Annotated in this window: 96 protein-coding genes (2 of these 96 only partly in view); 56 read left to right on the forward strand and 40 right to left on the reverse strand. The window is 35.1% G+C overall.

Annotated features, from left to right (window positions below; translation table 11 throughout):
• The 7 genes from F1003_RS01875 to F1003_RS01905 all read right to left on the reverse strand — a co-directional run.
• Nucleotides 1–55, reverse strand: partial view of a DNA cytosine methyltransferase gene (locus tag F1003_RS01875; protein WP_155087501.1) — the start only. The gene continues 1,298 nt to the left of window position 1, outside the view; 55 of the gene's 1,353 nt are visible here — the first part of the coding sequence; it begins with the start codon at nucleotides 53–55; its stop codon lies off the left edge, out of view.
• Nucleotides 52–858 carry a hypothetical protein gene (locus tag F1003_RS01880; protein ID WP_155087502.1) on the reverse strand — a complete coding sequence of 269 codons (807 nt, stop codon included), beginning with the start codon at nucleotides 856–858 and terminating at the stop codon, nucleotides 52–54. The genes F1003_RS01875 and F1003_RS01880 overlap by 4 nt, the downstream gene beginning before the upstream one ends.
• A 2-nt stretch (nucleotides 859–860) precedes the next feature.
• On the reverse strand, nucleotides 861–2,054 hold the full coding sequence (locus F1003_RS01885) for a hypothetical protein (protein WP_155087503.1): 1,194 nt from the start codon (nucleotides 2,052–2,054) through the stop codon (nucleotides 861–863).
• 60 nt (nucleotides 2,055–2,114) lie between these two features.
• Entirely contained in the window at nucleotides 2,115–2,867 is a 753-nt protein-coding gene (locus F1003_RS01890; RefSeq protein WP_155087504.1) for an HNH endonuclease, read from the reverse strand.
• Between the two features lie 274 nt (nucleotides 2,868–3,141).
• A complete protein-coding gene (locus F1003_RS01895; protein WP_155087505.1) occupies nucleotides 3,142–4,197 on the reverse strand; it encodes a serine hydrolase domain-containing protein in 1,056 nt (351 codons plus the stop codon).
• A gap of 127 nt (nucleotides 4,198–4,324) precedes the next feature.
• Nucleotides 4,325–5,509, reverse strand: a complete 1,185-nt coding sequence (locus F1003_RS01900) for an acyl-CoA dehydrogenase family protein (protein WP_155087506.1) — start codon at nucleotides 5,507–5,509, stop codon at nucleotides 4,325–4,327.
• Between the two features lie 207 nt (nucleotides 5,510–5,716).
• Nucleotides 5,717–6,217, reverse strand: coding sequence for a hypothetical protein (locus F1003_RS01905; RefSeq protein ID WP_155087507.1), 501 nt, complete (start codon nucleotides 6,215–6,217; stop codon nucleotides 5,717–5,719).
• A gap of 208 nt (nucleotides 6,218–6,425) precedes the next feature.
• Between F1003_RS01905 and F1003_RS01910 the strand changes: the two genes are divergently transcribed.
• Nucleotides 6,426–7,424 carry an NADP-dependent oxidoreductase gene (locus tag F1003_RS01910; protein ID WP_155087508.1) on the forward strand — a complete coding sequence of 333 codons (999 nt, stop codon included), beginning with the start codon at nucleotides 6,426–6,428 and terminating at the stop codon, nucleotides 7,422–7,424.
• 98 nt (nucleotides 7,425–7,522) lie between these two features.
• On the opposite strand, the gene F1003_RS01915 is transcribed toward F1003_RS01910, so the two are convergent.
• Both F1003_RS01915 and F1003_RS01920 read right to left on the reverse strand, forming a co-directional pair.
• Nucleotides 7,523–10,021 carry an ABC transporter permease gene (locus tag F1003_RS01915; protein ID WP_155087698.1) on the reverse strand — a complete coding sequence of 833 codons (2,499 nt, stop codon included), beginning with the start codon at nucleotides 10,019–10,021 and terminating at the stop codon, nucleotides 7,523–7,525.
• A gap of 47 nt (nucleotides 10,022–10,068) precedes the next feature.
• Nucleotides 10,069–10,758: an ABC transporter ATP-binding protein gene (locus tag F1003_RS01920; protein WP_155087509.1), complete on the reverse strand. Its 690-nt coding sequence runs from the start codon at nucleotides 10,756–10,758 to the stop codon at nucleotides 10,069–10,071.
• Nucleotides 10,759–10,784: 26 nt separating this feature from the next.
• On the opposite strand from F1003_RS01920, the gene F1003_RS01925 reads away from it, so the two are divergent.
• Entirely contained in the window at nucleotides 10,785–11,528 is a 744-nt protein-coding gene (locus tag F1003_RS01925) for an arylesterase (protein ID WP_155087510.1), read from the forward strand.
• 202 nt (nucleotides 11,529–11,730) lie between these two features.
• Here the strand turns inward: F1003_RS01925 and F1003_RS01930 are convergent, their stop codons facing one another.
• Nucleotides 11,731–12,159 carry an FKBP-type peptidyl-prolyl cis-trans isomerase gene (locus F1003_RS01930; protein ID WP_155087511.1) on the reverse strand — a complete coding sequence of 143 codons (429 nt, stop codon included), beginning with the start codon at nucleotides 12,157–12,159 and terminating at the stop codon, nucleotides 11,731–11,733.
• 334 nt (nucleotides 12,160–12,493) lie between these two features.
• Here F1003_RS01930 and F1003_RS01935 point away from each other — a divergent pair, with 334 nt between their 5' ends.
• Both F1003_RS01935 and F1003_RS01940 read left to right on the forward strand, forming a co-directional pair.
• Nucleotides 12,494–13,234: an SDR family oxidoreductase gene (locus F1003_RS01935; RefSeq protein WP_155087512.1), complete on the forward strand. Its 741-nt coding sequence runs from the start codon at nucleotides 12,494–12,496 to the stop codon at nucleotides 13,232–13,234.
• 17 nt (nucleotides 13,235–13,251) lie between these two features.
• Nucleotides 13,252–14,646, forward strand: a complete 1,395-nt coding sequence (locus F1003_RS01940) for an NAD-dependent succinate-semialdehyde dehydrogenase (RefSeq protein WP_155087513.1) — start codon at nucleotides 13,252–13,254, stop codon at nucleotides 14,644–14,646.
• A 231-nt stretch (nucleotides 14,647–14,877) separates the two neighbouring features.
• On the opposite strand, the gene F1003_RS01945 is transcribed toward F1003_RS01940, so the two are convergent.
• From F1003_RS01945 to F1003_RS01970, 6 genes are all read right to left on the reverse strand, one after another.
• Entirely contained in the window at nucleotides 14,878–15,798 is a 921-nt protein-coding gene (locus F1003_RS01945; RefSeq protein ID WP_155087514.1) for a mechanosensitive ion channel family protein, read from the reverse strand.
• A gap of 306 nt (nucleotides 15,799–16,104) precedes the next feature.
• Entirely contained in the window at nucleotides 16,105–16,512 is a 408-nt protein-coding gene (locus F1003_RS01950; RefSeq protein WP_155087515.1) for a VOC family protein, read from the reverse strand.
• 29 nt (nucleotides 16,513–16,541) lie between these two features.
• Nucleotides 16,542–17,051 (reverse strand): redoxin domain-containing protein, encoded by a 510-nt coding sequence (locus F1003_RS01955; RefSeq protein ID WP_155087516.1) that lies wholly within the window; start codon nucleotides 17,049–17,051, stop codon nucleotides 16,542–16,544.
• 142 nt (nucleotides 17,052–17,193) lie between these two features.
• Nucleotides 17,194–17,394, reverse strand: a complete 201-nt coding sequence (locus tag F1003_RS01960) for a CsbD family protein (RefSeq protein ID WP_155087517.1) — start codon at nucleotides 17,392–17,394, stop codon at nucleotides 17,194–17,196.
• Nucleotides 17,395–17,513: 119 nt separating this feature from the next.
• Nucleotides 17,514–19,247, reverse strand: coding sequence for a patatin-like phospholipase family protein (locus tag F1003_RS01965; RefSeq protein ID WP_155087518.1), 1,734 nt, complete (start codon nucleotides 19,245–19,247; stop codon nucleotides 17,514–17,516).
• Nucleotides 19,248–19,455: 208 nt separating this feature from the next.
• On the reverse strand, nucleotides 19,456–20,040 hold the full coding sequence (locus F1003_RS01970; protein ID WP_155087519.1) for a hypothetical protein: 585 nt from the start codon (nucleotides 20,038–20,040) through the stop codon (nucleotides 19,456–19,458).
• A 438-nt stretch (nucleotides 20,041–20,478) separates the two neighbouring features.
• Here F1003_RS01970 and F1003_RS01975 point away from each other — a divergent pair, with 438 nt between their 5' ends.
• The 8 genes from F1003_RS01975 (at nucleotide 20,479) to F1003_RS02010 (ending at nucleotide 37,374) form a co-directional block, all read left to right on the forward strand.
• Nucleotides 20,479–20,952, forward strand: a complete 474-nt coding sequence (locus F1003_RS01975; RefSeq protein ID WP_155087520.1) for a hypothetical protein — start codon at nucleotides 20,479–20,481, stop codon at nucleotides 20,950–20,952.
• Between the two features lie 263 nt (nucleotides 20,953–21,215).
• Nucleotides 21,216–22,538: a beta-helix domain-containing protein gene (locus tag F1003_RS01980; protein WP_155087521.1), complete on the forward strand. Its 1,323-nt coding sequence runs from the start codon at nucleotides 21,216–21,218 to the stop codon at nucleotides 22,536–22,538.
• 123 nt (nucleotides 22,539–22,661) lie between these two features.
• Entirely contained in the window at nucleotides 22,662–24,128 is a 1,467-nt protein-coding gene (locus F1003_RS01985) for a T9SS type B sorting domain-containing protein (RefSeq protein ID WP_155087522.1), read from the forward strand.
• Nucleotides 24,128–26,740 (forward strand): PorP/SprF family type IX secretion system membrane protein, encoded by a 2,613-nt coding sequence (locus F1003_RS01990; protein ID WP_155087523.1) that lies wholly within the window; start codon nucleotides 24,128–24,130, stop codon nucleotides 26,738–26,740. Before F1003_RS01985 ends, F1003_RS01990 begins: the two co-directional genes overlap by 1 nt.
• A gap of 66 nt (nucleotides 26,741–26,806) precedes the next feature.
• Complete coding sequence (locus tag F1003_RS01995; protein WP_155087524.1) at nucleotides 26,807–35,032, forward strand: T9SS type B sorting domain-containing protein; 8,226 nt, start codon at nucleotides 26,807–26,809, stop codon at nucleotides 35,030–35,032.
• Nucleotides 35,033–35,054: 22 nt separating this feature from the next.
• On the forward strand, nucleotides 35,055–36,044 hold the full coding sequence (locus F1003_RS02000; RefSeq protein ID WP_155087525.1) for a PorP/SprF family type IX secretion system membrane protein: 990 nt from the start codon (nucleotides 35,055–35,057) through the stop codon (nucleotides 36,042–36,044).
• Between the two features lie 178 nt (nucleotides 36,045–36,222).
• A complete protein-coding gene (locus tag F1003_RS02005) occupies nucleotides 36,223–36,537 on the forward strand; it encodes a hypothetical protein (RefSeq protein ID WP_155087526.1) in 315 nt (104 codons plus the stop codon).
• Nucleotides 36,538–36,543: 6 nt separating this feature from the next.
• Nucleotides 36,544–37,374, forward strand: coding sequence for an alpha/beta fold hydrolase (locus F1003_RS02010; RefSeq protein WP_155087527.1), 831 nt, complete (start codon nucleotides 36,544–36,546; stop codon nucleotides 37,372–37,374).
• Between the two features lie 82 nt (nucleotides 37,375–37,456).
• Here the strand turns inward: F1003_RS02010 and F1003_RS02015 are convergent, their stop codons facing one another.
• Entirely contained in the window at nucleotides 37,457–38,008 is a 552-nt protein-coding gene (locus F1003_RS02015; protein ID WP_155087528.1) for a DUF4251 domain-containing protein, read from the reverse strand.
• 246 nt (nucleotides 38,009–38,254) lie between these two features.
• Between F1003_RS02015 and F1003_RS02020 the strand changes: the two genes are divergently transcribed.
• On the forward strand, nucleotides 38,255–39,127 hold the full coding sequence (locus F1003_RS02020; protein ID WP_155087529.1) for a hypothetical protein: 873 nt from the start codon (nucleotides 38,255–38,257) through the stop codon (nucleotides 39,125–39,127).
• A complete protein-coding gene (locus F1003_RS02025) occupies nucleotides 39,117–43,505 on the forward strand; it encodes a DUF8693 domain-containing protein (protein ID WP_155087530.1) in 4,389 nt (1,462 codons plus the stop codon). Before F1003_RS02020 ends, F1003_RS02025 begins: the two co-directional genes overlap by 11 nt.
• A gap of 75 nt (nucleotides 43,506–43,580) precedes the next feature.
• Here F1003_RS02025 and F1003_RS02030 read toward each other — a convergent pair whose 3' ends face one another.
• Nucleotides 43,581–44,087, reverse strand: a complete 507-nt coding sequence (locus F1003_RS02030; protein WP_162306875.1) for a lipocalin-like domain-containing protein — start codon at nucleotides 44,085–44,087, stop codon at nucleotides 43,581–43,583.
• A gap of 10 nt (nucleotides 44,088–44,097) precedes the next feature.
• Nucleotides 44,098–44,700 carry a M23 family metallopeptidase gene (locus F1003_RS02035; RefSeq protein WP_155087532.1) on the reverse strand — a complete coding sequence of 201 codons (603 nt, stop codon included), beginning with the start codon at nucleotides 44,698–44,700 and terminating at the stop codon, nucleotides 44,098–44,100.
• A 228-nt stretch (nucleotides 44,701–44,928) separates the two neighbouring features.
• Here F1003_RS02035 and F1003_RS02040 point away from each other — a divergent pair, with 228 nt between their 5' ends.
• The 5 genes from F1003_RS02040 (at nucleotide 44,929) to F1003_RS02060 (ending at nucleotide 52,165) form a co-directional block, all read left to right on the forward strand.
• Nucleotides 44,929–49,863 carry a DUF8693 domain-containing protein gene (locus F1003_RS02040; RefSeq protein WP_155087533.1) on the forward strand — a complete coding sequence of 1,645 codons (4,935 nt, stop codon included), beginning with the start codon at nucleotides 44,929–44,931 and terminating at the stop codon, nucleotides 49,861–49,863.
• A 156-nt stretch (nucleotides 49,864–50,019) separates the two neighbouring features.
• The gene (gene hpf / locus F1003_RS02045) at nucleotides 50,020–50,322 is read left to right on the forward strand and encodes a ribosome hibernation-promoting factor, HPF/YfiA family (RefSeq protein ID WP_155087534.1); all 303 of its coding nucleotides are present in this window, start codon (nucleotides 50,020–50,022) and stop codon (nucleotides 50,320–50,322) included.
• 3 nt (nucleotides 50,323–50,325) lie between these two features.
• Nucleotides 50,326–50,772: a hypothetical protein gene (locus F1003_RS02050; RefSeq protein WP_155087535.1), complete on the forward strand. Its 447-nt coding sequence runs from the start codon at nucleotides 50,326–50,328 to the stop codon at nucleotides 50,770–50,772.
• A gap of 23 nt (nucleotides 50,773–50,795) precedes the next feature.
• Nucleotides 50,796–51,605, forward strand: a complete 810-nt coding sequence (locus F1003_RS02055) for a DUF1853 family protein (RefSeq protein ID WP_155087536.1) — start codon at nucleotides 50,796–50,798, stop codon at nucleotides 51,603–51,605.
• Complete coding sequence (locus F1003_RS02060; RefSeq protein WP_368732347.1) at nucleotides 51,605–52,165, forward strand: pseudouridine synthase; 561 nt, start codon at nucleotides 51,605–51,607, stop codon at nucleotides 52,163–52,165. Before F1003_RS02055 ends, F1003_RS02060 begins: the two co-directional genes overlap by 1 nt.
• Here the strand turns inward: F1003_RS02060 and F1003_RS02065 are convergent.
• Together F1003_RS02065 and F1003_RS02070 are read right to left on the reverse strand one after the other, a co-directional pair.
• Complete coding sequence (locus F1003_RS02065; RefSeq protein ID WP_155087538.1) at nucleotides 52,155–52,862, reverse strand: hypothetical protein; 708 nt, start codon at nucleotides 52,860–52,862, stop codon at nucleotides 52,155–52,157. The two genes, F1003_RS02060 and F1003_RS02065, sit on opposite strands and share 11 nt — an antisense overlap.
• Before the next feature lie 149 nt (nucleotides 52,863–53,011).
• A complete protein-coding gene (locus tag F1003_RS02070; RefSeq protein ID WP_155087699.1) occupies nucleotides 53,012–54,520 on the reverse strand; it encodes a DEAD/DEAH box helicase in 1,509 nt (502 codons plus the stop codon).
• 139 nt (nucleotides 54,521–54,659) lie between these two features.
• Between F1003_RS02070 and F1003_RS02075 the strand changes: the two genes are divergently transcribed.
• A complete protein-coding gene (locus F1003_RS02075) occupies nucleotides 54,660–55,226 on the forward strand; it encodes an ExbD/TolR family protein (protein WP_155087539.1) in 567 nt (188 codons plus the stop codon).
• Here F1003_RS02075 and F1003_RS02080 read toward each other — a convergent pair.
• Nucleotides 55,223–55,633: a 3D domain-containing protein gene (locus tag F1003_RS02080; protein ID WP_155087540.1), complete on the reverse strand. Its 411-nt coding sequence runs from the start codon at nucleotides 55,631–55,633 to the stop codon at nucleotides 55,223–55,225. The genes F1003_RS02075 and F1003_RS02080 overlap by 4 nt on opposite strands.
• Before the next feature lie 434 nt (nucleotides 55,634–56,067).
• Between F1003_RS02080 and F1003_RS02085 the strand changes: the two genes are divergently transcribed.
• Nucleotides 56,068–57,360 carry a dipeptidase gene (locus F1003_RS02085; RefSeq protein ID WP_155087541.1) on the forward strand — a complete coding sequence of 431 codons (1,293 nt, stop codon included), beginning with the start codon at nucleotides 56,068–56,070 and terminating at the stop codon, nucleotides 57,358–57,360.
• A 75-nt stretch (nucleotides 57,361–57,435) separates the two neighbouring features.
• Here the strand turns inward: F1003_RS02085 and F1003_RS02090 are convergent, their stop codons facing one another.
• Together F1003_RS02090 and F1003_RS02095 are read right to left on the reverse strand one after the other, a co-directional pair.
• Nucleotides 57,436–57,915, reverse strand: a complete 480-nt coding sequence (locus F1003_RS02090) for an Hsp20/alpha crystallin family protein (protein ID WP_155087542.1) — start codon at nucleotides 57,913–57,915, stop codon at nucleotides 57,436–57,438.
• A gap of 142 nt (nucleotides 57,916–58,057) precedes the next feature.
• Nucleotides 58,058–60,058 carry an alpha-ketoacid dehydrogenase subunit alpha/beta gene (locus F1003_RS02095; RefSeq protein WP_155087543.1) on the reverse strand — a complete coding sequence of 667 codons (2,001 nt, stop codon included), beginning with the start codon at nucleotides 60,056–60,058 and terminating at the stop codon, nucleotides 58,058–58,060.
• Between the two features lie 147 nt (nucleotides 60,059–60,205).
• On the opposite strand from F1003_RS02095, the gene F1003_RS02100 reads away from it, so the two are divergent.
• The 5 genes from F1003_RS02100 to F1003_RS02120 all read left to right on the forward strand — a co-directional run bounded on the left by F1003_RS02100 (nucleotide 60,206) and on the right by F1003_RS02120 (nucleotide 64,264).
• On the forward strand, nucleotides 60,206–61,156 hold the full coding sequence (locus tag F1003_RS02100; protein ID WP_155087544.1) for an isopenicillin N synthase family dioxygenase: 951 nt from the start codon (nucleotides 60,206–60,208) through the stop codon (nucleotides 61,154–61,156).
• Nucleotides 61,157–61,236: 80 nt separating this feature from the next.
• Nucleotides 61,237–61,563, forward strand: a complete 327-nt coding sequence (locus tag F1003_RS02105; protein ID WP_155087545.1) for a translation initiation factor — start codon at nucleotides 61,237–61,239, stop codon at nucleotides 61,561–61,563.
• Nucleotides 61,564–61,566: 3 nt separating this feature from the next.
• Entirely contained in the window at nucleotides 61,567–62,508 is a 942-nt protein-coding gene (locus tag F1003_RS02110) for a DUF1835 domain-containing protein (RefSeq protein ID WP_155087546.1), read from the forward strand.
• Complete coding sequence (locus F1003_RS02115; protein WP_155087547.1) at nucleotides 62,498–63,370, forward strand: nucleoside phosphorylase; 873 nt, start codon at nucleotides 62,498–62,500, stop codon at nucleotides 63,368–63,370. The genes F1003_RS02110 and F1003_RS02115 overlap by 11 nt, the downstream gene beginning before the upstream one ends.
• Nucleotides 63,371–63,409: 39 nt before the next feature.
• Nucleotides 63,410–64,264 (forward strand): substrate-binding domain-containing protein, encoded by an 855-nt coding sequence (locus F1003_RS02120; protein WP_155087548.1) that lies wholly within the window; start codon nucleotides 63,410–63,412, stop codon nucleotides 64,262–64,264.
• 373 nt (nucleotides 64,265–64,637) lie between these two features.
• Here F1003_RS02120 and F1003_RS02125 read toward each other — a convergent pair whose 3' ends face one another.
• Nucleotides 64,638–65,312 (reverse strand): uracil-DNA glycosylase, encoded by a 675-nt coding sequence (locus F1003_RS02125; RefSeq protein WP_155087549.1) that lies wholly within the window; start codon nucleotides 65,310–65,312, stop codon nucleotides 64,638–64,640.
• A 109-nt stretch (nucleotides 65,313–65,421) separates the two neighbouring features.
• Here F1003_RS02125 and F1003_RS02130 point away from each other — a divergent pair, with 109 nt between their 5' ends.
• From F1003_RS02130 to F1003_RS02145, 4 genes are all read left to right on the forward strand, one after another.
• Nucleotides 65,422–67,587 (forward strand): endonuclease MutS2, encoded by a 2,166-nt coding sequence (locus F1003_RS02130; RefSeq protein WP_155087550.1) that lies wholly within the window; start codon nucleotides 65,422–65,424, stop codon nucleotides 67,585–67,587.
• Nucleotides 67,588–67,743: 156 nt separating this feature from the next.
• Nucleotides 67,744–69,636, forward strand: a complete 1,893-nt coding sequence (locus tag F1003_RS02135) for a tetratricopeptide repeat protein (RefSeq protein ID WP_155087551.1) — start codon at nucleotides 67,744–67,746, stop codon at nucleotides 69,634–69,636.
• 21 nt (nucleotides 69,637–69,657) lie between these two features.
• Entirely contained in the window at nucleotides 69,658–70,080 is a 423-nt protein-coding gene (locus F1003_RS02140) for a thiol-disulfide oxidoreductase DCC family protein (RefSeq protein ID WP_162306876.1), read from the forward strand.
• 374 nt (nucleotides 70,081–70,454) lie between these two features.
• The gene (locus tag F1003_RS02145; protein ID WP_155087552.1) at nucleotides 70,455–72,569 is read left to right on the forward strand and encodes a DUF4139 domain-containing protein; all 2,115 of its coding nucleotides are present in this window, start codon (nucleotides 70,455–70,457) and stop codon (nucleotides 72,567–72,569) included.
• Between the two features lie 268 nt (nucleotides 72,570–72,837).
• Here F1003_RS02145 and F1003_RS02150 read toward each other — a convergent pair whose 3' ends face one another.
• The 7 genes from F1003_RS02150 to aroC form a co-directional block, all read right to left on the reverse strand.
• On the reverse strand, nucleotides 72,838–73,878 hold the full coding sequence (locus tag F1003_RS02150; RefSeq protein WP_155087553.1) for a glutathione synthetase: 1,041 nt from the start codon (nucleotides 73,876–73,878) through the stop codon (nucleotides 72,838–72,840).
• Nucleotides 73,879–73,891: 13 nt separating this feature from the next.
• Nucleotides 73,892–75,736, reverse strand: coding sequence for a peptidase MATCAP family protein (locus tag F1003_RS02155; RefSeq protein ID WP_155087554.1), 1,845 nt, complete (start codon nucleotides 75,734–75,736; stop codon nucleotides 73,892–73,894).
• A 3-nt stretch (nucleotides 75,737–75,739) separates the two neighbouring features.
• Nucleotides 75,740–76,567 (reverse strand): N-formylglutamate amidohydrolase, encoded by an 828-nt coding sequence (locus F1003_RS02160; protein ID WP_155087555.1) that lies wholly within the window; start codon nucleotides 76,565–76,567, stop codon nucleotides 75,740–75,742.
• A complete protein-coding gene (locus F1003_RS02165) occupies nucleotides 76,567–76,902 on the reverse strand; it encodes a hypothetical protein (protein WP_155087556.1) in 336 nt (111 codons plus the stop codon). The genes F1003_RS02160 and F1003_RS02165 overlap by 1 nt, the downstream gene beginning before the upstream one ends.
• Before the next feature lie 54 nt (nucleotides 76,903–76,956).
• A complete protein-coding gene (gshB, locus tag F1003_RS02170) occupies nucleotides 76,957–77,994 on the reverse strand; it encodes a glutathione synthase (protein WP_155087557.1) in 1,038 nt (345 codons plus the stop codon).
• Between the two features lie 66 nt (nucleotides 77,995–78,060).
• Nucleotides 78,061–79,503: a dicarboxylate/amino acid:cation symporter gene (locus F1003_RS02175; protein WP_155087558.1), complete on the reverse strand. Its 1,443-nt coding sequence runs from the start codon at nucleotides 79,501–79,503 to the stop codon at nucleotides 78,061–78,063.
• Nucleotides 79,504–79,585: 82 nt separating this feature from the next.
• Nucleotides 79,586–80,656, reverse strand: coding sequence for a chorismate synthase (gene aroC / locus F1003_RS02180; RefSeq protein ID WP_155087559.1), 1,071 nt, complete (start codon nucleotides 80,654–80,656; stop codon nucleotides 79,586–79,588).
• Between the two features lie 205 nt (nucleotides 80,657–80,861).
• Between aroC and F1003_RS02185 the strand changes: the two genes are divergently transcribed.
• Nucleotides 80,862–81,716, forward strand: coding sequence for a UDP-2,3-diacylglucosamine diphosphatase (locus tag F1003_RS02185; protein ID WP_155087560.1), 855 nt, complete (start codon nucleotides 80,862–80,864; stop codon nucleotides 81,714–81,716).
• On the opposite strand, the gene F1003_RS02190 is transcribed toward F1003_RS02185, so the two are convergent.
• Entirely contained in the window at nucleotides 81,708–84,629 is a 2,922-nt protein-coding gene (locus tag F1003_RS02190; RefSeq protein WP_155087701.1) for an FAD-binding and (Fe-S)-binding domain-containing protein, read from the reverse strand. The genes F1003_RS02185 and F1003_RS02190 overlap by 9 nt on opposite strands.
• 144 nt (nucleotides 84,630–84,773) lie before the next feature.
• On the opposite strand from F1003_RS02190, the gene F1003_RS02195 reads away from it, so the two are divergent.
• Both F1003_RS02195 and F1003_RS02200 read left to right on the forward strand, forming a co-directional pair.
• Nucleotides 84,774–85,256, forward strand: a complete 483-nt coding sequence (locus F1003_RS02195) for a hypothetical protein (protein WP_155087561.1) — start codon at nucleotides 84,774–84,776, stop codon at nucleotides 85,254–85,256.
• A gap of 71 nt (nucleotides 85,257–85,327) precedes the next feature.
• Nucleotides 85,328–87,040: an FAD/NAD(P)-binding protein gene (locus tag F1003_RS02200; RefSeq protein ID WP_155087562.1), complete on the forward strand. Its 1,713-nt coding sequence runs from the start codon at nucleotides 85,328–85,330 to the stop codon at nucleotides 87,038–87,040.
• A gap of 1 nt (nucleotide 87,041) precedes the next feature.
• Here F1003_RS02200 and F1003_RS02205 read toward each other — a convergent pair whose 3' ends face one another.
• Nucleotides 87,042–87,815, reverse strand: coding sequence for a TIGR03915 family putative DNA repair protein (locus F1003_RS02205; protein ID WP_155087563.1), 774 nt, complete (start codon nucleotides 87,813–87,815; stop codon nucleotides 87,042–87,044).
• A complete protein-coding gene (locus F1003_RS02210; RefSeq protein WP_155087564.1) occupies nucleotides 87,816–89,078 on the reverse strand; it encodes a putative DNA modification/repair radical SAM protein in 1,263 nt (420 codons plus the stop codon).
• A 189-nt stretch (nucleotides 89,079–89,267) separates the two neighbouring features.
• Here F1003_RS02210 and F1003_RS02215 point away from each other — a divergent pair, with 189 nt between their 5' ends.
• Nucleotides 89,268–89,831 (forward strand): hypothetical protein, encoded by a 564-nt coding sequence (locus tag F1003_RS02215; RefSeq protein ID WP_155087565.1) that lies wholly within the window; start codon nucleotides 89,268–89,270, stop codon nucleotides 89,829–89,831.
• On the opposite strand, the gene F1003_RS02220 is transcribed toward F1003_RS02215, so the two are convergent.
• Nucleotides 89,828–91,354, reverse strand: coding sequence for a GH3 family acyl-acid amido synthetase (locus F1003_RS02220; RefSeq protein ID WP_155087566.1), 1,527 nt, complete (start codon nucleotides 91,352–91,354; stop codon nucleotides 89,828–89,830). The genes F1003_RS02215 and F1003_RS02220 overlap by 4 nt on opposite strands.
• 15 nt (nucleotides 91,355–91,369) lie before the next feature.
• Complete coding sequence (locus F1003_RS18445) at nucleotides 91,370–91,687, reverse strand: four-helix bundle copper-binding protein (protein WP_497986917.1); 318 nt, start codon at nucleotides 91,685–91,687, stop codon at nucleotides 91,370–91,372.
• 242 nt (nucleotides 91,688–91,929) lie between these two features.
• Between F1003_RS18445 and F1003_RS02225 the strand changes: the two genes are divergently transcribed.
• From F1003_RS02225 to F1003_RS02255, 7 genes are all read left to right on the forward strand, one after another.
• Nucleotides 91,930–92,991 carry an endonuclease/exonuclease/phosphatase family protein gene (locus tag F1003_RS02225; RefSeq protein WP_155087567.1) on the forward strand — a complete coding sequence of 354 codons (1,062 nt, stop codon included), beginning with the start codon at nucleotides 91,930–91,932 and terminating at the stop codon, nucleotides 92,989–92,991.
• On the forward strand, nucleotides 92,988–93,497 hold the full coding sequence (locus tag F1003_RS02230) for a DUF421 domain-containing protein (protein WP_155087568.1): 510 nt from the start codon (nucleotides 92,988–92,990) through the stop codon (nucleotides 93,495–93,497). Before F1003_RS02225 ends, F1003_RS02230 begins: the two co-directional genes overlap by 4 nt.
• 110 nt (nucleotides 93,498–93,607) lie before the next feature.
• Nucleotides 93,608–94,693 (forward strand): glycine cleavage system aminomethyltransferase GcvT, encoded by a 1,086-nt coding sequence (gcvT, locus tag F1003_RS02235; RefSeq protein WP_155087569.1) that lies wholly within the window; start codon nucleotides 93,608–93,610, stop codon nucleotides 94,691–94,693.
• 27 nt (nucleotides 94,694–94,720) lie between these two features.
• On the forward strand, nucleotides 94,721–95,554 hold the full coding sequence (locus tag F1003_RS02240; protein ID WP_155087570.1) for a sugar nucleotide-binding protein: 834 nt from the start codon (nucleotides 94,721–94,723) through the stop codon (nucleotides 95,552–95,554).
• Nucleotides 95,555–95,743: 189 nt separating this feature from the next.
• Nucleotides 95,744–96,031, forward strand: coding sequence for a 4a-hydroxytetrahydrobiopterin dehydratase (locus F1003_RS02245; RefSeq protein ID WP_155087571.1), 288 nt, complete (start codon nucleotides 95,744–95,746; stop codon nucleotides 96,029–96,031).
• A gap of 192 nt (nucleotides 96,032–96,223) precedes the next feature.
• Nucleotides 96,224–96,967, forward strand: coding sequence for a YebC/PmpR family DNA-binding transcriptional regulator (locus tag F1003_RS02250; protein WP_155087572.1), 744 nt, complete (start codon nucleotides 96,224–96,226; stop codon nucleotides 96,965–96,967).
• Between the two features lie 20 nt (nucleotides 96,968–96,987).
• Complete coding sequence (locus F1003_RS02255; protein ID WP_155087573.1) at nucleotides 96,988–97,377, forward strand: VOC family protein; 390 nt, start codon at nucleotides 96,988–96,990, stop codon at nucleotides 97,375–97,377.
• Between the two features lie 15 nt (nucleotides 97,378–97,392).
• Here F1003_RS02255 and F1003_RS02260 read toward each other — a convergent pair whose 3' ends face one another.
• Entirely contained in the window at nucleotides 97,393–98,460 is a 1,068-nt protein-coding gene (locus F1003_RS02260; protein ID WP_155087574.1) for a tyrosine-type recombinase/integrase, read from the reverse strand.
• A gap of 219 nt (nucleotides 98,461–98,679) precedes the next feature.
• Between F1003_RS02260 and F1003_RS02265 the strand changes: the two genes are divergently transcribed.
• The 10 genes from F1003_RS02265 (at nucleotide 98,680) to F1003_RS02305 (ending at nucleotide 109,064) form a co-directional block, all read left to right on the forward strand.
• Entirely contained in the window at nucleotides 98,680–100,149 is a 1,470-nt protein-coding gene (locus F1003_RS02265) for a serine hydrolase domain-containing protein (RefSeq protein WP_155087575.1), read from the forward strand.
• A gap of 270 nt (nucleotides 100,150–100,419) precedes the next feature.
• The gene (locus F1003_RS02270) at nucleotides 100,420–101,217 is read left to right on the forward strand and encodes a DUF1963 domain-containing protein (RefSeq protein ID WP_162306877.1); all 798 of its coding nucleotides are present in this window, start codon (nucleotides 100,420–100,422) and stop codon (nucleotides 101,215–101,217) included.
• 349 nt (nucleotides 101,218–101,566) lie between these two features.
• The gene (locus F1003_RS17240) at nucleotides 101,567–101,887 is read left to right on the forward strand and encodes a DUF6660 family protein (protein WP_368732348.1); all 321 of its coding nucleotides are present in this window, start codon (nucleotides 101,567–101,569) and stop codon (nucleotides 101,885–101,887) included.
• Between the two features lie 49 nt (nucleotides 101,888–101,936).
• Nucleotides 101,937–104,123: a TonB-dependent receptor gene (locus F1003_RS02275; protein ID WP_155087577.1), complete on the forward strand. Its 2,187-nt coding sequence runs from the start codon at nucleotides 101,937–101,939 to the stop codon at nucleotides 104,121–104,123.
• Between the two features lie 2 nt (nucleotides 104,124–104,125).
• Nucleotides 104,126–104,539, forward strand: a complete 414-nt coding sequence (locus tag F1003_RS02280; protein ID WP_155087578.1) for a Fur family transcriptional regulator — start codon at nucleotides 104,126–104,128, stop codon at nucleotides 104,537–104,539.
• Nucleotides 104,540–104,595: 56 nt separating this feature from the next.
• Entirely contained in the window at nucleotides 104,596–104,955 is a 360-nt protein-coding gene (locus tag F1003_RS02285) for a DUF3703 domain-containing protein (RefSeq protein ID WP_155087579.1), read from the forward strand.
• Complete coding sequence (gene merTP, locus F1003_RS02290; RefSeq protein ID WP_155087580.1) at nucleotides 104,955–105,548, forward strand: mercuric transport protein MerTP; 594 nt, start codon at nucleotides 104,955–104,957, stop codon at nucleotides 105,546–105,548. Before F1003_RS02285 ends, merTP begins: the two co-directional genes overlap by 1 nt.
• Nucleotides 105,548–105,754: a GDCCVxC domain-containing (seleno)protein gene (locus F1003_RS16895; protein WP_155087581.1), complete on the forward strand. Its 207-nt coding sequence runs from the start codon at nucleotides 105,548–105,550 to the stop codon at nucleotides 105,752–105,754. Before merTP ends, F1003_RS16895 begins: the two co-directional genes overlap by 1 nt.
• A 10-nt stretch (nucleotides 105,755–105,764) precedes the next feature.
• On the forward strand, nucleotides 105,765–107,717 hold the full coding sequence (locus F1003_RS02300) for a heavy metal translocating P-type ATPase (RefSeq protein WP_155087582.1): 1,953 nt from the start codon (nucleotides 105,765–105,767) through the stop codon (nucleotides 107,715–107,717).
• Nucleotides 107,718–108,116: 399 nt separating this feature from the next.
• On the forward strand, nucleotides 108,117–109,064 hold the full coding sequence (locus F1003_RS02305; RefSeq protein WP_155087583.1) for a hypothetical protein: 948 nt from the start codon (nucleotides 108,117–108,119) through the stop codon (nucleotides 109,062–109,064).
• A gap of 40 nt (nucleotides 109,065–109,104) precedes the next feature.
• Here the strand turns inward: F1003_RS02305 and F1003_RS02310 are convergent, their stop codons facing one another.
• A complete protein-coding gene (locus F1003_RS02310; protein ID WP_155087584.1) occupies nucleotides 109,105–110,076 on the reverse strand; it encodes an IS110 family RNA-guided transposase in 972 nt (323 codons plus the stop codon).
• A 386-nt stretch (nucleotides 110,077–110,462) separates the two neighbouring features.
• On the opposite strand from F1003_RS02310, the gene F1003_RS02315 reads away from it, so the two are divergent.
• From F1003_RS02315 to F1003_RS02335, 5 genes are all read left to right on the forward strand, one after another.
• Nucleotides 110,463–111,155, forward strand: coding sequence for a hypothetical protein (locus F1003_RS02315; protein WP_155087585.1), 693 nt, complete (start codon nucleotides 110,463–110,465; stop codon nucleotides 111,153–111,155).
• A gap of 159 nt (nucleotides 111,156–111,314) precedes the next feature.
• Entirely contained in the window at nucleotides 111,315–112,190 is an 876-nt protein-coding gene (locus F1003_RS02320) for an SMI1/KNR4 family protein (protein ID WP_155087586.1), read from the forward strand.
• Nucleotides 112,191–112,492: 302 nt separating this feature from the next.
• Nucleotides 112,493–113,275, forward strand: coding sequence for a DUF6090 family protein (locus F1003_RS02325; RefSeq protein WP_155087587.1), 783 nt, complete (start codon nucleotides 112,493–112,495; stop codon nucleotides 113,273–113,275).
• A gap of 369 nt (nucleotides 113,276–113,644) precedes the next feature.
• Nucleotides 113,645–114,424, forward strand: coding sequence for an alpha/beta hydrolase (locus F1003_RS02330; protein WP_155087588.1), 780 nt, complete (start codon nucleotides 113,645–113,647; stop codon nucleotides 114,422–114,424).
• Between the two features lies 1 nt (nucleotide 114,425).
• Entirely contained in the window at nucleotides 114,426–114,776 is a 351-nt protein-coding gene (locus tag F1003_RS02335) for a GIY-YIG nuclease family protein (RefSeq protein WP_155087589.1), read from the forward strand.
• Here F1003_RS02335 and bshA read toward each other — a convergent pair.
• A protein-coding gene (gene bshA / locus F1003_RS02340) for an N-acetyl-alpha-D-glucosaminyl L-malate synthase BshA (protein ID WP_155087590.1) crosses the window boundary here: on the reverse strand, nucleotides 114,769–115,343 show its 3' portion. It continues 565 nt past the right edge of the window; 575 of the gene's 1,140 nt are visible here — the last part of the coding sequence; its start codon lies off the right edge, out of view; the stop codon is at nucleotides 114,769–114,771. The two genes, F1003_RS02335 and bshA, sit on opposite strands and share 8 nt — an antisense overlap.

Genomic DNA, 115,343 nt, shown 5'->3' on the forward strand with positions numbered 1-115,343 from the left:
TTTCAAGAGCTACGTGAAATCCACCTAAACCAGCAAATAAATCTATAAACCTCATATTCCTTGAGTAATTTTATCATTACACCATTTAGACACTTCACTTCGTAAACTGGGTTCTACATTCTTTTCATACAAGAAATTATATATTCTTAATCTATCAAAAAGCATCCCAAAACTTGAGGTTCTTTTATTCCAAGTCTTTTGTTGAACAAACTCCACAGTAGAAATTGATTGTATAATATTTTCTGGAAACCAAACTAAATAATTAGTCCAATTGTTCATGTTTATTGCCCTCTTCTTTGCCCAATGCTTCCCAGCTGCACATTGTTGTAAAACATATAAATTAGAACTCCTTTTATCTTGAAAAGATTTATATCCTAAAACATCTACACCATCATCTTTATATGAGGAATCTGCCTGCATATTTCTAGTTTCATAACATAATTTTTCTATTTCATCTAAATTCTCATTAAATCCTTTTCCAGCAGGGAAACCAAAAGTAAAGACTTCACCATTAAGGAAATTTTTAAGTGCCTGTGCTGAAATTTTTTCAAATAAACCGGTTCCGCCAGAATTATCATTTGCCCCATTAAATGAATAATATAAACATAAAAAATATTCAGGAATTTGATCCCATGAAAAATTTGGAGTAATCTTATTTCCTTTGACTTCGTAGATAGGTTTATTGTATAAAAATGTTCTCCATTCTAAAGTGGTTAGCCATCCATCAATAGTTTGTTCATCTACTCCAACTGCTAAATCACTTATTTTTGATTTACTTAGCGGCTGATTGTTTTTTAGTAGATTCAATTCAAGCCATTCAATCTCTTTCCCAACTTTGAAACTAATATATTGTGACATTATTATGATAAATTACTTTTTAAAGCTGCAATCAATTCCTCTAATTCTGCAACTTGTTTTAACAACTCATCATCGTTTTTATATTTATATGCAAATTTTAAAGAAGTTTGTATCGCTCTATTTGCACTTACTAATTTTTTAGATAAATAATCTCTTTCACCACCAGTTCTTTCATATGCTCCTTCCAAATCTTTAAATTGAATTAAAAACTCTACGGCTTCAGGTTCTTTTACCACATGGCTTAACGTATTAGTTATTTTTCTAGAATCTGTTAAAACAGGTTGTTCATTAGTTTCTTTATTTCCATAAATCCATGTCAGTAAATTTTTAAACTCATCCTGTTTATTTGATTCAACTAATTCATTTTCTAGGTCTACCTTTGCATAAGAGTCAACTCCAATATAATCTCTGATTGAGGCGGAATTATATGCAACTGTTAATAACGAAAACTTATTTATAATTGGTCTAACATCAAAATCTTCAAGATTATTCTTTGCCTCTAAAAATAATTTATATGTTATGTATTGTTTCCTAAGTTTATCGGATCTATCGCCAACAACTTTTTGTACTTGTTTTATTGAATCAGCTATTGAGAGTCCTTTTTCGAGTTCTTGATCGATAACACTAGCTGTGTAAGCTGCTTGAGCAAATGCTTCCCATTTTAGTAATCCTGCAATATGTCTTACTCCAAGGTAAGATGAAACATCCTCTCTTTTCTCATAAATTATACAAGGAATGTTTGTTATATCTAATACAACAGAATCATTATTGGTTTTTGGATAAAATTTATCAATTCCTAACTTTTTCCTTAAAGTTGTATCGGTTATTAGCTTTATTGCCGAAGTTCTTCTATTTCCTTCAACTACGGTAAAACTAATCTCATCATGGTCAATTAAGTTACTAATAGCATCAGCTAAATCATCAGGATTTTGATAAGTCGAAAACGAAAAATCTGCAGGTATTTTATTAGGTACTACTATTATTGGTTCTTCGTCAAAATATCCATTTTCGACTAAAGACATTGCCACGACTTCAGTGTCAAAATTTTCATAAAGAACTGAAATTAAATCGAATTGAGTCGCCTCATCTGGATTTTCTAAATAAGGTACTAAACGAGGGTTCTTTTTATCAACTTGAATTAAATCAATTTGAATATCTAATTGTGGTCTTCTATTTCCTTTACCTGCAAAAGTCATTGATTAGCGTTATTTATAACAAATATAAAGATATTATCCAATTTTTATCTTATTCGATAATCATATAAGTTTTTTAATTTCCTCTAATGAATATGCGGGCTTTCTTTTATGTAACATGGCATGACAATTAGGACAGACAGGTACTAAATCTAAAATAGGGTTTAACTCATATTCAGCACCTATTGAAGATATATCTATTATGTGATGAACGTGTATAAAATGTCTTCCAATCTCACCATATTTTTTCTCAAAGTCAAAGTCACAGATTTGACATATGTAGCCATAATAATCAATACATTTATTTCGAGCCGCTGTATTTCTTTCGAACACATTGACATATACTTTTTTTGACTTACCTTCTAAAAATTTTTCACTTTTTTCTATTTCGTCTGGAAAAACTAGTTGAGTTTTATTTTCTAGTTTTTCTAAATACTTATTATAAATTTTTCTTCGTTTTAAAACTCTAGTATTAGATACGTTTTCATAATAATCTAAATGAGCGGATAAGGAAATTAAGGCGTTTTGCAATCCTTTTTCACCTTCATTCTCATAGATTTTACTTAAATAATATTCAGTACCAAAGACATTTGAATTTCTTGTCATAAGTTTTCCAATCATCATGCATTGATAGTTGTAAACATAATCTGATGCGGAATTTCGATTCATTCCGAAATCTACTAACTCATCTAAACCTTTTTTTTGCGTTATTCTATTTTCATAAATACTTTTTGCTATTTCGAATGATTTTTTAATATGTTCTTGTGTGATTTTAGCCATTAAAACTTTTATTTTAAATATAATTAAAATTCCCATTCCACACACATTTTCCTCCACTCCTCTGCCCTTTCAGAAAAAGAGTATTTCATTAACTAAGTAAAGAAAATAATAGATCAAATTTTTCTAGAAACTATGTCTTAACATGCGCTTTTAACCAAATCGAAGATTCATGAGCTCAATAATTTAAAATAGAAACCTTGTGAATAAAGCCCATGTTGTACATAACGCAAGTACATTATAGGACACAAAGCAACAATTAGCGTAATAGTGCTTTTGGGCAATACTTGTTACATAATTTATCATGAATGTTTTACAATCCCTTTGCCTCAAGCAAAATCTTAACAACACGACTATGCGTTATTTCCAATAAATTCCATTGATAACCTTCAAAATCGGTAGTGTTCATAAACTGCACCACAACAGCATCAATATCCTTATGGTATTCTGCCATACATTGGTAACCTGGTGCCAAGCCTCCATGATTGAATTCATAAATAGACCTATAGATGTCCATTTCTTCTTCATCAAGCAGTGAACCATCGTTTAAAGCTCTTAAAAAAACACCGACATCTTCTGCTGTAGCTATCATCATGCCGTTATTCTCGTCCTTAAAGTCCTTATCAATACCGACATAATAACCACTCATAACATCGTCTAGATTTACCTCGTCAATGGATCCAAATGTATTTTTCAGTCCAAGTGGTATTAAAATTTCTTTTTTGAAATACTCTTGACGGCTACCTCCTGTTACTTGTTCAATGATTCTAGAAAGCAATAAATAATTGGTATTTGAATAGCCATAATCTTTATTGGGCTCAAAGGTAGCTGGTAAATCGAGTGCATAGTCTAGCACATCGATATCAGTATTGGGTTGATTTTTCCAAAAATCAGGACTATCCGTAAAATTAGGAATACCACTTCGGTGTTGTACCATCATACGCAAGGTGATTTTATTGGCATTTTCAATTCTTCCTATAAGTTCTGGAAAATAATCAGAGAGGGTTTCATCTAAATCGATACGCTTTTCATGAGCTAATTTGGTAATAGCTACAGCGACATATAGCTTACTTATACTCGCTATTTTGAACAAAGCGTTTGGTTTAGCAGGAATTTTTTGGTCGCGATTATGATAACCAGCCGTGTAGAATGCTGGTGGTTTACCGGCTTCATCTACATATACAATAACACCATCAAAGCCATAACTTAAAGTCTGGTCTACTTGTTCCTGAACAGTGTCTGGCAGTGGTAATAGCCATGCCTTTACTAAAATCCATGGCACAAACCATAAGGATATAAAAGTCCCAACAAATAATACGATTCTGAATATCTGTTTTCCTTTTGAGGGCTTTTTTTTGGTGCTTTCCATAAATGTATACCGCTGATTGTAATTTAGGGTTCAAATATATCTTAGATCAGACTATGATTAAATTGTGAATTACCGAACTGTAATATGTTAGGGATGAATTGAGTTTTTTCTCTGTATATATTAGACCTTACGCTTTATTCTTTTGAAACAATTCCTTAAACAAACCACGTGCTATTAATAGTTTCATGATCTCATTGGTGCCAGCATAAATTCTAGCCACTCTATTATCGGCATACATACGTGCAATAGGATAATCCCACATATAGCCATAACCACCAAATAACTGTAGGCATTCGTCAACAACTTTACCATGCATTTCGGTGGCCACATATTTTGCTATAGAAGCATTTTCGGCAGTGAGCTGATGAGTAGAGACCAAACGTGTACAACGGTCTATAAAGGCTTGGTTGAGTTGCAATTGAGCAGCACATTCTGCAAGTATAAATTGTGTGTTCTGAAATTGTGCAATAGGCTGTTTAAAAGCAGTTCTTGTGGAAGTATATGCTATCGTTTTTTCTATGGCTCCCTCTGCTCCACCGATGGCAGCAAGTGCCACTGACAAACGTTCGCGTGCCAATTCTGTCATCATAATTTTAAAACCTTGACCCTCTTCTCCCAATAGGTTGTCTTTTGGGACTTTTACATTATCAAAAAACAATTCGCAGGTATCTTGGGCTTTTAAGCCTATTTTTTTAAATGGCACTCCTTTGGTAAAACCATCGAATGCGGTTTCTATAATTAATAAAGAGACGCCTTCATTTTCAGTTCCTGAATTGGTTTTCACGGCAACGATGGACATATCACACATATAGCCATTGGTGATAAATGTTTTTTGTCCGTTGACCAAATAATGATCACCTTTATCTTCTGCTATTGTTCGTATAGCTTTAAGGTCGCTACCGCAATTGGGTTCTGTCATGCCAATTGAGGTAATCATTTTACCAGAAGCCATTTGAGGTAAGTAGTTTTGTTTCTGGGCTTCGGTGCCGTATTTTAAGAGATATGGTGCTACGATATCAGAATGTAGTGAGAAGCCTGGACCAGTTATACCTTCTTTGTTCATTTCTTCGATGAGTAAGGCACTAAAACTAAAATCCAATCCGCTGCCACCATAGTCTTCAGGCATATCGATACAGAGTAAACCCAATTCACCTGCACGTTCCCAAATAGCGCGATTGACCATGCCGTTTTCTTCCCATTCATCGATTTGATCCATCATTTCATTTTGTATGAAGTCTTGAATCATACTCTGCATCATTTTATGTTCTTCTGATGCATAGATGTCGCGTTCTAATAGTACATTTTTTAACATGGCTTTGAAAAGGTTAATTCTATCTAAAGATAGTGCCTTTTTATGTTTTAATCTAATCTCAGTAGTTTACTTTAAACGAGAATTCATCAATTGGCAATTATGTGTTCAATACGCTTTTAATGATTTGGTTATAAGCTCTGTTCAGTCACGCTTAAAGATAAAAAAAGCACCCAATGGATGCTTTTGTAAACTGAACTTAAAATTTTACTATTCAAAATCTATACGGACTTCAACAGTACCTTGTATGTCTCTTAGGTTGCTTTCTAATAAATTTGGTGTTTCACCATTAACAGTGCAAGAGCCACCTATACCACTTTGACAGCCACTACCCAAAATAACTATATGGTATTGCCCATTAATAATACCTAATTCGTAACCTGGAATCCAATTTGGTGGTGGTGCTCCAGGATCTGGAATGGGCTCACCATTTTGCCACGTAATTTGAAAACTTAAATGTGGTGCTGTCTCACAGGTATAAGTCAAGGTATATTGACTTGCGGTTGGCTGAACCGTAAATACTGCCCAAGCATAGACCTGTACATTGCTAAATTGTGGGCTAATATCTATATCGTACTGTTTGTACAATAAGGGATCTACATTAAACACCATAGGGAGCTGCCCTTCGGGTTCATTACTGTCGTCACTAGAACAAGAGAAAATAAAACTTGCAGTGAGTAGAAGTACTACTAATTTTGTTGTGGTTTTCATAATTTTGATTTTGTTTATATAGCATCGATCAAAATCAAGAATGTCATCAAAAGTTATTTTCTAGACTTCACTACGCAACACTTCCATAGTCAAACTCTGCAAGACACCACGACTAATTCTACATACAATTTACAAACCCATAAATCTATGTTAATACAGTCCATGTGTATTCATTTTTCCTTATTTTAATGACAACTAAAAAACGATTATGATACAGACCATTTTATTAAAAAATAGACCTAAAGGAACACCAAGTCCATCTGATTTTGAATTCATTAAGGAAGAGGATAGTCTAACTGTTGAAGATGGGCAACTACTTTTAGAAACGCTTTATGTTTCCGTTGATCCCTATTTAAGAGGAAGAATGAGTGACGCCAAATCTTATGTAGAACCATTTGAACTCAATAAACCCATTCATTCTGGTGTTATTGCTAAAGTTCTCGAGTCTAAAAATGACAACTTTAAGGAAGGTGATTATGTATCCGGAATGTTGGACTGGAAAACAAAACAAGTGTCGAGCGGCAAAGGACTTCAAAAAGTAGATCCTTCCAAAGCAGATTTAAGTGCATACTTAGGTATTTTGGGTATGACTGGCTTAACGGCTTATTGTGGCTTAATAGAAATTGGGAAGCCAAAAGAAGGCGAAACATTAGTGGTGTCTGGTGCTGCAGGTGCTGTTGGTAGTGTCGTTGGACAAATAGGAAAAATTTTAGGACTCAAAGTGATTGGTATTGCAGGTTCCGATGAAAAAGTTGAGTTGCTAAAATCTAAGTTTGGTTTTGATGCTGGCATCAATTACAATACTACCGAAAATATAACAAAGGCTATTGCAGAAGTTGCACCAAATGGTGTGGATATATATTTTGATAATGTGGGAGGTCCTATTTCTGATGCTGTATTGTTTAACATTAATAAATTTGCCAGAACGGTGAATTGTGGTGCCATAGCAGTGTATAACAATACCGAAATCCCAAAAAGTATTAGTGTACGACCATTTCTCATAAAAAATAGCGCTTCCATGCAAGGTTTTATAGTGTCTAATTTTGAAGACAAATTTCCACAAGCTATTAAAACCTTATCAGGTTGGTTAGCAGATGACAAGCTCACCTATTCTGAAACAATCGTTGAAGGGTTTGAAAACATTCCTCAAGCCTTTATTGATTTGTTTGATGGTAAGAATAAAGGGAAGATGGTAGTAAAAATTTAAATAGCAGGCTAATAAATTATACTAGTAAAGGGAATTAAAAATGTGATCATCTTTTAATTCCCTTTTTTTATGTTCATAAAGTTGAAAGTAATAATTAATTACACCTCCCGACGCAATACCTCCAAAGGCGAACTATTCAATACACCACTAATATTGCTCAACCCTATCCCTAATACCAACAGTGAAATGATAGGTAGAAATACCACAAACGGAATCACTGAGGGCACAAACGGTTCGTTAAATACAAATAAAGCTAAGAGCATCGCACTGATTAAAGCTAATACAATACCAACTAAACTACCAACCAAGCCCAGCAATAAATATTCTAAGGCAGAGATTTTAAGGATTTGCTTGTTTTGGGCTCCTAGAGTCCTTAAAAGAACACTTTCCTTGATGCGTTGATATTTACTCGTCCGCACGGAACCTATCAACACAATAATACCAGTAAGAATACTAAAGAACGCCATAAAATTAATGATCCAGGTGACCTTGCTCAAAATATCTTCAACAATAGTGTAAACTTGTCGTAAATCAATAATCGTGACATTAGGGAAGTCCTTAACCACAGCTTGTTGCAAACGTGCTGAACTGGCTTCATTTGGTGCATTGGTCGTTAACACATTAAACTGTGGTGCTTTTTCCAATACTCCTTTTGGGAACACCACCGAAAAATTAAGCTGCAACTGTCCCCAATCTACCATACGAATACTTCCTACAACGGTTTCCATAAGGACTCCTTGTACATTAAAAACAATTTTATCTCCAATAGTGACTTGAGCATCTTCGGCAACATTATCTGAAATAGAAATTGGAACCACCTCACCTGCCGAAACTTCGGAAACCCACTCCCCTTCCAGAATTTCTTCTGAAGCTATTAAGCTATCGCGATAAGTCGTTCTGAACTCATGATTAAACACCCAACGCCTCATACGTATGGTCGTATCCTGTTGCACCTCGTTAGCTTCCATACCTTTTACGCTATGAATGCGCATGGTCACTAAAGGAATATTATCGATGACCTCCAAGTCATTTCCAGCGATGGTATTGCTAATGGCCTCTCCTTGTTCGGGTTGAACGTCTAACATAATGATATTGGCAGATTGTGCTCCGCTTCCAACCTCGGTTTTAGCCAGCAGAATGTCCTTTGTAAAATATAAGGTGCTGATTAAAAAGGTACCCAAACCAATAGCTACAATTAGTACCAAGGTTTGATTATTAGGTCGATATAAGTTTAAAAGACTTTGCCTTGTGGTATAACCCAAGGATTTTGGAAACCATAATTTTATCAGTTTCATGATTAAGGTAGCGACGCCAGCAAGTATGGCAAAAGTAATCAGCATACCTATGACAAACGCAATAGCATAAGGTATATGCTCTAAAAGCCAATATGAAAATAAGAATAAGAACAAAACAATAGCTCCAAAAACAGCAAATCTGGCCACTTTCGGCTTATTGGAATTGCTCGTGTCACTAATACGTAAAGCTTGTAATGGTGATACATACCACGTGTTGAGCAAAGATAACAAGGCAAAAAGCACAGCCATTAAAAATCCAAGCACAATTCCCATTATGACCGGCTGAGCCGTTATGGAAATACTCACCTCAAAAGGTAAAAATTCCTGTAAGATATACGGAAAGGATTCCTGAATCCCTATCCCAATAAGACCACCTATACAACCTCCAATAATTCCAATACCTGCAATCTGAATCAGATAAATCAGAAAACTTTGGCGTCTAGAAGCACCCAAGCATTTTAATACTGCAATATGTTTCAGCTTTTCACGAATATAAATATGTACCGAACTTGCAATCCCGACACAGCCCAAAAGCAAGGCTATAAAGGCAACGAGATTCAAAAACTTGCCCATGTTTTCATAACGACGTCCTAGTCGCCTGCTGGTACTGGTGTGTGTATCTAAATCAGCCTTTTCGGCATCGAGCATGGGTTCCAACACCTTTTCCAACTGAATCAAATCGGTAGTAGCATCTGCTTTATAATAGTATTGGTATTCTTTTCGGCTTCCAAACTGAAGCAGTTCCGTGTCTGGCACTAATCCAAACGGAATCACTACAGGTGGTGCAACGGATGACATCACCGCAGAGCTACCAGGTAAACTGTTCAACGACCCAATAATCGGTAGCGTCAATTCCCCTACTTTGATGGAATCGCCAGGTTCAATATTATACTGCAACATTAACGTAGCATCGACCAGCGCACCTTGGTCATCTTGATACGTCGAAGATGCCAATTCGGGTTGGGTTTTCATTTTTCCATAAATCGGAAATGCTCCTTCCAATCCTCTGACACGTACCAATTTTGTTCCTCCATTTTTCGGGAATGCAATCATGGATACAAAATTCACTTCCGTAGCCACAGGATTTAAGGAATCTATAATCGCTTGGGCACGTTCGTTGGGTGTTTCGTCAATATCAATAAGATAATCAGCTCCCATTAAGGATTTAGATTGCTGCTGAATATTATCCTGAAGATTATCGCGAAACAACTGAATCGATACCACAGCGGCAATTCCCAATACAATAGATGCCATAAACAATACAAGTCGTACACGACTGGCTTTAGCATCTCTCCATGCCATCTTAAACAACCATGACATGTTGGTTTTTGATGTTAATACGTTAGACTTCAATGTGCTGCTGTAGGTTGATTGGTTAGAATTTGCCCTCCTTTTAAACGAAGGATCTGTTGGGTACGGTTTGCTAAGTCCAGATCGTGGGAAACGATAACTAAAGTTGTATTGGACGCTTTATTTAAATCGAACAATAACTTAATGACCTTCTCTCCAGTTTCCTCATCAAGGTTACCTGTAGGTTCATCAGCAAATAAAATGGATGGTGAATTACTAAAGGCTCTCGCCAAAGCTACACGCTGTTGCTCACCTCCTGAAAGTTGTGAAGGATAATGATGAAAACGATCAGCTAATCCAACTTGATCCAATAGTTCCATACTTCGCTTAGCGGCATGCTTTGCTCCTTGCAATTCCAACGGCACACTAACATTTTCTAAAGCCGTAAGTGTAGGCAACAACTGAAAATTTTGAAAAATAAAGCCCACTTCCCTATTCCGTAATTGGGCGCGTTGATCTTCATTTAAAGTGTTTAGGTCGTGGCCACATAGTTCTACACTTCCAGAATTTGGTGCATCCAAGCCTGCGCATAATCCCAACAAAGTGGTTTTACCGCTACCTGAAGGCCCAACGATGGAAAAGGTTTGCCCTTGTTCCACATCAAAACTAATATTATGTAATACTGTTAATTGTTTGTTACCGCTGGTATATGTTTTCTCAAGACCATTAATCTTTAATATCTTTGACATAAATAGTGACGTTTATTGTATTGCTTATGAATCTGGCTCAAAATAATCAATTGGTTTCAATTCTTCTAAATTCCATACCGCATAAAATCTTAAAGTTTTGTTATTTTATAATGCTGTGCATGGTGATGGTTTCCTGTGGAAACAATAACAACAAACAAACCGACAAGGATAAAGATGATACAGTTGTTGAAGAGACGGAGAATTCAGAAACCACAGACAATAAGACTATTCTGTTTTTCGGTGATAGTATCACGGCTGGTTATGGTCTCGAGACAACCGATGATGCTTATCCAGCAGTGGTGCAGCAAAAGATTGATTCGCTCGACCTTAATTATACGGTCGTCAATTCAGGTGTGAGTGGTGAAACTTCTGCAGGTGGTAGAAGCCGTATCGATTGGATTCTCAATCAGGATATTGAAATATTTTTGCTGGAACTTGGTGCCAACGATGGCTTACGAGGTGTTCCCTTATCAGAAACACGTAATAACTTACAAGCCATCATTACTGCCGTAAAACAAAAAGACCCTAGTACCAAAATCATTTTAGCAGGCATGGAACTGCCACCAAATATGGGCCAAGATTACACTTCAGGATTTAGAACCATGTATGCAGAACTAGCAAAGAAAAACGATGTGGTTTTCATCCCATTCATCTTAAAGGATGTTGGCGGTATCGCAGAACTTAACCAAAGCGATGGCATCCACCCTACGGTTAAAGGGCATGAGATTATTGCCAATACGGTTTGGGAGTATCTAAAACCTCTATTATAAATAGCTTGCCCTGAGCTTTTCGAAGGGTCATTGCGAGGCTTGAGCCTGTGCTGAGCGCAGTCGAGGTAAAGCAATCTCATTAAAACACCGAAACAGCCTGTTTTAACTAAACTGTCAGAATGAGCACAATCCAAGTATCCTAACAAAAAAAACGCCCTACCAAATAGATAAGACGTTTAAGCTTTATGATATCTTAATCAGATTATAAAATCTCAACCACTTCAAGGTCAAATACTAAATCCTGACCTGCTAAAGGATGATTGGCATCTAAGATGATATCCTTATCTTCAACTTTTATAATTCTAAACTGTTGCTGACCACCATCTGCACTAGAGCCCACTAAGCCCATTCCAACTTCAGGGTTGATATCCTCAGGCAATTCTGATTTAGGTACTTTATGATAAAGGGATTCATCAACCTCGCCATAGGCATCCTTCTTTTCTACGGTAATCGTTTTCTTCTCATTTACGGCCATATCAATAAGTCCTTGTTCAAAACCTGGTATCAATTGTCCTTTACCCAATTCTACTTTTAAGGGCTCTCTTTCCAAAGAACTATCAAAGACTTGTCCATCGTTTAATTTTCCAGTGTAGTGGACTTTTACCACATCATTTTCTCTTACTTTACTCATAATTATTACTTTGTATTAATAAAAAACGCTGCAAAGGTATGGGCTACATAATGGTTAAAAGAATGAAACGGAAATAATATGGGATTTTATAAAAACCTTAACGTTTAGGGCTACTTCTAATTGCGAAAGTGCCATTACGTGATGTCTTACTAATTATTAATATACTGAGCTGGTCTAAGCATTTCAAAATTCAATAATCATAGAATTTAATTATCGTAAACACACTTTACAATCACCTAACTTATATACTATATATGAGCAAATAATAGTTGTATTAGAGCTAACCATCCCTTGAAATTACAGGTACCTTGTCATAAATCAAAAACAAAAAACTATGACATTAGAAGACAAAGTCCTGATTATTACAGGAGCATCAAGCGGAATTGGAGAAGCAACAGCAAAAAAGCTGTCACAAGACGGTGCAAAAGTAGTGCTGATGGCACGTAGCGAAGATAAACTCAAAACCCTTAAACAAGACATTGAAAATAATAACGGAGAGGCCTTGGTAATCTCTGGAGACGTTACTAAATCAGACGATTTTAAAAACGCCGTGCAACAAACGGTTGATAAATTTGGCAAAGTGGACGGACTCATTAACAATGCAGGCTTAATGCCTTTATCCTTTGTAGAAAAATTAAAGACCGACGAATGGGAACAAATGGTAGATGTTAATATTAAAGGCGTGCTCAATGGTGTTGCTGCGGTATTGCCAGAACTCAAAAAAAACAAAGGTGGTGATATCATCAATATTTCGTCCATGGCAGCACATCGTTATTTCCCAGGTGGAGCGGTCTATTGCGCCACAAAGTCGGCAGTAAAGATGTTTTCCGAAGGTCTGCGCCAAGAGCTCTCACCAAAATATGGCATTAACGTTACCTCTATTGAGCCAGGTGCTGTGGATACCAATTTAACAAGTACCATTACCGATGAGGACATTAAGGAAAAAATGAAGGAAATGCAAAAGATGACCACCTTGGAATCTGAAGACATTGCCAACGCCATTCACTATACCCTAACACAACCAGCACGTGTGAATATTAATGATGTGTACATTGTACCAACCGAACAAAAATAAAATACCAAAAAACAACTATGGAAACTGAAACAAAACAAAAATCATTTAAAACTATTAATCCGCTTAATGGAAAAGAACTCTCGAGTTATAGATATATGACCGACGAACAAATAGAAACTGCGGTACAGAATTCTCATAAGGCATTTTTAAAATGGCGCCATAAATCATTTGAAGATCGTGGAGAGATTATTAAGTCTATCGGAAAAGCCTTAAAGGATCATAAAGAGGAGCTATCCCAACTCATGACGGACGAAATGGGGAAACTCTTAAAGCAGAGTCATCAAGAAGTGGATTTGTGTGCCGCCATTTGTAACTACTGCGCAGACAATGCAGCAGACGTATTACAAAACGAAGAGCGCGAACTCTCCAATGGTGGTCGTGGTATCATTACCTATCAGCCCATCGGTATTATTTATGGTATTCAACCGTGGAACTATCCGAGCTATCAGGTCATTCGCTATGCCATCACCAACCTTATGGCTGGTAACTCTGTATTTTTAAAGCACGCCTCTAATGTTACAGGTACAGCCAAAAAGTTGGAAGCTATTTTCAATGAAGCAGGCTTGCCAAAGGATTTATTTCAGGTATTGGTGATAGAACACGAGCAGTCCGATGACCTTATTAAACATGAATTAGTAAGAGGTATCACATTAACAGGAAGCCCAGATGCTGGAAAGACCATTGGCAAAAAAGCGGGAGCCGAGCTTAAAAAGTCCGTTCTCGAACTGGGAAGTAACGATGCCTATTTAATTCTTGAAGATGCCGATATTGAAAAGGCCGTTAAAAAATGTGTGATGGGTAGAATCTATAATAATGGTGAAACTTGTATTGCGGCAAAACGTTTTATTGCTGTAGAAGCTATTTATGACGAGTTTAAGGAAGGCTTTGTAAAAGCTATGAAGGATTTAAAAATGGGAGATCCTAATGAAAAAGATACCAAATTAGGCCCTATGGCGCGTAAGGACTTGCGAGAAACCTTGCACGATCAGGTTACTGAAAGTGTAGACAAAGGGGCCAAGATTTTGTGCGGAGGCGAAATTCCTGATGGTGAGGGCTACTTTTATCCTGCAACCGTTATAGAACAGGTGGAGCCAGGTCAACCAGCTTATGATGACGAACTTTTTGGTCCTGTAGCATCATTGATAAAAGCAAAAGACGAGGAAGATGCCATGCGCATTGCCAATGATAGTCGTTTCGGATTGGGAGGAGGAATCTTTTCAAAAGATAAAGAACGCGCTGTTGAATTGGCGGAAAAACATTTTGATACAGGTATGGTATTCATCAATTCCTTCGGATTGGCAGAACCCAATATGCCCTTTGGTGGTGTAAAGAACTCAGGTTTTGGACGTGAGCACGGAGGCTTTGGAATGAAAGAGTTCGTAAATATTAAAGCCATTCTTGTTTCAGAATAAGTAGAGTCTTTGCAAGTCTCAACAAAAGCAGTTGCTTAATTGAGGATGAGCTTATAAAGTATTGTTAATCAATTTGATAAATCAATAATTTATTGTATATTAAGAGTATCATATTTGGGGTACTTAAAGTTAAACAGCTGAGAATATACCCATTGCACTTAGTAGGATAATGCCAACTGAAGGAATATATGATAAAGTGAATTTAGACCACCTAATCTAAATTCACTTTTTTTATGCCTTTTCAACATCCTTAGGATCTTTTTTTACACGCAAAGGAATATCCTCTTCGTTGCCATAGAGTTTCAATTCCTTAATATCTGCAGGGAGGTTAAAGCCTTTATCCTCTAAAGCTTCTTTTACTTTCCGAATAATAATACCTTGTATAACAGCCGCAGATTTACGATAGTCATAGGTGTCAACCCAAAAGAAAACCTTAAGATTAACGGTACTGGCAGCAAGCTCGTCTTCAATCACAAAGCTTTCATGGTCATCATCATTCTGAACTATATATTCATTACTGTCTAAAATATCAACAATAACCTGCTTGGCGGCATCAATATCATCCTCATAACCAATACCTACAATAAAGTCCTTTCGGTAAAAACCATCCGCAGTATAGTTTTCAACGGGCTTGGTAAGCACATCACTATTGGGAATGTAAATATCTCGACCATCGAAGGTTTTAACATGTGCATACCTAAAATTCAGAGCCTTCACTTTCCCAAAGTGATTATCAATTTTTATGGTATCGTTAATATTAAATGGTCTGTTAAAAGCAAGGATAATACCTGCCAAAAAATTCTTTCCAATATCCTGAAATGCAAACCCTAAAATAATCGCGGCACCTCCAGCAGCAGTAAGAACGCCTGTGGCAACACCACTTAATCCGGCAACCTGTAGAGCCAATAGTATAGCAATGATGACCAAGATAATTTTTATGGCTTGCGCTAAAAACCGAGCCATTAATGGATCTTCAGCTTTTTTAAGAATACGTTTTCTATAGAAACTGGTAATAAGATTGGCAATAAGTACACCAACAACAATAATCAAGATACCCAAGGCGATGCGTGGCAATAGCCCTAATAATTTTTCATAATAGTCCATAACGGAATCCCAAATGGTGTCAGAAGCTGTTTGTGAAATAAGTAACATAGTGTGCAAAATTTTTATTTGATTTTATAAAATCGTGAATAATGGGTTGAAGAATTAACCTGAAACATTTTAAAAAGAACACATTTCCTATTGCAAATAAATGAATATGGCATAAGCGTATCATCTTCGGGTTTAATTCGGGTCTTAAGCGTATCATATTCGGGTTAACTATCGATTTTTCCTACATGGAATTACTAACGTATCCATTCTTAATACATAGTATGCGAAAAGCACAGTTATGAAAACTGTGCTTTTCAATTATTAATTAATCAAAGACCTAATTAATAATTCGGCTAACTAATAAAACTAACCTTGCTTCTTATAATTAACCATCCAACTAACGTTATACTTATCGGAACATCTGCCATAGCAGGCATCCCAAGACATTTCTTGAAACGGTGTGTGTATGGTACCGCCTTGGCTAAGCTTGTTAAAGATGTCTTTCGCCTTATCCTTACTTTCCGCATCAATACTCATATTAATATTAGTGCCATTGGTCAATGGAGTATCTGGTGATGCATCATAGGCCATAATGTGAAAACCATCACCTTTAAGCTCAGCATGCTGTAACTTATTGCGGTAGCTTCCCGGTATGTCTGCTTCTACGTCGTTATAAGTTTGTTCGTTTACAATGTTGCCTCCCAAGATAGATTGGTAGTGCTCTAATGCATTTTTACAATCTCCCTTAAAGGCTAAATATGGTTGTACTTTCATAATATTTTTATTTTAAATTGTTAGACTATTTATGCTTCGCCTCTCGCTGGGTAATCTTCCTTAAGGATATAATCTATGCCACCTAATAAATCATTAAAGCTAGGTCTTCCAAAAGGCATAGACTGTATGGATTCCCAATATATAGTTTGATCAGGAGCTAATAGAAACAGTCCTGGCTCAGTAAAATACTCTGGCTCACTATCCTTAATACCTTTGGAGACAAACAATCCCCAATCTCTAGCCTCTTCAATAGATAACCCATATCCAAGAGGTATATCTGCAATATCCCACTCATTATAAGTGGCTTTGGCTACATCTTCCGTATCAGTACTGATGGCAATAACATTAACACCACGTTCAATAAACTTCGATAACTTCTTTTGTAGTTCTTCCAATTGCTTTTTGCAAATAGGACAGTGTTTGCCTCGATAGAATAGTATAAGCGAGAAATTTTTAGGAGACTGTTCACTCAATTCCCATAAGGTGTCATTGACTAGGTTTATTTTTATTTCAGGAGATGTTTCTCTAGGTTTTATCATAGTATGTATTTTATTTTAAGATTTAAAATAGCTATATAATAGCATTACATTTAACGCAATAGATTTAGATTTTAATTGATATGAATAATAAACAAAAAAATCCCACCGAAGTAGGATTGTTAATCTTGCCTTTTTTAGGAAATTAGTACTTTAAATTATCCAAGAAGTCATTAATACGGTCTTTGGTTTCACCAGTACGCTTTTGAATTCGTCCTAGAAGCTCGTCTTCCTTACCTTCTTCATAGTCTAAATCATCATCGGTAAGTTCGCCCCATTCTTGTTTTAATTTTCCTTTAGCAATGTTCCAATTGCCTTTTGCTTTATCTTGCCATGGTTTGCTCATAATCAATTAGTTTTAAAGTTGTGATAAACCAATATGATTTATCTACATTAAATTTAAAATGAATCGTTAGCTTCGATTATCGCTATCAAATTAAAAATTGTTGCAAATGAAATTGAGGTTTACATTCCACGCTTTTTAAAGTCCTTTTCAATGGTTTCCATAACCCATTTGGTAAGTTTTCTCGAGACTTTACCAATAACGATGCCACGAGATAGCCACCAGAAGAATCCTGAAAATTTCGTATTGAGTTCAGCTTTGAGAATAGCTTTGACTCTATTTTTAATTGGTTTCTCTAATGCTTTAAAGGCTTTTGCATTAAACTTTGGAAAATCCTGAATTTCATATTTTGTAGGATTAGGATCATCATTTGGATCTAACTTACTCACATCTGGTATAATGGGCATATAGGTCTTGCCGTCCACTACTCTACTGAATTCCTCAATAGCCGATGCGCTGATACCATGAAATAAATTATTAGGATCAGTAGGATTACATTCTGTAAAGAATACACCTCTTAAAAAGTTTCTGGCATTTTTGCGGCCGAGAAAAAAATCGTGCTTCCTAAATTCAATATCCAAAAAACCTCCAAAACCTCCGATACCTCCTGTTGCCAAAGGTGGATGATCCACTTCTTCATCAACCTGGCCCAATTTTAATTTTCTTGGAAAAGCCATAATCTTAAAAATTCCTGAGGCGAAAGTGTCACTCTGTTTGTTTCGAGCCTGATTTAAAATTGTAGGTACCAAATAACCCACAATATCCATAATACTTGTCTTTTTATAATCAGGTGTTGAATTAATGATCTCATCTTCAAAATTTGGAAAGGGATCAATCAACACTGTTCCGTATTTTGGGTTTTTGGCATCTTCAGGGCCGTGGTTTTCTTCAAGACAGCGTAGCACTTCATCGAAAGGTTCATTATTTATGGCACCACCATCTACTGCAGTGAACTGAAAGTTCTTTTTCAAGTCTTTTTCAAACTCTAAATCCATGCTTGCAGTAAAAGCCTTTCGTTTCTTTAAACTGTTCTGTATGTACTCGGTGGGAAATTCAGTATCAAAATAACGAGGCGCCAATCCGACAGGGAATGCTCCTGTAGCTTTTGTCACCTTAACTAAGAAGTCCCTGTTAGATTTAGAATCTGAAGTTGGGGATAATGGTCTAAAGGGCAGAAATTGATTCTTGTCCTTAATTTCATCATAATTCACCTTAAAATGAGCAACAATATCATGATTGCTTATGCGATGTCCTGGAGTTGAATCTAGAAATTTAGATTTTATCCTACTCAACTTAATTTTGTAATCCACAGGACGTAAGCTCGTTACCGTTAGCAATATTCTTAAGTCCTTAGAAATATAACTTGGGAAATTATCTTTACTCGCATCTTGTGGTAGTTGCTCAAAAACCTTCTCGGCAATTCTGTCTATAGGTTTTGAGTTCAGTAATGATGGTGCACCTTTATTATCTTTAAAATCAGAGTTAGAGAGCATTTTTTTAAAAGTGGTTTCACCATCTCCACTTCTATCGTAGAGACTTTCATCATCATCTAAAAATACCCAACTGTCGTAAAGGATATTTCCTGTTTTGGTACTCGACTTTTTCTTAACAGGTTTAAGGTTGCCATCACAGAGAGCCAGAGCAGTAATCATACTTACCATACCTCCAGCTGATGCTCCTCCGATGGCATCGATGACAACATTGTGATTAGGAATATGCTCTTTTTTTAATTGTTTTGCCTTTTCCCATTCTGATAAAGCCTCCAGGATATAATCCATAAAACCCGCTGTGTAAGCTCCGGCTGAAACAGCACCAGCCATAGTTAAACCTAAATGAAATGTGTTTGATTGAGACATAGTTGTTTACCTTTTAGTTTATAACAATACAAGCATATCTGCAAATTAGATATGAAATGTGTCAATAGAATTAATAACAGGGAATTATTAAGGGATAGCTAAAGATAAAATTTTTTAGTTTTATTTTTTCTCAAAGCGTAATGTTTATATATAAAAAAAGCCCTGAATAGTAATTCAGAGCTTTTACGGTTAATTAATGTATGCTGACTTATGAGTTCGGTTCAGTATGCTCAGGCAATACAATATCTTTACTGGCAACCAACATGCCATCTTCTTTCTCTATGTTTAAAATTCTTGCTTCTTGTCCTTTTTTAATCAAACGCTTTCTACATCTTTTTGTCAATAAAGGATCTTCATCAAATAGTAAAGATTCTAATTGTACTTCTGGTTTAGAAGCTTCTTTTATAATCGGAAAGATTTGTTGCATTTGATTATAGCGTCTATCATTACCAGGAACAAATGTGTAGAACGTATATCTACCATCTTCATCCGTTTTTACCCAACTTCTATGAAACACATAACGATCATCACCAGATTGCCTTAAATCAAAATCACCGTTTTCATCTGGTTGTTCAATAAATATAATGACATCCTTAGCGGGAGTTACACCGTCACTTTGGTAAATGACACCAGTTAGTTTTAGTTTATTGGTTTTAGATCTAAAATCTGGAATTGTATCTGTGTTACTCAGCAGGTCTTCTGCTCTATCGTAAATAGGACTTTCTTGTGCAGATATTGGATTAACAGCACTATAAAAACAGATGAGGCAAAATGCTACAATAAGATTTTTCATGGTTGTTTAAGATTTGGGTTGCACCAAAATTGCTTCAAAAAATCTCTAATTCCCTAAAAATCATATAAATGCCAAATTTTTGCGATAAAATGAAAATAAATGCAAAAATCAACGATGAAATACTATAGTTGAATCAATAAAAAATTACGAATTGTGATTTAAAAAATAATTATGAAAGTTCTTCAAAAGCAATAAAATCTGAAGAAAAATATGCTGGTTTTTTTGATTTTTCTATAGTGAATTACACTTTAATTTTCGAAAAAAACCACTAAGTATTTCGTCGGTAAAATATGCACTTAATCCACTAAATACGCAGTTTATCCATGAAATATGTATTTAAAGTGTTAAAATTTTTTCATGAAAAAACATGAATTTTAGTTGTTTTTCTTAATATTTTGTATAGATTTGTCTTCGTTAGTCCAAATCAAAACTATAAATATGAAAGCAAAACTTACTTTATTTAGTGCAATCTTTTTCCTTATGATAGGTCTAGGTCATGCTCAAAAAAATGAAGAATCTAAAAAGAAAAAAGACCAGTCACAAAGTATTATAAGTGGCAAGGTTAATATTTCTAAGTACCATAGCCGCGAGCAATTAGATGAAATGTCTAAAGGTGAACTACTGACTCTATATATAGAACGTATAGAAGTCATTGTAAATATTCTACCTAATATTGCATTTGCTACTAAACCTGGTGTTACCATGGCGTCTTTAGGGATTCCAGAAACCAAAGAAAATAAGAAAGCATTAGAAGATAATATGGAAGCTTCTGACAACTACTTTGAAAGTACTGTCGAATATCAGACCAAAATACTCCCCTATTCTGATACTAATGACTTAATAGCCGCAATTTTGTTCTATGAATCAACATTAAAGGCGTTACATACATACAACGATTTTAAAGAAGATTAAGTCACTAGAATTTTATAATTAAACCTCGCAAATTTTGTGAGGTTTTTTTATTCTTTATTATTTTTTCAAAACACTGATAAACAGTGAATTAATCTTACCTTGTTCTTGTCTTAAAAACCTGATTATTTGTAGGAAAAAGATTAAAGTAATATAAAATATGTGTATTTCATCGATATTTTCTTGTATTTCATAGGTTTTATTCCTATGTTTGAGGCAATTAGTTGAAAAACCCAAAAATATCTAACATAACGAATTAAACGACTATGAAAAATTTTATTCAAACCGCGCTTATTTTTCTACTAGTGTTTAGCACTGCTTCTGCACAGCAGGAAAAAGGAATAATTGGCTATAGTAATTGGCTAAATTCATGGACAGAATTTAAACCTAGTCAACCAGACTATGGTGAACCTACTCAGATTTTGAGTGGTAACATTACAAAAGACACCAAGCTTGTTAAGAGAGATGTGTATTTACTATTAGGTGATGTATTTGTTACCGATAGTACAACATTAACAATTGAACCAGGAACTGTCATCATTGGTGATTTTGAGTCTAAAGGTTCTCTAACAATAAGTAATGGTTCTAAAATAATCGCTAATGGAACCCAAACCGATCCTATTATTTTTACATCAAGTAGAAGCAATAAAAAGCCAGGTGATTGGGGCGGACTTTTTATTCTAGGCGATGCACCATTAAACACTTATGGGAAACTATCTTCACTTAATTACGGACTTCGTCCATCATCAACTGAAGACATAGGCTTTGGTGGCTATAATTCTGAAAGCAATTCAGGTATCTTAAGATATGTGAGAATTGAATTTGCAGGAAAAAGAACCAAGCAATATGGGTACTTTAATGCATTAACATTAGCTGGTGTAGGTAACAAAACCGTTATAGAAAATGTGATGGTCAGCTATAGTGCTGGCAATTCATTTAATATCCTTGGTGGCTCAGCAATTTTAGAACAATTAGTATCATACAGATCTAGCAGAAACGATTATGAATTTAATTACGGTACACAATGCCAGCTAATTAACTCTTTAGCAATTAGATCACCTTACATCTCTAGTGCTGATGGATCACGTTGTATGGTTGTAAAATCTTACGATAATAAAGAAGATGCAGACACTTCTAAAAGGCAAACTTTTGTAAATGCAGAAAACTTAACGTTGGTGAATATTTCCAATGATCTAAGATCTGATATTAAAGTTGGATTGGTGCAAGAAGCTATTTACATAGGTGCTGATGCATCATTCGCCATTAACAAGAGTGTTATTTCTGGGTTTTATCCTGCAGTAATTTTTGATGACCAAATTCAACTTAATAACCAAAACCTTGAAAAAATACAGTTTACAAGAACTTACTTTAATAACTGTAAAGGAAATATCTATAGAAAAGGATATACAAATAATGACGATTTAGAGAGCTGGTATGGTAGTAGAGCTTTTGATAACCTTTACGCTAAAGGCTCTGATGACGAAACATTCATCGATGCTAAAGACAGCAGAAATCCTGATTTTAGATTACAAGTAAATAGAATTATTGCTTCAAATGATTTTATTGACGACGACGACGATGAAGATTAATCAAAACCGCTAGAGTAATTCAATTTTATTCTAGTGATTGATTTTTATTGAACAAACCCTCAATAAAATTTTCAAACAACAAATTATAACAGCTTATAGATTAGAAAAATACAAGAAGATAGAATGCTTAAAATTACTAATGTTAACGGATTAATTATTGGACTTTGCTTTACTGTTCTTTTATTTCAAGAACAGGCGAATGCGCAATTGGTAATTGGCCAACCTAATTTAGGTTTTAGCCAGGCTTGTGCAAGCGAATCTTTCAATTCTTATGACGTAACATTTGTTTTCTCACCAGAGTCTGCTGTCAATGCTTCAAATCAGTTTATTATTGAAATGTCTGATGCAGATGGTGACTTTTCTAATTCTACTACAGTTTACACATCCTCACCTGGATCGGTTACTGACTCACCTGCTACCTTAAATTTTTCTATACCGGAAACTACGGCAGGAGAGGATTATAGGATTCGTGTTAAAAGTACGTCGCCAGTCGCAACTAGTTCTTCTTCTGCAGCTTTTGCAGCATATTACAAATTACAGGATTCACCTTTTTCAATCAATAACCTTGTGTCAACAGGAGCTTATTGTACGGGCGGAAGCTACCTGCTTACTATTGATAACCCAGGAACTGGAAATAACGATTCACCACTTAACTACCCGTCTTTAACATTTAATTGGTATAAAGAAACAAGTTCTACTACATCAGTATTTGTAGCTGAAGGTCCTTCCCTATCGGTAAGTGAAGAAGGTACTTATTTTGTAGAAACAAATTATGGTAGCTGCACTTCAGATTCATTTTCTAACCGAGTAACTATCAGTGAAGCCAGTTCTTCGGGAGAGGCTGAAGCAACTATAGCTTCTAGTTTGGGTAATCCTTATTGCCCAGAGCAAGGGCTTACAACACTTAGCACAATTGGTGGTAATAGCTATCAATGGTTTAAAGACGGTGTGGAAATTCCTGATGCAACAAATCAAATGTACCAAACTGATGAGTCTGGTACGTTTTCGGTTCAGGTAGATTTAGGAGATTGCTCAGCTTCAGGTTCTATAGATTTAGAAAGTGAGCTTTTTGAAAGTGAAATCAATGTGGATGAAGTCAACCATTTAATTGAAGGAGAAACGCTTTCAGTAGAAATAACAAATACAGCCATAAGTCCAGAGTTTCAATGGTATTTCAATAACCAAATCATTGCAGATGCTAATGATAACACTTATGATATTACAGAATTTGGAGATTATACAGTAGTCATATCTGAAACTTCAGGTTGTGAAGGCTCAAGGATATACGAATTTACCGTTGAGGAAGGTATAGATCCATTTCCAGATGTAGAAAAAATACCAAATGTAATTAGCCCAAACGGTGATTTCAAGAACGATACTTGGGTTCTACCCTTAGAATACACTACGGGAACCAACACGGAAGTCGTGATTTTAAACGAACAAGGTAAAGTGGTTTTTCAAACCATAGACTACCAGAATAATTGGCCAGAAAACGATTTAAACTTAACCAGTATAAATCAGGTATTCTACTATATTATTACAACAACAGATGGAGAAGTAAAAAAAGGATCAATAACAGTAGTGAAATAATGAAAGCACATCTCACCATATTGATCCTGTTATTCTGCTCTATGCAGATACTGTTCTCCCAACAAGATGATGGCGTAGTTTCTTTTGATTTACCAATAAGAAACTCTTTGGTTTTTAATCGCTATGCTATTAACCCTACCTTCTCTTTTGTTAGAGAACAAAACAAATACATAAGTTTTAACAACAAGCGTGAATGGATACAGTTTGATAACGCCCCAGAAACATTTGTAGGTAGCTACTCAGGTCGTTTCTCTGAAAATATTGGTGCTGGTATTGTAGCATATCAACAAAACTATGGTGTATTAACCACCTTTGGAGGTTTATTGAACTTTGCATACAACGTTAAATTAAATACAGACAGCAATCTAACTTTTGGACTTAATGTTGGAGCTTATAAAAGTGGTATCAACACAGGTAATGTGGTTACAAATTTTGATGACCCATCGCTACAAAATGTACCTGAAAACTTTTTGCTTACGGTTAACCCAGGAATTAATTATGGAACAAGACTCCTAGACTTTGGGATTTCAGTAAATAACTTAGTCCTTTATAATTTTGAATCATCAGAAATGATTAAAGATGATCCAAAACAAGGGATTCAAGCTCACGTAATGCACACAGGTTTTTTTGATGGCCAAGGATTTTTTGAGAAAGCTAAATTTTCAGGAATTTTAATGTCAGAGTTCAGAAAAGATGAAACGATCATTTCTGGTTTAGCCTCACTTAATGTTCCTAAAGGAATTTGGTTTCAAGTAGGTTATAACAGTCGCTTTGGAGTGTCTGGTGGTTTAGGTTTGAATGTTACTAAGAATATTGCTCTAGAATATAATATTGAAAAAGCAATTGGCGAATTTGTAGATTTTGGACCTTCACATGAATTTACTCTAGCTTATAGATTTATAACCAAGAAGAAATATGATTATAGTGGAGATGAAAAAGTAAGCGGATTATTCTCTAAAAAACGTAACAAACCAATCGTTGAGGCCTCAGAAGAAGAACTTGCAGGAATAAGAGAACGTGCTGCTGAGCGAAGAGCTCAGGCAGAATTGGATAAGGCAACAGAACTAAAAGCTAAAAAAGAAGCTGAGGCTAACGCTCTTGCAGAAGCAAAAGCACAACAAGAGGCAGAGGAAAAGGCCAAAAGAGAAGCTGAAGCAGAAGCTAAAGCTAAGCAGATAGAAGAGCAAAAAGCTAAGGAGGAAGCCGAAGCAAAAGCGAAAATTGAGGCTGAAAAAAAAGAGCGAGAGCGTGCAGAGGCCAGAGCTAAAGTTTTAGCTGAGCAAAAGGCTGAGCAAGAAGCTGAAGAAAAAGCCAAACAATTAGCAGAACAAAAAGCAAGAGAAGAAGCTGCGAAGGAAGCTAAACTATTAGAAGAGCAACTGGCAAAAGAAGCAGAAGAACAAGCTAAAGCAGAAGCCGAGGCCAGAGCGAAATTGCTTGAAGAGCAGAAAGCTAAGGAAGAAGCTGCAGAACAAGCAATATTACTGGCAGAGCAAAAGGCAAAAGAAGAAGCTGAAGCTAAGGCTAAGCAGTTAGCCGAAGAAAAAGCTAAGGAGGAAGCAGAAGCTATAGCAAAACAGTTAGAAGAGCAAAAAGCAAGAGAAGCTGCTGCTGAACAAGCAAGGCTATTGGCCGAACAAACAGCTAAGGAAGAGGCTGATGCTAAGGCTAAAGAATTGGCAGAACAACAGCAATTAAAAGAAGATGCGGATGCTAAAGCTAAAGAAGCGTTAACCACTAAGCCAACAGATGAGATTGGTAAAACAATGGTTGCTTTAGCTGAACAAACAGAAACGACTAAAGAACAACAATCTAAATTATTGGATGAGTTTGAAGAAATAGTGGAAATTAAAAACGAAGACTTAAAAGATTTAAAAGAAGAAAACGATTTAAGTGACCAAGGTATAACAGTACAACCAAAACCTTTTAAAAGTGTTACAGCAGAAAACAACAAGCTAAATGCAATTAAATCTGATCTTGATGCAATAATAGAATCAAGAAATAAAAAGATAGATTCGTTACAAACACTTTATGAAGAAAGATACAAGACAACTCAGTTAGATGAAGTCAATCTCTTCTACAAGAGAAAAATTGAAGGGTTGGCTAAAGACCAATTGAAAGCTGTAGAACTGAGACAAGAGTTAGACACAAGACTAGAGACTATTAGAATTGCAACTGAATTTGAAAAAAGAAGAAGAATTAAGCGTGCTGCTTATGATAATGAAGCAGATAGGTACGCTCAAGATAGAGCTATGTTACAGAATATAAAGCGTACAACTAAGCCTGCACAGGTTCCTTATACTTCTGAAGATTTTGATTTTGGTGAACCGCAAAGTGATAATATCAAGATATTAAAGAATGTTAAGAATGCTGATAATGGATACTATCTCATTATAGCAGTACATAGCGATATTAAAAAACGAAATGAATTTTTAACCAAGGTAGTAGCTTCAGGACGTGTAGATGTAGATTTCTTCTATGATGTCAATACCAGTAACTACTACATATACTATAACAAGTTTGACAGCATTAATGCTGCCAATAAAGTTATGGAAACTAAAGGAAATAGACCGTATAATGTAAACATGACCCTCGTGAAAATAGAAAATTAAATAAGTTAAGCTGTTCTTCACTTTTTTATTGCCCCAAGAAAAAGTGAGGAAGTAAAATTAAGTATCATGAAAAAACCTACTTTTTCAAGAACAATTATTATAGCACTAATGATTATGTGCTTTGGTATGGCGTCTTTTGCGCAAAATTATGTGCCATTTACGCCAAGGTTCAACCAAGACCTTAAAGGAGACATTGTATTAATCGGTAACAATATTCTGGGACCAAATAATGATCCTTTCAACGACGGAACAGTTTATAATCATAATGTCGATATGCAGTATATCGATATAGATGGAGATCCTTCCACGTTCAGTTCCTCCAGTGCAGATTTAGAAATTCCCAACCCAAATTGTTATAGGATTATTTACGCAGGTTTATATTGGGGAGCTGTAAACCCAGGCGATGAACCTATAACAGAAGTAAGATTTAAAGGCCCTGTCGGTGGATATAATGACATTACAGGTACTCTTATTTTTGATGCCAATGGCACTACTATTGATGGTGGTGATAGTTTTTCGTATGCCTGCTTTGCAGATGTTACTGATATTGTAACAAGTTATGGTCCAGGTGTAGATTTAGGAACTTATACTGTAGCAAACGTTTCTTCTGGTTTAGGAGAAACAGCAAATTTCGATCCTTACAACGGTACTGGCCAGTCTGCTGGTTGGTCACTTTTTATTGTTTATGAGGACCCAACGCTTCCAGGAAAATCCATTACAAGTTTTGATGGTTTTAGTGCTATTAGTGTTCCAGGAAACAATCCAACACTAGATATTCCTGTAGATGGATTTAGAACTGTTCCTGCTCCTGCTCCAGTTAGAGCAAACTTTGCTTTTGCCACATTGGAAGGTGACAGTCCTATTTTAGGCGACAGATTACGATTAAATGGTGTAAGCTTATCTACCGCAGATCGTCCTGTGGCTAACTTTTTCAATAGTTCTGTAACACGATTAGATGCTACTCCAGTAAATAACCGTGTGCCAAACAGTACCAATACTTTAGGGTTTGATACAGGTACAATAGCTATACCTAATCCAGGCAATTCCGTAATTGCCAATGATGCAACTTCGGGAACCATTCGTTTGGAAACCAGCGGTGATACTTATTTCCCTTACTTCTTTGCCTTTGCGGTTGAAATTATTGAACCAGATATTGTACTCACAAAACTTGTAGAAGACGATGCAGGAAACGATATTGGAGGTCAACTAGTTGGCCTTGGTTCCTCATTAAATTATGTTATAGGTTTTCAAAATGTAGGAAATGATCACGCAACTAATTTTCAAATTAGGGATATACTTCCGATAAACATTATTTACAATCATCCTACGGATTTAGTATTGCCTCCTGGTGTAACTGTTAATAGTTATAATCCGGTTACAAGAGAACTTATTTTTGATATTGACAATTCACTAGTCGAAGAAAACGATCCAGTATATGAAATTAGAATAGAAGTACAAGTTGTTGATACTTGTGGTGAATTAGCTGATGCATGTTCTAATATTATTAACAATCAGGCCTATGCCACATATAATGGATTTTACAATCCTACTTTTCAGATTACAGACGATCCAAGTTTAAATAGTAATACAGGTTGTTTAATATCGCCACAAGCCACTAATTTCTTGGCAGATTTAGACTGTGAATTTCTTGAAGAGGTTATACTTTGCGGTGATAGTGTAGAATTAACGGCTGCTAATGGCTATGACTCTTACTCGTGGTCAACAAGTCCATCTGGCACGCCAGTAATAGGAAATACTCAAACGATTACAGTAACCTCTACAGGAACATATTATTCGTTTAATAATGCTATTGCGCCATGCCAATCCATAGAGCAGATTTATGAAGTACAGCTTTTTGGTGGAGATGTAGAAAATCCTGTTATTCCTTATGCTGATGAAGTTGTTATCTGTCCTAATGATGGTAAAGAATTACCGCTTATCTTTTTATGTGGTGCTGATGATTCAAGATTTATAGAAACCAATATTTCAGATTCCACATCTATCATATGGGAGCAGTTAGACGAATCTAGCTGTGCCGCAGTTTCAGACACGGATTGTGCCAACGAAGATCCAGGCTGTACTTGGAACGAAGTTGCTACTGGCCCAAATTTCTTAGCGGATACATCAGGGCAATTCAGATTAACGATTAACTATCCTGGTGGATGTTTTAATCAATTCTATTTCAATGTATATCAAAACTTATTGGTGCCAACTGTAGTTGCAACCGATATTATTTGTACTACCGATGGAAGTATTACTGTAAACGACGTCCCTTCTGGATATGAATACAGTATCGATGGTATCAACTATCAAACAAGTAACGTATTTACAGTTACAGTTGCTGGAACATATTCAGTATATGTGAGACAGATTGGCGTGCCAACCAACCCTTGTATTTTCACTGTTCCAGATGTTCAAATTAGGGATAGAGATTTTACGGTGACCTCTACGGTTTCTCAACCATTGTGTTTTGGTGAGAAAGGAAGTATTCAATTGGCTGCAAATGATGTTGATCCTCAATACACGTTTACATTGGAAGAAAATGGAACCATTGTTAATACTGTCGGTCCAATCATAGATAACACTTACACTTTCGAAAACTTAAATCCTGGTACTTATACAGCAACAGTTGAAACTGAAAACGGATGTTTACATTCTGAAGATATTACAATAGTTGAGCCTCCTTTACTTACAGTTACTGCGGCATTAACAGTGCCTTTAAGCTGTACAGAAGGTGAAATAACCATATATCCTGAAGGTGGAATGCCTCCATATTTTTACTACATAAACAGTACTACGGATTTTCAAACGGTACCAGAATATGTAGTGACTTCTGCTGGTATTTATGACATTACAGTAGTGGATTCCAATAACTGTAGTGCCAGTACAACGATTACGGTTGATGAAATACCAGCTCCTGAATTTACTATCCTAACCACTGATATTTTATGTGGTGGCACAGGCGATACAGGAACTATTACTATAGATGTAACAAACCCTAATGGTAATAGTATTGAATACAGTATTGATGGTGGAACGACGTTTTCAAATTCATCCGTATTTACAGGATTGACAGCAGGGAATTATGATGTGGTATTACAATACACTTCAGGACCTGCCGTATGTACAACGACTTCACAAACTGTAACCATAATCGAAAACATAGCTATATCAGGTACGGCAGAACTCTCTGCACCATACACATGTTTAAGCAATGGAACAATAACAGTTACAAGTGTTTCAGGAGGAACTCCACCTTATGAATATAGTATCGATGGAACTACATTTCAAACAAGTAATGTATTCAATGATTTAACTCAAGGTACTTATACTATCACAATTAGAGATGATAATGATTGTACAGCGATTACCAATGAAATTACTCTTGATGCTCTTAATCCACCGACAGATTTAGAATTCTCAAGCACACCTGTGACATGTCCTGCAATGACAAGTGATGTTACAATCACAAGTGTAACTGGAGGAACAGGTGTATTGGAGTATCAAATTATTGCTCCGGCTTCAGCAACAACTCCTTATCAAACATCCAATGTATTTGCCGGATTAGCTCCAGATACATATACATTTCAAGTACGAGATGAAAATGATTGTATTTATAGCGAATCTTTTACCATAGACCCAATCCCTTCTCCAACGGTGAATGTTGTTTTAACTGAAGGATTGGATTGTACCGCAACACCAGATGCAGAGCTAACAGGAACTATAACAGGTACCGCACCATACACCTATGAAGTTTCTATTGATGGCGCGCCTTATACATCATTAGGATCTACAGGTACTACATTTACTTACAATACAGCATCAGCCGGAACATATCAATTTTTAATAACTGATGCCAATGGTTGTAGTGCTGAATCGTCTGTAATAACGGTTAACCCTATTACTCCTCCAGCCTTTAGCGCTGTAGTACAGAGTCAGCCTATTCTTTGTAATGGAGATAGCAATGGTGCCATAGATATTACAATAGATAATACAACTGGTACACCACCATTTGCTATTAATGTCAATAATGATACTACTGGTACGGATTATGGTACACAAACATCAAGTTTGCCAGCTGGCACTTATACCATTACGATTACTGATGCCAATTCTTGTACCGCAACAGAAACTATTTCAATTAACGAACCAGATGCTATAGACTTTGATCTTAGCAAAGTAGATATTACCTGTAATAATCCAGGTGGTTCATCATTAGGTTCTATTACAGTTGAAAATGTAAGTGGTGGTACAACGCCATTCACTTATTATATTTCAAATAATTTTAATGATGTTATTGCAGGTAATCCATATAATGCAGCATCAAATGAAGATCATACGTTTAACATCATTAACTTTGGGATATATACCATCAATGTTGTAGATGCTAATGGCTGTAGTTTGTCACAACAAATTACGATAGCTTCTCCTCCATCAGATTTAGATATCAATGTCAATGTTGCTGTGCCAGATTGTACTGTAGGTGGTACAGCCGAGGTCACAGCAATATCTGCCGTTGGTAGTGGTAGTTATGAATTCGGGATATTGGAATTCAACACTATACCTTATACGTCAACATATTTCCCACCTGATACACCAGGTGGTAATGTGAGAACATTTACTAATCTTATACCTGGCGTGGTATATACGTTTGTAGTTCATGACTTAGTAACAAATTGTTATTATGTCGAGTCTGCGGATTCAGCCATAGATCCCGCCTCACCATTAACATCTACAGTAGAACCACATAACGTAAGTTGTCTAGGTGCTGATGATGGAAGTGTTACTTTCACTATTGATAACTTTGACAGTACCACAACTTCTGTAGATTATTCTATATATACCGCTTACGACAATCAATTGGTTGATGGTCCAACAAACTTACCAGTAACTTTTGGTGTGCCGGAAACCGTAACAACACCAAATCCTGGAACATTAACACCTGGACAATATTATATTGTGTTTACTGAAAATGGTACAGGATCGTTTAACGGTTGTAACTCAGCTTCTCAAATCTTTGAGATTTTAGAATCTGCTGAGCCATTGGATTTAACAGTTTCAGTAGATCAAAATGCGAATTGTAATCCAAATTCAGGAGTTATAAGCGCTATAGGTCAAAATGGTACTCCTCCTTATCAATATCAAATTACAACAACAGCTACTCCTCCACTCGCTTCAGATACAGGTTGGGATTCAGCAAGCACGTTTAACGTTGATGCTAGTAGTTATTATGTACATGTTTTAGATGCCTACGGTTGTATAGTTTCGAGCCCAGTGACAATAGTGGATATGGACGACTCACCTGTGATTTCTGCAACAGTGAATAATCCGTGTGAAATTACAGATGGTAACTACGAAATTGAAGTTACTTTAGATACAGCAGGTACTGCGCCTTATAGCTATAGTATTGATGGTGGAGCATTTCAAACACAAACAGCACCATTTACCATTTCAAATTTATTTGCAGGCACACATACTATTGAAATACAAGATGCGAACGGTTGTGGTAATTTAATTTCTGTTGATATTGACGAACCTATTGATATTGCTGCAGATGTTACGGCATTACCGTCATGTAATAATGATGATGGTGAAATTACGATAACAGGTTCTGGTGGTTCAGGTTCTTATACTTATAGTATTTCTCCTAATCCTGCTTCAATCAGTTTAAGTGGAAACACGTTCAATGGTGTACCATCAGGAATTTACACTATCACAATAACCGACACAGTTTTATCTTGTACTTCAGAAACAACGGTTTCAGTACCTGAAGCTATACTTCCGATGTTTACCTTAACATCCTCAAGTGTAACATGTTTCGGTGATAATACAGGAACTTTTGATATTAATGTTACAAACTATACAGGTGCTTACACCTATGAAGTTTTCGATAGTTTAGGTACTTCGGTTACTGGTGTGGTGAATGCTAACACTTCTACCAATCCATTAACGGTTACAGGAATGCAAGCTGGTACGTTTTCAGTAGTAATTACAGAAACAGATATACCGTTCTGTTCTAATACAGCGAATATTGTGATTTCATCTCCACAAGAAGCTTTAACGCTAAATCTTTCTGAAACCTCTAACGTAACCTGTAATAACAACCAAGGAACCATTACTGCTATTGCAGATGGTGGTTGGGGAGATTATGAATACGAACTAACAGGAAATACTACTGCTGCCTACTCTTCAAATAATACATTTACGGATTTATCTGCAGGAACATATACTGTAAACGTTAGAGATGCAGAAGGTTGTATTGACTCAGAGACCATAACTTTAGCCGAGCCAAATCCTATTACAGCAACCTTTACACCTAGTACAACAGAGCTTGCGTGTTTTGGCAACCAAGATGCAAGCATTACAATTACAACGGTATCAGGCGGACAAGGCAGTAATTATACATATACACTTAACACTATTTCACCTGTGGTTAGTTCTTCTGGTCCACAAACGTCGAATGTATTTAATGATTTAGGTGCAGGAACGTATTCGGTAACCATTACTGATGGTTTTGATTGTGAAATGACATCTTTGGATATTGTTATTGTTAATCCTACTCCGCTCGATCTTGACTTAGTTAGAGCATCAACTCAAACATGTTTAACAGAATCGACATTGACATTAAGTGCTTCTGGAGGAACAGGGCCTTATGAGTATAGTGATACAAGTAACTTTGCAACGACTTTAGGCAGTTTTGCTTCGTCAACGACATTCTCGGTTTCGGAAGGAACTTACACATACTATGTTAGAGATACCAATGGTTGTATTTCTAATGCATCAAACGAAATTACAGTTGATCCACTACCTGAGTTAGTGATTAATCTAGAATCTTCTAATCCAACCATTAATTGTGCTGGTGATAACAATGGATCAATTATAGCCACTGCTCAAGGTGGATTAGGAGATTATAGTTATACGTTACAAGATGGTTCAGGAAACCCAATTTCTGCAACTCAGAATAGTCCTGGTCATTTTACTGAACTTGTAGCCGGAGATTATATCGTTATGGTAGAAAGCGGTGATTGTAACACTACTTCTGCTCCAATAAGCATTACAGAACCTTCAACTCAGTTAGAAGCTACGATTGAAGTCAGTGATGTTACCTGTGCAGGAAACGAAAACGGTTCTGTTGAGATCACAGCTACTGGAGGAACAGGAATAATTAAATATGCCATTTCACCTCAATTGAACCAATTTTTTGAAACTAACATTTTTGAGGATTTAGCACCTGGTGATTACGATTTAATTGTTCAGGATGAATTAGGTTGTTACTTAACATTCAACTTTACGATTTCAAGTCCAGAACCTGTTATCATTACCATTGTGGCAGATTCATTATTCCCAGAAGTCTGTGAAGGAGATGCCAATGGTGAATTCAGTATTGATATTTCGGGTGGAAATCTTCCTTACAATGTGAGCTTAGATAACTACGATGGTCCTTACACTACTGGAGGTGCAACGCAGACTGTTTTCGACTTTACAGATCTTGTAGGCGGCGATCATATCGTTTACATACGTGATGCCGAAGGTTGTGAATCCGAATGGAATATTACGTTTCCAGAATCCGTAACCATCAACCCAGAAATTGTAGTTGAAGCGATATGCGAGGATAACATTCAGAGCAATATGATTACTGTAACCGTGGATGATTCTATTACAGATTTATCAGACCTGGATTATTCATTAAATGGTGGCCCATACCAATTGAGTAATGTATTTACAGATGTACCAGTAGGAACGGATCATTATATAAATGTAAGACATACCAATGGTTGTATTCAAACTACGGAATTCTTTGATATAGTAGCTTACGATGATGTTGCTTTGGCGTTGTCTGAAGGTGAAATCAACGAGATTATTGCTAATGCTTCAGGTGGAACTGGTGACTATACTTTTACCATGAACGGTGAAGATTATGGTAGTGACAACACCTTCTTAATTTCAGAAACTGGGGTTTACACCATCGTTGTAACCGACAGTAATGGCTGTAGTGCTGAAGCGCAAATTGAATTAGAATTTGTCGAAATCTGTATCCCAAACTGGTTTACACCAAATGGTGATGGAGAATACGATACTTGGGCACCTGGCTGTACAGAAAATTACCCGAATCTAACCTTTGATATTTTTGATCGCTATGGACGTAAAGTCGCAACATACCATGTTGGACAAGTTTGGGATGGTAGATACAACGGACACGAGTTGCCAACAGGTGATTACTGGTTTGTAGTAAAAACAAACGACCCAAATATTGATAAAGAATTTGTTGGACACTTTACACTTTACAGGTAATCCTTAATTAAACCTACTTAAGATGAAAAAAATAATTTTATATATCATATTTCTAACAATATCTTACGGTTATAGTCAGGAGTTGAATTTACCTGTTTGGACACAATATTTGGCAGATAACGATTTTGTTATTTCCCCTACTTATGCCGGTATTGGTGATAACCTAAAGATTAGAGCCAATGGGTTAACACAATGGGTAGGTATTAAAAATGCACCTGATAACCAATCTATCTATGCTGATTTTAGAATTTCTAATCGCTCAGGTGTGGGTGTTTCGGCATATAATGATAAGAACGGAAATACACGTCAAAAAGGACTTAAACTATCATTTGCGCATCATTTGATTTTAGACTGGAAATCTAAACAATATTTGTCCCTAGGACTATCTTATAACATCAACAACTTTAGAATAGATGTAGAAAATTTTAATACCACTTATGAAATTCCAATATTGGATCCGGCAATTAATGGAGACAGAGCCATAAGCAATAATAATTTTGATGCTGGATTTCTATATAGATGGGATAATTTCTATTTCAGTGCCAACGCTAACAACCTAATATCCAAGGATACTGAGGATTTTACTGGTGGCATTGAACCAAGACTTTTATTAAACTATCAACTTTATTCAGGTTATGTTTACACACCAAAACATAATAAGTATGTAGAATTTGAACCTTCAGTTTTCTTTCAGTTTTTTGATAGTGATAATAGATCTTCTACAGACATCAACTTTAAGTACAGAAAGTTCAATAGAGATGGAGATTATTATTGGATAGGTGCCTCATACCGTTTTCTTAATGACCAATTCTTTAATCCTTTAAACTTTGGCCCTATGGCAGGTATCTTAAATAACAAGCTTTACTTTGCCTATTCATACCAATTAACGTTTAATGACTTATCTGGTTTTAATTCAGGTACACACGTTATTACAATTGGGCTGAACCTATTGCAAAGTGCAAGTAATTGTCCTTGTACAAAAGGTACTAGCCAGAGTTATTATAGATTATAAAGTGAATTGTTTTTTGCCATAAACAATTTAATTCAAAAAGCAGATGTTTTAAAGGCATCTGCTTTTTTCGTTTGATTTACCTCTAAACAAATCAAATCAGCAACCATTATTATCATTTCAGTCAAACAGATTTCTATTTCAGAGTTATATTTTATCGTTAAAATAAAACATTCAAACCATGAAAAGCGATAAAAAGAAAAACAGTGATAAAAAGGAAAACAATGAAGATTATAATCCTGAAGTAACCATGGATGACGTTATTCATTTAGGAGAGCGCGTCAGCGAACAACGTAATGATAAACAAGGCGACGATGCTCAATTAGAAAGCAGGAAACGTGATGTAGATTTCACTGGCAAAGATTTAGATGTGCCAGGAAGAGACCTTCCTAAAGACAGAAACAAAACGAACCTTAAAGACGAAGAAAATCAACTGTATAGTCAAGGTAGTGGACATAACGATCACCTTGAAGACGCAGAAAACAAACAAAAATAATTTAATATGCCATTTTTAACAAACGAAACAGAAACACAGAACATAGATATATTTTTCGAAGACTACGGTCATGGACAACCCGTAATACTCATACACGGCTGGCCATTGAGCCATAGGGCTTGGGAACAGCAAATATGGGCGATCGCAGAAGCTGGCTTTAGATGTATCGCTTATGATCGAAGGGGATTTGGAAATTCATCAGCTCCGTTTAGGAGTTATGATTATTCTAGTCTTGCTTCAGACTTAAATGCCATTATTACACAATTAGAGCTCAAAGATGTTGTGTTGGTAGGCTTCTCCATGGGAGGCGGTGAAGTTGTGAGGTACTGTACAGATTACGGTACTGATAACATAGCAAAAGCGGCTTTGATAAGTTCAATTATTCCATTGGTAGCAAAAAAAGATGACAACCCAAATGGTGTGCCTAAAGAAGATCTAAATGGAATTATGAAAGCTTTGCAAGATGACCGTGTAGGTTTTCTTGAAGATTTCCATAAAAATTTCTACAACTATTCTGAAGATAATGAAACAGTAAGCAAAGCACATTTGCATTACGATTGGACCATAGCATCGCACGCTTCACCAATCGCAACCATACAAGCAGCAAAAGCTTGGGCTGAAACGGATTTTAGACCTGAGTTAAAAAATGTCGATGTACCAACGTTAATTGTTCATGGAGATGCAGACAATATAGTTCCGAAAGAAACTTCGGGAGACCAAGCTGCGGAAAGCATTTCTAACAATACTTACGAAGTCATAAAAAATGGACCTCACGGTCTTAATATTACTCACAAAGATGAGTTGAATGAGACCCTACTGAAATTTTTAAAATCATAAACTATTATCGAAAAGTAAAAAGGAGATACAAATTGTATCTCCTTTTTTTATTCTAAAATGTCCGTTTAACTACATCAGTAAATTAAATCTTTTCAATGTCTCCATTGTATTGTATCGTGGTTCTGTTAGACCCGTAAATTGCCACATTAGCCTTTTTACTAGGGTATAGAAGCATTTTTACGTTAAATTGCTCTGTAGCATTTCTAACTTTAAAACTTATAGTGATAGTTTTCTTTTTGTCATTCTCAGACACACTGTATTCTTCTATAATATTATCAAACTTTATACTAGTATCATTGTCATCTGCATAAGATGCTGTTCTTAATTCGCCAAAATAGGATAGTTTAGCTTCTGCGGAATCTTGACGTATTTCAAGAAAATCGTTATTAGCACTAAGGGAAAATCGACCATTAGCATTTTCTGTTTGACGCATTAAAGCATTAGTGATCGTAATAACATCATTAGTTTGAAAAGGATAAGCCGTTTGTGCATCAAACCTAATTGCTTTTGTAGCCACCATGGTTTTTAAATCACTAAAAGCTCTGGCTTCAGCCGCAAGTTCGGCTTCATTTTTAGAACTACCACAGTTAAAAATCAATAAGGCAATAGCACCTATTAAGAATCTAGTTTTCATAATTTTAAAGATACTATTTAATAGTATTTTATTCTACCAAAAATCTGTTAATTCTTTAATCACTTCAACAAGATTTTTTATGAGTTTTTCAACTTGTAAAGTTATTCTCCAATCCTTTTTTTATTGATATAAAATAGTCTTTTTATCGATGATATATTATGGATTAATCAATTCATAGGATTTATCTTCAATTAGTCGATTAATGTCATTTAATCATCAATAAATAATTAAATTTCAATGCTCTAAATGAATAAACTTAAAATAATATGGCTAGTTAAAATCTGTGCCTTCACCGTTTTCTTGGGAAGAGCCTATCAGTTATATTTTTTCGGTGCTCCGTTTAGAGCCATTCTATGGGATGAGAGTTTATTGACTCCCATTGTTGAAGGATTGTCTAATTATTCTTGGCAAGATTACGCGACCAGTTCTAGAGTAAATATCTGGATAAATGGTTTTACTAAGATCTGCAGTTTAATGTTTCTGCTTGCTGCAATAATTAGTCTTTTCTGGGATAAAATTGGTTACAAAAGGTTAAAGCAAACCATTGTAAGTTTGGCCTTATTCGTTCTGTTTTTTATTGGCATATGTATGGTAAAAGACAAAAACTACGAGTATTTGTTATTTTTTGAATTGTTCATACAATTTGCGGCACCAATTTTATTGTTATTAAATATTAGATTAGATATAATTGAAAACAAAAAGGTGATCAATGGCTTAAAAATTGCTATTGCATGCACATTTATAGCACATGGTCTTTTTGCAATGGGACTGATTTATCTGCCTGGATATTTTGTGGATATGACCATTAAGATATTAGGACTAAGTGAATCTCAAGCTACTACATTTTTGTATGTAGCTGGTATTTTGGACTTAGTGATGTCAGTTTTAATTTTTATACCTAAACTATCAAAATATGCATTGTGGTATATGGTGTTTTGGGGATTGACTACAGCATTTGCAAGATTATTTGCAGGTTTTAGTTCAGACTTTATAGCATCATCACTACATGCTAGTGTTTATTTAGTTGTTTATAGACTATCACACGGACTTTTGCCTTTGCTAGTCTTGATTATGGAAAAAAAATTGAAAAAAGAAAAATTACCTACTAATGAAAACTAAATTACTTTTAACAAAGCTATTGTTTCTAATCATGTGTTGTGCTTATGCCAGCAATGGTAGATACCGTCTTATATTGGTCGATGACCCTGCCACTACAATTACCATTGGCTGGGACCAAGATACAGGCACAAATCCTGTTGTGCATTATGATACTGTAGATCACGGTGTTGACCATACTTTGTATACTTTTTCGCAAACTGTAGATAGAGCAATTGTATATAAGGACATGGACAATAGATTTGTACGCTTATCTGGATTAACTCCAAATACAAACTATTACTTCGTAATAAATGATAGTGAAGGTACAAGTCAAAGGTTTTGGTTTAGAACTGCTCCAAATGATAATAGCAGACTATCAATTATAGCAGGAGGAGATTCTAGAAACAATAGAACTCCTAGACGTGCAGCAAATTTATTGGTCAGCAAATTAAAGCCACATGCCGTTTTATTTGGTGGAGATATGACAGACGACAGTACCGATTTAGAATGGAAAAAGTGGTTTGATGATTGGCAAGATACCATAGCGAGTGACGGAAGAATGTTTCCTATTGTGCCTACACGTGGAAATCATGAAGACCCTACGGACGTTTATAATTTGTTTGATACTCCCAATGCAGACTCATATTATGCCATCACATTTGGAAACGATCTATTTAGAACCTATACGCTTAATTCCGAGATTTCTGTTTTTGGAGATCAGTTAACATGGCTTCAAAATGATTTGGACTCTCCTGCTGGTACAAATGCCACGTGGAAAGCTGCTCAATATCATAGACCAATGCGCCCTCATACGGCCAATTCTGATAAACCAAACAATAATACGCTTTATGACGCATGGGCAGAATTATTTTATGATGAGGATGTGCGATTGGTTATAGACTGCGATTCTCATATGTCTAAAACAACCTGGCCTATAAGGCCGTCATCAGAAATTGGTAATGATGAAGGTTTTGTTGTTGATCATAGCAATGGAACCGTTTATGCTGGGGAAGGTTGTTGGGGAGCACCTCTAAGAGACAATAATGATGATAAAAGCTGGACAAGAAACTCTGGAAGTTTTAATCAATTTAAACTCATTTTTGTTGAACCTTCAAAAATTGAACTGAGAACCATAAAAGTTGACAATGCTGGTGTCGTAGGTGAAGTTAGTAATACAGACCCTTTTACGTTGCCTCTTAATCTCGATGTATTTTCACCTCCAACAGGCGCTGTAGTAACGATTAACAACAGCAATGATGTTGTTTGTCCAGCTGCAGGAATTCCTTGTGAAGATGGTGATGCAGACACTATTTTTGATGAAGAAGACGGCTCTTGTAATTGTACAGGCTTTAGTTCTTATGATAATACAGTTTTTATGGCAGAAGTTTCTGCATCTAGTGATGATGCTGAAGAAAAAGTTGGTTCAGGAAGTGTAAGTACAAGTAGTAGTGATTTAGAATTGGTTTTTGATGGCGATGACCAAATTATTGGAGTTCGTTTTAATAATGTGGAAATTCCCGAAAGCGCTTCGGTTATAAGAGCTTATATTCAATTTTCAACCGATGAAAGACTTTCGACCCAGCCGACAACCAATTTAACCATTCATGGTGAATTAGCTGCTAACAGTAGTACATTTACCTCTGCAACAAATAATATTTCATCTCGAACTACCACGAGCAATTCAACACCTTGGAGTGATTTGGAAGCTTGGGGCTCAATCGACAATGTCGGATATTATCAAAGAACACCAGATCTTAGTGATGAAATGAACGAAATTATAGCCTTACCTGGTTGGGTACAGGGTAATCCAATAACATTTATTATTTCTGGTACTGGCGAACGTGTTGCAAATGCCTATGAAGATAGTGGACCTGCGCCAAAGTTGGTCGTATTGTTTGATACAGATTGTCCTTTGGGTGATATACAGCTGGGCGCAACAAACATGTGCGATGATACCAATGACACCTACTCTCAGGATATTGTGGTGACTTATCAAAATGCACCTTCTACAGGTACACTAAATGTAAATGGTCAAGCCTTTCCTATTACAACTAGTCCACAGATTGTAACTCTAACAGGTTTAGATGCGGATGGGTTTGAGGTTGATGTTGAAGCATTTTTTAGCGATGTACCAACATGCAAAATTTCTAAGAATGACTTTTATGAAGCACCAAGTGCTTGCAGTAATGGTGGCATACCAGATAACACACCAGATGATAATTTAAACTTAGCCTTATTGCCAGATGCCACTGTTAGAGGTAGTGTTAGCGGTGGTAGAGGAACGCCAGATGAAATCTTATACGACCCATCAATTAACGATTATTTTATTACTTCTGATTATAACGAATATGGTCTTGATTTTAATGCAGTTTTAGAAGCATCTATAGACCCAGATGATGGTATGAAATGGCAGGTAAACTGGACAAACGTAAAATATATTAATTACATAACATTTGGAGGTGTTTATACCACCAATAATCAAGAACAACCAAATACATTATGGAGAATCAGTTATCGTCGTGACGGTGTATGGATAACACACGCAGAAGGCGTAGGTGGTTGGATTGATGGCGGCATATATGAATGGGGAGGCGCTTCGTTTAACCCTATTGAGGCGGATGCCTTAAGAGTTCAATTGTATAGTGATGGCTTTAATGAGCTGAAAAGCACCCATCTTAGAGCACGTGGTGGTGTTTCTAATAATGTTGATGATAGTGCAACTACTCCAAAAGCGACGTTAATACAATATTTAGCTCCTGGCAATAGCTGTGGAGTTACAGTTCCTTCTGGTTCTATTTTGTATTGTGGTGGTGATTGGATATACAGTGACGGCCCAGATGAGACTTCGGGAAGTTTAAATACAATTATTGCAGATGGTACATATACTGTTGATGCCGACAAGGAAGTTGAAGTAAACAATCTTGAAATATATAGTGGCGCAACCGTAATTGTAAAAGAAGGAGCCAGTCTAATGGTAAAAGGTAACCTTACTAACAACGGAACGCTCCAATTAGAATCCATTTCTAGTAAATATTCTAGTTTAATCGTAGACGGCACTAGTACTGGCAACGTGATTTATATGCGACATGTTAATAATGCAGCTGGTGCAGGTACAACAACCGCTGCTAACGACTTAATTAGTGCACCTGTAACTGGTGAGACCTTTGGGGCATTTAGAGCTGCTAATCCTAATATACTATCCGGTACTATTGGTGGTAATCCAGCATTTTTATTTGGTCCTTTTGATACATCAACCGTAAGCTTTGTAAATTACTCTTCAGCAGATGACAGTAGTGTCCTAGCTGGTGGCAGAGGCTACAGGTCAGGATCGACTGATGGTGGCACTTATACGTTCAATGGAGTTGTTGAAACAGCTTCTGTTGATGTACCTGTAGTGGCTGGAGGTGCAAGTAATTGGAATCTTATAGGAAATCCATACCCAAGTTATTTAAAAGTCCAAGAATTTTTAAACAATGTGGCTAATTCTGGGTTAATTGATGAAAATGCTGTTGGAATTTATGGTTATGACGGTACCGCTGCTGACGGCTGGACAATTTATAATTTGGCAACCACAAACGCCACAACAGTCATTGCACCTGGTCAAGGATTTTTTATAGACGCTGAAGCTTCAGGTAATATTTCTTTTACTCCTAGTATGAGAAGTAAAGGATCTGATGATGATTTTATAGCTGGTCGAAATGCAAGCCCACTCACCTACTTTAAGCTCAAAGCAACTACGAATAATAATTCTTATCATACAGATTTTTATTTCAATGATAATGCAAGCTTAGGCTTAGATCCTGGTTATGATGCAGCTATTTGGAATGAGACTCCACCAAGTTTTGCACTGTATTCAAATTTGGTGCAAGAGAACACAGGTGTACCAATGGCCTTGCAAGCATTAAATACTAATGACTTATCTGATGTTGTTATTCCTTTGGGTGTTAATGCTAATGCTAACGAGGACTTAACTTTTAGTATTCTAGAATCTACACTTTCTGGTAATGTAGAAGTTTATCTTGAAGATTCTGAAACCAATACTATTGTATTATTGAATTCTGGAGATTATGTATTTACACCGTCAACCAATATATCTGGTACTGGGCGTTTTTACCTACGCTTCAACTCAAATGTTCTAGGAACTACAGATCAACTATTAGAGCAACTGAAAATCTACACTAACTCTATTGAAAATACCATTGTAATTAGTGGGCAATTGTTAAGTGAAACAGATTTTAAGCTTTATGATATTAATGGAAGGATTGTTAGCTCTACTGAATTAGATATAAATACTAATAGGCAATCAATAGATGTTTCAAAGTTAAGCTCAGGTATATATATTGTTGAATTGTTGTCAACTACAAATGAGAAACGAATACAAAAACTTATAATACACTAATTAAAAAAGCGTACTTAAACAGTACGCTTTTTTTTTGCAAAACCAATCAAATCATCATCAATCCAATCATTATTGTTATTCTCTTTTGAGTCTGAATTTTATTTTTAATTTTTTATACCATTCAGGCTTTTTTCCATTGGGATAGGTTTCATCATACATCACCAATTCTAAAGCATCATCTACTAACTTCATTCGATAATATTGCTGACCACCCTCAAACCCAGGAACTTTAGCTATATCTGCTGTTGTGCTAATAATGTTGTCTTCAATAGAGTAGCTTCCAGTATTAAAAACGAGACTCCTAAAGGCATTGATTATTTCTTCATTTTCTGGTTTTGATAAATCTTTGAAAGGCTTTCGTTGCTGCATTCTGGGGTTATACATTAAAGCATAATTTTCATCAGTGAATATAAAGCGTCCATGATCATTTTCTTTCATAATATATGTGGTGTCTTTATACTCATAATGGATTTCATATAGTTTCCAAGATCCTTTGATCTTATCGACTAAGTCTTCTTGAGATATTAATACACATGGTATTAGAAACAAAAGCAACAGGATAGACTTATTTAGTATTTTCATAGCATTAATTTTAATAAGGCATAGCTTCATAAGGTGTATAAGACTCTAGACTATTGGGATTAGGGTCAGTATTATTAAAAGTAACAGGTATAGACTGATAAGGATACTCCCATCCATTAGAAGAAGTAACCACAAAATGTAAATGAGGATAGCCTGCCAAACCTGTAGCACCGCTATAACCAATAAGTTGACCTTTGGTTACAACGTCGCCAACTTCTACTTCTGAACCGTCATTCGTTATATGCATATACTGCACATAGATATCACCTGTTTTTATCACAATCAGATTATTGGGAAAGTTATAATCAACACCATTTTCAACAACATAGATAACTTCGCCTCCTATACTAGCAGTAATTTCAGAACCAATAGGCATATTAAAATCAACAGCATACTGGTCTGGTCTTCCAACACCATGATATGAAGAGCTGCAGGCGCTTAAACCAGTATCATAGGTTTTTCCGACAGGAAAAGGAAGCACAAAATTTGATGCTGCCCAATCTGGAAATAATGAACTTGGACAAGCTAAAGAACCAAAATCATCTTGCATGCTATCATTTGCTACACAATTAATAAAAGTTAGGTATATAAAAATGCAAAGTACTTTCTTCATAATCTTAAAATATTGACTCAATATCAGTATAATATGGCTTACTAGCGCAAGCACTTTGATTGGTAACCGTTAACAATAATTATATTTTACATATAGCTTTCACTCTTAATCCTATTTTACTGATTCCCATTTGATTACAGTCAACGTTTTTAATTAACCTTTATCGATTTGTTTGATTAGTTATTCATAATAAGATTACTTTAGTACTGCTATTAATTAATACATCTAATGAATTACTTTTCCAAAAAACCTATTGGAGTTATAAGCTTTTTTATAAAACCCAAATCAAAACGATTAAAATTAACTTTTGTAATCTTTTTTTCTCTTTTGCTGTTTGGTTACCTGCCTTATTTTACTGGCTCAGGTTTATCATCAGCAAAAGCTATTGCGCCATACTCTAATGGAGTGTTTCCGCAAGCAATAGATACAGACTTAGATGCAACCTATAGAGTTGCATTTCCCAACCTTACGTTTTTCTACCCAATAACCTTTAGAATGGTCCCTAATCAAGACAAAATTGTATTAGGACAACTCAATGGTATCATATATTGGTTTGAGAATGATGAAAGTACAATGAACAAAAATCTGTTGCTCGATCTTTCTGCTGAAGTTGGTTTAGTGTCAGATGGTGGATTTTTAGGGTTGACCATACATCCAGATTTTGATGCGGCTGTAAATCCTCAAAACTATTTTTATATCTATTATGCAACTAAGAATGGAAATGGTCAGGATTCCCCACCTTTTGGTGGATACACCAGTCAAGGTTGTTCTTACAGTGATAATGAATATGAAGGCAACTATTTAATTCTAGAACGATTCGAAGTAAATCCTACTACGATGACTTTTGTCAATAACTCCAGAACCACACTATTAAAAAACAGAATGTATGGCACAACACACTATGGTGGCGGCATGGATTTTGGTGATGACGGATTCCTATATCTCACTACTGGTGATATGGCTTCATGGAAAAGATCCCAGGATATTATAAATAATCTCGCTGGTGGAGTTTTGAGACTAGATGTAGATAAAGACCCAACAAAAAGCCACCCACCAATAAGAACTAAGCCTAATGATGCTGGTTACCCTGGTGAAATAACTGGTGTTGAATATTGGATACCAAATACAAATCCTTTCTCTGATACTACACCTGGTTCTACAAGCAATATATATGGGCAACCTAATTTAACGACTTCAAACCCAAATGATGTTTATGCACCTGGTGATTTCTTTGAAGAGTACTATAGTATTGGCCTAAGAAATCCTTTTAGGATGACAAAAGATAGTCAAACTGGTACTTTTTATATTGGCGATGTAGGTTTAAATAATCGTGAAGAAATAAATGTACTTGGTGTAAACTCAAATTTTGGATGGCCACTCTATGAAGGTGATATTACTGGGCCTGGCTGTTATTCAGACCTGTTCAATGGAATGGATCATCAAGGACCATTAGTTGATTTTGGTCATGATATAGTAAACTCAATAACTGGCGGATATGTTTACAGAGGAACTGGCATCCCTGAATTATTTGGAAAATATATTTGTGCTGATTACGGAGGAGGTGATGAAATATTTTCTGTAGATGTAGGTTCTGGTGATTATGAGCAAATTGGAACATTCTTACCCGAAGATATTATTTCTTTTGGTGAAGATGACGAAGGTGAACTTTTTATATTAAGACTAGGCTTTGCCACAAATATCTATAAACTTATTGATGATGATTTAGATTATGGCCCACCGCCACAAACACTTTCGCAAACAGGTATTTTTTCTGATTTAGCAACACTAGATGTCATTGATGGTTATGTGCCTTACGAACTCTATGAATCTTTCTGGTCTGACGGAGCTTTAAAAAAACGATGGATTGCTGTTCCTAATAATGACGGAATACATAGTGGGCCTAACGAACAAATCAAGTATTCTGAATATAGTGACTGGGAATTCCCACCAGGTACTGTAATAGTTAAGCATTTCGATTTACAAATAGATGATAACGATCCTTCAGTCACAAGGAAAATAGAAACAAGGGTGTCTGTTGTTGATGAAGTTGGTGAACTATACTTTTTAACTTACAATTGGAATGATGATGAAACCGAAGCTTATCTACAAGCCTCAAGTTTAGATGAGCCTGTTGACATTGCAACTACTACTGGAGGAACAAGAACACAAACTTGGCATTTTCCTTCAAACTCAGACTGTATAAATTGTCATAATCATGCGAATAACGGTGTACTTGGTCTAAAATCAAGATACTTAAATACCGATTATACTTATGATGAAACCGGTCTTACCGCAAATCAATTGGTAACATTGAGTCATATAGGTGTTATTGATGAATCCATTGTAGATTCTGACACCCCAAATATTTTTACAAACAAATCCCTGCAAGATTCAAACGCTACTTTAGATGAGAAAGCAAGGTCCTATATGGACTTAAACTGTGCCTATTGCCATAGACGCGATAACAGTATTAGAACAAATTTCGATCTAAGATCTTTTAATAACCTCGAGTCTACTGAGTTATTAACAAGTGGTATTTTAACGCCCTTAGGTATAGATCCTAACGAAGAAATAGTATTTCCTGGTGATGCCTCTAAATCTATATTACATCACAGAATGAATAGTGTAGATGTGGCTGTAATGATGCCACCAATATCAAAAACTATTATAGACCAACCAGCCGTAGATCTTATAGAGCAATGGATTAACCAGCTTGATGGAGACAGCATGGATACAGTTAATAATCCAAATCCGTTAATTAATTTAGCGCTACTGCCTTCTGCAGAGTTAAGTGGATATGTTGCTCCCGGTGAAGGCCGAGGCACACCGTTGGATATCCTTTACGATCCACTGGCTATGGAATACAAAGTTACCTCAAGTTTTGCTGAATATGGAATTCCATATAATGGGTCAGGTAATAATTTAGGAACAGTAGATGCTGAAAATGGATTTTATTGGCAGGTTGACTGGCCAGAGCCAAAATTTGTGAATTACATAACATTTGGCGGTTCTTATACAAATCAACCACAACCCTATACTATGTGGAGAGTAAGTTACTTGAGAGATGGTGATTGGATTACAATTGAAGAAGGTCAAGGAGGTTGGATAAATAATGATACTGGTCAGAATTTCATCAACACAGCTATTTATGAATGGGGAGATGAAAACCAAATCCCAATATATGCTGAAGCAATACGGCTACAATTATATAGTGATGGAATTCATGATTTATATCGTATTCACTTAAGAGGAAGAGGTGGCAGTACACAGTCAAGTGATGATGCAGACATAAACACAGAACCAAAAGCATCTTTGGTTCAATTTAAACCGTTTAATAACCCTACTTCAATAGATAATATAGTCGTTGGTCAACAAACACCTTGTGATGCCGCTGATAATTCATATTCACAAGAATTAATCGTAACCTATACCAATCCACCGGCAACAGGGTCTTTAATTGTAAATGGTCAATCTTTTCCAATAACTGCAAGTCCACAGACTATAACATTGTCAGGGTTAGATTCTGATAGCAATGGTGTAGAGGTTACGGCAGAATTCACGGATGGTTATAACACACTTTATAGAAGTAATGGTGTATTGTTTACAGCTCCTGATGATTGCAGTAATCTAATTGTAGGTGTTGATGAAAGTATGACTATCAATGGTGATTATACAGTCTCTTCAACAGGAAGCATTCAGATTTTAGAAGGTGGCAGTTTAACAGTTAATGGAAATTTAACTATCGACGGAGATGTGACTTTAAATTCTATATCTACCAAATATTCTAGTTTAATAGTTACAGGAACAACAACTGGAACTATCAATTATAAGAGATATATCAATGCCTTTAACGGATCCACAGGGAACGATTTAATATCGCCTCCATTGAAAAATGAAAACTTTGGTAATTTCGCTGCGGACAATCCAAATATTTTTGAAAATCCAAGCAATCCTGACCAAAAATTATATGGTCCATTTAATGAAGCAGCTGGTAATTATGAGATATATTCAGTTTCGGTCAATTCAAGTACAGATCTAACATCTGGTATTGGTTATAGAGCAGCAAGGGATAGTACTGAGGATGGAACTTATGGTAATACATTCACCTTTACCGGAGAAATAGAAACAGGAATTGTCAATGTGCCTATAACAGCATCTGGATCTTCATTTGACGGCTGGAATTTAGTTGGAAACCCATATCCTTCGTATATAGATTTTGATACCTTCTTTGCACTTAATGGTGATGAATTGGATGTCGCTTCGTATAAAGCTATTTATGGATATGACGGTAATGCATCAGATGGTTGGACCATATTAAATAATGCTACCACAGGTAATTTGATAGCTCCAGGACAAGGATTCTTTATAAAAAGTAAATCTGGCGGAGGCACAATAACTTTTACACCTGCAATGAGAACGTCTGGAAATACTGACGATTTTATACAAGGACGAGAGTCTTCATCCGCTCATCATGGTTATTTAAGGTTAACAGCAAATTTTAATACATCATCACATTACAGTACAGATTTCTATTTTAATGACAATGCGTCCCTTGGGCTAGATCCAGGTTATGATGCGTCATTCTTTAATAATAGTGTACCTGCATTGTCAATTTACTCTCATTTGGTTGAAGGAGATTCAGGTGTTGCTCTAGCAATACAGGCATTAGAAAGTAATGCAATAAATGATGTTACTATTCCACTTGGTTTAAACGCTAGTCAGGGACAGAATATAACCATTAATATTGGAGAAACTGATTTAGACCCTTCCATCAATGTATATTTAGAAGACACCGTTAATAACACCTATACTTTGTTAAATGACAGTAGTTATAGTTTCACTTCAGATACAGCTTTAAATGGTATTGGTAGGTTTTATCTAAGGTTTGAAGGAGACGCTTTAAATATTTATGAGACTCCTTTAGATGCTCTAGAGATATTCACCAACCAAAGCAATAAGACCATTGTTATTGATGGTCAGTTAGAAACAAAGACAGGTTTTAGACTGTATGATATTAATGGCCGTATGATATTAAATAACTCTTTAAATTCTGCAAGTACTAAGCAAGTGATTAATGTAGAACATCTAACAAGTGGAGTATATATTATTGAAATTACATCAAATAAAAACAGAAAAAGAGTACAGAAACTGGTTGTTAACTAATGTAATAGAATATTTTAATTTCAAAAAGCACGACACTATAGTCGTGCTTTTCTATTTGGTATCATTTTAGATTCATATAAGTTAATCATCTTTTGAAATAAGCTAAAAGCATTTTATTTAAATATTTAAATTTGAGTAAACCTCAAAAAAGATAAGATGGAAATTATATATGAATATCATGATGTAGAGTCTAGTGATAGATTAGAAGCATTTACAAAGGAAAAATTGGACGTCATTAAAGAACGTTATGATTTTGTCATTAGAGCAGATGTGTTTTTTAGAACAGAGAACACAAGCAGTGATGAAACCGGAAAAAAATGCAGTATAAGGCTAAGCGCACCAGGTCCTCGCCTATTCGCAGAATCATCTCATGACAATTTTACTGATGCCATATCAGAAACTGTAGATGAACTCATTAGACAGTTGAAAAAAAGAAAAGAAAAAATGAAAACCTATTAAATTATGGGAGTGATAAGTAGAGATAAAAATCAAATTAATTGCATTTATGCTAGTGTATCTGACTTTGGTAAACAAATACCAGGTTATCTAAAGTCTAGCGATAAAGACATACTTCTTAAGGATATTTCTAAAACAATGCCAAGCACTACACAATGGCACGAATTGATAGAGAATGCCAGTATTGATGCAAAAGATATTGTAGATTTTTCGCAAGTTGAAAATATATCAGAACAGTCGGATCTAGATCAATCTGGCTACGTTAATGTTATAGAAAACAATCCAAAAGCACTTAGTGGTGCCTTTATAGTTAATGGAGACAAAACCAGTTACATGAAAACCGTAACAGAAGTCCTAAAATATTTTGATGTAGATAGTGCAGGATTGGAAAAAACCTTCCATACAGAAGATCCTACAATTAGTAAAACAACAGATGACGATAAATTCGTTTGATTTAATATTATATTTAGCGCATAATGAAACAAGAAACATTATTGCGTTATCAAGGATTTAGCAAGACTCCTCTCCTTTGGAAAGAGTCTTTTCTTTTTCCATATAAGCAACTACACTTTAACTTAGAGCGTACCACTATTGGAGAATCTCTATTTAAAGAAAATATACGTTTAGGAAAACTAGTTGAGGAATTTACTTTTGACCAGTTAAAACAGCATCCTAATGTCAATTGGATTGCCGAGAACATTCAAATACAAAACGGTAAGGCAACTACTGGAGAAATAGACGCCTTATTTCATTTTAACAACCAACCCATACATTTAGAAATTGCCTATAAATTTTATCTCTATGATACATTGGGTGATTATGATAAACCGGTCTCCTATTGGATTGGTCCAAACCGAAAAGATTCACTAGTTTATAAATTGAACAAGTTAGAGAATAAACAATTTCCATTGCTCTATAACCCAAATACAAAAGCTTATATAGAGGATTATGGGCTTAAGGTTGATGACCTTAATCAACTAATCTATTTTAAAGCCCAGCTCTTTTTACCATACAATAAAAGAAGCATTCCTATAAAACCACTGAATACTAATTGCGTTAATGGATATTATTTTCCATACAACACATTAAGAAGTTTTTCAAGATTAACATTTTATATTCCTGAAAAGTTGGATTGGTTAGTTGTTCCTCATATCGATGTGGATTGGGTGAATTACGAACAAGCTCAAATAGAAATTGAACAACACATCAACCAAAAGCGTTCTCCGATGGTTTGGATACGACATAACAAAGATGAAATCCATAAATGTTTTATAACTTGGTGGTAGTGAAACATAGTTGCTTCAAAATATATAAACCTTATGGCTATTTAAGCCAATTTGTAAACAATCAGAACAAAAGAAGAAATAAAAAGCTACTGAACGAACTGTATGAGTTTCCCGAAGGTATTATGGCTGTTGGCAGATTAGACGAAAAATCGGAAGGCTTATTGCTGCTTACCACAGATGGTAAATTCAGCAACCATATCACAAGCTCTAAAATTGAAAAAGAATACCACGTTCTGGTTGATGGTGTAATCACTCAAAACACTATTGACAAGTTGACAAAAGGTTTAGAAATTTCAGTGAATGGAAAACCGTACCTCACAAAAAATTGCAAAGCCAAATTATTGAATGACACCTCACATATCGTTGAGCGCTTTGTTAGAGACAGTAAACATGGACCTACATCTTGGTTGAGTATTACGTTGACAGAAGGAAAGTTTAGACAAGTCAGAAAAATGACTGCAAAACTGGGATACCCTACGCTGCGTTTGGTACGAGTACGTATTGGTGATTATAAATTAGAGACTATGAAACCAGCCGAAGTTATAGAAATTAGTTGTTAGACGCTTGGTCTCCACTACTCTTGTCCTCTTCAGAAGTTTTTTCTTCAATAGTTACTTTTTCGTTGTGAAAAACTATAATGGCCTTAACGCCTGTGAGTAAGTTCCATTCTTTAGAAGAAATAACTTTTCCTTTATCATCATAAACAATAAATTCAGCAGTGTTAGGACCAGATTCTCCTTGGTTTAAAGCTTCAATTTCAATGGTATTTTTACCTTCTGACAAATTAACCTCTACACGTCTATAATCACTTCTTAGCAATAAATTATTTTGAACAATGTAGCCATTAATATATATTCTTACACGGTCACCATCAGGATATTCGTGATCTCTACAAACAATATTCACAAATTTGGTATCTACGCGGTGCTCACCAAGAAACTGATCAGACATAGTTTTTATGACGCCACCCTTTTCTAAGTCCTTACTCCAGCGCTTTTCAAAAATCTCACCTGGATCCTTAAGACCATCTTGTTCGGTCATTGAAAACGGTTTTTCAGATTCCTTAAAAATGAATTTCTTTTTTTCTTCAGACTCACCACTAGACTTGTCTTCTTCCTTATCGAGCTTTGGAGCTACCTTTATCTTAACTGGTATGGAATCTTTCTTTATCTTAGAAGGTTCAGCCGGAATACGAATAGATTTGTTTTCCTTGTCCTTAACTTCTTTTGCCTTTTCCTTTTCTTGAGAAAAAGACATACTGCCGCATAATATGCAGAAAAAGAGTAATATGAGTTTAATAGGTCTCACTTGTATATTAGACGAGTTTATGTTTGTAAACTTGTGGTACAAAAACCATACCTACTTCAAAATAAACGTATAAAACTGTAATTCCTTACAAAAAAACGTTAAAACTTACCGTTGAAACTTATACGGAGTTTACGGTTATACTCCTCAAACAACCAATCTTTATAATTCTGAGTACTGTTCATTATACAGTAACAGTATTGCTTTATACGGTATGCTATTTCATCCTGAAGATGTTTGGTTAAATCTCGAGCATCAAAGACATCTTCACTATTTTCAATACAGATTTTTGAGTGCTGCTCAATAGAGCGTTCTATAACCGTAAAGGACTTTTTACCAGAACCTATGACCTCTTTATATTCAGCTTTCACATCAAAATCTAGGGATTCTGAGTTTTTAAACTTCTCTTTTAGACTGTCTGGCATTACGTAAACAAAATCACGCTCTAAGTCTTCATCATCAACAATATTCTCTAAATATAAATCAGGATATTTAAAAATATGTTTCCAATCCACGGGTTGGCTCCAAGGTCCAAAACGAGCTATGTTATTTCCTAAATCTATAACCTGAAACGTCGTTCTATCCTTATAAATTCTACTTCCACGACCAATCATCTGAAAATACAAGGTCAATGAACGTGTCGCTCTATTTAGGATAATGGACTCAACAGAAGGCTCATCAAAACCTGTGGTTAAAATACTAACGGAAGTCAACACAGCATCAGGTGTATGCTTAAACCATTTTAAAATATCTTTTCGCTCTTGCTTACCAGCTGTGTTATCTAAATGGCGAACATTATATCCCGCTTTTTTAAACGTGTAGTAAACTTCCTTAGAAGTGTAAATACCATTGTTAAAGATTAAGGTTTTCTTTCCTTTGGCCAATTCCTCATAAGCCGCAAGTAGTTTGGTCTGCATTAAACTATTGGTGTATAATGCCTCCGAAGATTTTACGGTATAATCACCATTAATGCCAATCTTTAATGTGGTTAAGCCCACATCGTAATGATAAACATCTGCATTCGCCAAAAACCCGTTTTTTATTAATGTAGAAATATCGTCACCAACAATTAGCTTATCGTAATTGTCTTTCATTGGTAACTTTATATTACTACTCAGAGGTGTAGCTGTAACTCCAAGAATAAAACAGTTTTCAAAGAACTTAAATAGTTTTCTGAATGAATTGTAATGGGCTTCATCAATAATAACTAAACCTACATTCTTTAATTCAAAATCCTTGTCTGAAAGTCGATTGTTTAAGGTCTCGACCATGGCGACGAAGCATTGGTACTCGTCTTGGTCTGGTAAGGTCTTAACCTTGCTGTTAATCACTTTATTCTTAACCTTGAAACCAGAAAGCACATTAGAAGTTTGTTTGCACAGTTCAATTCTATGGGTAAGAATGACCACCTTCTTTTTATGCGTCTCTATATAACGTCTAACGATTTCAGAAAAAATAACCGTCTTACCACCACCAGTTGGTAATTGGTAGAGTAGATTAAAATCATCAGACTCTTCTTCCATCACATCAAAAATGCGATTCAGGTCTTTGATTTGGTAATCGTACAGTCTCTTTTCTGTTATAGTTTCGTTTATCGTTTCTGTTGACATAAAAATATCTCCCTCCAAGGTTAATTTTGCAAAAATAGCATATTGTAAGGGTTTTTGGAATGAATTGTTAATAACCTTTAACAAGATTGGTACTGTTATTGTGCTTAAGAAAACATTAACATTTTAAATATTTTATATTATGAAATCATTTCGAAGACATTCTGCGACGGTCAACGCAGGATCCATGGCAGACATTGCCTTTTTGTTACTCATTTTCTTTTTGGTAACCACGACCATCTCAGCAGACAAGGGCATTTTAAGACAATTGCCACCAGATGACTGCCCAACGGGTAACTGCTCGGACGTTATTCGCGAGAGAAATTTGCTTAGGATTTACCTTAACAGTAATCAGGAAATTTTTATCAATGAGAATGTTGTTAATCTTGATGAAATTCAAGAATTGGTAAAAGCATTTGTAGATAATAATGGTTTATCAAATTGTGATTATTGCGAAGGAAACAAATTAGCCGAGTCATCAGAACATCCGACTGAAGCTGTAATTTCCTTGAGTCATGATGCCTTAACAAAGTACCATTTGTTTATCTCTGTACAGGACGAAATAAGCAAAGCTTTTTACGATTTAAGAAAACGGTACATTAAGGAAAAGTTTAATAAAACACCTGAGCAGATTACCGATGCAGAATTCAAAATGGTGAAAAAAGCCTATCCGTTTATTGTTTCTGAAGTGATGTTAAAACGCGATTAATGGATTGAATCTTGTATGGGAATGCAATATTCTATGTTTACCTTTCTTTTGCCCCAATTTCTTGCTTTTTTTACATCCACTCCCATATAAATATCGATGCGTTTTCGCCAACGTCTGTTCATTTTATCTTTTACAAGAAACAAACTATCGAAGCCTTCAATTTTTACAACGGTGTTATGCACCAGACCAGAATCCAATAAATCTCTAGACACAGCAATATATCTAAGACCTGGCTTAAGGCTGTCACCAAATGCGGTAATATTAGGATTAGAATTGGTTTGGTATGCCAAGGAATTATATGCAGTCGCCGTAACTTCAAACGAATTAAAAACGCACTTCTCCTCTACTTCGTTTTTACAACAAACTAAAAACACAATTAATAGTAAAGGGTACAATCGCTTTCCCATTCAATAAATATACGCTTTATAGTTAAAATTTGTTAAATCATTACCTTGTTATGCAAAGTACTGTAACATTTTAATTTATGGGTCGTCTATTAAGTAGAAATCAATTAAAAAACGAGAAATCATGAGAACTTTAAACAGCAATCAATTATCAAGTACATCAACGGAAACTAAAAGTTTCAATTGGAACAGTAAAAGACGTTATAGATAATAACGTAATTCATCAATCAGCGCTGAACTTGTTTCAGCATCTAAATCAAATCAATTATGAGAAGTTTATCTAAAATTGTCAATACATCTAACAGTTTAGATGATGACTTAGAAACCATTAAATTATGAATTGGATTAATCGTCCAATTGAGTTTAAATAAAGAAACCAATACAGTAAATGTGTTGGTTTCTTTGTTTTTGGCTATTTTTATTGAAAACTAACTCACATGAAAACCAAACTACTCCCTTTTATTTTTATACTATCAATTTGCTTTACCAACTGCAAGTCTGAAGTCTCAGAAAAAGAACAACTCATTGCTAATGCTAAAGATATACATGAACGTGTGATAACACTAGATACACACTGCGATATCAACGTAAAAAACTTCACTGATTCTTTAAACTATTCCCAACGATTAGATAATCAGGTAAATCTCCCAAAGATGAAAGAAGGTGGATTGGATGTCGCTTGGTTTATTGTTTATACTGGTCAAGATTCTCTTACCAAAGCTGGTTTTGAAAAAGCTTATAATAACGCAATGTCTAAATTTAATGCGATTCACAAACTCGTTGATGAGATTGCGCCCAATGAAATTGAATTGGCCTTGACTTCAGATGATGTTAGGCGTATTAATGCCAAAGGTAAAAAAGTAGCCATGATTGGTATTGAAAACGGCTACCCTGTTGGTTTAGACATTAATAACGTTGAAAAATTCTATAATCTTGGTGCACGTTATATGTCCTTGTCGCATAATGGTCATAGCCAACTTTGTGACAGCAACACTGGTGAAAAGGATGATGAATGGTTGCACAACGGATTAAGCGATATGGGAAAAAGAGTCGTAGCAGAAATGAATCGTGTAGGTATGATGATAGATGTATCACATCCTTCAAAAGAGGCGATGCGACAAATGGTGGAATTAAGTAAAGCTCCAATAATTGCCTCCCACTCTTCCGCGAGAGCATTGTGCAATCACAGCAGAAACTTGGATGATGAGCAATTGGGCTGGTTAAAAGAAAATGGTGGAGTTGTACAAACGGTCGCCTTTAAATCTTACCTCAATACCGAAAAGTATGAAGCACATAATGAAGCCCTTAAAGCGGTTGAAGCGAAAGTAATGGATTCTTTAGGCACACCATTGATTGAACGTAGCGAAGCAAGAAAATTGCCTGAAGTTGAGCGAGAGGCTTATTATAACAATTATGTAACCATGAGAAGTATTGTAAGAGAAAAAGCTAAATCCATGCCTGACCTCCCTCCTGCAGTCGATGTCGGAGATTTTGTAGATCACATTGATTATTTAGTAGAGAAAATTGGGATTGATCATGTAGGTATCAGTAGTGATTTTGATGGTGGTGGCGGCATTGAAGGTTGGAGCGACGCCTCAGAAACCTTTAATGTAACTTTAGAACTGGTAAAACGTGGTTATACAGAAGAACAAATAGAACAATTGTGGAGTGGTAATCTATTACGTGTTTTGGATGAGTGTGAGGCTGTGGCTAAAAAATTCAAGCAATAGAATAACTTATTTCAGTACTTTAAAAAACAAAAGCCAGCGTTTGCTGGCTTGTTTTATTAACAGTGATCTCAAAAATTAAGAAATCTTTATTTGTTTTAAAGGTTTCTTTTTGGCTTCATCACGTTTAGGTAACATTACCTTTAAAATACCTTCTTCGTATTTGGCTTCAATCTTATCTGTTTCAACAGTTTCAGGCAATGAGAACGTACGCTTAAACGATGAGTAACCAAATTCACGTCTCGTGTAGTTTTCATTGGTATCCTCATTTTCTGTATTTGACTCAGCAGAAATGGATAATAATTGGTTGTCTATGTTGACATCAAAATCAGACTTTTTTAAGCCTGGAACAGCCATTTCCACAATATATTCGTCATCATTATCTAATACATTAACCGCTGGTAATGTAATACCAGTATTAAAATTTGAAACAAATTCGTTCCCAAAACTCTTGTTGAAAATATCATCCATCCAAGATGATAAGCTCGGTAGGGATCTAAAACCTAAACTTGTATTTGAGTCACTACCATTGTTAGAAGTTTTAACTAAATTACTCATAAGTTTTAAAATTTTAAATTAAACATTTATTTCACTCTATTAAATGCAAAATAAATGCCATTCAAAAAAGACTGAAAAAATTTCATAAAAACTGACATTTTTTCAGTTAACTTACTTGTTAACAGATGTATATGATGAATTTCTAATAACTCAATAAATCCCTTAAAGCACTTTCAAACTTGCCCTTTGCTAAGTACTGATCCTCCAACTGCCCAATAAAAGGAATTGGCGTTTCCATACTCGCTACACGTTTTACAGGTGCATCTAGGTGTTCAAAACACTCTTCCATAAGCATGGCAGAAATATCACTGGCAATACCACCAAATAAGGAGTCTTCTTGTAGTATAATGGCTTTACCTGTCTTTTTTACGGAATTTATTATAGCTTCCTTATCCAAAGGTTGTAATGTTCTTAAATCGATTAAATCTGCAGAGATATCAGAATTGTTTTCTAAAACTTCTAAAGCCCAATGTACACCAGCACCATAAGTTATAATAGAAACGGATTCTCCTTCCGTTAATAATGCTGCTTGTCCAAATGGTAAAGTGAAGTAATCCGTTGGTACGTCTTGCCTTATACTTCTGTATAAAGCCTTGTGCTCAAAGAATAACACAGGATTTGGATCATTTATAGCCGTAGCCAACAACCCTTTGGCATCATAAGGAAACGCTGGATACACCACTTTTAAACCTGGTGTTTTGGTAAACCAAGCTTCGTTGGTTTGTGAATGGAACGGTCCTGCTGCTACTCCTGCTCCACATGGCATTCGTACAACAACATCCGCATTTTGTTCCCATCTGTAATGCGATTTTGCTAAATAATTCACAATTGGGTTAAATCCAGAGGTTACAAAATCCGAAAATTGCATTTCAACAACAGATTTCATTCCAGCAATGGATAATCCCATACCGACTTCTACAATGGCAGATTCGCAAATGGGAGTATTACGAACACGGCCTTTTCCAAACTGTTCAACAAAGCCTTCAGTAATCTTAAAAACACCACCATATTCGGCAATGTCCTGTCCCATAATGACCAAGTCTTTATGCTTTTCCATGGATTGTCTCAACCCTTCGGAAATAGCATCAATTAAACGTAATTCCTTTACATTTGAATTAGGTTTAATATCTTGATATTCAAATTGTTTATATACGTCATTTAATTCAATAGTTTCATTCGGAATAATGTTCTCTTCAGCATAAGCAGAGTCTAAGGCAGCATCAATTTCTGCCTTAATTTCTGAAGTATATTGGTCTTCGATCTCAGCAGACAAAATCTTTTTACTGAACAGATAGCTTCTGAAATTTTCAATAGGATCTTTAGCTTCCCATTCGCTCATCAATTCTTGCGGCACATACTTTGTACCACTAGCCTCTTCATGTCCGCGACGCCTAAAAGTTTTGAATTCAATTAAGATTGGCCTAGGTCGTTTTCTTATGCTTTCTGCTAATTTTTTAACCTTAGAATAAGTTTCGATAATATTATTACCATCTAGAATGAAAGAATCCATGCCATATCCCTTACCTCTATCGGCTAAATGCTTACAGTGGTATTGTTCGTTTGTTGGTGTAGAAAGTCCATAACCATTGTTCTCAATGCAGAAAATGACTGGTAATTGCCAGACTGATGCTACGTTCAACGCTTCATGAAAATCCCCTTCACTTGTACCTCCTTCTCCAGTAAATACAGCTGTTACTTGTCCATTTTTCTTTAAAAGATTTGCTAAAGCTATTCCATCTGCAACACCTAGTTGTGGGCCTAAATGCGAAATCATTCCAACGATATTATAGTCTTGCGTCCCAAAATGGAACGATCGATCCCTCCCCTTGGTAAAGCCACTCGCTTTGCCTTGCCACTGGCAAAACAAACGATGCAACGGAATCTCACGTGTTGTAAAAACACCAAGATTTCTGTGCATCGGTAAAATGTACTCGCTCGGTTTTAACGCCATGGTTACACCCACAGAAATAGCTTCTTGCCCAATACCCGAAAACCATTTGGATATTTTTCCCTGACGCAATAGGATCAACATTTTTTCCTCTATTAATCGAGGTTTAAGCATATTGTAATAAAGCTTCAAGAGTGCTTTATCGCTCAAATTACGTTTATCGTAGTCTATATTGCTTTTGGTTATTGTGGGCATAATTGTTAGTTCAAGTATTGCATCAAATGTAAATAAAATGCGTCAAAATTGCTGTATTAGTATTTAATTTCTGAATATTTCATTTCTGATTTTTTGGTACTATTTTCCTTACCTTTGTATATTGACGAAAATTAAAACCACATAGCAATGGACAGAATACCTAGCGTAGATTTAAAAGACTTCTTGTCTGAAGACCCAAATAGAAAACAAAAATTTATAGATGAAATTGGCAAAGCCTATCAAGATATTGGCTTTGTAGCATTAAAAGGTCATTTTTTGGATGACGAATTGGTGGATAGATTATATGGAGAAGTTAAGAACTTTTTCGACTTACCATTAGAGGTAAAAGAAAGCTACGAAATACCAGGCATTGGTGGTCAACGTGGCTATGTGTCGTTTGGTAAAGAAAGTGCTAAGGGTAAAAAGGAAGGTGACTTAAAGGAATTCTGGCATTTTGGACAATATGTAGAAGATGACGAAGAACGTAGAAAAGAATATCCGGAAAATGTTGAAGTAAAAGAACTTCCAGAATTTAATAAAGTAGGTAAGGAAGCTTACCAGATGCTTGAGAAAACTGCAAAATATGTGTTGCGTGCATTGGCCCTACATTTAGATTTAGAGGAAACTTATTTTGATAACTATATCCATAACGGCAACTCTATCCTAAGACCAATTCATTATCCTCCAATTACACAAGAACCTAAAAATGCGGTAAGAGCTGCTGCGCATGGAGACATTAATTTAATTACCCTTTTAATGGGTGCCCAAGGACGCGGACTGCAAGTACAACGTCATGATGGTGAATGGTTAGATGCTATCGCAGAGCCTGATGAATTAATGATCAATGTTGGAGATATGTTGTCTAGGCACACTAACAATAAGTTAAAATCCACAATACACAGAGTGGTTAACCCACCAAGAGAACTTTGGGGAACTTCGAGATACTCCATTCCTTTCTTTATGCATCCAATAAGTGAAATGAAATTGGATGTTTTAGATAGTTGCATCGATGAAGACAATCCTAAACAATTTGAAGATATCACGGCTGGCGAATTCTTAAACCAACGTTTGGTTGAGCTTGGACTGATTAAAAAATAGTAGACAGTAAGCAGTCTTCAGTGGACAGTCATATGTGATTGAAACTGCAAACTGCAAACTGTAAACTGAAGACTGAACAAATGGATCTACAAGACCAGTTAAAGAATTTATTTCCAGATCATGTACCGGAACCCTCAAAAGAAGAAGATGCTAAGAGTGATATTTGGTTACAGGATGAGCCTATTATCTGCAAATATGAAAAGCGAAAAGGTAAACCAATCACTATATTAGAAGGATACACTGGTGCTACAGACGATTTTAAAAAACTTGCAAAAGAATTAAAGACCAAGCTTAGTGTTGGTGGTAGTTTTAAGGATGATAAGATTATTATTCAGGGTGATTATCGAGATAAAATCATGGATATTCTAAAAGATAAAGGGTTTAAGGTTAAACGTGTTGGTGGTTGATATATGTCTAAAAAAGTACTTCATATCACCAATGGCAATACGCTCACAGACTATTTAAGGGAATTAGATTTTACCGATGATATTTTAACGTGGCAAGAAATGTTATGTGAAGGACCTACGATTCCCGCTATAGATTCGGAAGAATTTTTTGACTTAAGATCAAAGTTCTTAAAAGAGTTCTATGATATTGAAGTTGATACAAACGAGCTTAAAAAAGAGTTGTCTAAACTAGATAATGTTGATGACTACTCAGAAATTAATCTATGGTTTGAATATGATTTATTTTGCCATATAAATATGATTGGAGTCATTAACCTTCTGCATCAAAAAGAAATAAATAAACCGCTCTACCTTGTTTGTAGCGGACGTGTGGATGGCGAAAAAAACCTAAAAGGTCTAAGCGAATTAGATGCAGATCAGATAAAAGAACATTACGATAACAAGGTATTGCTTACTGAAGAAGATATTGATTTAGCTAAGGCACTTTGGAGAACCTATTGCGGCACAGATCATAATATTTTAAAGCCCTATATAGTTACCAACTCTAACTTTAAGTACATGACCAATTGCTTAAAGGCGCATTTAAAACGTTTTCCACACCAAAAAAGTGGACTCAGTGTATTAGAAGACAATATTCTTAGACTTGTAAGGGATAATGATATAAAATCCAGACACCATTTATTGGGCTACAGTTTAAATTACCAAGGCTACTATGGGTTTGGTGATTTGCAGCACAAAAGAATGATTGATAAGCTTTCTATATTTTTTGACGAAACAGAAACCAGTATTAAACTCAATCGAAAAGGTCATGAAGCTTTACTGAGGCGTTATAATTTTGCTTCAGAAATGAATAACAATATGACCTACGGAGGTGTAAAGCGATTAGAATTTCAATTCAATGTAGATCAAAATAAGCTAGTTAAAACCATATTGCATGCCAATTAAAGACTCAGAATTAATTTTAAATCCAGATGGCAGTGTCTATCATTTAAATCTTAAACCAGAAGATATTTCTGATACCATAATTTTTGTCGGTGACCAAGATCGTGTAGAGAAGATTACCAAGCACTTTGACAGTATTGAGTTCAGCACCCAAAAACGCGAATTCAAAACACAAACAGGATATTATAAAGATCGTAGGATTACCGTTATTTCTACTGGTATTGGGCCAGACAACATCGATATAGTTTTAAATGAACTAGATGCTCTGGTTAATATTGATTTAAATACGCGCCAACCAAAGACTGAACTCTCTAGCCTAAATATTATAAGGATTGGCACTTCTGGTTCCTTGCAAGCAGATATTCCTGTGGATGCCTTTTTAATTAGTACTCATGCATTGGACGTTAACGGAATGCTACATTTTTATCAAATTGATGGCATTAGCAATCCTGAAATTGAAGATGCTTTTATTGCACATACAGGATGGGATAAAAACAAAGCCAGACCAATCATTATCAACAACAGCAAGTACCTTGAAAAGTACTTTGCAAGCGATATTATTTTTAAAGGCATGACAGGTACTGCAGGTGGCTTTTATGGACCACAAGGGCGTGTACTGCGATTACCATTGCACGATGCTAATTTAAACTCAAAACTCGATAATTTCAGTTATAGGGATTTTAGAATCACAAATTTTGAAATGGAAACCTCTGTAATATATGGGCTTTCAAAATTATTGGGTCATGAAGCCTTATCGCTTAATGCCATAATTGCCAATAGAGCCACAGGAGATTTTAGTAAAGACCCAAAGAAAACGGTTGAAAAGCTGATTTTATATGCTTTGGAACGGATTGTTAATATTTAAAACACACTTACTTTCTATTAGAAAGGATTAATTGTCAAGATGAAAAAAGTAAATATAGGAGGCGTACCAGAACATTTTAATTTAGCATGGTATCTCACATTAAAAAACGGCGAATACAAAGCCGAGGACATTAATCTAAGATGGCACGACTATTATGGTGGTACAGGCGATATGTGCAAAGGTTTACGCAATGGTGATATTGATATTGCCGTTATCCTAACAGAGGGCATCATAAAAGATATCATTGCAGGGAATCCTTCTAAAATAGTACAGACATTTGTAGAAACTCCATTAATTTGGGGTATTCATGTAGCAGAACATTCAAAGTTCAAAACCACTGAAGACATTAGAGGTACAAAAGCTGCAATCAGCCGTTACGGATCAGGATCGCACTTAATGGCCTATATCAATGCCAAAAAAAATGACTGGAATTTAGACCAAGATCTTAATTTTGAAGTTATTAAAAACCTAGATGGTGCAGTAGAAGGTCTTACCAATGGTGATGCTGATTATTTTATGTGGGAAAAATTTACCACAAAACCTTTGGTAGATGATGGCATTTTTAGAAGAATTGGAGAATGTCCTTCTCCTTGGCCTTGTTTTGTCATAGCGGTTAGGGATGAATTTATTGAAAACAATGAAGACCATTTAAAGACCATTTTAGATATTATTAACCAAACCACTCAAGAATTTAAATCCATTCCCAGTATTGACAGAACTATCGCCAATCGCTACGAGCAAGAATTAGAGGATGTGCAAGAATGGTTATCGCTCACAGAATGGTCCCAAGAACTTATTGATCAAAAGACCTTAAACAATGTGCAAGACCAACTTTTTAACCTAGACATCATCCCTAAAAAAGTCGGATATTCCGAGTTGATTCATAAACTCTAAACTTAAATTAAGCTAAAAAAGCAGCTAGTTTTCAATAATTTTGTAAGTTTTTTCAAAATATTTGTAAAATATCCTGAATCGCCAAAACACCAGTAAATACCGCTTAAATGTGTTAATTTCTGTTAAAGGTTTTAAAGTCAAATCTTACGGTTTTTGTTCATAACTTTCAGTATTTCAAATTTTTAGTTACATTTGTTTTAACCAAATCGAAGCTATTAACAATATAATGAGCCTAATATGATTCTAACGATTACGCTGATCTTATCATTTTTAGTTGCTGTTAACTTTTTATTATTAATTTTTAGTTGCAACAAGACGTCTAAACAGGTGGAGAGCAAAAAGCCACGTGTTATAAGAACTCAAAAGCCTACCACTACTCTAGTTTCCAGTCAATTACAGACTCGCCAACTCGCTGCAACAGGGAGTTAGTTTTACTAAAATGCTTATTGCCAAACCAATAGCCTCTATTTGCACTTAATGGAGAGGGATGACCTGATTCTAAAATTGAATGTAACGCCGTATTGATTAATTTCTTTTTCTTTTTGGCAAATCCGCCCCAAAGAAGAAAAACCACATTTTGCTTTTCTTGGCTAATAAGCTCTATAACTGTATCTGTAAATTGCTCCCAGCCTTTTTTTTGATGACTACCAGCTTGGTGTGCTCTAACGGTTAATGTAGCATTTAACAGTAAGACTCCTTGGTCTGCCCAAGGTATAAGGTTACCACTTTTTGGATATGCAATACCCAAATCTTGTTCAATTTCTTTAAAGATATTAATCAGTGAAGGAGGATGAGGAATACCATCATTAACAGAAAAACATAATCCATTGGCCTGCCCTATTCCATGGTATGGATCTTGACCAATAATGACAACCTTAACATCATCAAAAGTACAATGGTTAAATGCATTAAAAATCTCTGAGCCTTTTGGATAACATGAATGGTTGCGATATTCACTTTTCACAAATTCGACCAAATTTTTAAAGTATGGTTTTTCAAATTCTGGTTTTAAATAGTGTTTCCAACTTTGATGGATATCAACATTCATAAACAATAATAGTTTTTTTCAAAAATAAGGATTACAATACTAAAATTACACGTTAGGCATATCGTTACATTTAAACTAAATTTGCATCTTTAGAAACGAACTACAGTCCATGATACGAATTTATGAAAAGACCTTAAAAGATCTTGAGTTTTTTACGGTTTTAGAACAAATTAGTGAACATTCTATTACAGCTTTAGGAAAAGAGGCTGTCTTGGCTTTGCTACCTGTTGAAGCAGAGTCTCAGCTTATACGTGAGTTGGACTATGTGAATGAGTACTTGTCTTCTTTCGATAACGATAATCGCATTCCCAATCACGGCTTTGAGACCATATCAAAGGAACTCAAACTTCTTGGCATTGAAAACACCTACCTAGAAGTTCCTAGCTTACAGAAATTGGTAAGCATATCTCTTACCGTAGATAGCATTGTTAAGTTTCTAGAAAAATTTAAGGAATATTACCCAAAACTTCATCAATACAGTCAGCATATAGAAGTAACCACAACAATCATAGAACAGGTAGATAATGTGGTTGACCGTTTTGGAGATATCAAAGACGATGCCTCTCCACAATTAGCGGCACTGCGACAAGATATTAATAAACTTAAAGGGAAAATAAACAGCAGTTTTTCTTCTGCCTTGAGCAGATATCACGGGCTTGATTACCTAGATGATATCCGTGAATCTGTAGTTGAAAATAGACGTGTTTTAGCGGTTAAAGCTATGTACCGTAGAAAAGTTAAAGGTGCCATAATGGGAGGTAGTAAAACGGGAAGCATAGTTTATATTGAACCAGAGACAACGCTGCAACATACCAGAGAACTCAATAATTTACAATATGAAGAAAAGGAGGAAGTCATTAAAATTCTCAAGGAGTTAACAGATTATATCAGACAGTTTCTTCCACTTTTAAATGATTATCAGTCCTTTTTAACTAAAGTCGATGTGATTTCTGCCAAGGCAAAATATGCAAAGCGTATTAATGCCATTTTACCAGAAATTACAAACGAGCGTAATATCCATCTGCGAGATGCCTACCATCCTCTACTCTATTTAACCAACAAAGAAAAAGGTGAAAAAACATTTCCTCAAACTATTGATTTAAGTGAGAACAATCGAATAATCGTCATCTCTGGGCCAAACGCAGGTGGAAAAAGTATCACTTTAAAAACGGTTGGACTGTTACAGGTAATGCTACAAAGTGGAATGTTGATTCCTGTTCACGAGCGCAGTAGAACTTGTCTGTTTGACAGAGTGCTTAGTGATATAGGAGATAACCAATCCATAGAAAATCATTTGAGCACGTATAGTTATCGCTTAAAACAGATGAATTACTTTCTCAAAAAGGTAAACAAAAAGACGCTGTTTTTAATTGATGAGTTTGGTACTGGAAGTGATCCGGAACTCGGTGGAGCTTTGGCAGAAACCTTTTTAGAAGTATTTTACGATAGAAAAGCTTTTGGCATCATCACTACACACTACTCTAATCTAAAGCTTTTGGCAAATGAATTACCCAATATGCAAAATGCCAATATGCTGTTCAATGAAAAAAGTCTAGAGCCAATGTACAAATTGGCAACTGGCCAAGCTGGTAGTTCCTTTACGTTTGAAGTCGCTCAAAAAAACGGCATTCCTTATAGCTTAATAAATAAGTCCAAGAAAAAGATAGAGCGTGGAAAAGTACGTTTTGATGCTACTATAGCTAAGCTTCAGAAACAACGAAGTCGATTAGAAAAAACCGAGCAATCCTTAAAAGCCAACGAAAAGAAAAAACTTTCTGAAGCGGAGAAACTGGAGGAAACAAATACTAAGATCCAAAAGAAATTAGAGAGCTTTCAAGAGTTATATGACAGTAACCAACGATTGATTTACTTAGGCCAAAAGGTTAACGACTTAGCAGAAAAATTTCAGAATAACAAGAAAAAGCGAGAGCTGATGGCTGAGTTATTCAGATTGGTTCAAATTGAAAATTCTAAACGAAAGAAGTTATCCTCAAAACAAAAACGTGCTGAAAAAGCAAAGGAAAAACAGATAAAACAAGAAGCCGAAAAGAAAGTTGAAGTCATTAGGAAAAAGAAGAAAGCAACTAAGAAAAAAGAGGTTAAAGTAGAAAAACCAAAACCTATCCTAAAAGTTGGTGACCGTGTACGCATGCATGATGGCAGAGCTGTGGGAAGTATCGATTCTATTGAAAAAGGAAAAGCCAACGTTAATTATGGTATGTTTACCACCAACGTTGGCTTAGATTTATTGGAATTGGTTGAGGCTAAGAAATAGCTGCTGATTCAATATCTGGTCCCATGTCAAGTTATAAACCTAAAATCCTATTTAATTTTTTAGAGTCAATATTTTTACTTTCACTATGGCAGTTAAATAAATCAGTATGTAGTTAAATATTTATAACTACCTTAGTTAAAGCTAAATAACCATCTCATGAAAAGAACAATTTACGTTTTAATATTCGCTTTAATAACGCAATTAGGGTTTTCACAGCACAAAGAATTAATAGACAGTTTAAAACTTGAATTAAAAAAAAGAACCATTGACGATTCCATTAAAGTCTCTATTTTAACTAGGCTTCATGAAAAGTTAATGTTTTCTAAGCCAGAAGAGGCTAAACAATATGCTCTGGAAGAACTAAGAATTTCAAGAAAAATAAACTACAAACGAGGACTAGGTGTTGGCAATTTGCACTTGGGGAACTACCACTCCAATAGAAGCGAAAATGACTCTGCTTTATACTACTACAATAAGGGGAAGGCATATTTTAAAGAGATAAAAAGTACAAGGGGAATTATCTTTACAAATCATTCAATATCTAGTATAAAACAAATTAATGGTGAACTAGATGAGGCCATTGCTCTTACAAAGGAAACTCTAAAATCTATACAAGATAATGAGGAAGATGGAGAGTCTAAAACCAAATTTATTGGGGCACAACACAGTGCATTAGCTAATATCTATATTGAAAAAGGAAGCTATAGAATTGCATTAACTGAAGCTCTTAAGGCCTTAAAATGTTTTGAAGAGATAAATCACGTATCAAGAAAAGCAGATGTCTTAAAACAGATTGGTGATATTGAATCTGCTTTAGAAAATCACAAAGCTTCAATTGATTACTTTAAGGAAGCTATAGAAATTTACGAGCGGATTGATGATAAGATGTACGCTGCTTACGCTCATAATTCTTTAGGGATCTCCTATCAAAACCTAAAAAACTATGAAGAGGCAAAAAAACACTTTGACACAGCTATACAGTATGCTAAAACGGTGGAAGACAAACTTTCGCTTTCAAATAGCATACATAATTTAGCTGAGTTAGAGATAATCAACAAAAATTATGCAGAGGCTAAAACGCTCTTGATGAATGCTAAGCAAATATCTGAAAAAGAAAATCTGCAGTTAAGTTTGGTCAATATTCATGGTGGATTGTCTCAAATCGATTACCATACCAATAATTTTTCTGATGCTCTAAATAATAATGATAAGGCCATAGCACTCAGCAAGTCCATAGGTGCATTACCACATTTAAAAGATCTTTATAAATTCCGCTCAGAGATACTATTAAAAACCAATAGGGCTGAAAGTGCCGTCTATTACTTAAAAGAATCTCAAAAAATTAATGATAGCTTATTTAATTCTAAAAAATCACAACAAATAGAAGAGCTAAAAGCTATTTACGAAACTGAAAAGAAAGAAACCGAAATCGCACTACAGCAAGAGGAAATTAAAAGTTTAAGTCAAGAAGTAGAGATTAGTAATCTGCGAAAAGGGCTTTATTCTGGTGGTATGTTTGCCTTTGTTGCCATATCTGGTTTACTGTTCTTTGGATTTAGACAACGTATAAAAAAGAATAGGATTGCACGCGAAAAACAAGAAGAAATCTACAAACAAGAAATAGAATTCAAAAAGAAAGAACTAGCCTCACAAACACTTCATTTAGTACAGAAAAATACGTTTATTCAAGAGTTAAAAGAGAATCTAGAAAAAATCAAGGCATCTCCAGAACTGTTTAAAGTAGAGTTTAGACGTCTCGTAATGTTGCTAAAAAAGGAAAGTGCGGAAGACAAAGACTGGGAGGTTTTTAAATCCTATTTTGCTGAAGTACATAATGATTTTGATGAAAAGATTAAATCCATTTCTAATGATATTACGGAGAAAGAAATTAGGCTGTCCGCATTTATAAGAATGAATTTATCTACCAAGGAAATTGCTTCAATGCTCAACGTACTTCCAGATAGTGTTAAAAAATCCAAATACCGATTAAAGAACAAACTTTCTTTGGGCAAAGAAGACGATTTAACGCAGTTTTTAAATACTTTGTAACTTTAGGCTTATCTTTGCATTGTGATAGAAAAAGTACCTCAAAATAAGCAACTGATACTATTTGATGGTGTATGTAACCTCTGTAATAGCAGCGTACAATATGTTATAAAGCGGGATGATAAAAATGTGTTTTTGTTTGCACCTTTGCAAAGTGAAATAGGTGAATCTATAATAGATACCTTTAATATAGACACTAATAAGACGGATTCCATTTTACTTTATAATCCAAAGACCAATTCAATTAAGCAAAAATCTTCTGCGGCATTAGGTATAGCCAGGCATTTAGGTTTCCCTTTAAATTTATTGGTAGTATTTTATATTATACCACCCTTTATAAGAAATTGGGTTTATAATTATATCGCCAAAAATCGTTACAAATGGTATGGAAAAAAAGATGACTGCATGATACCGACACCAGAACTGAAATCTAAATTCATCTCATAAAAAAGCCTTTTAGCATCCATTCTAAAAGGCTTTTTTAAATTAACAACTTACTTAAAACTAATTTAATCTAAACAAAAAATTTAATTTCAATTCTATGGGTTTGAGGGAAAATAACGAATTGAGTTAATAGCACATTTTTTGTTACCATAAAGATATTTCATTATAAAACCACAGAGGAAAAAACTCGATATAAGCCCAATAATAATTGATTAAAAAGTTAAAAGTGCAGATAATATCTATGAGGTGCATTCAAGAAAACCTTGCTTACTAATTGAAATATATCTTTCACTTTATACAATTGTGCACTCACTCATTTCAGATTCAGTTAAGTTTTGTTTAGCCCTAGTTTTGAGAGAAACAAATACAAAACCATTATGAAATCCTTATCCCAATTTTTATTCATTCTATTGTGTACCACATTTTTATATGCACAAAAATCTAGTAAAATCACTGATGTTATTGTGTATTTGGATGGTGCAGAAATAAATAGAAACGCCAAAATAAACCTCAAACCTGGTACTACTGAGTTTACTTTTAACAAATTATCACCACAGATAGAAGAAAGTAGTATTCAAGTATCCGGTCTCAAAGGCGCTTCAATTTTATCCATTAACTATGGGATTAATTATTTGTCTAAACAAAAGCCAAATGACTCTATTGAAGCATTAAAAACAGAACTTAAGTCACTAGATGATAATATTCAAAACGAATTTGATTTAATAGCTGGATTTAATGAAGAAATGAGCTTAATTCAAAATAATAAAAGACTAGGTAATGAGACAGAAGTTGTAAGTATAGAACAGCTAAAATCTTTTGCTAAATATTACAGAACAAGGACAACCGAACTGAAAATGGCAATCCATAAATCGAATAAAATAATTGAAGAATATAAGGAGGTGCAAAATGACATAAGACAACAATTAGCAGAGTTAAATGTTGATGAAAAAGTACAGACTGGCGAGATAACCTTAAAACTAAACAGTGACAAACCATTAGAACTAGATCTAAAAATATCCTATAATATTAAAAATGCTGGCTGGTTTCCTATATATGATTTAAAAGCAGAAAAAATCAATAGTCCCATAAATTTAGAATACAAAGCACACGTATTTCAAAACTCAGGATGTGATTGGACCGATGTAAAACTGGTATTATCTACGAGTGATCCTAATACCAACAATGAAAAACCAATAGTAAATCCAAAATACTTAAACTTTATAAGTGCTTATAGTAATTACCAATCGCAACGTGCCACAAGAAGCTATAATTACAAATACAACCCTTTGGTAAAAACAGTTTCAGGTGTAGTTACTTCTGCAGATGACGGTTTGCCATTGCCTGGAGCAAGTGTTTTAGTAAAAGGAACAACTACTGGTGCGCAAACTGATTTTGAAGGCAGATACGCATTAAATACTACCAACGGAAACACCTTGCAATATTCTTATGTAGGTATGAAAACCGAAGAACTCCCTATACATTCCAGTATTATGAATGTGGCATTAGATTCAAATAATACTTTAGATGAAGTCGTTGTTATTGGTTATGGTACAACTACCAGTAGAGCTTATGCAGGTACAACATCTGTAGTAAAATCTGAAGAAATTGTAAATGGTTTATATGGTGCAGCATCAGGAATAAATATAAGAGGTGCTAGTACTTTGGAAAGTAAAAGTAATATCCTATATGTTGTTGATGGTGTTCCTGTAAAAGCTGGCGCAGCAAGTAAAATTAATCCAGATAGTATAGAGTCAATTGAAGTGTTAAAAGACAATCAAGCCACTGCAATTTATGGTAGCAGAGCCGCAAATGGTGTAATAATTATTACCACTGGGAATACTTCACAAAGAAGAACTAATGAGTTAGGTGTTGTTATAGACACAGGAATAACCAATACACGCTTTGAAATTGACAAAGCATATAGTATTCCATCAGATGGTGATGTAACTGTTATAGAAATCGATAAATTCAGTGTACCTGCAAAATACAATTACTTTGCTGCACCAGTTTTAAATGAGAATGTGTTTTTAACTGCAAAAGTTGGCAACTGGGAGCAATACAACTTGATACCAGCAGAGGCTAATGTCTATTTTGAAGGCAGCTATTCTGGTAAAACAAATATTAATCCCGGTGCCACAACAGACAGTTTAACTATTTCGTTAGGAGTTGATCCAAGTATTGTCGTAAAGCGCACTCAGAAAAAAGACTTTAAGAAGACCACATTTATAGGGAATAATAAAGTTGTTTATAAGGGTTTTGAAATTGAAGTTAAAAATAATAAGCAAACCAATATTCAGTTAACACTTATAGATAGAATACCTATTACACAAAACAAGTCCATAAAACTAGATGATATTGAAACTGGCACATCTGAGTATGATAAAGAAAAAGGATTATTAAAGTGGATTATTGATTTAGCATCTGGCGAAATAAAAAAGGTTGAGCATTCTTATTCTGTAAAATACCCAAAAGGAAAACGTGTTAATCTTTAACTCATTAGGATAAAGACTTAACTTATCAAAAAAGCCAATACACTCAGTATTGGTTTTTTAATGCCTACATCTAGACTACTTTAGATATAGCTTATTTTAAGTTAATGGTTTTAAGCTTAGTAATTTTAAGCCTCAAAGCAAGATGATGTTGGTTCGACCCTAGCTTCTGTTAGTTAGGAATGAGTCGGACTCTATTAAGAATTAAGTCTAACTTCTTAATAGTGTCAATGAAAATGATAGACAGAAACATTTAGCTTTGAGGTTTTTTTTATAAGGTTGCTAATCTGCTGTTAAACAAATAGTCGTCATACATTTCTTTGTAATATACCTTCTTTTCAATTGACTCTATTACTGGAGTGCAAAAGTCTTCATCATACATTTGATTGGAAATATTCAATCCGCCAGGACTAAAAACATTGATCTCCATGAGTTTGTTGCCCACAATATCCAAACCTACTAGAAACATTCCATCTTGAACCAATTTAGGTCTTACGATCTCGGCAAGTTCCTTAATTTGATCTGTCATCTTCGCAGATTCTGGTCTTCCGCCAGCATGGACATTACTTCGAATATCTTTTGAAGTATTCACTCGTTGCATCATGGCATATTTTCCATTGACCTCTAACGGTTCACCATTCATTAAAAATACACGAGTATCACCATTAGTCGCTTCCTTTAAATATTCTTGAGCAATTACAAAACCGTCCCTAGCTATGGCATCTATAGTTTGTGTGAGATTATGCTCATTTTTTTTATCCATCAAAAACACATTGGTTCCGCCAGAACCTTGAAGGGGCTTAAGAATCATTTTTTGCTTTTGCTCCTTAAAGAACTCCTTAATCTCATCGTGGTCTCTAGATATAATAGTTTTTGGTCTTACAACTTCAGGGAAATGCTGAAAATACATTTTGTTTACAGCTCCTGCCAAACTCAATGGATGGTTGAGTACCAACACACCATTACGCATGGCAATTTCACCAAATATAAAAGCTGCATTCTGTGCCCAATCACGTACACCAATTTCATCCGCAGGATTGTTTCTTAAAAACAAAACATCCAACTCTTCTGAACTTATGCGTGTAAACTTTTCTTTCTGAACGGCTTTAAAATAGGTTTCCTGTGAGTTGAATTTTGATTCACTTATGGTTTTACAGCGCACAGATAAGTGCCCTTTTGAGGCATAAGCCAATTCGCCAACACCAATAAAATAGACATCGTGACCGCGTTTGTATGCGGCATAACCCAAACCAGGTGTGGTATAATTTGGTTTTTCGGTGTTGTGGTCATTTATTATAAATGCAAGTTTCATAGCTTTTGTTGTTTTAATTTACCAAGTCTGTAATATCCATACCTTTTCGCAATTTCTTTAACCTTTTTTGTACACTTTTGCGCTCTAAAAATCTTGGCAGTTCAGCTTTAACCAAAACTTTTCTGTATAGTAATTCTTCTATAAGGTCAATATGTGTTATGTTGAATTTACCAGTATAAAGATGCTCTAAGGCACCTCCTTTCTTTATATAGTCCATTAAATCAATGAGTCCTGCAAGGTAAACCGCATCTTTTGTAAGACCGCCTCCTCTATAAACACGCATTGAGATATAATAAGAAATACGTTCACTAAAAGAATACTTATCACGCAATAGATTGAACGTTTTGATGAAGTTTGCACCATTAACCATAGATTCCACTGCAATAACACGGCCTGCCAATAGTCGTAAACGGTTTACGGTTAATCCTCCAACCAGATATTCAGCAATTACGGCTAATCCTTCCTGTAACTGATCATAACCTTCAAAACCTTCATACATTTGCCTAAGCGGTTGGCGTCTTCCATTACAGTAAGTTAAGATATGTGTACCTACTTCATGCTGAATTAAAGCATCACATCTATTGGCATCAAAACTTATCTCATCATTAATAAGAAGTTTTGTTTTAGACACCATAATACCAGCAACATCATTTCGTATTTCTAAGGATAAATCTAGATCTGGGAATTTGTCGTTATAGTAATCCAATTCTTTTTGGGCATGCTCGGCAAATTCATAGCAACTATAGCGCTTTTTACTCTTCTGTTCTTCACGTTTTGGATAGACCGCTAAAATATGCTTGGCCTGCTCTAAAACTTTCTTCTTGATAACTCCATATAAACTCTCACCAACAAACCTAAAATTCTTTGTACCACGCTCTTCGAGCATCGTTAATTGCTTTTCAATTTCAAGTCTTTTTCCACGTAGAATAAAGGCTATGGTTGGATCATCTACTTCATCGATTGGAATATTGTAAAGTTTTCGTTTTTGCAACTCAGGATCTAATGCAATTAATCTGTATTTGAAAGAAGGTATTTTATCAAACTTATTTTTCTTAAAGTTTTTCCATTCTTCATTACTGTTTACAGGAGTTGTTCGCAACAAAAAGGACATGCCTTCACTTACTTCAGCTAGTTCTCTATCGGATTGTAAAGTAACCTCGTCAATATTTGTTTTGCCAAGCATTAAAAAGTGCTCAAAATCGTCTGTAGTCTGTACCCTTATAAATTCAAATACAGCGCGTTTAACGGTTTCAGAAAATACCGAATAGTATTCTCTAAAAAACAAGGAATAGAGTTCGTTGCTTTCAGCATTTTTATACAAGATTGGCAAGGTCATTCCTATTATCAAGGTTCCTTTTTTCTTAGATTCATCTATATCGAAAATAGGCACTAGGTGTTTAGGGTGCCTTTTGTGCGTATCATCAATTTCTACATCTATATTTGGGTAGAAGTCCTGTAAGGATTCAAACCCATCCTTTAAAGCTGCTACAGTAGCCGGAGCTTTCCCTTTAGGGCAAGAGATATGGAAAGTATTACTTTTATCGTCTTTTTCTGGCCAAAACTCCAAAATCAAGAACGTTTCAAATTTATTTGATACAATAATTCTAATGGCTTCGAGTAAATGGGTAATATCCACATCATCACTAATAATTAGATATGAGGCTTGGGTTTTAATGATTCGGGAGAAGTAAACATCCAATTCACTGTATCTATATACACAGATAAAAGGTAATAATTTGTCTATATGAAGAAGACCGTTTTCTGGCAAAGTAGCATTCACGGGTTTTCCTTCAGATATATGGTTACATATATCCTCTATGATTGAGGAATCTATATTATGCAATTTTGTGGTTTCCATTAATTAAGAATACGAATTATAAAAATTTAGGGCATGCTCTTTTAAAAGAAATTTTAACTGTTCTTCTACAGCACTAACGACTTCTGGATAAATAACCTGATTGTACTCATCGCAATACACCTTGGCAATTTCGGTAGCCAAAACTAGGGTGTTTTTAAAGTTTGTAGTAATATATTTTAAAAAATAGCCATTACCTTGAAACGTGTCGTTAATTTTAGCGGTTTGTTTGATATTATGAGGAAGTTCTATAGTTGATAGGGCTTGTCTCCAAGCTTCTACCTGGTCACCAAAGCGCTCGTTGTCAATATTAGAGGTGCCTAAATTCCAAGTTGGCACTTCCCTATCCCAACGTTTCCAGTTATAGCTGTGCATATCGTACACTACACAAATACCATATTTCTCTTCAATTTTTGAAATTAGAGCATGTACCACTTCATAGAAACTGGCGTGTTTCTTTAAACTTTTTTCTTTTTGTGCTTCTGGCAAAGGCTGTTTCCATAGTTGCTTTCCCCAAGCGGTTTCAAAAACTGCATTTTCAGGGTCACGGTTGAGATCATATTCGAAACGCGAATCGCAACCAGCAATGAGAATAGGATGCGAAATCACCATGCTTTTGGTTTCAGGATCCTCCTCGTACCAACGCTCATATTCGGTATGGAGGCAATTCTCCCAAAGTTCTTTTCTAAATTGATGGCCATCATGCACCGCGCCACAGACATAAGGTACATATTCATCAATTTTTAAGGTGAACGAATAATCATCGGAAACGGCACTAAAGGTTTCTTCGGCTTCAATTTTTGAAATAATCTTATCTATCGGTAATCGTTGCATCACACCGTTTTAAATAAGCGCTTTAATGATTTCATCATATTGCGCTCTAAAATATTAAACTCACCATCTGAGAAAAACAATATTTTGATATCTGCCAAAAGCATATCTATATCATCTTTACTGTAATTATGTTGCTCTAGACTGACCATGATTTTTTTAATGCCTTGATAATCGTTGTCTGCATCAAATTCATCATGGATTTCCTGAAATGTTTCTCTATCTACTTTAGATAGAATAACGTTTCGTTCATTGTTGTCTTCCTTAAAATCTGAGTTTGCGGCAAATAACAAAATGTAAGCCACAAGTTCATCTCTTGTCCAGTCGATTGTTTTCATTTATAAGTCAAAAAAATTAAAATTTACTGCTAAGTGTAACTGAAGACTGCAATGTTACGCTTCATCAACCGTTTTACGCAATCTTGTACGTCTGTCAAAAGCTTGAAGCTTATCCAAGACCTTGCTTTCCAAAAAGTCTATAACCTTCTCTTCTACTTTTCGCTTGTTCTTATAGACTTTATTAATATAGGTAATACCACCTGGCGACATTACATTAACTTCAACCAGTTTGCCGCCAATAACATCTATACCAACAAAATACAAACCGTCTTTTACCAGTTTTGGGCCTATTTGCCTGCACAACGCTTTTTCATCTTTTGATAAGCTATGCCTTTGTACACTTCCGCCTGCAGATACATTAGACCTGTGGTCGTCTGAGCCTGGTACGCGTTTCATTGCGCCAACAGGTTCACCATTTAGCAATAAGATTCTAACATCACCTTGGTCAGCACCTTCTATATAATCTTGAAGAATCACATAATTAGATTCACCATCACCAGATGAAATATAGAAATCGAGCAAAGAGTTAATATTATTCATCGCTGATTTTTCAATTAAAATCACACCAGAGCCACCAAAGCCATTCAAGGGTTTTAGTATCATCTTATCTGCCTTAGACTCTTTAATCTGCTTAATCAGATAATTTTTGTTCTTAGATACATGTGTATTCGGAATAATATTACTGTGTGCGTCACCAAAAGCCGCAGTGTAAAGTTTATTGTTCGCTTCACGCATGCCTTGTAAAGAATTCACAATAAACACATCGTCCTTAACGGAATCCAAAAAATTGAGCATTATAGGATCCAATGGCGGATTTGCTCTAAAGAAAATAGCATCAAAACCTGCTAAAGGCAACATTTCCTCTCTTAGCTTAGCCTTATTATAAAATGACTTTAGCGTCGATGGCACCTTTTCCATACGACCAATAACATTACAAAAAGCGTTTGTAACACTGTCTCTAATCGTAAGGTTTGCTGGAGTACACATGGCCACACCATGACCTCTTTTTGCACATTCTTTAATTAAGGCTAAGCTTGTATCGTTCTCTGGATCAATGTTTTCCCATGGATACATTATAAAGCAAATGTTCATTTCAAAAGTTTTTGGTTGTTTTAATGACTTGTTTAAAGTTAAGGACTTTTACTGAATTTGAAAACCTTATGAATCTAAATCAAATGTTTCGGTTGGATCCTTTTCAGAATAATCTAACATATTTTCACCATTAGCAATGATAGAACATACAGTGGCGTCACCAGTAACATTTACGACTGTTCTAAACATATCCAAAATACGATCCACAGGAAAAATAATGGCAATCCAAGCAGGATTTAACCCAACAGAACTCAAAACTATGATGAGCATCACCAATCCAGCACTTGGCACTGCAGCGGAACCAATGGATGCCAAAGTAGCTGTTAAGACTACTGTTACTTGTTGTCCTAAGGTTAAATCAATCATGTGCATCTGCGCCAAGAAAATAACGGCAACAGCTTGGTACAAACTTGTTCCGTCCATATTAACTGTTGCTCCAATCGGCAATACAAAACTGCTTATCTTTTTATTGACTCCAAGATTTTGCTCCACACATTCCATAGTCACCGGAAGTGTTGCAGCACTGCTCGATGTTGAGAATGCTAAGGTTTGCGCAGGACTCATGGATTTAAAGAAGCCTGTATAAGGAATTTTCTTTACAAAGAGTTTAAGAATCATAGGATAGATAATAAATATCATCAGTAATAGACCTGCTAACACTGTCAATGAATACCAACTCAATCCTTTAAATATTTCAACAACTTTGCCTATATCATCTCCTGCCATTTTACTCACAACACCAGCTAATAACGCAAATACAAAAAATGGAGCGGCTTGCATGACGATATCTACCATTTTTAGAAATACCTCATTAACACCGTCGACTAATTTTAATACTGGTGCAGATTTATCTGTTGGAATAAATAATAGACACACACCAAAGAATATGGCAAAGAATATAATTTGAAGCATTAAACCATTGTTAGACAGTGAATAGAAAAAGTTACTTGGCACAATATCTACCAGTGGTTGCAATGGTGTTGTCTCTTTTCGTTTTTCAACAGTTTCCATCTTATCGGCGACAGCTGCTTCTTGGAGTTCGCTTTTGGATAATTCTGAAATTTCCTGTGCACGCTCCATAAACTCTGGATCTTTAAGGTAGTTTACACCATCCTTTATTTCATAACCTTCGGAATCTGCCCAAATTTCATAACTGATTCTGTTATCAATTCTACTTTGTTCATCAATAAGTTTACCTGGTTTTACAACATTAACCAGCAACAATCCCAATGATATGGCCATTACAGTGGTAAGCAAATAGATACCTAAAGTTTTTCCTCCCATTCTACCCAAGCTTGATGGATCACCAATATTAGCAACTCCACTAATGATAGAGAAGAGCACCAAAGGCACAGCAATAAGCTTTAAGAGATTAATAAAAATGGTTCCAAAAGGGTCTATCCAATTAATGGTGAATTCGCTCCAGCCCATTGTGCTTGATAGTAAAGCCCAAATGATACCGAGTACCATTCCTATTATAATTTTCCAGTGTAATGCTAGTTTTTTCATAATATTGTTGTCTTTCGACTGCGCTCAAGATAAACTTCAGCGGTAATCTTTTAATATTTAACTTATAACGTTCAGATTAGTTCTACCAATCTTTTGTTTCCTGTCGTCTTAACAGCGTATAATCCGCCAAAACCAAAGCCGCCATAGCTTCTACAATAGGTACTGCTCTTGGAACAACACAAGGATCGTGTCTGCCTTTGCCCTGCATTTCTACGGTTTCACCTTTGCTGTTTATAGTGTCTTGTTTTTGAAGTGTGGTTGCTACGGGTTTAAACGCAACTCTAAAATAGATGTCCATACCATTGCTAATGCCACCTTGTACTCCTCCAGACAAATTGGTTTGCGTACTACCATCTTCATTGAACTTATCGTTATGGTCACTCCCTTTCATTTTTGCCCCACAAAAACCACTACCATATTCAAAACCTTTTACAGCATTTATGGATAGCATGGCTTTGCCCAATTCGGCATGAAGTTTATCAAAAACGGGTTCTCCCAATCCTGCTGGTACATTTTGCAACACACAGGTAATGGTCCCACCAATGGTGTCTCCCTGTTTTTTCACCTCTTGTACCTTAGCTATCATTTTCTCTGCAGTGGCTTCATCTGGGCAACGAATAACATTGGATTCAATTTTAGAAAAATCTAAATCTTGATAAGGTTTATCAATAAAAATATCACCAACAGAAGATGTAAACGCATTAATTTTAATACTGCTTAAAAATTGCTTTGCAATGGCGCCAGCCACTACTCTGCATGCGGTTTCCCTAGCAGAACTTCTACCTCCACCTCTATAATCTCTTACGCCATATTTTTGGTCATAAGTATAATCGGCATGGCTAGGACGATACACGTCCTTTATATGTGAATAATCTTTAGATTTTTGATTGGTGTTTTTTATAATGAAACCTATTGGAGTTCCTGTGGTCTGACCTTCAAATAGTCCTGAAAGAAATTCGACAGTATCAGGTTCTTTACGTTGTGTGACAATTTTTGACTGACCTGGTCTGCGTCTATCCAACTCATTCTGAATGGCTTCAAAATCTAATTTTAAGCCCGAAGGACATCCGTCTATAATTCCGCCAATGGCTGCGCCATGTGACTCTCCAAAAGTGGTAAGTTTAAATAATTTTCCGAAGGAATTTCCTGCCATTAAATCTTATTTTACGCTAAAGTAAATCTAATATTACAGAAACAAAAATACCAATAGCTGTTTTAAGGCTGTCATTGACATTTATTCTTAATATTCAACGGTAAGTTTAGTAACATTCCCGTAACATTTTCCTCACGGAATATTAATTCTCTAATTACACTTAATTAATAGTTATGTGTGTTCTTTGCAGTACTAACAATTTATTTTGAACCTAAAGCGAAAAGTAGAAATAGCGGTCATTTCTGACGTACACCTTGGTACATTTGGGTGTCATGCAAAACAGTTATTGACCTATCTAAATAGTATTGAACCTAAAAAGTTAATTCTTAATGGAGACATTATAGATATTTGGCAGTTTAAGAAACGTTATTTCCCAAAGTCACATTTGAGTGTCATTAAAAAAATCATGGATTTTGCCGCTAACGGCACCGAAGTCATTTATATTACTGGCAATCATGACGAAATGCTTAGAAAATTTGCTGATACTGAAATTGGCAATATTTCCATTGTCAATAAGGTAGTTTTAGAGTTGGATGGCAAAAGAGCTTGGTTTTTTCATGGTGATGTGTTTGACATTTCCATTCAGAATGCAAAGTGGCTTGCTAAGTTAGGTGGTTGGGGCTACGACCTCCTTATTCTTATAAACCGTTTTGTTAATTGGTGCTTAGAGAAAATGGGAAAGGAACGCTACTCCCTCTCAAAAAAAATTAAAAACGGTGTAAAAGGTGCCGTTAAATACATCAATGATTTTGAAAATGTGGCTACAGATCTGGCCATAGAAAATGGTTACGACTATGTGGTCTGTGGACATATCCATCAACCAAAAATGCTGGTTAAGGAAAACAAATACGGTAAGACAACGTATTTAAACTCTGGTGATTGGGTGGAAAATTTCACGGCTTTAGAATATCAGTTTAAACGTTGGAAAATCTACAATTACAGTAAGGACAAGCTTTCTCCTTTTTTTGCTGATGAAGAATTAAAGGACATGGATATTAAGGATTTAATTGCAGCCATAACGATTGTAGAACAGCCGAAGAAAAAGAAGAAACTAGATTAAAGCTTCTTTAAGAATTGTTATGGGATGCTTGGCAGTTCTCCCTGTACCATCCTTTATCTGGTGCCTACAACTAGTTCCATTAGCTGCAATAATAGTATCGTCTGAAGCTTTTCGTACAGCAGGAAACAAGGTTTGCTCACCAATTTGCATGCTGATGTCGTATTTTTCTTTTTCGTATCCAAAACTACCTGCCATACCACAACAACCACTAGGAATAATGGTAACTTTGTAATTTTTTGGTAAGTTCAATACATCAAAGCTCGACTTTTGATTAGCCAATGCCTTTTGGTGACAATGCCCATGAAATTTGATCTGTTTGAATTCTGTAGTGAATTGCTCTGGTTTAATATTGCCTAATTCTATTTCTTGTTGAATGAATTCTTCAATTAAATAAGTATGCTTTGCAATGGATTTTGCAGCGTCTTTATCATCTGCTAATCTCAGATATTCATCCTTAAAAGTTAATATAGCGGAAGGCTCAATTCCTATTAAACAAAAATTATCATTAATAATGCTTTTAAAGTAGTTTACATTTTTGTTTGCAATAGCTTTAGCTTCTTCTAAAAATCCTTTAGACAAAAAACTTCTTCCACTTTCTAATTCACTAACATAATGCACATTATAACCTAAATTTGCAAGTAAATATTTAACATCAATAGCAAGGCTCGATTCTAAGAAATTTGTGAACTCATCAACAAATAAGTAAACCTCTTTTTTTGGGTTTTTCACAAGAAATGACAACCTCTTAACTTGCTTAGAAAATGATGATTTAGAAAGCTCAGGAAAACTACGCTTTGGGTGAATACCAAGTGCTATTTTCATATAACCAGCAACGAACTTTGTTTGGAAAAGTGCATTATAAAAACCAGGTGCTCTGGAAGCTATTTTATTGTATTTAGTAGAATTAGCAAAGAACTTATCCTTAAACTTAAAGCCATTCGCTTTTTGATAGTGATATTGAAATTCAGCTTTTAAACTTGCTACATCCACACTGCTAGGACATTCACTGGCACAGGCTTTACAACTTAAACACAGATCAAAAACTTCTTTAAGCTCGTTATGGTTAAATTTATTGGCCTTTTCTGAATTTGTTAAATATTCGCGTAAGGCATTGGCTCTAGCTCTTGTGGTGTCTTTTTCGTTTCTTGTGGCTCTGTAGCTTGGACACATGGTACCGCCAAACTCTGGTAGCTTTCTACAATCACCAGAACCATTACACTTTTCAGCTTCACGAAGTATGCCTTGTGAAGAAGAGAAATCTAAAACGGTTTCAATGTCAGGCTCTTGCCGATCGGTTTCATACCTAAGGTTTTTATCCATGGGAAGTGCATCCACTATTTTACCAGGATTAAATATAGCATTCGGATCAAAGACAGATTTTACACGCTTTAAAATCTGATAATTAGCATCACCAATCATAAATGGAATAAATTCTCCACGTACAATACCATCACCATGTTCACCAGACATTGAGCCTTTATATTTTTTAACCAATCTGGCGACATCAGTCGTAATTTTTCTAAACAATTCTACATCCTCAGATTGTTTTAAATCTAAAATCGGTCTAAGGTGCAACTCGCCTGCTCCAGCATGGGCATAGTATACCGGACTTTGGTCATATGAATTCATCAATTCCGTAAACTCAGAAATGTAATTTTCCAAATCACTTAGAGCTACTGCTGTGTCTTCAATACAAGCCACCGCTTTTTTATCTCCTATCATGTTGCCCAATAAACCCAGTCCTGCTTTCCGTAGTTCCAAAGCTTTGTCTACTTCCCTTCCCACCAAGACTGGCGAAGTATAAGATAAACCCAATTTTTCAGCACTGGCGATAAACTCATGCAAAGCAATATCTAAAGCGTTTTTAGTTGCTGCTTTTAATTCGCACATCAAAATGGCCTTTGGCTCACCCTGAATAAATGCCCGGTTCTGCTGCTGTTGCTTATTGTGCTTTGTAAGGTTTAAAATGGTGTCATCCATCATCTCGCAAGTATGCAGATTGTGCTTCATTAGGGTTTCCACACTTTTCATACATTTTGAAACACTTTCAAAATGAAGGGCTACCATAGCGTTTTCAGACGGAGGTAATTCATCGAGCTGCAGCGTAATTTCAGTGGTAAATGCTAAGGTGCCCTCACTTCCGGTTAAGAGTTTGCACATATTGAATTCTGTACGTGAGTCTGATAGTACTTCAGAATCTATCAATGCATCTATGGCATAACCTGTATTTCTACGATGGATTTCAGGTTTAGGAAAGTTATCTTTTATTTGTTTTTGAACATTCTCAGATTTTAAGGCATCATAAATAGTTCTGTAAATGTCACCTTCAAGTGTGTTTAGCTTCAGTTTTTCTTGAAACTGTGCTATTGAGATATTAGAGAATTCGACTTCACTGCCATCACTCAGTAATGTTTTTAAACTTACAACCTTGTCGCGTGTTACGCCATACTGAATGGATGTGGTTCCTGATGAATTGTTACCGACCATACCACCAATCATACATCGATTAGATGTTGATGTGTTTGGTCCAAAAAACAAGCCGAAGAGTTTTAAATAATTGTTCAATTCGTCCCTCACTACACCTGGTTGTACAGTTACTGTTTTTTCGGTTTCATTAACATCTAAAATCTTATTAAAATGTTTTGAAACATCTACAACAATACCATTGCCTACGACCTGTCCAGCCAAAGATGTACCAGCTGTTCTAGGGATTAATGAAATGTTATTTTCATTCGCAAAACGAATAAGTTCTTTAAGGTCATCTTTATCTTTAGGAACTGCTACAGCAGCAGGCAAGATTCTATAAACAGAAGCATCAGTAGCGTATAAATTTTTTATTAAATCGTCAGTAAGTAGTTCGCCCTTAAGCTTTGATTTTAATTTAAAATATTCAGTATCAACAACCTTAGGCATACGTGTTAAGATAAGTTTTAAATGAGTTATAAAATTGTCATAAAAATAAGTCTTCTTATTCAATTTTAACATAATTTAGTCGTTATGTTAAGATAGAGCACTTTTTAATGCTCAATTGATAAAAAAACTTAAAACTCAATGATTATGAAAAAATTATTTTTAGCAACATTCGCAGTTTTTGTAGGATGTGCCTTTATGAATGCACAAGAAATAGCTGACAATGCCATAGGGCTTAGGTTAGGCGATGATGACGGTTTTGGTGCCGAAATTTCTTACCAGAGAGCACTTGGTGACAACAATCGGCTTGAATTGGATTTGGGTATAAGAAGCGGTAACAACTATGATGGTTTTAAATTAACAGGGCTTTATCAATGGGTATGGCAATTAGATGGTAATTTTAATTGGTATGCAGGTGCTGGTGGAGGTGTTGGCTCTTATAGCGTAGACGTACCTGGTAATGACGATTTTGACGACACCTTTCTTTTTGTAGCTGGAGACGTTGGTATAGAATATAATTTTGATATCCCATTACAGCTATCTCTAGATATTAGACCAGAACTCGGTTTTGGTGATTTTAGGGATGATGTTGGTATTGATTTAGCTTTAGGTATAAGATACCAGTTTTAAAACCATTATAATTTTATAAAATCTAACCACCTTATAACTGAGGTGGTTTTTTTATTACTTTTAGCTTCACAATGAGAAAACTAGCAATTATTGGATTAGGTCCTAGAGGTCTATTTGCTCTCGAAGAGCTTTTAAAGCAATTAGCCCAAACTAAATCCAAAATTAAAATTTTTGGATTTGAATCTACAGATTTTCCTGGAGCCGGACCTGTTTGGAATCCTAAGCAACCTAACTCTAACTGGATAAATATCACAGAGCGACTGTTGGATCAAATAAAAGAGCGACCCGAAATTAACCTATTTGGCACTACGGTTTCAGCCTTTCCTTCATACCATGATTGGTGTGATTTTTCTCTTAAAGCATTTGAAAAAGATCGTTTTCCTCCCAGAAACAAACTTGGAGAATATCTTAACCAAAGATTTGAATCCGTGCATAGCGCCATAAAAGACAACCAAATTTTTGAACTTATAAAGGCTAAGGTGCAAACAATTGACTGTGCGGACGATGGCTTTGAACTAAATTATGGCGGTGAGACCCTGCAATGTCACGATGTACTTTTAACCATTGGCCACCAACCTACTAATATCTCTGACCAGCTTAAACAATGGAAACAATTCGCTAAAAACAAAACGGCATTGAAAGTCTATGAGGATACGTATCCTGTACAACAGTTTAAAGCGCTTAAAAACAAAACAAACATGTTTGTAGGTATTAGAGGGTTTGGACTTACCATGGTTGATGCTATGAGATACCTCACCATAAACAATTATGGGAATTTCAAAATTATGGATGAGGACACCTTACAAACCTGTTATTATAAGGTCAAACCTCAAAACTTAAAACTGATACCGTTTTCATTAGACGGATTGCCACTGGCTCCTAAGCCATATAATAAAATTACAGACAATTGGTATAGTCCGAGAAATGAAGAAATAGAGACGCTTAAAAATGCTATTATAACAAGCACACAATCTAATCCAACGGCATCAGATATTAATTTTCTACTGCAACCTTTTAGCAAAATTGCTGCTAGAGTGTTTTTTGATTTATATGATAAAAGCGTGACGCATCAATCTACCAAAAAGGAAATAGAGACATTAATTCTACATTTTCTCAAAAATGATGACTATCAACATCCATTGATACAAGATAATTCCATCAACACCTACGATCTAATAAAAAAATATATCCATATGGCTTTGGGAAAAGCTCCCGTTACATTAGATTTTTGTGTTTGGCAAGTTTGGCGCCATTGCCAGCCTACTTTTTATAGAACACTGTCCCATTCTAATTTAGATGACGAACTCATGGAAGATATTATCGCATTGGATGAGCGCAGTAAACGGTTTACCTATGGTCCTCCCATTGAAAGTATGCAGCAAATTTTAGCTTTGGTAGATGCTGATGTATTGTCTCTAGATTTTGTTAACGATCCAGCAATTGAAACCATTGAGAATGGTTGGAAACTAACGAACTACAATGGTAAAACTATTTCCGTCTCAGTTATGATAAATAGTGTTCTAGACTCACCAAAATTAGTAGATGTTACTTCACCACTTGTGGTAGATATGCTTAAAAATGAATTCATTAAACCTATTCATAATGATTTAGGTATTGCGACTGAGAACGATGGTCATGTAAAATCTAAAATTAAGGACAAAACACTAACTATATCTGTATTGGGAAGATTAGCTAAAGGCAGCGTTTTAGGAGTAGATGCCGTTTTAGAATGTTTTGGACCAAGGATTAAGGATTGGGCAGCTGGTTATGTAAAACATTTATAAGCTATTCTGGTTGTTTTTCACTTAGATATTTCCAATATCGTTTTGGGACATGACGAATGTGAAGTTTCATGTTTTTTCTAGACCCAATATTGGTAGCCTTAAAATAATCTTGCCATAGTTTTTGAAATTCAAACTCTTGCTCAGAAAAATATTCAGAATCGGTTTTAGTAAAATCAAAATTCGTAGGGAAATCCATATCTATAATCTCTACTTTTTCTAGATCATAAAATAATCCGTAATGGCGTTTTATGTCATAGATCATCCATTTTTGATCCGCATAGCGCCGTTTAAAATGTTTTTGAATTAGAGGTAGCACATTAAAATCGGGCTCTATATTGGCAAAGAAAATATGGTCTTTTGTTAATCTAAATCGCACAAACGCCTCCATTCTATGCTTTTCTCTACCCACCATTTTGGCGGTTTGCGCTAATTTTAATACTGATGGATGCGAATAGTCTTTATCAATAGGGTTACTTTTTGAAAAAGCATACTGTATATAATCCAATAGTACATCCTCGATCCCTGGCTGTTCGCTTAAAAAAGCATAATATAATTGGTATCTGCCAAGAGAAGACAAACGAGATTTTAAACCTTTCCATACACGATTGGCTTTTGTCTCTTCTGTAACAATGTTCTCGTTTTCTGAAAATAAAACATTTTGATTTTCAAATTGATTTTGAATGGTGACATGTTTCAATTTTAATTCGAAAACATGGAACACTGCACTTAAAAAGCCATCAAAACTACCATCATATATGAGATTTTTTGCTTGCATCTACCCAAAAAGACTTAACTGGTTACTCAAGCTTTTTCTGTATTTGCTTGTGGAATTTTGTAAAATCAATCCTTTGATTTTTTCCGAAGTCAAATCCCGTTTTTCAAATTGATTGCTATCACAAATAATAAAGTACTGCGCTCTATTTAAGGCCACTCCAATTTTTTTGAGATGTTCCCAATTTAAACGTCTAAATCGTCTAGCATTAATAATCTTATGAACGGATTTCATCCCTAGGCCAGGTATCCTTGCCAGCATCCGCTTATCTGCTGTATTAACATCTACAGGAAATTCGTGCAGATTACGCAGCGCCCAGCCTAATTTAGGATCAATATCCAAATCGAGATGTTGATGCTGTTCATTTAGTATTTCACTAACATCAAAGCCGTAGAAACGCATCAACCAATCGGTTTGATACAATCGGTTTTCACGAAGCATTGGCACTGCTGTTCCAATCTGTGGTAAGCGATTGTCATAACTAATCGGTACATAACCTGAATAATAAACGCGCTTCAAATTATAATTTTTATAAAAGAAATTAGAGGTCTGCATAATCTGAAAATCGTTCTCACCACTAGCACCAATAATCATCTGAGTGCTCTGACCTGCTGGAGCATATTTTGGGGTGCTTTTTATAATTTTCTTTTCAGCTTTGTATTGAATGATTTCATTCTTCACCTTTACCATAGGTTTTATGAAGTCTTCGCGTTTTTTATCTGGTGCTAATTTCTTAAGTCCAGATTCGGTAGGAATTTCAATATTAACGCTAAGTCTGTCAGCATACAATCCAGCTTCACGCATCAATTCATCTGATGCACCAGGAATGGATTTTAAATGAATATAACCATTAAAGTTTTCTTCGAGCCTAAGCTTTTTGGCTACAGCAACCAAACGCTCCATGGTATAATCGGCACTCTTAAAAATTCCTGAACTCAAAAAGAGACCTTCTATATAATTTCGCCTGTAAAAATTAATAGTAAGATCTACAACTTCTTGCACCTTAAAGGCTGCACGTTTAATATCATTACTTTTTCTGGTGACACAATAAGCACAATCGAATATACAATAATTGGTAAGCAGTATTTTTAATAGTGATACACAGCGACCATCTTCGGTGTAAGAATGGCAAATGCCCATACCTGTGGCATCACCCAATCCTTTGGTGGTATTAAATCTATTGCTTCCGCTCGATGAACACGATACATCGTATTTAGCTGCGTCTGCTAGTATTTTAAGTTTTTCTTGGGTACGTTGAAACGACAATTTGAGGACCTCCGTATTATATTTACAAATATACCAATATTTGTAGTATTGTACTGCTACAATATGTAGCTTTACACCAATATATTTAGAATAAAATTTTATGGGATGCCATAAATTTTTATTATACTATTGCATATGTTGAAAAACATTACAACAATCCAAATAATACTTTTATTATCGCTAAATTTTATGAGCGCCCAACATCGTATTCCCGAGTCTATAATTAATGAAGTTAATACTGCATTATCCTACTATCCAGCATTAGAAAATACTTCTATAGAGTTTAGATTCAAAAAAAATATTAAAAAATCGACCATGCAGGCCAGACCTACATTTGGAAGTTTTTTTAGAAGTAGAAAAAACAGAAAGTACGTCATATTGATTAGTGAATCTTTTAAGATTTCGGACAAGGAATTTATGACTCGTCATATCCCTAAGGATATTTTTATTGGTTGGATTGGCCATGAACTTGGACATATTATGGATTACCAAAATCGCAGTAAACTCAACTTAATTTGGTTCGGGATAAAATATTTGCTGTCAGATAATCACATTGTTGAAGCTGAGCGTGCTGCAGATAGTTTTGCCGTAGCTTTTGGTATGGAAGATTATATTCTAAAAACTAAGGGTTTTATACTAAATCATGCCGAAATTACACAAACCTATAAAGATAGAATACAGAAATACTATTTATCTCCAGAAGAGATTATGGAGTTGGTAAAACAGCGAGATGAAAAGGCTAAAGACGATTAATCGTCGTTAACAAATGTTTCCCATTCCTTAAACTTTTCTTCGCCCATTACACGTTCCATTTTTACTTGGCCGCCTTTCTTTTTGTTACGCTCGTTCCAATCATAGAAACATTCTGGTGACACCACTTTCACCTTTACGCCATGTAGTGCTTTACTCCTCGCCACTTTATAGTTTTTATTTGCACTTTTTAGAGCGTTATCCAGAGATTCTGCTATAGCTTTTTCATCAGGATTTTTTAATTCTGAGCCTAAATACCAAAAGTGATAAAACTCATCATCCTCACCTCTTTTTGCGCAAATAGTATATTCTGGAATGGTGGTATCGTATTGTTCTTCTAATTCTCTCATAGCAGCATCCATTTTATTAACGGACAGTTGAGAGCCCACTGTGTTTAAAAAGAATTTGGTTCGGCCTGTGATTTTAATTTCGGCACGCTTTACATCGGTAAATTCTATAGTATCACCAATAAGATAGCGCCATGCTCCACTTACAGTACTAATAATTAAAACATAATCTTGTCCTAACTCTACATCCTTTAAGGTTATGGATGGAGCATCTTTAGTAAGGGAACCATCTTGATTGATATATTCTGGTTGAAACGGTACAAATTCAAAATAAATACCGTTATCAGTGTTGAGCTGCATGGCATCGGTTTCTGGTCTGACTTGGGTTGCTATATAACCCTCGGAAGCCAAATAGGTGTCAATAACAGTAACAGGTTTACCCATTAGCGCATTGAAACTCTTTTCGTAAGGTCCAAAAGCTACACCTCCAGAAGTATACACCTGTAAGTTAGGCCAAATCTCATGGATGTTATTAAGATTATGGTAATTGATAACCTCTTGAAGCATTAACTCTATCCAAGAAGGAATACCACTTAACGCACCAATATCCCAATCTTTTGCACGCTCAGCAATGCGCTGTACACGTTTATCCCAATCGTCAATTTTGGCAATGTCTTCACCTGGTTTGTAATATCCTCTAAACCAAGAAGGAATATTACTAGCACTGATACCACTAATCTCACCTTCAAGATGTTGGTCTCTTTCTTCCAGATCGGTTGAACTTCCCAACATCATAATTTCCTTTTCAAAAAAATCGGCTGGAAGATCAAAATTCTTTAATGCAAAGACCTGCTTAATCCCAGCTTGACGAATAGCTTCAATCATTTCATCCGTTACCGGAATCCGTTTGCTGGTCTTTCCCGTTGTACCAGAGCTTAATGCATAATATGTAGGACTATCTGGCCATGTGACATCAGTTTCACCATCGTGAAGCTTGTGCCACCATTCTTCATTGATTTTATTATAATCAAAATAAGGAATGCTATCGGCAAAGGCTTTCTCTGGATCAGTGCTTTTTAAAATAGCATCAAAATTATAATGCTTACCAAATTGGGTATCCTCTGCTTCTTTTAGAAGATGTACCAATGTTTCGCTTTGAGCTTCCTGGTGATTGACCTCAGAAGATAAAGCATCCTTTAGGTGAATTACACCTTTTATAATATTACCAAGTATTGCCATTTATTTCATTAAGGTTTAAGCTGCATATTTTCTACAAAGCTCTGCACATTCTCTACAGGACTTTTCGCAGACTTTACAGTGTTCATGATGATGTGCACCACAATGGTCCGCACAATACTCACAAATTTCCGCACATAACAAAGCGTACTGTTTTGCATAAGCACTATCGGCTGCCATCATTTTTATACAAATATAACACGCATCGATACATTGTACGCAACATTTAGGACAATCATTAATACTTTCCACACCTGCCATTTCTACAAGACAGTTCTGACAATCCACTAAACATTTTTGACATGCTTCTATACAAGATTTAACTATACTTTCCATATTAGAACTATTTTTATTGATTTACGTAAAATTCAGAATTCAAATTAAATTTTAATGTTTCAAAAGCCAATAATATTAACTCATAAGCAATACTTCTTTCATAAATTGAAACGAAGCTTAACAGCACGCATTTCTAGGCAAATTTTAACACAATACATAAATAGATTATCTCAAATCAATAAATCTTAGGAAACTATGTAAATAATCAATATTTTAAAAAGTATTAACCAATACATCGACCAATGACACTGAAACATTTTTTGAAAGGATTTGGAATTATTGCTATTTTAATTACCATAGCACCGATTTTTGCGGTGGATTATTGGTGGATAAGGGTTTTTGATTTTCCGCATGTGCAGCTTACCTTCTTGACAGCACTGGCTTTAACTGTTTATTTTATAAAATTTGATTTTAAGAATGAAGGGGATTATGCCTTTATAACCATTTTAGTGGCATGCTTTATTTTTCAGTTCATCAAATTTTTCCCTTATACTACTTTCGCAGATGAGGATATGTTAAAAGCTACCGATAATGCCAAAAATTCATTGAGTGTTTTAACAGCCAATGTTTATCAAGACAATGAAGACACGCAAGTTATTATCGATGCAATTAAGTCATCTAATGCAGATATAATGCTGTTTACAGAAGCTAACCAGCGTTGGAGAAATGAGATATATAATGCGATTAAAAACGATTATGACTATAAACTAGAATACCCTTTAGACAATACCTATGGTATGTTACTGTATTCTAAATTAGAGCTTGTAGACCCACAATTGAAGTTTTTAGTAGAAGATGATATTCCGTCTATACATAGCAAAGTCATCACCAGGTTTGGGGATACGGTAAAAATTCACGCTATACATCCTACTCCACCTATGCCACAGCACAATCCAAAATCTACGGATAGGGATGCAGAAATGATGATCCTTGCCAAAGAGGTAATGAACACATCATATCCAACAATTGTCATTGGTGATTTTAACGATGTACCTTGGTCTAGCACCAATCAATTATTTAAAACAGTCAGTAAAACGTTAGATCCCAGAATAGGCCGAGGAATTTACAGTACTTACAATGCCAAGAAGTTTCTGTTACGCTGGCCGTTAGATCATATTTACTGTACTAAGGAATTTAGATTTAAGTCTTATGAAGTATATTCTGAGACGTCTTCAGACCATTTTCCTGTGTATGCCGAATTCTCTCTCGAACCAGAACGCGCTTCTGAACAAGCACCTGAAGATGTTAGTCAAGAGGATTTAAATAGGGTTAACGAACAAATTAAAAATTTTAAATCACAATGAAAGATTGGTTTTACTCAGCAGATGATAATGTCTTAGCTATTTTACTAACAGCTTTAGGAACTTATATTGCACTAGTTCTATTAACACGTATAAGCGGCAAGCGAAGTTTCTCTAAAATGTCTAGTTTCGATTTTGCCATGACCGTTTCTATTGGTTCCATATTGGCAACAGTGGTTATCTCAAAATCAGTTTCACTTCAAAGTGGTATTGCTGGTTTAATGTCTATTTATGCCATACAAATGGGTGTTGCACACGCCAGAAAATGGGAAGTAATAAGAAAGTTTATGGATAATAAACCAACACTCTTAATGAAAGATGGTGAAATCATAGAAGGTAGTTTAGAAAAATGTAAGGTTACCATTTCCGATTTAAAGGCCAAATTGCGTGAAGCCAACGTCATACAGCTATCTGAAGCTAAAGCTGTTGTATTTGAATCTACTGGAGATATCTCTGTATTACATGGCTCTGATGATAGACCCATTGATGAGTGGTTGCTAGATTTTTAGCAAAAAAGTATTCTTCTAAATACCTCTTTTAAGCTCCATATAATAAATATAAAACTTAAAATTTATGTAGCTTTGCGCTGTTGAAAATTATCCTATAAAACAGCGTTATCATGAAAAACACAGCATTAACCGAAACACATAAAGCACTTGGTGCAAAGATGGTACCTTTTGCAGGTTATAACATGCCAGTACAATACGAAGGTGTTAATATAGAACACGAAACCGTACGTAATGCTGTTGGTGTTTTTGATGTGTCGCACATGGGAGAATTCCTCATTGAAGGCCCAAATGCTTTAGAACTTATTCAGAAAGTGTCTAGTAACGATGCTTCTAAACTTACCATCGGAAAAGCCCAATATAGCTGTCTACCAAATGACGATGGTGGTATTGTTGACGACTTAATTATTTATAAAATTAAGGATGAAACCTACCTACTGGTCGTTAATGCCAGTAATATTGAAAAAGACTGGAACTGGATTTCCTCAAAAAATGACGTTGGTGCTGAGATGCGCGATTTAAGTGACGATTATTCCTTATTGGCCATACAAGGCCCAAAAGCTGTTGAAGCTATGCAATCCTTATCGAGTCACGATCTATCGGAAATAAAATTCTATAATTTCGTTGTTGGTGATTTTGCTGGGATTGAGCATGTTATTATTTCCGCAACGGGTTATACTGGTAGTGGAGGATTTGAAATATACTGTAAAAACGCTGAAGTAAAACAAGTTTGGGATAAGGTTATGGAAGCTGGTGCAGATTATGGCATTAAGCCCATAGGTTTAGCAGCAAGAGACACACTTAGATTAGAAATGGGTTATTGCCTCTACGGCAACGATATTGATGATACCACTTCTCCTATTGAAGCCGGTTTGGGCTGGGTATGTAAGTTCACTAAGGACTTTACCAATAGCGAAGCGCTTAAGGCAGAAAAAGAGCGTACACCAGAACGCAAATTAGTAGCGTTTAAATTAGACGAACGTGGTATTCCACGTCAAGGTTATGATATCGTTGATGGTAATGGTAAAATTATCGGTAACGTTACATCAGGTACCATGAGCCCAAGTTTGGGCATTGGTATTGGTTTGGGCTATGTGCCAACCGTATTTTCTAAACCAGATAGTAAAATTTTTATTCAAGTACGTAAGAAAGCCATACCTGCAACCGTTGTAAAGTTACCGTTTTACAAAAAAGCTTAACCATTGTATTAGAAGGTAGATTGATTAATGAAGAAGACTATAAATACTAAACATCGCATATTAATACTTGGCGCAAGTGGTTACCTAGGCCATGCCATTTATAAGGAATTGGGCCCTTACTTTAAAACCTTCGGCACCTATCGCACTCCGAAAAGAGAATTTGAGCAGAACAAACAATTCTTTCATTATAATGTCGAAGAGGATGATGTCTATGAAATACTAGAAGTTACCAAACCCACGGTTATTATCTCAGCGTTACGTGGTGATTTTAATGCACAGACCATAGCCCATCAGCACGTTGCAGAATACGCTTTAGAATTTGGCTGTAAAATCATTTTTCTTTCTTCTGCCAATGCTTTTGATGCTTACAGTAAATATCCGAGTTACGAGCAAGATAAAACCCTAAGCCATAGTATTTACGGTCATTTTAAAATTAAGATCGAAAATATGCTACTGCGATTGCCAAAAAAACAAGTTGCCGTATTACGGTTACCTATGGTTTTTGGTACTAATTGTCCTAGAATTCAAGAAATAAAACAGCATATTTCTGAAAAAGAGCCTGTTGAAATTTTTCCGAATCTTATCATGAATGTGACACTCGATAAAAAAGTGACACAGCAAATACACTACATCATTAACAGGGAAAAACATGGTGTGTTTCATTTAGGAAGTACGGATTTAGTACATCATGATGAATTTATAAAAAGCATCATTGCCCAATTTACAGAAACCAAGGTGAAGTTAAAGCATGTGTTTACCACCAACGAAGATCGTTATCTAGCGGTTTTACCGAAATTCAATAAACTGCCTAAGCACCTTCAGGTAACTAGTGATTTTGTTTTAGAAGAAGTTTGTAAATAGTTTGCAGTCTTCAGTTGGCAGTATGCAGTATGGCTAGGCAATATTTTAAAGTCAATACTTACTCGTCACGCTTCCTGCTTCATACTTCGTGCTTCGTGCTTCGTGCTTCAAGCTTTCTGAAAAATAAATACTTTTTAATTGTTGTAACCTTATCAGGATTTATTTAATTTTAAGCATAAATCCAAATACATGAAATTAGACGAATCCACCATTGAAAAAAAATTACTTCGCTTCCCAGATTGGGAATATCATAACAATGCCATCCATGCCGAATTTGAATTTGACAACTTCAAGGATTGCTTTAGTGCCATGAGCCGAATCGCTTTTGAGTGCGAAGCACAAAACCACCATCCGGATTGGAGCAATGTTTATAATGTATTGAAAATATCGCTTTCTACGCACGATGCTGATGGTGTTACCAATAAGGACTTTAAACTTGCCGAAGCCATTGAGGCTATCGTAGAAGTTGAGGAGTAATTCAGTAAGCCGTGTTCAGTTCGCAGTATGCAGTTCTTTAATTACGAATAGGTTCTTAATACATTCAATATTTTTTTAAATTTGCTTTGCCTTCAAAACAACTTTAGGCATTTTAAATAACTTATAACATAACTAGATTTCCGTTCCTGCCTGCCGGCAGGCAGGTTCACGGAAATGAAAATATAATTTTCAATGGGAAGAGCTTTCGAATTTAGAAAAGCAAGAAAAATGAAACGTTGGTCAGCCATGAGCAAGGCCTTTACGCGTATAGGTAAGGACATTGTAATGGCTGTAAAGGAAGGTGGACCAGATCCTGATAGCAATTCGAGATTACGAGCGGTGATTCAGAATGCCAAGTCCGTAAACATGCCCAAGGACAATATTGAGCGTGCCATAAAACGTGCCAGTGATAAAAATCAAGGGGATTATAAAGAAGTAATTTTTGAAGGTTACGCCCAACACGGTATTGCCGTACTTATAGAAACAGCTACGGACAACAATACACGTACGGTGGCCAATGTGCGCTCTTACTTTAATAAGACCGATGGTAGTTTAGGCACCTCTGGCTCCGTAGTTTTTATGTTTGACCACACCTGTAATTTTAAGATTAAGGGTGATGACCTGGATTTGGAAGAATTGGAACTGGAACTTATTGATTTTGGTGTTGAAGAAATTTTTGAGGACACCGACGAAAATGAAGATGGCGAAGAAATTACCAGCGTAATGATCTATGCACCTTTTGAGAGTTTTGGAAACATTCAATCTTACCTAGAGGAAAACAATATTGAGATTATATCTTCTGGTTTTGAACGTATTCCACAAGTGACCAAAAAATTAACACCAGAACAGGCGGAAGATGTAGAAAAGCTTTTAGAAAAGCTGGAGGAAGATGATGATGTACAGAACGTGTATCATACCATGGAAGAATCAGCGTAATGTGCTGTAGCAGTTAATCGATGTCTAAATTTTCAATTAATCATATAGCACTTTCGGTAAAGGATGTTACTGCCGCTGTTGAGTTTTACCAAAAGGTCTTTCAACTTAAGGACATAGAAAATACAGCTTCAGACTCTAAAACGCGCTGGTTAGCTTTTGATGATAACATACAATTGCATCTCATCCCAAGACCCAATGCCGACATTAAAACCAATAAAGCAGTGCATTTTGCTGTATCCACTGACAATATCAGTGCTTTTACAGAACGTTTGGACGCTTTAAAAATAGACTACTCGGATTGGGTGAACTCACCAAACAAGGACTACATCAGAAAAGACGGAGTGATTCAGGTGTATTTTCAAGATGTTGATGGCTATTGGATTGAGGTCAACGATTTTAATGAACAATAAGCTTCTACCCTACTGTTAAAGAGAATCCAAAGGACTTGTTATTTTAGATTTACTACGAGGTGTTACTTTAGTGTAAACCTGTGTGGTCTTTATAGAATTATGGCCCAATAATTCTTGAATAAAACGCATATCTGCACCAGATTCCAATAGATGTGTAGCGTAGGAATGCCGTAACCCATGGATACCGATTTCTTTTTTTATACGCGCTTTTTTCATGGCGTTTTTAAAAACCTGCTGTAAACTAGATACAGCATAGGCACCACCATATTGTCCTTCTAACAGATATAGTTTTGGTCGGTACACTTTGTAGTATTCCCTTAGTGCAGGCAAAATACTTTTGGGCAGTGGTACATAACGATCCTTTTTGCCCTTTGCACCCTTTACGTGCACTACCATACGTTTGCTATCTATGTCATTTATTTTTAGCCCTACTACTTCAGAGACCCTTAATCCCATGCCATAAGATAATTGCAGTGCAATTCTATGCTTTAAGTTTGTGGTAACCCTAAAGAGTTTCTTTACTTCAGATTTACTGAGCATTTTTGGCAAGGTCTGTGGTTTTTTTGGCCTCGGAATATCAAAAAACATCTTTGGTCGGTGCAGTACCTGCTCAAAATAAAACTTAATGGCATTGATTTTTCCGTTCATCTTTCGTTCGCCCATTTTCTTTACTTTAATGCAATAGAGAAAATAATCCTTTAACCGTTTAGGGTTTAAATCGCCAACATAATAATCGTCGAGCAAATTGAGCAAGTGATAAAATTCGGCGAGGTATATACGTTTGGTACTTTGACTATACCTTTTTAAGGTGAGTTGTTCATTTAAATCTAAATAAGCTTGTTGATTAACCATGTGAAGTCGCTTTGCCTTTTCCGCTACCGTGTTTTGTGGTTTTAGGTTTAGCGCTTTTCTTACCGAAGGTAAATCTGGTAAGTACCATGATTTTTTTGAGGCACTCCATCGTGCTGACGGAAACCGTTGACGTAGCGCATTTTTTAGGGCTACATCGTAGTCAAATTTTACAAGGATCACTTTCTTTTGATTATGGACGGCGACGTCGAAGGTATACTTATTAAAATCCATACAGGTATTTTATATAATGTGTGGTATAAAAATAACAAATATGTTATACAATACACACGATATCATAATTTTATTTACGTCTTTGGTGCTGGGTGTTTGCAAATAATTCTTATATTCGGTAACAGAAACGTATATACAGAGTTATATACGAGTTGGCAATAATTATAACCAACCTCGCGTAACACAATCAAAACTCAATCGTCTTATAATAAACAACCAATGAAAAATATTATTTATTTCCTATTTCTTACAACGGCAATTTCGAGTTGTCAATCAAACAAAAATGAATTAAACAAACAAAAAGATTTTAGCTTTCTTACTGACAGTTTAAAAATTGACCAAAAATTAGAAAATTATAAACTTGCAGGATTTAGTCTTGTGGTGTTTGAAAATTATGACATAGTTTATTCAAACCAGTTTGGACTTAAATCAACAAATTCTGATGAAAAAATAGACGATAATACGGCATTTTCTACAGCATCAATTTCAAAACCAATAACCGCACTTCTATGTTTTATATTAGAGGTAAAAGGATTAATCGATTTAGATGAACCAATAGACAACTATCTTAAACGTTGGCATTTGCCCAAGAGCCAATTTACTGAAAACAAAAATCCGACTTGGAAACAATTTTTAAATCATACGGCTGGAACAAGCCAACACGGTTTTGCAGACTTTTACGAAGGAGATACAATTCCAACAATAAAACAAAGTCTTTTAGGGCAATTGCCACGATATGACAAAGAAATTGAGTTTTTATTTACACCAGGAACAAGTTGGTCTTATAGCGGAGGCGGTTATGTTATTGTTCAAATGGCATTAGAGGACACTTTAAATAAGTCAATTGCAGAACTTGCAGATGAATACATCTTCTCACCTCTCGACTTGAAAAACACAACAATGATTCAGCCCAACCAAAAAGGATTTTTAACGAATGTCGCTCTTGTTCACGACAAGGACAACAAGGTTATAAAAACAGGTTTGCCAATAACACCGCAAGTTGCACCTTCAGGATTATGGTCAACACCGACTGAATTAGCCAAATTAACCATAGAAATACAAAATGCCTTACGAAATAAAGAGAACAAGATAATTTCTCATAATGTTGCCAAAAAAGCAATAGAAGTTACAGCCTTGAAAGATGCTGTCGGAGGTTGGAGTTATGGATGGCAAAGGTCATTTGGTTTTGACAACTACGATTGGTTTATGTGCAATGGTTCCAATACTGGAGTTGGTGGTGATATTTTTGCCACTACAACAGATGGGAATGGTTTTGTTTTTCTTGCTAATGGAGAAAAACCAAATCGTTTTCCAGTTATTGACGAAACTCGAATAAAGCTTTTATCTCTTATGAATTGGGAGCAAGAGTTGCCAAAAGAGGAAACAAAGGAAATACCCAATGACCTAAAAATAAGTTTGATTGGCACTTATGAAGACTTTCTTTACGGACAAGGAATGCCAGCCAAAATATTAGAAAAAAATGACCGCCTTTACGTGGAATCCCCATTCTTTGAACATTTTAAAGGACAAAAAAATAGTGAAATGGTTTACTTGAAAAATGGATTATTTAAAATCATTGACTATCCAAATTTTTTAAAATTCAACATAAAAGATGGAAAACCAAAATCTGTGATTTTAACAAGAGATAATCTGAATGTTGAAATTGAATTAAACGACAGCGAGAAATAACTATTGCCAACACCGTATAAAATTAATTGCTTGCTTCTAGCCTACTTACGAAAGTCCTCGCGGACTTTCTATCTGTGATTTATTTGCTAACTTTAATGCTTAAACCACGCAACTAATCTTATACAAAACCGTTGTGAGCAATATCCGAAAAACATTACGCAGAAATAAATGTTAAGTTTCAGAAAAAATAATTTAGATAAAATAAAGTCATTTATTCGGAATTCGGAAGAAATCGAAATTGAACAATCTGACAAAGAAAAACTAATCAAAATGATTAGACCAACTGTTGGAATTAGGACTAAACCGAGTGACGATAAAAACGTAAAAGTTGGAAAATCTAAAATTGGTGGGAAACCTGATTTACCAAAAGGCTTTGAATGGCCAAAAAAAGATAACAAATCAATGTTATTTTGTGCTCAATATAATTTAGCTGAAATAACAAAATTTGACAAAGAAAACATCTTGCCGAAAAAAGGATTTTTCTACATCTTTTTGAGTCTTGACCAAGAATGGAATGAATTTAATGGAGTAAACCAACCGTTTAAATTTATATTCAGCGAAACTGAAAATATCATTCGAACGGAATTCCCAAATGACCTTGAAGAAAATCAGACATTTAAAACAGCCGAAATCGAATATTTTCAATTTTACACAATACCAGACGATGAGAATTACAAACTATTCGAGTTTGAGAAAAAATATGAGGATTTTTACTTTTATTTTTATCAACCTACGGATGAATATCTAATAGAAGAACTTTACGAAGATTCAAATAAAATGCATCAAATTCTTGGATACGACAGGTCAATCCAATCAAGTGTAGTTTATGAATTCGCTTCAAAAGAATTAGGTCTTTATTTAGCCGAAAGTTCGGAATATAAAAAAAGATGGAATGATATAGTGGAATTGTCGAAAACTTATGAGTTGTTGTTACAATTAGACTGTTTTGATTCGAATACTGATTTGACAAAATTTGGTGGAAGTGGAACTTATTATTTCGGACTATCAAAAACTGATTTAGAAAAAAAGAACTTTAATAATATAAAGATGTCGTTTCAAATGACATAAAATACTGCGTACAACAACGTGTATAATTAATTGCTTTGGTCGTTGCTTATTTGGAAAATTCCTTCGGAATTTTCTCGCGTTCGTTTTTGTTTACTAAATTAGTTGCTGAAACACGCAACTAACCATACACAAAACCGTTGTGCATAATGCGAAAAATCATTCTGAAATTGAAAGTTTGAACTAAAAAAGCCAACGCGCAAACAGCACATTTATTTTTTTGCCAACGCGAAAAGCCAACGCTTAAAAAAATAAAAGAGCTGTTTCTTTGCCAACGCTAATTCCGTTCTTGACAATAGGAATAAAAAACTTTGCAACGCCATTGCATCATTAAATTTTTATCTTTGTAATTGTGAAATTTGTAACAATCATATTATCATTAATTATACTATTGCTTTCAGCAAAGCCTTGTTCTGATGGGCAAAATATAGAAGACCAGCAGCATCAAGACGAGATAAGTACAAATCACAACCACCAAGAAGATAGCGACGATTCATGTCCTGTAACTTGCATTTGTAATTGTTGCGGTATGACAATAACTTACGAACCCATCAAGACATTTGATTTAAAACTTAATATTGAAATCTCAACGGAGTTAATTTCTACATATCAGCCTATTTATAGGTTTAATTTCCTTTCCAATATTTGGCATCCGCCACAAGTAATCAGCTAAAACAAATCGATTTTAAATCAATTATTTAGTTAATTACAAATACAATTCAATGAATAAATACCTATTGAGCATAAAGCTCATATTAATACTTTGCCTATCGTTACAGGCACAAACGTCAGACATACAAATAAAAGTCCTAACAGAAGCTGAAAACGAGCCTTTATTGGGTGCTACGGTTTATTTTGAAGCATTAGAAAAAGGAGCAGTAACCGATTTGGATGGTATTGCAACTTTTACAGAAATACCGGATGGTCAGCATCAAATAATAATTTCCTTTTTAGGTTTTGAAACATTTGAAACAACAATTCAAATTCCAAGCAATACAGCGTTTGTCTTTAAATTAAAAGAAGGTGGTAATCAATTAGATGCTGTAGTACTGCAATCTTCAAGAAGTACGAGAACCGTTAGAAAAATACCGACACGTATAGAGTTTATAGATGCAGAGGAATTAGGAGAAAAAGCTATAATGAATCCTACTAATATTTCTATGGTGCTTCGAGAAAGTACGGGAATACAGATGCAACAAACATCATTAAGTAGTGGGAGTACCAATATTCGTATTCAAGGATTGGACGGTAGGTACACACAGCTTTTAAGAGATGGGTTTCCATTATACGGTGGTTTCTCAAGTGGTTTGAGTATTTTACAAATCCCACCTTTAGACTTACAACAATTTGAAATTATTAAAGGAAGTTCGTCAACACTTTATGGTGGAGGTGCTATTGCAGGATTGGCAAATATGGTATCTAAAACACCAGACTTTGAACCTGCATTAGATATAATGCTTACACAAACACAAACGTTAGGAAGTACAGCCAATGTTTTTTATAGCAAACGAAATGAAAAATTTGGTGTATCACTTTATGGTTCTGGTCATTATCAAAAAGCATACGACCCAGAAGATGATGGCTTTAGCAACCTACCAAAAACAACATCAATTTCTTTTAATCCTAAATTGTTTTATTATCCATCAGAGAAAACAACACTTTGGTTTGGGTTAAACGGAACGTATGACGATAGAATTGGTGGAGATATTACCAAAATTGAAAGTGGAGAAAATGGCATACATCAATATACTGAAGAAAACAATTCAAAACGATTAAGCAGTCAATTGGTATATCAAACACAATTAGATTCTGTTAGTTCATTAGAGTTTAAAAATAGTGTCTCTTTTTTCGATAGGAATTTAACAGTTCCGGATTTCAATTTTGATGGCAAACAGACAAATACCTTTACTGAAATCTCATATAACACAGTTTCAGAAAAAACGGATTGGATAGTTGGAGCTAATCTATATACCTCAAATTTTGATGAAAATGATAACGCACCGCTACAGCGAGACCAAAAAGATGTGACCTTTGGAGCATTTGCAAATAATATTTATGACTTATCAGATAATTGGATATTAGAAACAGGATTAAGAGCAGATTATAATACTGATTTCGGTTTCTTTCCACTTCCAAGAATTTCATTACTCTACAAAAATGATAGTGGGTTTTCAAGTAGAATTGGTGGAGGTTTAGGGTATAAGATTCCAGATATTTTTACAGAAGAAGCAGAGTATATTAATTTTGAAAATGTCCTCGCCATAGATAAATCAACAATAGATGCAGAACGTTCTTATGGTATCAATTTCGATGTAAACTATCAAACACGATTATCTGATGAGATTGGTTTTTCTATAAACCAATTATTCTATGTGACTGCAATAAATGATGGATTGCTTTTAAATTCAACAGATAACGGATTATTTCAGTTTGAAAATGCCCCAGATGAAATTTTAAGTAAAGGAGCAGAAACAAATATAAAATTTACTTACAAAGACTTTAGATGGTTTTTAAACTATGCGCTTATTGATACCAAACTAAATTATTTACCTGGTAATCCACAGAAGCCATTAACCGCAAGACATAACGCAGGTAGTGTTTTAATGTACGAATCTGAAAAATGGCGAATTGGTTATGAAACCTTTTATACGGGAAAACAGTTTTTATCTAATGGAACCGAAACTACAGACTTTGTAACTATGGGTTTATTGGTTATGCGTAACTTTAAATTAGGAAGTGTATTTGTAAATTTTGAAAACTTTACAGATAGAAGACAAAGCAGATTTTCACCTTTAGTTTTACCGCCACACGACAATCCTGTTTTTCCAGAGATTTATGCACCTACAGATGGTTTTATATTTAGTGTAGGACTTATTATTAAACCATTTGGTAACGAAGACCACGATTAATTATGAAAACAATAGAACAACTATTAGAGTCAAAAAATATACGTGTTACCGCAATGCGTTTATTAATTTATAGGTTTCTTGCTGAAAAAAAGGTAGCAGTAACTTTGAGTGATATAGAAAATGCATTTGAAAAAGCAGATAGAACTACCTTATACAGAACCATTAAAACCTTTGAAGAGAATGTTATTGTTCATCAAATAGACGATGGTACAGGAATTACTAAATATGCATTATGTGAAGAAGGATGTAATTGTGATATAAAAAACGATTTGCATTTACATTTCCATTGTAACAATTGCAATGAAACCATTTGCCTAACAGAACATAAAATACCGCAAATTAAAGTACCTGATGGTTTTGTGTCAGAGAATGTGAACTTGGTGGTAAAAGGTATTTGCGCTAAGTGTAGTGGTTAATTATTGCACAACCATTGCACTTATAATTACAGTACATTTATACAAAATTAGAGGATATGAAGTTTAATACTAAAATACCTAAACATCTGAAAAAGGCGTATAACGAAGAATTAGAACAATACAGTTTCTGTTTAGAAAATAAGCGATTTTGTGATGCTTGGTATCATTTAGAACGCAGTCATATCATAGGTCAATCTTATCCAATAGAACATACCTATTCACATTGGTTAATGCTAAAATTTGGATTTCGACATAAAGACACTAAAGAGGTAATAGGACAAATAATTAGGTTGCTTGTGGGTGGCTGGAAATCATTTATAAATTACGTACCACTTGGCAATACAGGTGGTGCAAACGTGCTACCATTAAAACGTATGCCAATTCCAAATGACATTGAAAAATTATTAGATATATAATGAAAAATAAATTAACGGTTACAAGTATCCTAACAGCAATCACAGCTTCATTATGTTGTATTACACCAGTTTTGGCTCTAATCGCAGGAACAAGCGGAATTGCTTCAGCATTTTCTTGGATAGAACCTTTTAGACCTTATCTAATTGGACTGACAGTTTTAGTTCTTGGATTTGCTTGGTATCAAAAATTAAAATCAGAAAAAGAAATAGACTGTGAATGTGAAACGGATGAAAAACCAAAATTTATGCAGTCAAAAACCTTTTTAGGCATTGTAACAATATTCGCAGTAGTGATGTTGGCGTTCCCATACTACTCAAGTATATTTTATCCAAATTCAGAGAAACAAATGGTTATCGTTGATAAATCAAATATCAAAACAATAGAATATAAAATTAGCGGAATGACCTGTGCCAGTTGTGAAGCACACGTAAACCACGAAGTAAATAAACTTAACGGAATTGTAAACTCAAAAACATCATACGAAAATGGTAACGCAATCATTGAGTTTGATAAAACCAAAACCAATGAAGCGGAAATTGAGAAAGCAATTAATTCTACAGGTTATAAAGTAACTAATAAAAAAGAAAATTAATGAAAATTATGCTAAAATCGGAAATCACTTGCCCTAACTGCGGACATAAAAAAGTGGAAGATATGCCTAATAACGCTTGTCAATTCTTTTACGAGTGTGAGCATTGTAAAACGGTTCTAAAACCAAACGAAGGAGATTGTTGTGTGTATTGTTCTTATGGAACAGTTCCTTGTCCACCAATTCAACAAAACAAAAGTTGTTGTTAAAACTAACTTGATGAAAAAAAAGAAAGTCAATTTAAGAGATTTAAAACCAAATTCAGAAGAACAACATTCTCACGATGATGGTCACGACCACGGAGATGGAAGTGCATTCAAAACATACATTCCTGCTATCATAAGTTTTGTAATGTTAATTGTAGGTATCGCTGTAGATTATTTTGATGCGATTCCTCAATTTGAAGGATGGATTCGAGTAGTTTGGTACACTTTGGCATATATTCCTGTTGGATTTCCAGTAATCAAAGAAGGATGGAAAAGTCTTATAAAAGGTGATGTTTTTACCGAGTTCTTTTTAATGTCTATTGCTACAATTGGTGCATTTGTAATTGGTGAATATCCCGAAGGTGTTGCAGTAATGCTATTTTATGCAGTAGGTGAATTATTTCAAAATGCAGCAGTAAACAGAGCAAAAGGAAATATTAAAGCCTTGTTAGATGTTAGACCAAAAGAAGCTAATGTGTTTCGTAATGATGACTATATAAGTGTGTCGCCCGAAGATGTGAATATAGGAGAGAAGATTCAAATAAGAGTAGGTGAAAAAATACCGTTAGATGGGGTTTTATTATCCGAAAAAGCAGCTCTAAACACCGCAGCTCTAACAGGCGAAAGCAAACCAACTTCCATCTTAACAGGAGAAAAAGTGTATGCAGGCACAATCAATTTAGAAAGTGTTATTGAGGTTGAGGTAACCAATAAGTTTGAAGATAGTTCTATTGCGAGAATATTAGACTTGGTTCAAAATGCGACAGCACGCAAATCTAAAACGGAATTATTTATTAGACAGTTTGCTCGTATCTACACACCAATTGTAGTGTTTTTAGCTATTGGTGTTACTTTTATACCTTACTTTTTTGTAGATGATTATGTCTTTAGAGATTGGTTATACAGAGCATTGATTTTCTTGGTAATATCTTGTCCTTGTGCGTTAGTGATTTCAATTCCATTAGGATATTTCGGTGGATTGGGAGCAGCTTCCAAAAATGGAATCTTATTTAAAGGTGCTTCATTTTTAGATGCGATGACTAAAATAAATACTTTGGTAATGGACAAAACAGGAACCGTAACTAAAGGTGTTTTTAAAATCAAAGAAGTAAAAGCAATCGGTTGGAATGAAACCGAATTTATGCAATACCTAATGGCGATGGAAGAACAATCCACACATCCAATTGCAAAAGCAATTTTAGAGTATAAAGCAGAAGGAGAAGATTTTGAAGCTACCGAAGTGTCTGAAATTGCAGGTAAAGGTTTAAGAGGGATTGTAAATGGTAAAACAGTTTTAGTAGGAAATAAAGCCTTAATGACTTCTAATAATATTGATGTTCCATCTGAAACGGAATCTATTGTAGAATCTATCGTTTTAGTTGCAATCGATAATCAATTTGCAGGTTATGTAGTGATAGCAGATGAATTAAAAGAAGATGCAAAAGAAACAATTACTAATTTACATAAAGTAGGCATTAAGAATATTATGATGCTTTCTGGTGACAAAGATTCGATTACCCAACAAGTCGCTAAAGAGTTGAATATTGAAAATGCTAAAGGTGGCTTATTACCAGAAGATAAATTAAACGAAGTTGAAATTTTGAAGAAAAATCCTAAAAACAAAGTAGCTTTTATTGGTGATGGTATTAATGATGCACCTGTTTTAGCCGCAAGTAATGTTGGTATTGCAATGGGTGGTTTAGGTAGTGATGTAGCTATTGAAACAGCAGACGTTATCATTCAAACAGACCAACCTTCAAAAGTTGTTAGAGCCATTAAAATAAGTCGTTCCACACGAAAAATTGTTTGGCAGAATATAATTTTAGCGTTTGGAGTGAAAGTCATTGTTTTGATTTTAGGAGCGGGTGGATTAGCGACAATGTGGGAAGCAGTTTTCGCAGATGTTGGTGTGGCATTGTTGGCAATATTAAACGCAGTCCGATTACAAAAAATGAATTGGGATTGAGTAACATTGCGGAAAAATTTGCTACAAACTTGAAAAATCGATAACCGAAATGCCAACGCTTTAGCCATACACATTTACAGTCGCATCATCCAAACTCGCCAAAACTGTAAAAGAGTATGTCTTGCCAACGCTCACATCTTAACTAAACAACAAACATCGGAAAACCAAGCTGAATGTGAAAAGCACTATGCACAACAATGTATATAAAACATAGCTATTAAAGGCTTTTCAAAAGTTTTTTGCTTCTTTATTAAGTCCACCAAATTTTTCTTTTTGTATATTTAAAAAAATGAAAGTTAATCATAAAAAATAAAAATTCGGCTCGCGTATAATCCGAAAAATTAGTGTTTATTTATACGCTACGTTTCATATACGAGACCGTTGTGGCTAATTAAACGAATGAAAAGCATTTTAACTTACATATTGATTTTCTGCATTCTATTTGCCTGTAAAAAAGAGGACGAATCGAGTACGTTTGAAAACACAAACGCACATATCGAATATTTCGGATTTACAATTGTCGACACATTTTGGGATGATCCAACCGATTCCGAAGCCAAAACCAATTACGCTGATGAAATCCATAACTTCAGTAATATAGCAGATATTTTAATTGTAAATCCAAATGACAATATTGTTCAAAGGGCTCAAACCTTTGCAGATATGGATTTAAAAGCAATTTTACACCTAAATGAATTGTTCTTTGAATTAATAGACAATAACAGTCCTTCAGAATCAAATTATAATTTAAGGACGGATTATCAGGAAAGATGGAATGAATTTAAAACTATAAATCAATCTATTATAAATAACAATTATGTTGGAACATTTTACATAGGTGAAGAACCAACTTGGAATGGAATAACTTTCACAGAATTAAATGCTGTAGCTCAACTACTGCAAACAGAATTTCCGAACATACCTACAATGATAATTGAAGCTTATCCATCTTTGAATGACTTACAAGTTCCAGAAACTATTGATTGGATTGGATTTGACCGCTATTTCGTTGAAAACCCTAATACAAATGTTCAATTTCAACAAGATTGGAATACATTAAAGTCAAAGCTGTCAAACCCAAATCAAAAGATTATGGTTATTCTAGATAGTCATTACATAAATTGGGCACACGGAGACTTTGGAAATATAGAGTTGACACGAATGAATATTGTTGCCCAAAACTATTATGAATTAGCAAAAAGTGATGAAAAAGTTATTGGAGTTTTAGGATACTTTTGGCCAAACGGATTTGACATTCCAGAATCAATTGGAGCTAGAGGAATGCCCCAAAACGTAAAAATGGAATACGAAAGAATTGGAAAAGAAATAACTGGGAAAAATAACTAGCCACAACAAAGTACTGTGGTAAAAACCAAGTAAAATCTCATTAATTTTTCACTAAAGTACTTCTGTAACCATCGTCGTATACCAATCCTGATTTTGCTATGGCAAAAGCCTGTTTTAACAACTTATTGCACACTGCGATCAAGGCCAGTTTTTTGCTCTTTCCCTTGGCCACAATTCGCTCGTAAAGATCTCGGCAGCCCTTGTTGTATTTACAGGCATTAAAACTGCACATGAACAATAGATTTCTTAGTTTCTGATTCCCTATTTTGCTAATCCGTGCTCGTCCATTTACACTGCTTCCGCTCTGTCTAATTATTGGTGTTAATCCTGCGTAACTGCATAACTCGCTTGCACTAGAAAAACGCTCAAAACCACCTGTCAAGACCACTAACATCAGCGCTGTTTTACTACCAATTCCTGGTATGGTTTCTAATCGTGACAATAAATCTTGATGGACTTGTTTTACTAATAACAGAAGCCTGTCCTCTAAGGTTTTTATCTCTTTCTCCAACTGTTTTAAACTTCGTTTTAATGACCTTACAACCAATTTACTTGGCTCACCTAAAATAGCTTCCCCATGCAATTTGTTTTTTAGCATAGTGCTTTGTTTTGTATATACAGAAAGGGCTCTGACGATCTGAAGGCATTCTATTTCTTCCTTAGAATTTCCTTTCCATAGCTTTAATTCTACCTGTTGTGCGTATGCACAGATAAGTCTTGAATCGCTCTTGTCGGTCTTGATCTTGGATAGTCCCATCTGTATAAAACGTTTCACTGATAATGGGTTTTCTACCGATACTTTTATACCGGACTCCAGCAAATGGTAAGCTAGCTGGTAATGGTAATAGCCCGTAGCTTCCATAACGCAATGGCTCTTGCCATCTAAAAGTTTCGTAAACTTCTTAAACCCAAATTCATTGTTTTTGAACTGATGGTAATTGCCATCAGAATCCGTGACATCGAATACCAAATGGCTGATGTCGATACCAAAATATTTAATATCTTTATTCATAAGAAAATGTTTTTTTGAAAGGACAAACTACGCGAGTTTCAACGACTTAAAATCGAGGTCCCAAAGGCCTCATACCTGCCTGCCGGCAGGCAGGGAACTGTACGAAATCTGTGTAGAAAAGAGAGGGGATTTTTCCCGAAGCTTCGGGATTGACGAAGTCTAGGCTCCTACGTGTATAATAACCTTAATCCTCTCTTTTGTTCTTTCTGATTTATTAACCTCATTTAATCAATTGTAAACTTAAGCCGTGTATAATTCATTGCTAGTTATAGCTTACTTACGAAAGTCCTCGCGGACTTTCTATCTGTGATTTATTTGCTAACTTTAGTGTTTAAACACGCAACGAAATCATACACAAACACGTTAGCAACAATTTGATAAATCCTATGAAAAAATTAATACTTTACACAATTGGATTTACCTCATTTCTTTGCTGTGTGAATAATAAAAAAGAAGATAGTCAGAAATCCTGGAGAGAACAAAAAACAGTAGTTGAGGCCATCACAATCCCAAGTATTTCAAAAGTAAAAAATGGAGTCAAATTTATAAATACTGGACCAAGAGGAGGAAGTTATATAAATTCTGACAGTACCGAAATCAGATATACTATTTTCAGGGTTCAAATAGTTAATGATACCATTATTCCGCTAAATCTTGAATTAAATTTTCCAGAAACAACTATAGAATTACTTCCTGATTCATCGATTTTGTTGAACATTTCTATAATTCCTGATTCGTTAACACCTGATAATATCCAAAATAATTTGAATTTTGGAGTAATTGGAATTGAGGAATTCTTTGAGTCAGAATTAAGTGAACGTTATATGTTAAAAACGTCGATTCCACCTAAGGAGCAACATATAGTATACATTGGAATTAAGTTTGTTTCAGAATTAGATAATGGAACCACTCGTTCAATTCTTTTTATTAACGGACAAGATATAGTTGCACCATTTTTACCTCAAAAATCTATTAAAATAAATAATAAAAATCCTGAAATATTAGATCTTGTATATGGTATTGGAGTAGATCCACCTAATAATTATAATTTAATTCCTTGTGGAAAAATTAAATATTAAAATAAAACAGTTGCTAACACCGTATATAATTTATTGCTAGTTCTAGCCTACTTACGAAAATCCTCGCGGATTTTCTATTCGGTTTGTATTTGCTAAATTAGTTGCTGAAACACGCAACGAAACCATAGCCAAGACCGTTGTAAAACATTTGAGAAAAAATTGAAACATATTATTTTAATAATGGGAATATTGTCTTTTTTCGGAGCAAACAGTCAGAATTCTGATAATGAAAATTATGAGAAGTTGACATCTGAATTAAAGGATAAGTACCGAAAAGAACTAAAAAGAGATTCTGAAAAAGAATTTAAAACTGAATTTGTACGAGTTACAAATTTGGAAAGCAAGATTATAAATCAATATGGCTTTGACGGAATTAAACTTGTTTTTGAATCAAAAAACAGTTCAAACTTTCACAAGTTAGGAGAGTTTCCAAAAGATTGTCCTTGGACAAACTTAAATGATAATGATATCAAGGAATTTATTACTCAAAACTTTAAACCAATTTCCGAAAAAACACCAAATCTGATTTCTTCTTTAAAAGAGCGTTGTAAATTCATTTATGCAGAAAAGAAAGAAAACACTTGGCTGTTACATTATTTTCTCAATATGAAACTTTATGACAAAAGAGATTATTTCCGAGTGTACACAGGTGGTTCACCACTTATGAATGCTAAACCAAATCAAAATTTGAAAAATTTTAGTTGGAATATTCCAAATGACCTAAAACTTTTCTATTCGATTCATAATGGATTTGGTGAATTTTATGACGGTATTTCTATTTTGGGAAATGATGAGATAAAAGTAATGGCAGAACAGATGAATTCAATCTCTAAAGAGGAAAATATAAGATCTATAGGCTACACTTTTGAGCAATTATTGGAATTTTTTCCAGATGGAGGCGGTAATGCTCAATGCTTTTTCAAAAACAACAGTAATTCCACAGTAGACTGGGACCACGAAACTTGGGAGATTTCAGGAAAAACAGAATTTTTTGACTTTATAGACGAAAGATTATCTGTAATTGACGAAGAATAAAAAACGTTTTACAACAATGGCTATAAGTAATTGCTTGTTCTTGCCTACTTCTGAAAATCCTCGCGGATTTTCTATTCGGTTTGTATTTGCTAAATTAGTTGCTTGAATACGCAACGAAATCATACACAAAACCGTTATTAAACTACTTCAAAATTAAATAGCATACCTTTAGAGAAACCAATCTCTAATGTTCAAATTCTTTCGATTATCGAAACGGCATTTTGCAATGCAAAATCAAAGGTCTAGTAGACCTTTGGTTGAGATAGCCGCTTGCGGGCTTAACCAAACCACTGACTGAAACTATGATTAAGTTTTTTAGACGAGTTAGATACGACCTAATGGGAAAAAATAAAACCGGTAAATATCTTAAATATGCCGTTGGTGAAATTGTGCTGGTCGTTATTGGTATTTTAATAGCACTAAGTCTAAATAACTGGAAGGAAGATCTTGCCGACCAAGGAGAAGAAACAAGAATACTTGGAGGATTAAAGCAAGAATTCGAAACCAATCTCGCTGAAGTTAGCAGAAACATTAAGTTAAATACTTCGACAAGAGAATCGACTATAGCTCTTATCCAACTTATTCATACCGATGAACCTTTTGCAAATCAACGCTATTTAGATAGTCTTTTAAATGAAGTTTACATGTTCGGGTCCTTCGATGCGCAAACAGGATTGGTCAATGAAGTCATCAGTTCTGGTAAATTATCCATTATAAAAGATACAGAATTACGGAGTAGATTAACTGGTGTTTCAGGGCTTTTAGATAATCTTGAAGAAGACTATATAATTCGTAATGACTATTATTATAATCATATCATTCCATACTTAAGCAAGTATGTTTCGATTATCAACCAAGATAAATTCATGAATTTTTCAGGGTGGTCTGAATCTTATGAATCAAATAAATTAGATGACTCACCTTTTAAACAGAAGTATATGGACATTGATTTACTTCAGTTTGAAAATTTATTTGCAATACATAAAGTGAATAATGATTTCGTTAATCTAGATGAGTATGATTTGAAAGAATTTTTTACTCAAACTCTCAAAATTATCAATACTAACTTAGATCTTAAAGAATAAGAAAAACGAAAGCGTTAACCAATGATAAAATTCTTTAGATTATCGAAACGTCATTTTGCTTTGCAAAATCAAATGTCTTGCTTGTCCGAAGAAGGACTGTGGTAAAAATCCTAGCTTCTTTTTCACGATTTTTTCTAGACTTCTAAATAACATAATTCTGAAAAACATAAGCCATCAAAAATTCTTATGATTTGCTTTTTACTAACTCAACAATTTCCCTGTAGAACATAAAATTGCGAATCAGTATAGCAAATTCTGGTTTTAACACAAAGTGTTAATTAAGTCAACTATTATAAATAATTACTATAAATTAACTGTCGTTTAGGATTTTTACCTTCAAAATTATTACCGATTCTAACTTGTTATATTATGAAAAACTTATGCTCTATTATTCTTCTGCTCTCAATCATAGTGTCTTGCAAAGAGAAAGAAACCGAAGTAAAAACCACGTCTGAACCCGAAGCCACCACCGAAATTCATTTTTTTGCCAGTGACAGTATAAAAGTCTATGGCGATCTCTACGAAAAAGATAAGTCCGCTCCTACCCTTATTGTATTTCATCAAGGAGGTTCTAATACCAGAGCTGAATATAAGTCCATAATTCCTAAGCTTAGAAAAGAAGGATTTAATATTCTTACTATCGATCAGCGTGTTGGTGGTCAATATTATTATGGTGGTTATAATAGAACTGTTGCCGAAATTCCCAAAAACGAATATGGCTATTGTGATGCCTATCCAGATATGGTCGCGGCATTAAACTATGTAAAAGATTCAGGTTTTACCGGAAAGACAATCCTTTGGGGAAGCAGTTATAGTGCTACTCTAGCTTTAAAGCTTGCCAACAACAACCAAAGTGCCGTTGATGGCGTTTTGGCGTTTTCACCTGCGTCTGGTAACCCTATGGAAGGTTGCCAACCTAATGCACATATTGAAGCAATAAAAGTACCCTTATTGTTAATGAAACCAGCTTCTGAAATGGAAAGCGAGCGTTCGCAAACCCAAGTGAAGCTTGCCAATGAAAATGGCCATAAAACTTATATAGCCGAAAATGGTGTACATGGTTCCTCAATGCTCGATGAAAGCCGAATTGAAGGCAGCGCTGCTGAAACCTGGAAGGTAGTCATGGACTTTTTATCTCAGTTTAAATAACATGCCCAAAACGCTTTACCGCATTTATGTTGTAGAATTATCTAAGCGTGTATATACTGAAAACGCTAAGTTTAGAGTGGCAAACCCACAATATAATGGTGTGCTCGAATGTTTGTATGTAGGCATGACCAGTAAAACTCCCAAAGAACGTTTTGAGCAACATAAATCAGGTTATAGAAATAAGAAAGGGTATAAAATTTCTTCGAATATTGTAGAGAAATACGGTCTGTATTTAAGACCAAGTCTGTACAATCATATTGATCCTTTTTTTACTAGAGATGAAGCGCTTAAAGCGGAAAAGGAAATAACATTGGAATTACGTAGAGCACGCTATGCCGTATGGTCTAATTGATAACCGATAATTTTTCTAACGTTTCTTCATAAATACGCTCATACATAGGTACTACACTATGCAAATCGAATTTTTGGGACTGTGCCTTGGCATTCGCTTTAAACGTATTTAAAACCTCAGGATCCTTTAAAATATGAATGGCATTGGCAGACATTTCATTTACATCATTTACATCACTCAGATAACCTGAATACCCATCTTCATTAACTTCTGGCAATCCACCAGTATTTGAAGATATTACAGGCACACTACTTGCCATAGCCTCTAAAGCAGCTAAACCAAAACTCTCGGTTTGTGATGGTAATAAGAACAGATCACTGAAACATAAAATTCTATCAATCTCATGACTGTTTCCGAAGAAAACCACCTTATCCTTAATACCTAGCTCTTCCACCATGCGCTCTGCTCCTTCTTTCTCTGGACCTTCACCCACCATCATAAGTTTGGCTGGTAATTCCTTCTGAATGTTGTAAAAGATTTTAATCACATCCGGGATTTGCTTCACTTCGCGCATATTACTAATGTGAGTGACAATGCGTTCCTCATCATCTGCCATCATTTCGCGTT

Source organism: Winogradskyella ouciana (assembly GCF_009709615.1).
GTDB classification, from domain to species: domain Bacteria; phylum Bacteroidota; class Bacteroidia; order Flavobacteriales; family Flavobacteriaceae; genus Winogradskyella; species Winogradskyella ouciana.

What these genes read in the sequence shown, in the direction of transcription:
- F1003_RS02070 (WP_155087699.1), bottom strand. Translation starts at nt 54,520, where the DNA reads ATGTCAACAGAAACGATAAACGAAACTATAACAGAAAAGAGACTGTAC.
- F1003_RS02300 (WP_155087582.1), top strand. Translation starts at nt 105,765, where the DNA reads ATGAAAAAAAAGAAAGTCAATTTAAGAGATTTAAAACCAAATTCAGAA.
- F1003_RS02330 (WP_155087588.1), top strand. Translation starts at nt 113,645, where the DNA reads ATGAAAAACTTATGCTCTATTATTCTTCTGCTCTCAATCATAGTGTCT.
- F1003_RS01985 (WP_155087522.1), top strand. Translation starts at nt 22,662, where the DNA reads ATGCTTAAAATTACTAATGTTAACGGATTAATTATTGGACTTTGCTTT.
- F1003_RS02270 (WP_162306877.1), top strand. Translation starts at nt 100,420, where the DNA reads ATGATTAGACCAACTGTTGGAATTAGGACTAAACCGAGTGACGATAAA.
- F1003_RS02030 (WP_162306875.1), bottom strand. Translation starts at nt 44,087, where the DNA reads ATGAAAATACTAAATAAGTCTATCCTGTTGCTTTTGTTTCTAATACCA.
- F1003_RS02325 (WP_155087587.1), top strand. Translation starts at nt 112,493, where the DNA reads ATGATTAAGTTTTTTAGACGAGTTAGATACGACCTAATGGGAAAAAAT.
- F1003_RS02200 (WP_155087562.1), top strand. Translation starts at nt 85,328, where the DNA reads ATGAGAAAACTAGCAATTATTGGATTAGGTCCTAGAGGTCTATTTGCT.
- F1003_RS02305 (WP_155087583.1), top strand. Translation starts at nt 108,117, where the DNA reads ATGAAAAGCATTTTAACTTACATATTGATTTTCTGCATTCTATTTGCC.
- F1003_RS02055 (WP_155087536.1), top strand. Translation starts at nt 50,796, where the DNA reads ATGAAACAAGAAACATTATTGCGTTATCAAGGATTTAGCAAGACTCCT.
- F1003_RS02115 (WP_155087547.1), top strand. Translation starts at nt 62,498, where the DNA reads ATGCCAATTAAAGACTCAGAATTAATTTTAAATCCAGATGGCAGTGTC.
- F1003_RS01890 (WP_155087504.1), bottom strand. Translation starts at nt 2,867, where the DNA reads ATGGGAATTTTAATTATATTTAAAATAAAAGTTTTAATGGCTAAAATC.
- F1003_RS02265 (WP_155087575.1), top strand. Translation starts at nt 98,680, where the DNA reads ATGAAAAATATTATTTATTTCCTATTTCTTACAACGGCAATTTCGAGT.
- F1003_RS02125 (WP_155087549.1), bottom strand. Translation starts at nt 65,312, where the DNA reads ATGAATGTTGATATCCATCAAAGTTGGAAACACTATTTAAAACCAGAA.
- F1003_RS02155 (WP_155087554.1), bottom strand. Translation starts at nt 75,736, where the DNA reads ATGGAAACCACAAAATTGCATAATATAGATTCCTCAATCATAGAGGAT.
- F1003_RS01995 (WP_155087524.1), top strand. Translation starts at nt 26,807, where the DNA reads ATGAAAAAACCTACTTTTTCAAGAACAATTATTATAGCACTAATGATT.
- aroC (WP_155087559.1), bottom strand. Translation starts at nt 80,656, where the DNA reads ATGGCAGGAAATTCCTTCGGAAAATTATTTAAACTTACCACTTTTGGA.
- F1003_RS02010 (WP_155087527.1), top strand. Translation starts at nt 36,544, where the DNA reads ATGCCATTTTTAACAAACGAAACAGAAACACAGAACATAGATATATTT.
- F1003_RS02015 (WP_155087528.1), bottom strand. Translation starts at nt 38,008, where the DNA reads ATGAAAACTAGATTCTTAATAGGTGCTATTGCCTTATTGATTTTTAAC.
- F1003_RS02285 (WP_155087579.1), top strand. Translation starts at nt 104,596, where the DNA reads ATGAAGTTTAATACTAAAATACCTAAACATCTGAAAAAGGCGTATAAC.
- F1003_RS02040 (WP_155087533.1), top strand. Translation starts at nt 44,929, where the DNA reads ATGAATTACTTTTCCAAAAAACCTATTGGAGTTATAAGCTTTTTTATA.
- gcvT (WP_155087569.1), top strand. Translation starts at nt 93,608, where the DNA reads ATGAAAAACACAGCATTAACCGAAACACATAAAGCACTTGGTGCAAAG.
- F1003_RS02080 (WP_155087540.1), bottom strand. Translation starts at nt 55,633, where the DNA reads ATGGGAAAGCGATTGTACCCTTTACTATTAATTGTGTTTTTAGTTTGT.
- F1003_RS02255 (WP_155087573.1), top strand. Translation starts at nt 96,988, where the DNA reads ATGTCTAAATTTTCAATTAATCATATAGCACTTTCGGTAAAGGATGTT.
- F1003_RS02020 (WP_155087529.1), top strand. Translation starts at nt 38,255, where the DNA reads ATGAATAAACTTAAAATAATATGGCTAGTTAAAATCTGTGCCTTCACC.
- F1003_RS02145 (WP_155087552.1), top strand. Translation starts at nt 70,455, where the DNA reads ATGAAATCCTTATCCCAATTTTTATTCATTCTATTGTGTACCACATTT.
- F1003_RS02065 (WP_155087538.1), bottom strand. Translation starts at nt 52,862, where the DNA reads ATGTCTTTTTCTCAAGAAAAGGAAAAGGCAAAAGAAGTTAAGGACAAG.
- gshB (WP_155087557.1), bottom strand. Translation starts at nt 77,994, where the DNA reads ATGAACATTTGCTTTATAATGTATCCATGGGAAAACATTGATCCAGAG.
- F1003_RS02195 (WP_155087561.1), top strand. Translation starts at nt 84,774, where the DNA reads ATGAAAAAATTATTTTTAGCAACATTCGCAGTTTTTGTAGGATGTGCC.
- F1003_RS02240 (WP_155087570.1), top strand. Translation starts at nt 94,721, where the DNA reads ATGAAGAAGACTATAAATACTAAACATCGCATATTAATACTTGGCGCA.
- F1003_RS02310 (WP_155087584.1), bottom strand. Translation starts at nt 110,076, where the DNA reads ATGAATAAAGATATTAAATATTTTGGTATCGACATCAGCCATTTGGTA.
- F1003_RS02215 (WP_155087565.1), top strand. Translation starts at nt 89,268, where the DNA reads ATGAGCGCCCAACATCGTATTCCCGAGTCTATAATTAATGAAGTTAAT.
- F1003_RS01960 (WP_155087517.1), bottom strand. Translation starts at nt 17,394, where the DNA reads ATGAGCAAACCATGGCAAGATAAAGCAAAAGGCAATTGGAACATTGCT.
- F1003_RS02165 (WP_155087556.1), bottom strand. Translation starts at nt 76,902, where the DNA reads ATGAAAACAATCGACTGGACAAGAGATGAACTTGTGGCTTACATTTTG.
- F1003_RS02085 (WP_155087541.1), top strand. Translation starts at nt 56,068, where the DNA reads ATGAAAACCAAACTACTCCCTTTTATTTTTATACTATCAATTTGCTTT.
- F1003_RS01900 (WP_155087506.1), bottom strand. Translation starts at nt 5,509, where the DNA reads ATGTTAAAAAATGTACTATTAGAACGCGACATCTATGCATCAGAAGAA.
- F1003_RS02150 (WP_155087553.1), bottom strand. Translation starts at nt 73,878, where the DNA reads ATGAAACTTGCATTTATAATAAATGACCACAACACCGAAAAACCAAAT.
- F1003_RS02095 (WP_155087543.1), bottom strand. Translation starts at nt 60,058, where the DNA reads ATGCCCACAATAACCAAAAGCAATATAGACTACGATAAACGTAATTTG.
- F1003_RS02260 (WP_155087574.1), bottom strand. Translation starts at nt 98,460, where the DNA reads ATGGATTTTAATAAGTATACCTTCGACGTCGCCGTCCATAATCAAAAG.
- F1003_RS02105 (WP_155087545.1), top strand. Translation starts at nt 61,237, where the DNA reads ATGGATCTACAAGACCAGTTAAAGAATTTATTTCCAGATCATGTACCG.
- F1003_RS01920 (WP_155087509.1), bottom strand. Translation starts at nt 10,758, where the DNA reads ATGTCAAAGATATTAAAGATTAATGGTCTTGAGAAAACATATACCAGC.
- F1003_RS01970 (WP_155087519.1), bottom strand. Translation starts at nt 20,040, where the DNA reads ATGAAAAATCTTATTGTAGCATTTTGCCTCATCTGTTTTTATAGTGCT.
- F1003_RS01945 (WP_155087514.1), bottom strand. Translation starts at nt 15,798, where the DNA reads ATGTTACTTATTTCACAAACAGCTTCTGACACCATTTGGGATTCCGTT.
- F1003_RS02160 (WP_155087555.1), bottom strand. Translation starts at nt 76,567, where the DNA reads ATGCAACGATTACCGATAGATAAGATTATTTCAAAAATTGAAGCCGAA.
- F1003_RS02005 (WP_155087526.1), top strand. Translation starts at nt 36,223, where the DNA reads ATGAAAAGCGATAAAAAGAAAAACAGTGATAAAAAGGAAAACAATGAA.
- F1003_RS01885 (WP_155087503.1), bottom strand. Translation starts at nt 2,054, where the DNA reads ATGACTTTTGCAGGTAAAGGAAATAGAAGACCACAATTAGATATTCAA.
- F1003_RS02225 (WP_155087567.1), top strand. Translation starts at nt 91,930, where the DNA reads ATGACACTGAAACATTTTTTGAAAGGATTTGGAATTATTGCTATTTTA.
- F1003_RS01955 (WP_155087516.1), bottom strand. Translation starts at nt 17,051, where the DNA reads ATGATAAAACCTAGAGAAACATCTCCTGAAATAAAAATAAACCTAGTC.
- F1003_RS01965 (WP_155087518.1), bottom strand. Translation starts at nt 19,247, where the DNA reads ATGTCTCAATCAAACACATTTCATTTAGGTTTAACTATGGCTGGTGCT.
- F1003_RS18445 (WP_497986917.1), bottom strand. Translation starts at nt 91,687, where the DNA reads ATGGAAAGTATAGTTAAATCTTGTATAGAAGCATGTCAAAAATGTTTA.
- F1003_RS02190 (WP_155087701.1), bottom strand. Translation starts at nt 84,629, where the DNA reads ATGCCTAAGGTTGTTGATACTGAATATTTTAAATTAAAATCAAAGCTT.
- F1003_RS02135 (WP_155087551.1), top strand. Translation starts at nt 67,744, where the DNA reads ATGAAAAGAACAATTTACGTTTTAATATTCGCTTTAATAACGCAATTA.
- F1003_RS02025 (WP_155087530.1), top strand. Translation starts at nt 39,117, where the DNA reads ATGAAAACTAAATTACTTTTAACAAAGCTATTGTTTCTAATCATGTGT.
- F1003_RS02275 (WP_155087577.1), top strand. Translation starts at nt 101,937, where the DNA reads ATGAATAAATACCTATTGAGCATAAAGCTCATATTAATACTTTGCCTA.
- F1003_RS01905 (WP_155087507.1), bottom strand. Translation starts at nt 6,217, where the DNA reads ATGAAAACCACAACAAAATTAGTAGTACTTCTACTCACTGCAAGTTTT.
- F1003_RS02250 (WP_155087572.1), top strand. Translation starts at nt 96,224, where the DNA reads ATGGGAAGAGCTTTCGAATTTAGAAAAGCAAGAAAAATGAAACGTTGG.
- F1003_RS02035 (WP_155087532.1), bottom strand. Translation starts at nt 44,700, where the DNA reads ATGAAGAAAGTACTTTGCATTTTTATATACCTAACTTTTATTAATTGT.
- F1003_RS01930 (WP_155087511.1), bottom strand. Translation starts at nt 12,159, where the DNA reads ATGAGTAAAGTAAGAGAAAATGATGTGGTAAAAGTCCACTACACTGGA.
- F1003_RS02100 (WP_155087544.1), top strand. Translation starts at nt 60,206, where the DNA reads ATGGACAGAATACCTAGCGTAGATTTAAAAGACTTCTTGTCTGAAGAC.
- F1003_RS01880 (WP_155087502.1), bottom strand. Translation starts at nt 858, where the DNA reads ATGTCACAATATATTAGTTTCAAAGTTGGGAAAGAGATTGAATGGCTT.
- F1003_RS02335 (WP_155087589.1), top strand. Translation starts at nt 114,426, where the DNA reads ATGCCCAAAACGCTTTACCGCATTTATGTTGTAGAATTATCTAAGCGT.
- hpf (WP_155087534.1), top strand. Translation starts at nt 50,020, where the DNA reads ATGGAAATTATATATGAATATCATGATGTAGAGTCTAGTGATAGATTA.
- F1003_RS02075 (WP_155087539.1), top strand. Translation starts at nt 54,660, where the DNA reads ATGAAATCATTTCGAAGACATTCTGCGACGGTCAACGCAGGATCCATG.
- F1003_RS01925 (WP_155087510.1), top strand. Translation starts at nt 10,785, where the DNA reads ATGAATCTGGCTCAAAATAATCAATTGGTTTCAATTCTTCTAAATTCC.
- F1003_RS01935 (WP_155087512.1), top strand. Translation starts at nt 12,494, where the DNA reads ATGACATTAGAAGACAAAGTCCTGATTATTACAGGAGCATCAAGCGGA.
- F1003_RS01915 (WP_155087698.1), bottom strand. Translation starts at nt 10,021, where the DNA reads ATGGCATGGAGAGATGCTAAAGCCAGTCGTGTACGACTTGTATTGTTT.
- F1003_RS01990 (WP_155087523.1), top strand. Translation starts at nt 24,128, where the DNA reads ATGAAAGCACATCTCACCATATTGATCCTGTTATTCTGCTCTATGCAG.
- F1003_RS02000 (WP_155087525.1), top strand. Translation starts at nt 35,055, where the DNA reads ATGAAAAAAATAATTTTATATATCATATTTCTAACAATATCTTACGGT.
- F1003_RS01950 (WP_155087515.1), bottom strand. Translation starts at nt 16,512, where the DNA reads ATGAAAGTACAACCATATTTAGCCTTTAAGGGAGATTGTAAAAATGCA.
- F1003_RS02090 (WP_155087542.1), bottom strand. Translation starts at nt 57,915, where the DNA reads ATGAGTAATTTAGTTAAAACTTCTAACAATGGTAGTGACTCAAATACA.
- F1003_RS02230 (WP_155087568.1), top strand. Translation starts at nt 92,988, where the DNA reads ATGAAAGATTGGTTTTACTCAGCAGATGATAATGTCTTAGCTATTTTA.
- F1003_RS01980 (WP_155087521.1), top strand. Translation starts at nt 21,216, where the DNA reads ATGAAAAATTTTATTCAAACCGCGCTTATTTTTCTACTAGTGTTTAGC.
- F1003_RS02120 (WP_155087548.1), top strand. Translation starts at nt 63,410, where the DNA reads ATGAAAAAAGTAAATATAGGAGGCGTACCAGAACATTTTAATTTAGCA.
- F1003_RS01895 (WP_155087505.1), bottom strand. Translation starts at nt 4,197, where the DNA reads ATGGAAAGCACCAAAAAAAAGCCCTCAAAAGGAAAACAGATATTCAGA.
- F1003_RS01940 (WP_155087513.1), top strand. Translation starts at nt 13,252, where the DNA reads ATGGAAACTGAAACAAAACAAAAATCATTTAAAACTATTAATCCGCTT.
- F1003_RS02280 (WP_155087578.1), top strand. Translation starts at nt 104,126, where the DNA reads ATGAAAACAATAGAACAACTATTAGAGTCAAAAAATATACGTGTTACC.
- merTP (WP_155087580.1), top strand. Translation starts at nt 104,955, where the DNA reads ATGAAAAATAAATTAACGGTTACAAGTATCCTAACAGCAATCACAGCT.
- F1003_RS02110 (WP_155087546.1), top strand. Translation starts at nt 61,567, where the DNA reads ATGTCTAAAAAAGTACTTCATATCACCAATGGCAATACGCTCACAGAC.
- F1003_RS16895 (WP_155087581.1), top strand. Translation starts at nt 105,548, where the DNA reads ATGAAAATTATGCTAAAATCGGAAATCACTTGCCCTAACTGCGGACAT.
- F1003_RS02205 (WP_155087563.1), bottom strand. Translation starts at nt 87,815, where the DNA reads ATGCAAGCAAAAAATCTCATATATGATGGTAGTTTTGATGGCTTTTTA.
- F1003_RS02175 (WP_155087558.1), bottom strand. Translation starts at nt 79,503, where the DNA reads ATGAAAAAACTAGCATTACACTGGAAAATTATAATAGGAATGGTACTC.
- F1003_RS02130 (WP_155087550.1), top strand. Translation starts at nt 65,422, where the DNA reads ATGATACGAATTTATGAAAAGACCTTAAAAGATCTTGAGTTTTTTACG.
- F1003_RS02050 (WP_155087535.1), top strand. Translation starts at nt 50,326, where the DNA reads ATGGGAGTGATAAGTAGAGATAAAAATCAAATTAATTGCATTTATGCT.
- F1003_RS02245 (WP_155087571.1), top strand. Translation starts at nt 95,744, where the DNA reads ATGAAATTAGACGAATCCACCATTGAAAAAAAATTACTTCGCTTCCCA.
- F1003_RS02315 (WP_155087585.1), top strand. Translation starts at nt 110,463, where the DNA reads ATGAAAAAATTAATACTTTACACAATTGGATTTACCTCATTTCTTTGC.
- F1003_RS01910 (WP_155087508.1), top strand. Translation starts at nt 6,426, where the DNA reads ATGATACAGACCATTTTATTAAAAAATAGACCTAAAGGAACACCAAGT.
- F1003_RS02220 (WP_155087566.1), bottom strand. Translation starts at nt 91,354, where the DNA reads ATGGCAATACTTGGTAATATTATAAAAGGTGTAATTCACCTAAAGGAT.
- F1003_RS01975 (WP_155087520.1), top strand. Translation starts at nt 20,479, where the DNA reads ATGAAAGCAAAACTTACTTTATTTAGTGCAATCTTTTTCCTTATGATA.